The sequence below is a fragment of the Deltaproteobacteria bacterium genome, from assembly GCA_016177765.1.
GTDB lineage: Bacteria > UBA10199 > UBA10199 > JACPAL01 > JACOUP01 > JACOUP01.
The window spans coordinates 1,202,794-1,318,136 of record JACOUP010000008.1 but is presented as its reverse complement, the minus strand read 5'-3'; the positions used below and the strand labels follow the sequence as shown (position 1 = coordinate 1,318,136).

Below are 115,343 nucleotides of genomic sequence, written 5' to 3'. Positions count from 1 at the left end.
TTCGGAAAACCCTGCAAACCACCCTCAAATCGGGTTATTATGATTCGATTATCATTTATGGAAATGGCGAATTAAAACCGATCGTGAACCACTGCCTTCAACACCACCCTCAATTCAAGATTACTAAAGTTGAAGAGCTCAAAGATTTAAACCAGTTCCACAAATCTATCATTCTAAACCTTAAAGAGATCTCCTTAGGAAAAATGAACGATAATAAGGTTATCGATCTTGTAGAGATGGTTGGCTCAAAAGTTTGTTAAGAACCCTGTGGAGTTGAAAATGATTAAAAAAATAGTAGAAAAAGCGGCGGCCAATTTTAGCGAGTTATCTGCAAATGACCGTTGTATCCAGAATGTGGAAACTGCCTCCGTGTGGATCATTGATGCCATGAAATCAGGCCATAAGATTCTCTGTTGTGGTAATGGTGGTAGTGCGGCAGATGCCCAACATTTTGCAGGGGAGTTTCTCTGTCGTTTCTATAAAGACCGAAAACCACTCCCGGCGATAGCCTTGACTACGGATACCTCCACCTTAACAGCCATTGCCAATGACTACTCTTACGAAGAAGTGTTCAGCCGGCAGGTTGAGGCCTTGGGATCCCCGGGTGATCTGCTTTTTGGAATCAGTACCAGCGGAGCTTCCAAGAATGTTCTTAAGGCTTTCCAAATGGCCCGTCACCGTCAGGTGAAAACCATACTTTTGACAGGTTCTATTGAAAGAGAAATCGCCAAAATAAGCGATCTCACCATCAAGGTTCCTTCCTCCGACACCCCTCGTATTCAGGAGATGCTTCTTCTCGTGGAGCATATTCTTGCTGAAGTTGTTGAAAAGGCTTTTCTCTAAAGGAGGTCTATTGTGATCATCACCCGTACCCCTCTTCGAATCAGTTTTTTCGGTGGCGGAACAGATTACCGGGAGTTCTATCTTCGACATAAGGGTGCCATCCTGGGAACAACAATCAATAAATATGTTTACGTCAGTCTCAATCGCCTGAGCTCCTTTTTCGACTACAAAATTCGCGTGGGTTACTCAAAGGCTGAACTTGTTAATTCAGTGGGCGAAATTGTCCATCCGAGTGTGCGCGAATGCCTCCGTTACAAGAAGATCGAAGGGAACCTCGATATTCACATTTTTGCCGATCTTCCCGCCCGAACGGGTCTTGGGTCCTCTTCCGCTTTTACCGTTGGTTTTTTACACGCTCTGCACGCGTTGAACGGCCAAATGGTATCCAAGAAAAACTTGGCCGAGGAGGCACGCCACGTGGAGCAGGAATTGATCCGTGAAAATGTCGGCTCCCAAGACCAGTATCATGCCTCCCATGGCGGCCTGAACATCATGGAATTCTCAAAGGAAGGCGTTAACGTAAGACCGCTGGTTATCTCGAGGGAAAAACGAGAAGCCTTTCAGCAATCCCTCATGGTTTTTTACACGGGCCTGTCACGCCACGCAAGTGAAGTCGTCAGGGAACAGGTGGAAAATACCAGGACAAAAGGAAAGGACGAATACCTTTTACGCATGCTTTCCATGGTTTATGAGGCCGAGAAAATTGTCTCTGAAAAAACGCCCGAAACTATGGTCAGGGAACTGGGGGCCCTTCTTCATGAAGGGTGGGAATTCAAAAAGAAATTGTCCACTCAGGTTTCTAACTCGCTGATTGACCAGGCTTATCAACGGACCCTCGAGGCCGGAGCCTATGGGGGAAAACTGTGCGGCGCCGGGGGCGGGGGTTTCCTTGCCCTCGTTGTACCACCCCATAAACAGGATGCCGTTCGCTCCACACTCAAGGATCTGCTTGAGGTCCATTTTCTTTTTGAAGAAGAGGGAAGCACCGTTATTTACCTAAAATAACCCATGGGTTTGGAAGCGATCATTCTGGCAGGTGGGCTGGGGACACGGCTGAGGAAGGTTGTCCCTAACCTTCCGAAACCTCTGGCCAAGGTACAGGATCAACCTTTTCTGGATCTTTTATTGCACCAATTGGCAACATCTAAACAGATCCAAAAACTCATCCTGGCTGTTTCCTACAAGGCCGAAACAATCATCGATTACTATACCACACGGGGAAAAAAGTATTCCTTCCCAATTTCGTTCTCCGTGGAGGGGCAACCTTTAGGGACAGGAGGTGCCATTAAGAAGGCCCTTGCTCAGACCAAGGGGTCGTTTATCCTGGTCATGAATGGCGACTCCTATGTTGAGTTCGATATCGCTCAACTGGTCACCCATCATCTCAGAAAAAAACAACCGATAACACTCGTCCTCACCCATCAGGACGACCTGCAACGTTATGGCAATGTACTGGTGGATCCTTTATCGTGTCAGGTTCGTGCCTTCCGTGAAAAATCAAATGCTACCAAATCGGGGTTGATCAGCACAGGAGTCTACCTCATCGATCGCAATGCCTTTGAGGGATGGCCTGAAAAAAAGTCTTTCTCACTCGAAAAAGATTTCTTCCCTGCCCGGATTCAGAACGGCATGAGTGCCTTCATCACCCACGGAAAATTTATTGATATCGGCCTTCCGGAATCGTATAAACGGGCCCACAACTATCTCCAAAACGAACTCAAGGAGTTACAATGAACAAAAAAGGGAGAGTCCTTGTCACGGGAGGGGCCGGCTATATCGGATCCATTCTCACCCCAACCCTTCTCCAAGAAGGCTATCAGGTAACTGTCGTTGACAATTTCCTGTATCAGCAAACGTCTCTTTTGGATTGTTGTGCTGATCCGAATTTCCAACTTATCAAAGGGGATGTTCGCGATTCACCACTGATGAAACAACTGACTGTCAAAGCCGATATGATTATCCCATTGGCCTGTCTGGTAGGGGCCCCTCTCTGTGATAAAAACCCTCGCCTGGCTGAAGAGGTGAATTACGAAGCGATCCACTCGATGATTCCTAACCTCTCCTCATCTCAAAAGGTCTTGTTCCCGACAACAAACAGCGGTTATGGTGTCGGTGAAGCGGGAAAGTTCTGCACGGAAAAGACCCCCTTGCGACCTGTCTCCCTTTATGGCCGATTGAAGGTAAAGATCGAACAAGAGCTTTTGGATTCTGGCAAGGCGGTTACCTTCCGGCTGGCGACTGTTTTCGGCACCTCTCCCCGCATGAGGATTGATCTCCTTGTCAACGATTTCACCTACAAGGCCTGCCGGGACCATACCATCGTCCTCTTCCAGGAACATTTTAAAAGGAACTACATCCATATTAGGGATGTCGCCAGAGCTTTCCTATTTGGCATTGAGAATTATGAACGGATGAAAGGGGAGGCCTTTAACGTAGGATTAAGTTCTGCCAATTTAAGTAAAAGAGAGCTTTGCGAAAAAATTCGCGAATACATCCCTAACTTTTATATCCATGCCGCTCCTGTCGGTGAAGATCCGGACAAGAGAGATTACATCGTCAGTAATGAGAAGATTGAATCGCTCGGCTGGAAACCAATCCACTCATTGGATGAGGGGATTAAGGAATTAATTAAATCCTTCCCTCTTCTGAGGGACTACAGGTTCTCTAATGTCTGATACAACAAAAACTCATTCAGAGACCCCACAAGTAGGGATTATAGGTCTTTCACACCTCGGGATCATCTGGTCTGTCGGGTATGCCTCACTCGGTTTTGACGTCATCGGCTATGATTCAGAGAGTCGGGCCGTTGAAACTCTCCAAAAAGGAACCCTACCGATTCCTGAACCCAACCTTCCTGAATTATTCAAAAAAGCCGGGTCTCACCTTCAATTTACCTCTGACCCCGAACTCCTTAAAAAATGCCGGGTCGTATTTTTTGCCAGGGACGTCCCGATGGATGAAGAAGGACAGATTGATTTGACAGAAATCAATAACCTTTTGGATAAAACGATCCCTTATTTAGCCTCTGGGGTCGATTTTATTTTCATGGGGCAAGTCCCGGTCGGTTACACACGGTCCCTAGGCTCTCGCATCCGAAAATACCGCCCTGAGCTATTATTTTCACTCATTTACCGAGTTGAAACCCTGACCATTGGCCAAGCGGTCAATGACTTTTTGAAACCAGATCGCATTATCGTCGGTCTCGAAGATTCTTCTCAAGGCTTAAATAGCCGTGTCCAGGCGGTTTTGCACGATCCTTTTAAAGTTCCTCTTGTCATCGGTTCTTACGAAAGTGCCGAGCTCACTAAATCAGCCATTAACGTTTACCTGGCCAATTCGGTAACTTTTGTGAATGCCATCGCCGATTTATGCGAAAAAGTGGGAGCCAATATACATGAGATTGTGGCCGCCATGAAACTCGACAGGCGTTTCAGCCCCTATTCCTACTGGCGTCCCGGTCTCGGCTTTGCCGGAGGGCATCTGGAACGCGACTTGATGTCTCTTTCAAGACTTGCCAAAGAAAACGGCTTGGTCCCGCAGTTATTAAACACTATTATTCAAAGCAGTAAGGGTCGCTACCGATGGCTGGTACAGGCCTTGGAGGAGACTATTTTTACAGATCATCAAAAGCCAACATTGTCACTCTGGGGGCTTGCCTACAAGAAAGGGACCGATTCGCTCCATAATGCACACTGTTTGAAAGTCATCCGCGATTATGGAGAACGTGCCAACATTCTGGCCTATGATCCACTCGCAAAATTGCCTTCTTCAATCCAGAATGTGCGGGTTGTCTCCGATAAGTTTGAAGCCCTTCGGCAATCGGATGGTCTCATCATCCTCACAGAGTGGGATGAGTTTCGCATTAATGAAGCAGAACCTTTTCTTCAACTCATGAGAGAACCCGTCATCATCGACGGCGTCAATATATTGGGCCCCAAGGTCAAACAAAACTCTTCTATCAACTATATTGCCATGGGGATTCCTCGCAGGAGTCATCTTTAAAAATGAAAATTGGTATTATCGGTTGTGGCAATATTGGCACCAAACGGGCCCAAACAATTCTTGGGTTTCCGGAAGATAGAATCCTAGGACTTGTAGAAACCAACAGGAAACTCTGGCCTTCCTTGGAACAAACTTTTTCAGTAACCCCATCAGAAGACTATCGTACGGTCACCTGTTCCGAGGAGATTGAAGCGGTTGTCATCTCAACGCCCGCTGCATCCCACATTCCCTTGATCGAAGAATGCCTGAAAAACGGAAAGGACGTTCTTTGCGAGAAGCCCCTCGGAATGAAACTCGAGGAGGTTCAAAGGGTTGTTCAAGTTGCAGAACAGAAAAAACGGGTATTAAAATGCGGATTCAATCTGCGACACGATACCGCCCTCATCAAAGCACATTCTCTTTATCAAGAAGGTATTATCGGACGACCTTACTTTTTTAAAGCAACCTATGCCAATGGGGCTGTCTTGACAAATACCAACCACGTGGGATCGTTGATGGACATGGGTTCTCACCTCCTGGACCTGGTTCACTGGTTCATAGGCAAACCTGAAGGTTTCCAGGGGTCTTTGCAAAAGAAGGAATACCCCTTGGATGACAACGGTTTTCTTACTTTCCAGTCTAACGGTCTTATTGGCCAGATTCATTTTGGTTTCCTTCGATGGAAAAATTGCTTTCATCTTGAAATTTCCGGTGACAAGGGTGCTATTGAAATTGTAAACCTTCCCAAGTGGGGACGACAAGACCTTCACCTGTACCGCAGAGTTTTCCCTTCAGGTGTTCCCGAAATGTTGACGGAATTTTATACTGAGGATTTGAGTTGGGTTGCTGAATGGGAAGCCTTTCGCTCCCTGCGTCAAACGGGTGATCTGGGAGACAATCGGATCTCCCTGGAGATCATGAAGGATATTGAAGTGATTCGAAAAACTGTTCCAATAAAATAAAAACAACAGGGACAAAGGAGCTCAATACAATGAAACTAAAAATCAAAATCTTCGCTGATGGTGCCAACCTGGAAGAAATGAAAAAGGCTTACCGTGAAGGGACAGTGAGGGGGTTTACAACCAACCCAACCTTAATGCGCAAGGCCGGTATCGCTGATTACGAGGAGTTTTGCCGTAAAGTGCTAGCCGTGATTTCCGATTTGCCTATTTCTCTAGAGGTGTTTTCAGACGATATTGAGGAAATGGCCCGTCAGGCAAAAAAGATTTCATCCTGGGGTTCCAATGTCTATGTCAAAATTCCGGTTACTAATACTCGAGGAGAAAAAACCTCTCGAATTATCCACAACCTCAGTCATGAAGGTGTTAAACTGAACGTAACGGCAATTTTAACGGTAGATCAGGTTAAGTGGATTGCCGAGGCTCTCGCAGAAAATACGCCCGCTATTGTGTCCGTTTTTGCTGGAAGGATTGCCGATACGGGACAAGATCCACTTCCGGTCATGCAAGAGTCGCTCAATATTCTCAAGAATCGTCCCCTTGCTGAACTGCTTTGGGCAAGTCCCCGCGAGGTTCTGAATGTTGTACAAGCCGACAGGATGGGTTGTCATATCATTACCATCACAAACGACCTTCTCAAAAAAATCCCAGTTCTGGGAACTACCTTGGCCGACATGTCGTTACAAACAGTCAAAATGTTCTATGAGGATGCCGTCGCCGCCAAGTATCACCTTTAACCCTCATTCATTCACAACCGACACCATGGGCGAGATAAATTTACTGGATTCTCTTCCGAAAACAAACCGATCGAGCCGTGGGAGAGTTGTCACACCCGCTGATCGTAAACTGGCCTGCCAATTTGGAAAAGAATATTTCGATGGGCCCCGTACTCAAGGGTATGGCGGCTACATCTATGACGGCCGGTGGAAACCAGTGGCCAAGAGGCTAAAGGCGTATTATCATCTACCCGATTCTGCCCGGGTACTGGACGTCGGATGCGCCAAGGGTTTTTTACTCCACGACCTTAAAGAATTGATGCCCCATTTGGAAATTGCCGGTGTCGATATTTCTCAATATGCAATACAAAACTCAGTGGAAAACGTTCGTCCTTTTCTTTCGGTCGGAAATGCCAACAAAATCCCCTGGCCTGATCGATATTTTGATCTCGTTTTATCCATTAATACAATCCATAATCTCGACCTCAACAACTGTAAAATGGCCATTCGAGAGATCCAGCGGGTTTCTAAAAAATATACCTACATTGTTGTTGATGCCTATCGTGATGAATTGGAAAAACAGCGTCTCCTCGACTGGATTCTAACCGCAAAAACCTTTATGCACGTTGACAAATGGGAAAATTTATTTCAGGAAACAGGCTACAAAGGGGATTATTACTGGTTTCTCATGGAGTAATTGATGCCTGTCTCTAACGAACAGCTTATCTCACTTTTGAGAAAAATGATGCGGATTCGCACCATCGAGGAGACTATCGCCGCAAGGTACCCCGAGGGAGAAATGAGAACACCGACCCATTTTTCAATTGGTCAGGAGGCCACGGCTGTCGGTGTTTGTGCAGCTCTTAAAACGGAGGATGCTGTCTATAGCGGTCACCGATGCCATGCCCACTATCTCGCAAAGGGAGGCAACCTCCTGGGTATGGTGGCGGAACTCTTTGGTCGGGAGGCCGGTTGTGCCCGGGGTCGAGGAGGGTCGGTCCACCTGAATGATCCTGGGGTGGGGATGATCGCTTCGTCCGCCATCATGGGAGAAACGATCGCCACTGCGGTGGGAACTGCCTTTGCTTTTGCCATGGACAATCGGCCTCATGTTTCAGTCACTTTTTTTGGTGATGGCTGTGTTGAAGAAGGGATATTTCATGAATCAATGAACTTTGCGGTCATGAGAAAATTGCCGGTTCTTTTTGTGTGTGAGAATAATCTTTTTTCCGTTCACTCCCCTCTTTACCTACGCCAACCTCGCGACATCCCTATCTATGCACGAGCCCAATCCTATGGGATGCTGGCACAACAGGTGGATGGAAACAACGTGGAAGCGGTTTATGAAGCGGCTGTTAAGGGTATCAATGATATCCGAAAGAAAGGAGGGCCTTTCTTTCTCGAGTGTATGACCTATCGCTGGCGTGAGCATGTGGGTCCGCTGTTTGACACAGGACAGGGTTATCGTACCCAAAAAGAGATTGACCATTGGATGGCACGATGCCCGATTAAACAGGCTTCGGAAACTGCCTTGAGCCGTGGTGCCTGTACGCCAGACCAAATAAAACTTTGGAAGAACGAATACCAAACTGAAGTGGAAAAAACCATCCAGTCCGTTGTTGGACTCCCCTTTCCAGATACCAAAGGCCTACTGGAGGGAACCTACTCATGAGAAAACTCAAATATTGGGAAGCGATTAGCGAGGCCCTCGTCCAGTGTATGGCTGAAGACAAGAATATTTTTATCGCCGGTGCCGGCGTTGATGATCCACGTGGTATTTTTGGAACAACCTTGGAAGCCTATCGTCGTTTTGGCAAGGATCGTGTTTTTGATATTCCGAACTGTGAAAATGCGTTTGCCGGGATCGCTACAGGAGCCGCAGTCGCCGGGAAAAGGCCTGTTGTCGTCCATGCTCGTGATGACTTCATGTTTCTCGCCTCTGACCAAATCATTAATTTGATGGCAAAGTGGAAATATATGTTCGGGGGAAAGAATTCCGTTCCCATGTTAGTTCGTGGAATCACAGGAAGGGGTTGGGGCCAGGGGGCCACACATTCACAGAGTTTGCATACGATGTTTGCCCATTTCCCAGGACTTTACGTGATAGCACCTGCCTTCCCTTCCGATGTTAAAGGATTGATCATTAGTGCCCTGCATGGCAACACGCCGGTTCTGTTGTTTGAAAACCGCGCCTGTTACCAAATCGAAGAAGAGGTATCGGAAGAACTGGTTCCCATCCCTTTTGGCAAGGCTCGGGTGGTTCGTGAGGGAAAAGATATTACCATTGTGGGCGCCTCTCTTATGGCGTATGAAGCACTTCGCGCCGCTGATATTTTAAAAGAATCGGGAGTCAGTGCCGAAGTCATCGACCCCCGAAGTATACGCCCCCTCGACCGGGAAACAATATTAGCCTCTATTGCAAAAACGGGTCGCCTTGTTATCGCTGATACGAGCTGGAATCTCTACGGTTTTACAGCCGAGATTGCCGCTCTCGCAGCCGAAGAGGGATGGCAATACTTAAAAGCCCCTGTTCGTCGCTTAGCGCAGGCGGATTGCCCAGCCCCCGTTTCAAAACCGCTCGAAGAGGCCTTCCACCCAACACCATTATCCATTGTGAAGGCATGCCAATCTTTGATGGAATTGGATGTTGACTTGCGCAAGCCCTTAACAGATATTCAGGAGCACTTTCAAGGTCCTTACTAAACCATTCATGAACAGGGGAGAGTTATGAGGATAAAAGAGCTGAAGACGGTTGTTGTTACCGGAGGCGCCGGCTATGTCGGTGCCGTTTTAGTCCCAAAATTGCTGTCTGAAGGTTACAAGGTGCGAGTCATTGATTTGTTTCTGTTCGGCCGTGACGTTCTGCCCAAAAACCAGCCCAATTTGGAAATTGTGGAAGGAGATATCCGTAATCAGGAGCTTCTAAAAATGATATTTGCGGGGGCCGATGCCGTTATTCATTTGGCCTGTATTTCAAATGATCCAAGCTTCGAGCTGAACCCCGAATTAAGCCGTTCCATCAATTACGAGTGTTTCGAACCGATGGTTGCCATCGCGAAGAAAAGCGGTGTTCAACGGTTTATCTATGCTTCGACCTCCAGTGTCTATGGCGTCAGCGACGCCCCTGAGGTTACGGAAGACCATCCGCTCGTCCCCCTAACCGATTACAACAAATATAAGGGGATGTGCGAACCGCATCTTTTAAAATATCACTCCCCGGAATTTACAACCGTTATTATCAGGCCCGCAACAGTCTGTGGCTACTCTCCCCGTCTGCGGCTCGATCTCACGGTCAACATCCTTACAAACCACGCGGTGAACAATCGGAAAATTACCGTTTTTGGGGGGACTCAAAAACGACCCAATATCCATATCGATGACATTGCGGAACTTTATGTCGATCTCCTGAAACGACCCCCTGAACAAATTGGGGGAAAAACATTCAACGCCTGTTATGAAAATTTTAACCTGAAGGAACTCGCAGAAATGGTTCGAAAAATTGTTTCTCGGGAAATGCCTGAACTACAACCCATTGCCGTCGAAATGACATCGACAAATGATATCCGTTCCTATCATGTCTCTTCAAAAAAAATAAAAAAGGAACTCGGTTGGGCTCCCAAGAGGACCCTTGAAGATGCTGTTGTTGATCTTTGTCATGCATTTCGCGCAGGAAAGATTAAAAATCCAATGACCGATATCCGTTATTATAACGTAAAAGCCGTTCAGGCCTCTCATTTGGTTTAAAGTCATTCAATCAGGAGGGCTTATGAAAACTTACATGGTTCTTGGGGGAAACGGGGTCTTCGGTGTTCAGCTGGTACGGTATCTTCTACTAAAGGCCCCTGACGTCTACGTTATCGCTGTGGGCCGCAATCCTGAAAAGCCCCCCGCGTTTTCTCTTCACCGGGGGATCGATGATTCCCGATATGAGTACCACCAAATCCACATTGCCTATGAGCCTGAAAGATTGATTGAACTGCTCAAGGCTAAACAACCTTCTGTGGTTGTGAATATTGCGGCCCAAGGGGAAGGTGCCGCCAGTTGGAAATCCTCCTGGCGCTATTTTGAAACAAATGCCGTGGCCCTCGCTAAAGTTGTAGAGCCCCTCATAGGTGCCCCTTGGCTTAAAAAATGGCTTCAGGTGGGTAGTTCGGAAGTCTATGGATCTGTGACAGCACCCGCTTCTGAAGAGGCTCCTATTCGTCCTTCCTCCCCTTACTCCGCTTCCAAGGCGGCCGCCGATCTTTATCTGCTTTCTGTAGCACGGTCACAAAACTTCCCCGTCAATATTATTCGCCCTTCCAATGCCTATGGCCCCGGACAACAACTTCATCGGATCATCCCTAAAGCGGTCTTGTGCGCCTTGCTGGGTCATAAACTTCCATTGCAGGGGGGTGGCACGGCACGAAAGTCTTATATTCACACTGATGACCTATCACGAGCCATTTATTGGATAGCCGAAAAAGGCCATTTAGGAAAAGTCTATAACGCCGGTCCTAAAGAAAGTACCGCCATCAGAACTCTTGTAGAAATTATTTGTGAAAAGACATCGGTCCCTTTTAACCAGTTGGTCGACCTGGCACCTGATCGGTTAGGACAGGATGCGCAGTACCTGCTCGACAGTTCTCTCATTGCCAAGGACTTGGGCTGGAAACCGGAAATCCCTTTGCAAGATGGCATTAATGATGTGGTCATTTGGGCTAGAGAACACCTGGAATATTTGAAAAAACAACCGACCAATTTTACCCTGCGCGCATAAAACAGATCATGAAGCCTGCTTACTCCAGAAAGATCAAATCATTGCAAGACTTGGCGAGCCTCATTGGACCGCGACCTCGAACAAAAAAGGTCATTATGTGCCACGGGATGTTTGATATTGTCCACCCAGGTCACCTGCGCCACCTTGCTTATGCAAAGGAAAAAGCCGATATTTTGATCGCCAGTATTACGACTGATAAACACAACGAAAAGGCGAATTATCGGCCTTACGTCCCGGAAGAGTTGAGGGCCCTCAATTTGGCGGCCCTCGAGATGGTCGACTTTGTCATTATTGATTCAAATCCAACACCCATTGACAATATAAAATATCTCCAGCCCGATTATTTTGCCAAGGGATACGAATATTTCACCAATGGAGTTCCACCAAAGACTCAAGACGAAGTTTCGGCTCTCGAGTCCTATGGTGGAGAAATGGTGTTCACGCCGGGTGACATTGTTTATTCCTCGTCGTCCCTGATTGAAACCCAACCTCCCAATCTGAAAATAGAGAAGCTTTTGGCCCTCATGCAATCTGAGGATGTCACTTTTAATGACCTGCGCAATGCCGTTAAAGCGATGAGGGGCCTGCGTGTTCATGTCATCGGAGATACGATTGTTGATTCCTATAGCTACTGTTCTTTGTTGGGGGCCACGGCAAAATCACCCACTTTCAGCGTGAAGCATGACTATACAGACGTTTTTGCAGGAGGGGCCGCCGTGGTCGCGAAACATATGAAATCAGCGGGGGCCGAGGTATCATTTTCAACAGTTTTGGGGAAGGACTCCCTAAAAGATTTTGTCCTGAAAGACCTAGCCCAGTCAGGGATTGTTTGTCACCCAACCGTTGATCATACAAGACCAACGACCCATAAGGAGCGCTTCATCTCCAGCAATTACAAAATGCTCCAAGTGGATCGAGTGGATAACCGACCCGTTTCTAAAAAAATCCTCAACGAAATGATTGAGTCAATGCGTCGTTCAAGCCCTGATATTGTCGTGCTGAGTGATTTTCGCCACGGGATCTTTAACCGTGAAACGATTCAATACCTCTGCCAGGGAATTCCGCCTCATTCATTAAAAGTAGCGGACAGCCAAGTCTCGAATCGCTGGGGGAATATCCTCGATTTTACCGGTTTTGACCTCATCACCCCTAATGAACGAGAGGCCCGGTTCGCCCTGGGTGACCAAGATTCGATCATCCGACCATTGGCCTCCGAACTCTTCCGCCGAGCATTCTGCAAGCATCTTATTCTCAAATTAGGGGATCGAGGAATTATCACTTGTCGAAGTTCCGGACCCGGCCCCCGTGAATTTTTTACCGTGGATAGCCTTGTTGATAGCCTCGTTGATCCGATCGGGGGTGGCGATGCCCTTTTGGCTTATGCCTCTCTCTCCCTGAAAGCGACCGGCAAGATTGTCATCGCCTCCATTCTCGGCTCGATAGGAGCCGCTATTACCTGTGAACATTCGGGCAATCTGCCGGTTCAAAGTGAGCAGGTGGAGCAGAAAATTTCAAGACTTGAGAAAACGGTTCATTACACATAACCTTTACTCCGGTGAAACCAGAAAATTCAAATTTTGTTAAACGTTATCTGGAGGAATCAAAGGAGGTGGCTTCCAAGATCGACCATGCTTCCATTGAAAGAATCATTGACCTTTTCCTGGAGGTTCGATCCCACAACGGACGCCTGTTTTTTCTCGGTGTTGGAGGGAGTGCCGGCAACGCCTCCCATGCCGTCAACGACTTTCGAAAAATCTGTGGTTTTGAAGCCTATGCCCCTACCGATAACGTTTCCGAGCTGACTGCAAGGATCAACGATGAGGGATGGGATACAGCCTTTTCCCAGTGGTTAAAGACAAGCCGTTTGTCCAAAAATGACGCCATATGCGTTTTTTCAGTAGGTGGAGGGGATATCGAACGGAAAATCAGCGTTAACTTGGTACGAGCTGTGGAGTATGCAAAATCAGTGGGAGCTAAAATAACTGGAGTGGTTGGTCGGAACGGAGGGTTTACAGCAAAAATGGCAGATGCCTGCGTTATCATCCCAACGATCAACGCCGAAACTGTCACAGCCCATGCCGAGACATTCCAAGTCTTGGTGTGGCATATGCTGGTTTCACACCCAAAACTCCAAACGGCCCCGATGAAATGGGAATCCGTGGAGAAATGAAATGACGTCTCAAAGAGTGATTATTTTAGGGCACACAGGTTTCGTGGGGAAAGCCCTTTTTAATTTCTTGAAGTCCGATGACAAGGATATTCATGGTTTCTCTTCATCCACCCTTGATCTCCGTCGATTTGATTCTCTGTCATGTCTTGACCCCCTGATCCATAACAAAACGACGTTGATTTTTACCTCTGCCCTCACTCCTGATAAAGGAGCAACCCTTGATGTGTTGAAAACCAATCTCGACATGTCGATGAATCTTGCAAAATACCTGGAAAAACATCCCGTGGAACAATGCATTTATTTGAGTACCGATGCCGTGTATCCCCTGTCAGAGAAGGCTATTACTGAGACAAGTGGCATTGAGCCATCCAGCTTTAACGCCCTAGCCAAGTACGCCGGGGAGCGAATCCTCAATCGAGTTTCAGAAACTACCGGCCTGCCATTACTCATACTTCGTCTCAATCCTGTTTATGGCTTTGGAGATACCCACGGTTCGTACGGGCCTAACCTTTTCATGCGTAGCATTTTTCAGGAAAAACGTGTTCGTCTTTTTGGTGATGGTGAAGATAAAAGAGACCATCTTTATATCAACGATGCGGTTCGTCTTATCGCACATTTCGTGCAAAATAAAACGACCGGCCTTTATAATTTAGCCATGGGTCAAAGTTACTCTTTTGCCAAAATTGTTGAAATACTCCAACGGTCTGTTCCTTTCTCTTTTTCGATAGAAAAACTGCCTCGCAAAGTACCTTTGACACACCGTCATTTCGATGTTTCCAACCTTTTGCGCGTCGTCCCAGGTTTTCGATACACCCCTGTTGAGGAAGCGTTGCAAGATTACGTCTCCAACCTAACTCGTGTTTTGTAAGGAAAGTTTATGAATATGAAGATGTCTGATTATATCGCAGATTTTCTGGCAAAACAGGGTATTCGCCACGTCTTTGCCATTACAGGGGGGGCCTGCATCCACCTGATTGATTCTCTTTCTAAACACCCTGATATTACATTCATCTGTCCTCAGCATGAACAAGCCGGGGCAATGGCCGCTGATGCCTATTCCCGGATAACAGGTAATCTTGGCGTCGCGCTGGCAACCAGTGGCCCGGGGGCCACCAATATGATGACAGGGGTTTGTTGCGCCTATTTCGACTCGGTCCCTGTCCTTTACATTACTGGCCAGGTGGCCTCATTTCGCTCCAAAGGTAACACAGGGGTAAGACAAGTAGGGTTTCAGGAGACAGATACTGTCGACATGTACCGTCCCATTACTAAATATGCTGTTTTGGTAAAGGATCGTAAGAAAATCCGTTACGAATTAGAAAAAGCTGTTTCCATTGCAAAGACCGGAAGACCTGGGCCGGTTCTTGTCGACATCCCCGATGATTTCCAAAGGGAACCAATCAATACTGATGAGTTGGAACCTTTCATCCCAACTCCGGAGATCAAGGACTTGAACCAACTCAAAGCTCAAATCGGGCAGTGTCTTCCGCTCCTTCAGGCGGCAAAAAGACCGGTGGTAATTTTAGGATGGGGAGTCCGATTATCAAAGGCCGAAGAAGAAGCAAAAAAACTGGTCGAGAAGTTAGGATTCCCCATTGTCCCCACTTGGGGTATTGCTGACTTATTCCCTTCCGACCACCCCCTTCTCGCCGGTACCTTTGGCGTCCACGGCACCCGATACGGCAACTATACCGTTCAAAATGCCGATCTTGTCCTTGCCGTCGGCACTCGATTGGATACCCATGAAGCTGGGAGCCCTTTATCCAGCTTTGCGAGGGAGGCCAAGCGTATTATTGTTGATATTGATCCTTTTGAGTTGAAAAAATTTGGGACTTTTGGCTTGACTGCCGATCTGTTGATACAGGCTGAAGCCAAGGACTTTTTAAGTCTCACCCTTTCCCAACTTAAGTCAGTAAAATCTCAAGACCTCTCCGCGTGGAAGAAAAGGATCAGCGGTTGGAAGGAAAAATACCCCATATGCCCTCCGGCCTATTATGCCGAAAAAAAATTAAACCCCTATGTCTTCGTAAAAACTCTTTCAAAAAGAGCCCCTGAAGGTGAGATCTTTTTCATCGATACCGGATGCGCTGTGGCTTGGATGATGCAAGCCTTTGAATTCAAAACGGGGCAACGGGCCTTCAGCGCCTTCAATAATACACCGATGGGTTATGCCTTACCGGCCTCAATGGGTGCCAGTCTGGCGTTGGATAAAAAACAAATAACATGCGTTGTGGGAGATGGCGCGCTACAAATGAATATCCAAGAACTGGCTACACTCCTAAGACATGATCTCCCGATCAAGATATTCCTTATTAACAACCATGGATATTCCATGGTGCAACAGACTCAGGATCAATGGCTTAATTCTCGCTATGCCGCGACAACTGTTGAAGGGGGCCTTGCCTTCCCTAATTTTGTTAGGGTCGCTGAAGCCTACGGTTATAAAACTTTAACAATAGATACCAACAAAGAAGTCGATCAGAAAATCGCTGAAGCCTACAACACCCCCGGTCCACTATTTTGTAACGTGGAAATTGATGGGGCCTATCGGGTCGTGCCTCAAGCAGTTTATGGTAGACCGATTGAGGACGCCGAACCTTTGCTAGGTCGAAAGGAATTTTTTGAAAACATGATTGTTAAACCAACAGCGTCTTCCCTAAAATAGTGCCAACCCCCTTAGAAAATCTATTCCTGGACCTGCCCCGGATTACCAGCGAGCATTCTCCGGTATCTCCCGTTTACAAGCTCTTGAAAACTTTTGTGCGCAAAGAAATTGAAGGATTGTTCAGCAATGCAGAACCATGTGTTTCCAAAACCTTTTCTCCATTTGGAGAATTAATCTTTCCCTATGTGAGAATGGGGGCGATCGATTCATTGGACCTGTTTGGGATGGACGAGTTGATTATATTCAGCTTCTACTGGACCAACCGCCATCTCTACAAACGTGTTGTCGATATTGGTGCCAATATCGGTTTACATTCGATACTCCTCAGTAAATGTGGGTTTACAATCCGCTCTTACGAACCCGATCCCGACACCTATAAAAAATTAAGGAAAAATCTGGAGCTCAATAAGTGCGCTCATGTAGAAGCCATCAATGCCGCAGTTTCCAGCACCAAAGGGACGTGTGAGTTCACCCGGGTCCTTGGCAACACAACGGGAAGCCATCTGACAGGATCGAAGCCAAATCCCTATGGTGACCTCGAGCGGTTTCCCGTCACTGTAGAGTCCATTGAACCCCTCATCGAATGGGCCGATCTCATGAAGATCGATGCCGAAGGGCATGAAAAAGAAATTCTTTTGGCCACAAAAAACGACCAGTGGCAAAAGACCGATGCCCTTGTCGAGATTGGTAACGAAGGTAATGCCAAGGCTGTTTTTGACCATTTTAATAAAATAAAGATTAATCTTTTTGCACAAAAAACAAACTGGAAGCGCGTCACGAAAATCAATGACATGCCAATGAGTCATCGTGATGGAACTCTATTTATATCCCGTCGTTCAGAAACACCCTGGTCGATCAACTTCACGCTGTAGAATACTGGAATGAATAACAAAACAAGGCCTTCACTCTCTGTTATTCTTTGCAACTATAACCACAGTCATTATCTGGAAGAGTGCCTGTCGGCTATCCTTCATCAGTCCTATCAAGCTTTCGAAATTATCATCATTGATGACGGTTCAACGGATAATAGTTTGCAGATTCTCTCCAACCTTGCCGCCCAGAACCCTGTTATTCAACTTATCCGGCATTCAGAAAACAAGGGTGTCATTTTTTCAGCCAACGAAGGATTTCACCTGGCTACTGGTGATTATGTCTATTCTGCAGGAGCTGATGACAAGATTCTTCCCGGTTTCTTTGAAAAATCAATGGAAATGCTCGCTCAATATCCAAAAGCGGGTCTTTGCTGTTCGGACCCTGTCACCTTTGACGGTGACACAAATATTTTTGCGGATAACAGGCAGGGAGTGAGTGAAGCCTGCTATCTTTCACCAGAAGAGATTGTCGTCAGGATGAAGCGTCGTTTCTTTTGGATCGCTGGGCACACCTCCCTAATGAGGAGAACCGTATTTTTAGAAGCTGGAACCTTAATTCCGGAGCTCCGTTGGCACTGCGATTGGTTTGCCCTTCACGTCATCGCCTTCCGCTACGGAATTTGCTATGTCCCAGGCAAGTTGGCCACGCTTAGAGTGCATTCAACCACCTATTCCAAAAAGCCAAGACCTTGGTTGGAACGCCAACAGGTCTACCGGCTACTTTTCGAAACCATTATCTCGGAGAAATACAGAGACACCCTTCCCTTCTTTAAACGTTCTGGGATTCTTTCAACATTCTTCTATTTTGCATTCATTACAACTTTCAGTTCGCCTAGATTTTACCGGTTTCTGAACTGGCCTTTTCTAGAAGCAATCATAAGATCCGTCATTAAGGCCGTGCTCAAAAGAATTCCAGGTGCACAAAGACTTTATCATTTTTTAAAACAAAGGGAGGCTTCATGAAGAAGTTGTCTCAGAAAGAAGCATTCAAAATAGCGAGTTCTTACCAGTTTGATACGGAGACTATGAAGCTTGGTCCTTGGACCTCTTATAGCCTGTTAAATGACCCTAAGCATATGTGTTTCGTTCTCGCCCGATACAAATTCTGCGCCAAGATGTTGCAGGGTAAAAAGGATATACTCGAAATTGGGTGCGGAGACGGGTTTGGCATTCCTATTATAGCTCAAGGGGCCAGATATGTTCTCGGGATAGATGTGGATGACCGACTGATCAAGGACAACAGTGACCGGTTAAGGAAAATTAAAAATCTCGAGTTTAAAAAGATGAGTATTTGCGATGGCATCCCTCAAAAAAAATTTGACGGGATTTATTCGGTGGATGTTATAGAGCATCTTGACGCTCCGCTTGAAAAACGTTTTATGAACAATTCGATTCGTTGTCTCAAAAATGATGGGGTGTATATTATAGGAACACCCAATATTACAGCAAACAGATACGCAACTAAGAGAAGCAGAATCCAACATATCAATCTAAAGGGCCATAAAGAATTAAAGGCGTTGCTTGACAAATATTTTGCCAACGTGTTCCTGTTTTCGATGAACGACGAGGTGTTGCATACGGGGTACTACCCGATGGGCCATTATCTTTTTGCCGTTGGAGTCGGTGTAAAAGGGAACATGTAATAACTGTCTATATCCTAAAGGTTTTTCATGGAGATTAAGATTTCTGATTATATTGTTCAAAGTCTTGTGGCTCAAGGGGTGCACCACGTTTTCGTTCTTAGTGGAGGTGCAAACCTGGCTCTGATAGATGCACTCCAACGGAATCCTCAAATTAAGTACGTTTGTACTCACCATGAGCAGGCCGCATCAATAGCGGCAGAGGCTTATTCAAGAGTGACAAGCAACCTGGGCGCTTGCATTGTTACCACTGGCCCGGGAGGGACAAATGCAATCACCGGAGTCCTCTGCGCTTGGCAGGATTCTATACCTTGCATTTTTATATCGGGGCAGAGTCGTTCAGATCGTCCAGAAAATAAGTTAATACGACAACTGAACATCCAAGGACTGGATATTACTGCGATTGTCGGATCAATCACAAAGTATTCTGTGACAATCCGTGATCGTCAAACAATAAAATATCATTTACAAAAGGCCCTTTATTTAGCACGTCACGAAAGGCCAGGGCCTGTATGGATTGACCTCCCGCTGGATCTTGCCAATGCCTTAGTTGATCCTGACACCCTCCCCTGCTTTGATCCACCACAGGAGTTTGAGGAACAACAAAATCGGTCAGATGAATCAAATAAAATTGGAAGTTTAATCCAATTATTACAAAAATCAAAAAGGCCACTCCTACTCATTGGAGGGGGAGTGCATCTTTCAAAAACAGAACAAGAAATGCTGGAAATACTGGAAATGTTACAAATTCCGTACGTCTGTACCTGGAACATCCAAGACATTGCCTCTGATGATGACCCGTTATACATGGGTAGCCCTGGCATCTTTGGTACACGATACGCCAATTTTGCTATTCAGAACTGTGATTTACTCCTATGTGTCGGATCAAGATTAGCCAATTCCCTGACTGGGCATAATTATAAAACTTTTGCCCGCGCTGCAAAAAAAGTCGTTGTTGATATCGATCAAAATGAATTAACCAAAGAAACTGTTCCTTTGGATCTAACAATCTGCATGGACGCCAAAGATTTTTTAAAGAACTTTGTTAATCTTTTGCATAAAGATTCAAAAGTAGACATCAAACAATACCATCCTTGGAGACAGAGGTGCCAAGAATGGAGGAAAAGGTATCCTGCGACCTTGCCGGAATACTATAATCAAGAAGGATTTGTAAATTCATATGTCTTTACAGATGTTCTCTCAGAAGAACTGAAAAATGATGATGTTATTGTACTCGGTGTGGGAACTTCTTTTACTGGAACTTTTCAATCCTTCAAACCCAAGAGAGGTCAAAGGATCTTTCATGCCGGTGGAGCCGCCCCCATGGGGTATTGTTTACCTGGTAGTATCGGGGCTTGTTTTGCGCGAGGTCAAAAGCGGACGATATGCATCACGGGAGATGGCAGTATCCAGCTGAATCTTCAGGAATTACAAACAATCGTTCATCACAATCTACCCGTCAAGATATTCTTGATCAACAATAACGGGTATGTGACCGTACGTACCACTCAAGACGATTGGTTTGAAAGCCGTCATTCAGCCTCAAGCACGGAAGGAGGAGTTTCATTCCCGGATATGATCAGCCTTGCCAAGGCCTATGGTATTAACAATGAGCGTATTCACAATCATGGTGAACTAAGAAACAAAATAAAAACCGCACTCCATTCAGAAGGGCCGTTCCTTTGTGAGATAATGATGAGCCCGCATCAGCCTCTCATCCCTTACATTACCTATGGAAAAACAAAAAAGGGGAAAGCTTATCAGCGTCCTCTGGAAGATATGTCTCCTCTTCTATCACGTGACGAATTGCGCTCAAACATGATTATTGACCTTTGGGAAGAACCCGATTAGACTGGGTAGGCTTTGTTTTCTACCGTTTCAATAATATTTTCTGTTATTCCAACAACATCAAGGAGGTAAAGCAAAATGAAAAGGGCACTTATTATAACCGGCAGGAAGGTCCAGGACCATGAGTTTATTTATCCCTACTATAGACTGCAGGAGGAAGGTTTTGCCCTGGATGTGGCCATTCGTAATAAAGAAACAGTGATGGGAATCCTTGGGACCACCATCACTCCAACCAGGGATATCACAGGAATTGATGTTAAAGACTACTCTCTTCTCGTCTTGCCTGGCGGGGCTAAAGCTATGGAGTATATACGTCAAGACCAAGAAGTAATCAATTTTATAACAAACTTTAACAAGACGGGCAAGGTTATTGCCGCTATCTGTCATGGAACTCAACTTTTGATCTCGGCAAATATCGTTAAAGGAAGAAATGTCTCTGGGTATTACAGTATCAAGGACGATGTTAATAATGCCGGTGCCAAGTACATTGATGCTCCTTATGTCACCGACGAAAATCTAATTACTTCCCCTCATTACAAGTATCTTGGTGACTGGATGAGGGAAACTTTTAGGGTCTATAAAACAAAAAATTGATGAAGAATCTGTACATCAACCAATTTAATCCGGCGGGCGAGCGTTGTCTCTTACCGCTTGCGGCCGGTATTTTAGCTGCTTGCGTTCGGGAAGACCCTGTTCTCAAAGGTCATTACCGTACTTCCATTAACTTCTTGAGACAAGAACCGGCCAAGGTTGTGAGTGAATTGATTGACCCTGTGGTTCTGGCATTTTCGGGCTATGTCTGGAATATCCGTCAATCCCTTCTAGTGGCCAAGCAAGCCAAGGAACGATTTCCGCATTGTGTCATTATTTTTGGAGGCCCCTCTATACCCAGATACGAAACAGACATTGGTCATTTTCTTTCCCAACACGAATTTATTGATATCTTAGCTCACGGGGAAGGGGAGATCACCCTTGTCGAAATTTTGCGTGCGCTCCTGGAAGGTTCAGATTTAAACAATGTTAAGGGAATAAGTTTCCGTTCCAAGGAAAGCCCGAGTGGATATATCAAGACTACACCGCGCGAACGTATTACTGATTTGAATCTCGTTCCCTCACCATTTTTAACCGGAATATTCGATGAAATCTTGGCCCGTCATAGAGAACAGATTACGGGTACGATCTGGGAAACCAATCGAGGTTGTCCCTTTGCCTGTACATTTTGCGACTGGGGACAGGTCACGCAGAGTCGAGTCATTATACACACGGAAGAGCGCCTTGTCCGTGAGATGGACTGGATGAGTAAGAATGAAATTCCTTATATTTTCGCAACTGATGCCAATTTTGGCATCAAGGAACGTGACTTGAAGATCGCAGAATATTTGGGTCACTTACATAAGACGACAGGTTCCCCGCGTTATATCCTGATTAACTGGATGAAAAATTCTCGTAAAAAAACAATCGATATAGCGGATGCCTTGCGTCGAAATGGAATGGGTTTTATGGTAACGTTGTCCATGCAATCTTTCGATGAAGACACCTTAGAGGCCATTAAACGCACCAACATTGATTTGGAGACCTTTGCCTCATTAAAGAAGGAATATAATGAACGCGGCATTGAGACCTACTCTGAACTTCTTCTGGGATTACCCGGTGAAACGTACGAATCGTTTACCAATGGCTTAATGAAGGTCCTGTCGCCTTTACCAACAGATCACTTTGCCCTTTATCTTACCAATGCCTTACCAAATTCAGAAATGGCTGAACCGGAATATCGTGAACAGTATGGCATTGAAACGCGTTTCACAAAATCGACTGTACTTCGACAGCGCACTGTCAATCGGGATGTTTATGAAGTGGATGAAACTATCGTTGGCACAAGGTCAATGCCGGTACCTGATTGGTGTCGGGCTTTTTGCTTCGGGTATCTCCTAAAGGCGCTGCATAATATGAAAGTGGCTTTTTATACCATAGAATTCTTAAGGGAACATTATGCCATTACACCAAAAAGTTTCATCGAATATCTGATTCAGGCCGGACGAACTCCCGGCCGCGCGCCAATGATGGCAAAATTGCTTAAAGAACTCGATCGTAATACAGATTCAATTCTGCGTGGTGATGACAACATGCTTTCGTTTGAGGGATATCCAGAGTATCACTGGGAACCTCACGAGATCTGTTTTCTTGCAGCTTATCACGGTGAGGAAGATTTTCATCGTGAATTGAAAAACTTAACAGTTGAGTTTGTCGTTGAGAAGGGGCACGGTGATGAAGTTCCTTTGGTGAGAGAGGTCTGTTCGTATCAGGAAGCGGTTTCTCCACTAAATAAAAGCCGTGTCCCGTTTCATGTGGAATTTGAATATAATCTTTTAGAGTATTTTAATGCTTTATTGAAAAATAAAAATGGCGTTGAGATTTTAAAAGAGCCTTGTATTTTGGAATTTGAATCCTCTTACAAAGAGGAAAGAAAGGGGAATGACATTAATTATCTTTTGGCGGTTGTTCGCGCCCATGCTTCTGGGTTAAACTCGTACTGCCGGGTGAAAGAGATTCCTTGGTTCAAATTTAAAAAAGAAGCCGATCCTCACGTGGCAGGTTTAGAGTAAAAACCATACTCGTGACAATTGTTAAAGCCGTGCTTTTCGATTTCGATGGTGTCTTGGCCGACACCATGGAATACAATTATCAGGCTTGGTACGGGGCTTTCAAAAAATACGGAATCTCTTTACAAAGAGAAGATTATTTCCCCTTAGAGGGGGTTCAACTTGATGAAATCGTTAGAATCATAACTACCAAATATGGCATCAGCAACATCGATTCGTCCGACGTTATTCTAACAAAAGAGGCACTTTTTAAAAAAGATTTTAAATTCAACAATTACCCCGGGGTAGTTCCACTGATAACAGCCTTAAAGAGAAGTAGAATACAAATGGCTATTGTCTCTGCTGGAAGCCGTCAGAGATTGTTTGATACCACACCGCATCAGTTTCTCAACATGTTTGATGTCATTGTAACAGGTGACAAGGTAGAGAGGGGAAAGCCGTATCCAGATCCCTATCTAAAAGCGATGCGGGAGCTTTCTATTTTGCCTCACGAATCAATCGTTGTTGAAAATGCCCTTATAGGAATTCAAGCCGCCAAAAGCGCTGGTGCTTTATGTATTGCAATAGCATCAACTCAAGATAAATCTTTCTTAAAAGAGGCTGATTTCATCATCGATCGCTTTTCTGATTTAGCAACTCTTGAAATTATACAAAACCTGATCACCTGATTAAAACCATGTCCGGCGAAAAAAAACTAAAATACAGTTCTGATATAATTATTAGAAAGGCAGAACCATCTCCTCATGATCATATCCTTCTTAACAAAACAATATTTGATAAAAGTCAGCTGTCGAATGATTTTTTTGACTACTCAAAGGGAGTTGTGAGAAAACCATGGGGGTATGAGTATCTTATTTATCAAAATGATACTGTAGCTGTCTGGATCCTGTACATTCAGAAGGATTATCAGACATCTCTTCATGCCCACCTCTCAAAAAAAACCTCAATCACTGTACTCTCTGGGAAGGCTGTTTGTTCAACCGCAGAGGGAGAATACCTCCGTGAGGCTGGTAAGGGAATGGTTTATGGAAATAATGTTTTTCACCGTACAAAATCAATTTCTGATAACGGCACCTTTGTCATGGAAATTGAAACTCCGGTCAACAAAAGAGACTTGGTCAGGGCCGTCGATGACTACGGCAGAGAAAAATTAGGGTATGAGGGGTTAAGCAACCTTTCGATTAATCTACACAATTACAACTATATTTCCTTTATAGACTCCAACATTTACTATAACATAAAGAAGCGATTCGGTCCCTCCGGTATCGAATTACACAAGATCGATTGCCTAGAATCATTTACCAAGCATACCCAGGGAGATTGGGACCTCATCGTTCTTCTCAAAGGGGAAATAACGGATAGGGTGGGTAAGGTTTTGTTGGGTGTTGGTGATTCTATTTCTAGGAAAGAGTTTTTAGGCCAAAAACATCTTATTCAACTTCGAGAACCTATCGAGATTATTATCGTCAAGAAAAGTGATCTTACACTACGACTCTCAGATTTCATAGTTTCCTTCCTGAAGAAAAGGGGGATTAAAAATTTCTTCTTTGTTGTTGATACCATTAATGCCCACCTTGTAGATGCCATTGTACGTGACACAGACCTTCAATCTCTTTGTTGTAGTACGGAAAATACCGCCATGCTGGCCGGTGAAGCTTATACCAAACTCACCGGCAAACTGGCAGTTGTTGTCGTTTCTTCTGGTTCTTCTGCAATGAATACCCTAACAGGACTTGCAAACACATGGATTGACTCCACGCCCCTTCTCATCATATCTGCCCAATCGAGATCAAGTAATCTGGACATGCCCGCAAACCAGAAGATCCGGCAATTAGCCAACAAGGAAATAGATATCGTCAATATAGTGCGCCCTATCACCAAGTACGCTAAAGTTGTTTCGGAGGCATCCTGTATTAAAGAAGACCTTGAGCAGGCTATCACCTCTGCCTTAGAAGGAAGACAGGGGCCTGCATGGCTTGACATCCCAATAGATATCCTTGGAACCAACATAGATGAGTCAGAACTTTCCTCATTAAAGCAAAACAAGTCTGCAATCTACAAATTTTCCAATAACCTGCAAGACAATATAAAAAGGATTCTGGATCTATTACAATCCAGCTCTAGACCTGTGATATTGGCCGGTTACGGCGTTAGGGCAGCGAAAGCAGAACAAGAACTTTACAGACTTATCAGATCTCTTTCGGTCCCTCTTCTCGTAAGTCGGAGAGGAATTGATCTTGTTCCAGAGGATTTCACCAATTATTTTGGATGCCCTGGTACCTATGGACAAAGGTCGGCAAATTTCATCATCCAAAATTGTGATCTTTTAATAACCATTGGGGCTCGCCTATCACTTCCTCTTGTAGGAAGAACCTACAAAGCCTTCGCCCGTAAAGCTTTCAAGATATTAATCGATATTGATCCTGATGAATTGAAGAAACCTACGGTTCACGCTGACCTGCAAATCAATGCTGACGCCAAAGAATTCCTCAATGAGATGGGACAATACTTAAATCAATTGAAAAGTTTTCAGTACGATGCATGGATCTCAAAATGCCAATACTGGAAGAAAAAATACCCCCCTCATCACGATTATAATTTGGCCACAAAAGATTATGAGATTAACCCTTACCATTTTGTTGAGGCCTTGAGTGGTCTTCTCAGCAAAGATGCCATTATAGTAGTTGATGGAGGTTCTACTCTAGATTATGTCATGCAAGCCTTTAAAGTAAAAAAGGGACAAAGAATTATTTCTTCTCCCGGCCTTGAATACCAGGGATTCTCAATTCCTGGAGCACTGGGCGCTAGCCTAGGAAGCGGGAAGGAAATAATCTGTCTCTGTGAAAATAATGGGTTTCAAAAAAATATTGATTCTCTCAAGACAATTTGCGAACTGGAACTTCCTGTTAAAATATTTATTCTTAGCAGCAGAAACAGCAACCATAATGTACAACAACTCCAATCAATATATTTTGGCAAAAGATTTACGGGACTCAATTACAAAAAAGGTAATGATCTCTCTGAATTATTGTTTCTCAACAAAAAACGAAAACTCGTGATGGATTCAATTCAAAAACCAAACCAACTCAAGAGTAAAATTAAAAAACTCTTGGCGCCTGACGGTCCGGCAATCTGTACTGTAGAACTCCCGGATTATTGTGAAACCGTACCCCGAATAACACTCACTGTTAGGCAAGATGGACGATGGATTGCGAAACCTCTAGAAGACATGTATCCTTTCCTCGGCCAACGAGAGTTGAAAAAAAATATGTTCGTTAACCTTCTCGAAGAAGATATGGTTCTAGAATGACAACGAGCTCAGGAAAGAAGACTATTTTTATTTTGTCTGTGACCAGTGATATTGGAACAGCCTTGGCAAAAAGATACTCAGGAGAAGGCCATCGAATTATTGGGACTTATCGCACAGAGAAAAATTTGGAACAGCTTAAAGATATCCCAGGATGCCATTTATACCATTGTGACGTGGGGAATAGGGAAAGCATCGACCAATTGATAAGCGAGTACAAGAAATTAAACTTAGCTTGGGATGTTTTTATCTCCTGTCCCTGCACTCCCTTGCCGCATGTCCCTTTTTTTAAGTGCAACTTTGACGAATGGAGTGAATCGATTCATATCAATGCCATTGAGCAGTTACGGGTGCTTCATCAGTTGTTCCCCATGAAAAAAACAAAAGGGATATGCGATGTTGTCTTTTTTGCAGGCGGCGGGACAAATAATGCCGTAGTTAATTTCTCCGCTTATACCGTTTCCAAAATCATGCTTATTAAAATGTGTGAATTTCTCGATGCAGAAAATGAGGATTTAAACATTTTTATCGTTGGTCCCGGATGGACAAAAACGAAGACTCACTTTATTACCCTGGAACATATGGATAAAACTGACAAAAAGTACCCCCAACTCGTTGAGTTTATGAAAAGTGGTGTCGGAACCAGCATGGATGATATCTACCATTGCATAGAGTGGCTCCGTGAACAGGGAAAAGAGGTCGCGAGTGGCAGGAACTTTTCCATCGTCAATGACCAGTGGAAGGAGGCCTCGAGGGATCAACTCGCCATGGCCTTAAAATCCGATATCAACATGTACAAACTGAGAAGACACGGGAATAATTTTCTTGTGCGCAGCTCTAGCCGGTAACTGCCAACTCACCCCCCTTTTAAACAATGCTTCAGTCTGTTCATGCCATACTTTTACTCAACAAGCTCTTCGTCCTTCAGCTACGCGATAATATTCCAACAATTCCAGCCCCTGGAAAGTGGTCTTTATTTGGCGGCAAAATAAACGCCTATGAAACACCAAGATCTGCTATCGAAAGGGAAATACAAGAGGAGTTGTTAATTACTCCCCCTACCTACCGTTTTTTTTGGTCTACGGAATACTTCTTCAAATTTCAGAAAGTAAGGGGACGTATCTGGTTTTTTATTGCCAACGCTAATTCTGTCTGGTCTGAACACAAGTTAAAGGAAGGACAAATGGTAAAAGCCTTTTCATTTAATGATCTTCCCGTCTCCAAAATGCCTTCAATAATGTTTCGTGCCCTAAAAAGATTCCATCGAAGCTAGAAATATTTTATGAATAAACCTACCCTTTCGGTAACAATCTCTAATTATAACGATGGCAAATACATCAAGAAAAAGCTGGAAAGTCTGTTAAACCAGTCTTACCCTCCCGACGAAATAATCATCATTGATGACGGCTCTACCGATGATAGCGTTTCGATTATAAACGAGCTGGCTCGAGACAACCCCACAATTCACCTCCACAGAAACGACCGTAATGAAGGAGTTATGGAAGCAGCAAAACGTATGTTTAAGCTAACGCGAGGGGATTATATTTACAGCGCCTCCTCCAATGATCTTGTTAAGCCAACTTTTCTTGAAAAATCGATGAATCTTCTCATCAAATACCCTGAAGCAGGTCTTTGTTGTTCTAATTCGGTTACCCTTGATGAATCAACAGGCCTAACGTCTCAAAATGATTTTGGAGTTGAGGCCCCCCGTTATTTCTCGCCGGAAGAGTTAGTCCAACAAATGAAGAAACGCTGGTTCTGGATTGCGGGCCATACTTCTATTATAAAACGTTCGTCTCTTGTCGAGGCAAAAGAATTCAGACCTGAGCTTAAATGGCATGGCGACTGGTTTCTTTTACATGTTATTGCCTTCAGACATGGTATCTGCTACACGCCGGAACTTTTGGCAATCTGGAAGACAAGCTCAAATTCTTACTCAGCACGCCCAAGATCGCGGACCGAAAGACGTTTGGTCTACAAAAAACTTTTTGACCTGATTCTTTCTGAATCCCACAAAGACGTTCGTAAAAACTTTAAGGAGTCTGGAATCCTATCAACGTTTTCCTATTCAGCTCTTAGTGTCGCCCTAAGCCGGATAAGATATCTCAAGCTAACCTCACTCCATTTTTGGAAGGTGTGTCTTCTGGATACGGCTCGGATCATTATCATAGTTATTGTCAAAAAAATTCCAGGGGCTAGATTTTTTTATAGAAAATTTAAAAAATAAGGAAGAAACCCATGAAGTGGAAATTGTTTATCAAGAACCTTACTGAACATTTTGGCTATGCCATCCATAAATCGAGCGGCTTCTACGAAGGTTGTTCTGACACTGGAAGAGAGTATGCCGACAAGGAGGACGTTCTCCCAAGATTTATCCTGAAAAAAGCACCCCCAACACCATGGTCAGGCAATGATACAAGATTCATTGTGGATAATGGAAAAAGTATTCTGGAAGAAACCGTATACTACTCACATCTGACTCTGCTTAAGCTCTGCAAGCATTTTGCCTTCCAATCAGTCCTCGATATGGGAAGCCACGAAAGAAGGATCACGAGGATTTTTCAACATATTGGAAAAGAAGTGACAACCATCGAAATAGCCCCCGGTTACGAAGCCGATTATAAAGAAGATTATTTAAAACAAAAATTTGACAAAAAATTCGATGCGATTTGGTGCAGTCAAATATACGAACACCAGAGAAATCCAGGAATTTTCTTAGACAAGATTTTTGACGATCTGAATAACAATGGGGTCTTGGCACTCACCATTCCTTTTCAGGTGGATCATACCGTCATGTTCGGGCATATCAATATAACTTCTCCTTTGATGCTCATTTATCATCTTGTTTGTGCCGGTTTTGACTGCCAGGAGATCTGCTTAAAATGTTATAACGGAAACATTGGCGTTATTCTTAGAAAGAAATATAACGGAATTAAAAGAAACCAGGCTTTTGGGTCTCTTCCTCTCAGTGATGCCACCCCTGAAAAATCGATTCGCACCTTGGGGGATGAATTTTTCTCAAAAATGGAGGAGTCCTTTCCTCCTCAAGTAAGAAATCAAGTGCGTGGCCACTGGTTGTCGACAAAAACGGTCTCCATCAATTGGGGGGATCCAATTTAATGGCTGAAACTATCTATCTGATTACCTACCATAAGTTTAACCATGGCAATCATACACAGGGAAAGAGACCTGTTGATTCACGGTTCCTGAAGAGCGATAAAAATTATGCTTTTTACCTGATTGACCAAACTTGCCCCCCCCTTCTAGAAGGCAAAAATATCGTCATTGAAAAGACAATAGATCCTGAAATACACGAGGCGGGCGCTGCTCATTTTGGCGAATGGTCTTTTCTTCTCTCGGAAGCAAAGAACAGTTTCTGTCAATACCCCTTTTTCATGATTTCATCCCGTTTTTACGAAAAAAATGGGTGGCTGGTGACTGATCTTAACAAAGAATGGGATCGTCTCTTCGGTTATCTATCCCGATTTGGTTGGGGCTTTTTACCCAGCTATAACCGCCCCCTGCGATGGATTAACTACGAATGGAAACATAATTTTGAGAACGAGGCCTGGAATCATAAATTCTTTCCTTTCACCCAAGAAACATTTCGCCTGGTTGAAGAGTTGTTTCAGGTGAGGATTCCCGAAGATTACCATTACTGCTCTGATCTCTATTGCAATTATATCGGCTTCCAAAGCAGACAACACCTGCTTGACTATGTTAATTTTTACAAGCCCCTGATCGATTATTTCTTTGATGATAGGTGGAATCTCAAAAAAGAGATCTCCCCTCGTTATATGAGACCTACCGGTTCATTCAAAAATGAAAGGCCATTTACCTTTTATCTTGAACTCCTATCCCACCTCTTTTTCTTCAAGAACAAGATCCCCTTTTTCTGCCTTCATTATAACGGCTATTATGAAATCAATGAATCCACAGTTCAAATGAGGCAGTTACTAAACATCCCCGTGCCTCTTTACAAAAGAATCACACGGGGTCTCGGCTGGCGATTTCGAAAATCGATGACTGAAGGCTCTTTGTCTCCATGGAGAGCCCAAGTCGTGAAAAGAATACCCGACCCTTTAAAAAAAATGTACCGACACGGAAAATTTAAACTCAAAACTGCGCTAATTAAAACGGGCCTTCTCAAAGAATTCCCTTGAGTTCTAAAATAGAATTATGAAGAAAAATCTGGTTTATACAATAATCCGCGAAGATATCCTACAATACCCCGTCTGGTTGATGCTTTCTTTTGCGGCCAATCTTATCGGAGCCATTTTTGATGGAGGTTCGTTTGGGATTATCGTGCTCGCTCTCCAGGTTCTTCAATCAGGATCCCTTCCTAATCTGTCCTCCTTGCCTTTATCAAACTTTCCAAGCTTACTGGCTTTGATCAATAATCTTACAGCACCACAATTATTCGGAGGACTTATCCTCCTTGCGGTGAGTTCCCAGATCCTTCGTAGTTTACTCGTATACTCTGGTCAACTAGCAACCTACTATTTAGCAACCAATGTTCAAATCAACGTACAGCATCGGGTTTACAAAAAGATCTTAAGTTTAAGTTTTCCTTGTGTCAGTCGTTACAAGGTGGGGGATCTTATAGAATACGCTACGTCCCCCTCTGTTGCCGTCGGAACGGTCATGGGGGCAGCCAATCAATTCCTCGTTGCCGTTCTGACGATTCTTGCCTCCTTCGTTGTGATGGTGATTCTTTCTCCCCAATTGACTTTCATTGCACTCATTATCTTCGGACCTCTTATGTTTTTGCAAAAATTCTTGATAAAAAAAATAGAGGCTTCTTCAAAGATACTCACCCCGCGAATTGTCGAACTCAGCAAAAAAACAGTGGAGAGCCTGAGCGCCCTTCGTCAAATTCATACCTTTGCGAGACAGGAGATGACCCTAGGCTCCATTTCTGAAGTATTGAGAAGCATGGCCCAAGGAATGAGACATCTCCAGTTCTGGCACTATTCAAGTACTCCAATGAATGAAATTATTACCATTGCGGCTGTTGGTTTGTTTTTAATCATTGGCTCTAGGGCGCTTGGCAATGGATCATTCACGGCTCTTCCAGTCCTTCTTACATTTATAACCGTTGTCTATCGTATGGCGAATCGTCTTCAAGTGGCTATTACCAGTATCGGGACTACGGCCTATAATCTTGGTCCCCTTCTTCGCCTTCAAGAGATTCTCGACCCTCAGGATAAGGAATTTATAAAGAAGGATGGAAAAGAGTTTCAAGGTTTCGAGAACAAGATTGAGTTTAATGACGTTTCCCTACAATACCTGAAGGACAGAAAACATGCCCTTCATCATATTTCCTTAACTATTCCTAAGGGGACAACTATTGCCTTTGTAGGAGCTTCAGGTTCTGGAAAATCATCCCTTGTGGATCTACTCGTCCGTCTTTATGAACCAACATCCGGAAAAATTTATGTCGATGGCATCAACCTTCAGGAGTATAGCCTCACCAGTTGGAGAAAAATCTTGGGTGTTGTAAGCCAAGATATCTTTATTTTTAATGAATCGATCGCTGACAACATCCGTTTTGGTTTAAAGGGAACAACCGACGAAGAGATTATTGAAGCGGCACAGGCTGCACAAATTCATGATCTTATCGATGAACTTCCGGAAGGGTATCAAACGATCGTCGGAGAGAGGGGCTATCGCCTTTCAGGCGGGCAAAGACAACGATTATCCTTGGCCCGTGCCTTGCTCCGAAAACCAGAAATCTTAATCCTTGATGAGGCAACAAGTAGTCTCGACAGTCATTCAGAGCAACTCATACAAAAAGCACTCAACAATCTCAAAAAAAGATGCACTCTGATTGTTGTTGCTCATAGACTGTCTACCATTTCTAATGCCGATAATATTTTTGTTTTGGAAAAAGGACGGTTGATAGAGCAAGGAAACCATTTTGACCTCTTGAAAAAAGGTAAGAAGTATACTCACTACTGGAATCTACAGTTAGGCCTGGATCGCCGGCCTCAACAGGTCACTCCGGAAGAAATAAACAAAATTTCTGAGATTGTGGAATGAACTCTGGAGACTTTGATTGTGAAAGTTAAATTCGGTATTATTGGCTGTTCCAGTGTCGCGAAGCGAAAGACAATCCCCGCGATTCTTCATTCCAATTTTGCAAGCCTGGAAATGGTGGGGAGCCGTAGCCTTGAAAAGGCGAAAGAATGGGGTAAGTCCTTTGGTTGTGCTTCTGGAAGTTACAAAGATGTCTTACAAAATCCTTCCGTAGAAGCCATCTATATTTCCTTGCCAATCCGATTGCATCCGGAGTGGGCTTTACAATCGATCCAGGCGGGAAAACATGTTCTTTGTGAAAAATCGGCAACTGATTCTTTTGCAAGGGCACAAGTCATGGTCCAGGAGGCTAAAAAAAGAAGTTTGCGTTTGATGGAGGCTTTTATGTTCCGCTTTCATCCACAGCATAAAAGAATTCTAGAATGGAAGCGGGAAGGTTTATTTGGTGAAATTTTTTCCTTTGAGGGAAATTATGGATTACAAGCCATAGAGAGAACTGGATTTCGATTCGATCCCTCCTTGGGGGGTGGTTGTTTGAATGATGCAGGTTGTTACATCGTTTGTGCAAGCCGTATGATTTTTGGATCTGTACCGGAAGGAGTCATGGCTTCTTTAAAGTTTGATCTAAAAACTGGTGTTGATTTGCAAGGGAGCTTTTACCTGGTCTATCCTGGTCATCGTACTGCCTTTGGGGGATTCGGTTATGAAAATTGTTTTCGTTCTACCTATCATGTGTGGGGAAATAAGGCTTCTGCTTATTTACAACGAGCCTATGCTCTCAAACCCAATAGTGATTCGATCCTTCACGTCCGCTTTGCCGATGATCGGGAAGAAATTACCACCATCCCCTGGGTAGACCAAAGCCAGTTAATGATCGATGAATTCAGTCAGGTCATCCGTGGAGAAAAGAAAGAAAGCTTTTCTTATGAAGAGGATTTGTTACAACAGTCAAAAGTAATGGAAGCGATCCGTATTTCAGCACGGGAAAACCGGCTTGTCTCTATCAAAGAATTGAATCTTAAACCTTGATTAATTCTTTGCGAAGAACAGGGACCTCACAATCATCCCATTTCTTAGTGAGAAAACTGGCAATGGTACACTCTGTGATCGCCTGAAATGCGTGGGGTGTATTACGAGGGATATAAACACAATCACCACGTCCTAAATAGAGAAATTCCTCAGGGGCACCATCAGACTCTCGAGACACCATAACACCATTGCCAAAGGTGACTAAAATATATTCATCAAATTCGGAATGGTAATGATTCCCACGAACCTTGCCTGGACTGTAATACATAAAGTTCCATTCAACAATCGGCAGGTCTTTTGGATTCCAGGTGAAAATCCCACCACGACCATCGTAGATAGTAGTCAGGTTACACTGCGGTTCCATCTTGACAATTCTCATGCGATAGGGCCTACCAAAGGGATCAAAAGACGTCAACAGAATATCCGTGTACATAAGAAACAAGTTGAAAACAACGATAGATTAGACGCAAAAAAGGAGATCTTGTTATGATGCTTTGCCGCATTTGTGATTCTACTGAACTGGAGTTAGCTATTGATTTAGGACTTCAGCCCTGGTGTCAGAATTTCTTAAAAAAAGAAGAAGTAGGAAAAGAATGTTTTTATCCACTACGGCTTATTTTTTGTCATCACTGCCATACTCCTCAGCTGGACCATACTGTACCAAAGGAAACCATGTTTTGTGGTTATGATTACCTTTCAGGTATTACGCGGACACTCAGTGATCATTTTAGTTCTGTTGCCAGTGAGGTAAACAAACTTTTTTTTCAATCGAAGAAAGAAAAGGCGGCACTGGATATAGGCTCCAATGATGGAACCCAGTTGAAGCATTATAAAGCACTTGGATTTAAGGTGCTGGGGGTCGAACCTTCCCAAAAAATTGCCAAGTTAGCCAACGAGATAGGAATTGAAACAGTCAATCGGTTTTTTAATCAAGAAACAGCTCTCGAGTTAAATCGAAAATTTGATGTCATTAATGCTGCCGGTGTATTTTTTCATCTGGAAGAACTCCATTCGGCAACCGAGGGAATCCGTCACCTCTTAAAAGAAGATGGCATCTTTGTTGTCCAATTTTTGTATATGAAAAATATTGTTGAAAATGGAGCTTTCGATCAAATTTATCACGAGCACTTGCTCTATTATAATTTGGAAAACTTGGGAGTATTATTACACCGCCATGGCTTAGCTCTGTTTGACGCTTATTTTTCTTCCATTCACGGAGGTTCAATCATCGCTTTTGTAGGACATAATGGAAAACGACCTGTTTCAGAAAGGCTTGAAATATTGCAAAAAGCAGAACACGCCAGTGGTGCCAATAAACTTGACACGTATGTTCAGTTAGGACAGCGAATGACGCAAATGAAGGCAGAAAACATCGCCTATTTAAAACAAAAAAAGAAACAGGGAAAAAGAATTTACGGTTTCGGAGCCCCCGCCAAGGGAAACACACTCCTTAACTATTTTGGCATTGGGACCCAATATATTGATTTCTTGGTAGAAAAAAACAAACTTCGAAAAGGACTCTACTCCCCTGGCTCTCATATCCCGATTATTTTGGAGGATGAAGTCACAACACAGCCTGATATCTACTACGTCCTGGCCTGGAATTTCAAAAAAGAAATTTTGGCCAATAATAAGCACCTTATTCAATCGGGCGTTGAATTTTACTTTCCAGTCAATCCCAAAATTTCCTGATGAACATACTGATAACAGGAGCTACCGGTTTTTTAGGCAAGGCGCTCACCAATCAACTGAGGCAAAGGGGAAATGTCCTTACGGTTCTGGGATCCAAAAACTGTGATCTTACCCAGGAAGGATCGCTCAATCAGTTTAAGGACCAGCACTATGATCTTATCTACCATCTCGCCGCCTGGACACAGGCCGGCGACTTTTGCCTTCATCACCCCGGTGAGCAGTGGGTTATTAACCAAAAGATCAATACTCATGTTTTGTCCTGGTGGCATGAGCATCAAAAACAGGCAAAACTGGTCTGTATGGGAACGAGCTGTTCCTATGACCCCAATCTTCCCTTAAAGGAGGAAAATTACCTCGCAGGCCGCCCCATTGAGAGCCTCTTTACCTATGCCATGACCAAAAGGATGCTTTATACGGGCCTTCTATCACTCAACAAGCAGTTTGGTCTTAACTATCTTCATATTGTTCCTTCGACGCTTTACGGCCCCGATTATCATGAGGATGGCCGTCAGATGCACTTTATTTTTGATCTTATCCGAAAAATCATTCGCGGAAAACTGTTGGGAGAGCCGGTTGTTCTTTGGGGAGATGGGGTTCAGTCACGAGAGATTGTTTACCTCAGTGATTTTGTAGAAATTCTACTCACTCTTGCCGAACGATCCAAAAATGAAACAATCAATATTGGTGCTGGCGAGGAATTTACCATTCGGTATTTTGCGGATCTTATCTGCCGTCATGTTGGGTATGATTCAAAAAAGATCCAGTTTGATAAAACAAAATACATCGGTGCTAAATCGAAGTGTCTTGATACCACCAAGTTGAAGCGCTTAATTCCAAACCTTCAACTGATCCCCATGGAAAAGGGGTTGTCTAAAACAATCGACTGGTTTCTTACACGAAAAGAATTATTTGTTTCCTAAGTGACCTCGAATAATTCAGAAACACTCTTAATTGCAGTTGCCCCCTTTTTATTTGATGAAGCAGGGCATGATTTCGCCTATCATAAAAGTGTTGAAAAGGCAGCCGATCATCTTGGGTTAGGTTATCGTGTCTGGCTTCCCTTATCCTGCAACATTGACAACCTTCCCAGGCACTGGGAAAAAATTCTTCCTCCCGAGAAGCTGGATGACAATAGTCCCTATCTGAAAAAAATCTACTTAAGGATCAAAAGAGCTTTTTCCTTTGGACTCCTTTGTTTACCGTATTTCAAACGTATGAAAAAAATGGAAAGCACAATTATATTTCTAGAGTCTTTTTCTTCTTCAATTCTGTTTATTCTTACCTTGATTCTTTTTTTGACAGCCAGGAAAAAAGGGTTGTCACTATGGCTTCTCTACAGATATGAGCCGGCACAGTTGCGCCTTCATGGTCTTCCCTACAAATACCTCAATCAAATACTGAAAAAAATCCTCTCTCCAGAAAAAATAAGGTTGTTAACGGACAGTCACTTGTTAGCGCATTCCCTCTCCGCTTATTTCAATGAGAAAGTAGCGGTGGTTCCCATACCCCATGTTCATCCTGAACTCCCCTCGTTCTCAAAACAAGGTCCTCTTGTTGGCGTCACTTGCTGGTGGCCAGGCAGACCCAGAACTTCAAAGGGTTTAGAGATTATTCAAGCAATCTCAAAAATAGACGGGCCAAAAGCTTTAAACATTAAGCTTGTAGCCGCTCACAACTCATTTTTGTCAGGATCTCCTGATGGGATTAAAATTGAGCTTATTAAGGATACATTAACAGAAAAGGAGTACCTCTATTGGCTCAACGTCTCCGATGTCATTCTTCTCCCTTACGATCCAAAAACTTATAGCCAAGGAACTTCTGGGATTTTTGTTGAGGCAATAAGCGCCGGCAAGCCAACCCTCGTTTCAAATGGGACGTGGATGGCCAGTGAATTGACAAAACATGATCTTGGCGAATTAATTATGAATTGGTACGATAACTTTGCGGGGGGGGAAATAATTTCCAGGATCATCCAGGTTGCCGAAAGCTCTTTTATCAGGGATAAGATTCTGGCCATGCAAAAGGTGTATCAGAAAAATCATGGAGAAGAGGCATTTGCCAGAGCTATCACTCAACTGGCAGAGAAAGGTGTTTATGAACAATAAGAAAACAGGACGGGTCTTGTTAACAGGAGCCGCAGGATTTATAGGAAGTCACTTGGCCAGACGCCTTCTTCACGAAGGCTACGAAGTGGTCGGTATCGATAACCTTGTGACAGGAAGCCTGCAAAACGTGGCTCCACTCAAGAAAGAACCAAAATTCGATTTTTTGCAGAAAGACGTCATACCCGCCTTGAATCTCCCTAGGTCCTTCGACTGGGTCATGCACTTTGCCAGCCCTGCTTCTCCTCCCAAGTATCTGGACAGGCCTGTTGAAACCCTGCGGGTGAATGGCGAGGGGACTTTTCACCTTTTGGAATCTGCTAAAAAAATGGGGGCTCGCTTTTTTCTGGCCAGCACAAGTGAGATCTATGGTGATCCGGAAATACACCCGCAACCAGAATCATACAAAGGAAATGTAAGTTCAACAGGGCCCCGATCCGTTTATGATGAGGGGAAACGATACGCCGAGGCGCTGGTCATGGCCTACCATCGTTACCACAAGGTTTCCACAAGGCTGATACGGATCTTTAATACCTACGGTCCCTCCATGGACGCTAACGATGGACGGGTTGTCACCAATTTCATCAATCAGGCACTCCAAGGGGAACCCTTGACGGTTTATGGGAGTGGAAAGCAGACACGGAGCCTGCAATATATTGATGACCTGATCGAAGGGATCATACGCCTCATGGCCAAGGAATATCATGACCCCGTCAATCTGGGGAACCCCGATGAATATACGGTTCTTGAACTAGCTAATATTGTTAAGGAATTAACGAAAAGCCGTTCTCGGGTTGTCTTTTCTACTCTTCCCCAGGATGACCCCAAGAGACGCCAGCCGGACATTCGCTTGGCAAAACAGCTCTTGGGTTGGGAACCAAAGATCCCCCTCCGTCAGGGACTGCTTCAAACTATTGATTATTTTAGGGAAAAGGACCGTTAAAAGCTCTTGCCTTAAAAATCTTGAACCGATATCAACAGGGGCCGAGGATTTAACAGCCATCATGAAAGTCGTTGAGACCGCTATTCCAGAAGTAAAAATCTTTGTTCCTAAGAAATTTGCGGACCACCGTGGTTTTTTCTCAGAAACCTATAACAAGAAGGTGTTTGAGAATTGGGGAGTCCGTCTTGATTTTATTCAAGACAACCACTCATTATCAGCAGAAAAAGGGACTATTCGTGGCCTCCATTTTCAAACCCCTCCTTTTGCATTGGATAAACTCATTCGAGTCATTAAAGGATCCATATTCGATGTTGCTGTCGATATACGTAAAAACTCTCCCACCTTTGGAAAACATGTCTCAATGGTTCTGAGTGCCGATCAAGGGAATCAGGCCCTCATCCCGATTGGTTTTGCCCACGGTTTTTGCACTTTGGAACCGAGCACTGAAGTTATCTATAAAGTCACCAATTATTATTCTCCCACTCATGACAAAGGACTTTTGTGGAATGATCCGGATCTGGCCATTGAGTGGCCTGTCACCGGAAAAGAAGCGGTTCTTTCGGATAAGGACAAGGTTCATCCTCGCTTGCGGAATCTCAAGGATCTTTTTGAATACAAACCAAGAGATTAATCTATGGAACGAGTTTTAGTTACCGGAGCCGGCGGCTATATCGGAACAACCCTTGTTCCGCTTCTTCTGGAAGAAGGGTATCGGGTTCGCGCACTGGACCGGTATTTCTTTGGGAACAACCTCCTGCCAAAAGAGGAGCGAATCGAGGTCATCAGAGAAGATAGTCGAAAAATAACGGAAAAAACCTTAGAGGGTGTGGACTGTGTTATTGATCTGGTGGCTCTCTCGAATGACCCAAGCGGGGAGCTTTTTCAAAAAGCGACCATGCAGGTGAATTATGAATCCCGCGTCCATACAGCACAACTGGCAAAGAAAATGGGGGTTAAACGCTATATCCTCCCCTCTTCCTGTAGCCTCTACGGCTTCCAAAAAGAGGGGGTTATTGCCAGTGAGGAAAGCCCCACCAATCCACTCACTACCTACGCCAAGGCCAACGAGAAGGCAGAACGAGGCATTTTGCCTCTCGCTGATAACAAGTTTTGTGTCACTGTCTTGAGACAAGCCACTGTTTATGGTTATTCCCCACGGATGCGCTTTGATTTGGCTGTCAACGGTATGACCTACGGAGCTTGGAAAACCGGCAAATTACCCCTCATGAGGGATGGCAAACAATGGCGCCCGATGGTCCACGTCAAGGACACAACAAAAGCTATGTACCTCATGCTTCAATCGGAGCCCTCTCTCATCAATGGACAGATTTTCAACGTCGGCTCGGAAGAAAACAACTATCAAATAGGCCAACTAGCCGAAATTGTTGCGGCAATGCTCCCAAAACCGGTACAGATCGAATGGTACGGAGACCCGGATCATCGTTCCTACCGAGTTTCCTTCAAGAAAATTGAAAAACTGGGTTTCAAGGCCTGTTACACAGCCAAGGAGGGGGCCTTGGAAATCTATCGTGCCCTCGAAGAAGGGAAACTTGATAAAACAACACAGACACTGACCCTGAACTGGTATCAGGACCTGGTCAAGTGGCACCGAATCATTAAAGAGGTGGAGATGTACGGGGGCATCATCGACATCCAATGAAAATACTTCTTCTTGGTGCCAATGGACAACTGGGAACTGACATCCGAAAGGTCTTTGAAGCCTCCGGCCGGAACCTTGAATTGCTCCCTGTTACGCGCAAGGATCTGGACGTTTCAAAAACTAATACGATCCGCCCCTTTCTGGAAAAAGTCGGTTTTCAGGCCCTCATCAATTGCACCAGCTATCATAAAACGGATGAACTCGAGAGTCATGCCATGGAGGCGTTCACGATCAACGCCCACGCCGTCAAAGAGATGGCCGAGTCCTGTGAACAGAAAAAAGCCCGTTTCATCCATATTAGCACCGATTACGTCTTTGATGGTTTGTCGACACGCCCCTACGTTGAAACAGACCCCACGGCGCCCTTGAACATCTATGGTTCTTCGAAGGGGATGGGAGAGCAACTGGCATTGCATTATTGTCCACAAACTTTCATCCTCCGTGTGGCCTCCCTGTTTGGAACTGCAGGATCCAGCGGAAAAGGAGGCAACTTTGTCGAAACAATGATCCGCATCGGCAAAGAAAAGAAAGAATTGGATGTGGTCAATGACATCACCATGTCTCCCACCGCAACTGCTGAGGTCGCTAAAATGATCTCTTCTCTGCTTGAAAAGGAGGCGTCACCTGGAATTTACCATGCCGTCAATTCAGGACAGGCCACTTGGTATGAGTTTGCTAAACAGATCATCAAAAAGGCTGGAATCCGTGCCACTGTAAAACCGTCAACAAGTACAACAAGCAGGGGTGATTCCTCCAAGGAATACCCGACAAAGGCCCTCAGACCGAAATATAGTGTGTTAAACAATTCTAAAGTAGCCTCTTGCGTGGGAACCATCCCCCACTGGTCTGAATCACTGGACCTCTACCTCAGAGAGAGGGGAGCTCTCCGATGAAAGGGATCATTCTGGCGGGAGGCCACGGGAGCCGGCTGTATCCGATGACCCATGCGATCTCAAAACAACTCCTTCCAGTTTACGACAAGCCGATGGTCTATTATCCCCTCTCGACACTCATGTTGACCAGGATCCGGGAAATCTTGGTCATTAGCACTCCCCAGGATCTTCCGCATTATAAGCAACTCCTGAGGGATGGGAGTCAGTGGGGCCTGAATCTTGCCTATGCGGAACAATCGGCACCGGATGGTATTGCCAAGGCCTTTATCATCGGGGAAGATTTCATCAAAAATGACGGTTGCGCGCTTGTTCTTGGGGACAATATCTTTTTTGGTCATGGCTTGCCGGAACACCTTCAAAAGGCCGCCTCACGCAAGGAAGGAGCCACCGTTTTTGCCTATTGGGTTAAAGACCCGGAGCGTTATGGCGTCATCGAATTTAACAAGGACAAGCAGGCCTTGCGTATTGAGGAAAAACCGGTCCTTCCGAAATCAAACTACGCTGTTACAGGACTCTATTTTTATGATAACCGCGTGGTTGATATCGCCAAGGGCCTTAGACCTTCAGCTCGCGGCGAACTCGAAATCACCGATGTCAATAACCACTATTTAAGGGATAAAAAGCTTCAAGTCGAAACCCTGGGGCGCGGTTATGCCTGGCTGGATACGGGAACGGCCGAGTCTCTTCTTCAGGCCTCCAATTTTATCCAGACCATCGAACAACGGCAGGGTCTTAAAATAGCCTGCCTGGAAGAAATAGCCTATCGTATGAATTTCATCAACGCCGATCAGGTGGAACGTTTGGCAGAGAGCCTCAAAAAAACCCAGTATGGCAAGTATCTTTATCAAATGATAAAAACAGGAAACCAGGGAATGCTATGAATATTACAATCATCGGTACAGGCTATGTCGGATTAACGACAGGGGTCGTCTTCAATTTTCTTGGCCACAAAGTGACCTGTCTTGATATTGATGAAAAGAAGATTGAAAAGCTAAAAAAGGCCTCTCTCCCCTTCTACGAACCTGGACTTAAACAAATGTTGTCATTGACATCCAAAAAGATTCACTTCACGACAGAACCTAAAGAGGCCGTTGCCGACGCCGATGCCATTTTTATCACTGTGGGTACCCCTAGCCTTTCGGATGGGAGTCCTGACCTCAGCTTTGTTCGTGAGGCGGCTCGAACCATCGGGAAATATCTGAATAGCCGAACCGTGGTCGTTAACAAGTCGACCGTGCCAATAGGGAGCGGCAATTGGGTCGAGGCCCTCATCTCTGAGGCATTGTCAGAAAACGGGACCAAGCATTCGTTTGCCGTGGCCTCCAATCCTGAATTTCTCCGAGAGGGGGCGGCCCTGCACGACGCCCTTTACCCGGACAGGGTTGTTGTTGGTTCAGACAATGGTCAGGCCCTTGAAACACTGTATGCCCTCTACAAACCTGTTCTTGAACAGACATTCACAGCTCCCAATTTTTTACCTCGACCCGAAGGATTAAGTGCTATTCCCTTTATTACAACAAATCTCGCTTCGGCAGAGCTTATAAAATATGCGGCTAACTCATTTCTGGCGCTGAAAATAAGCTTTATTAATGAAATTGGTGAATTGGCGGAGCGGGTCGGCGCCAATATCACTGAGATCGCCAAGGCTATTGGACTTGATAAGAGAATCGGGGCCCGATTTCTTCAGGCCGGGATCGGATGGGGTGGGTCCTGTTTTGGCAAGGATACTGCCGCACTGGAGGCCACAGCACGTGAGTACGGCATTCCGATGCATACGATAAGGGCCTCCCGCGAGATCAACAACCGTCAAAGGGAACGGGTCGTTGAAAAACTGCTTCACGAACTGAAAATTCTCAAGGGAAAAACGATCGGTATTCTTGGGCTCGCTTTTAAACCACAAACCGATGACCTGCGCGAATCAGCCGCACTCGATATCGCCAAGCGTCTTATCGAAAGAGGTGTGACCCTCAGGGTCCACGACCCTGTCGCTATGGATTGTGCCCGTGAACAGTACCCCGATCTTAATCTTTCGTTTCAAACCGAGGCTGAAGAGGTCGCACAAAATGCTGATGCCATTATCTTAGCTACGGAGTGGCCTGAATATCGTGATTTGAACTGGGAAAATATCTCAAAAAAGATGCGGCAACCTCTCTTACTGGATGGTCGTAACTTCCTCGACAAAGAACGCCTTATCAGGGCAGGATTTCGCTACCTCGGCATCGGGAGATAAGAAGTAATCCAAGCCTAGACTCAAAGAATCCTCTTAGGATTAGCTCCCGATTACAAGAATGATCAAGGTGATCCAGACCCGATTTTTTAAGAACTTAATGACCCTTCAAGGGATCAACGTACTTCTGTATCTCTTTCCCCTCTTCGTCATCCCCTATTTGGTGCGTGTTTTAGGACCGGACGGATGGGGGTTTATCGCCTTTTCCCAATCGTTCGCCATGTATATCGCCCTCATCGTCGAATACGGATTCAATTATTCGGGGACCCGTGAAGTGGCCCAGTATCGTGAAAACCCTGTTGCCCGATCAGAAACCTTGGCGGGAATCTTGGGGGCCAAAATGGGGATCAGCGCCCTCGCCCTTCTCCTCTCTCCCCTTTTCCTGCTCATCCCTTCCTTTGGGGCAGATCCTCTTTACCTGTGGGGGGCGCTATTTCTGGCCATTGCCCATCCTTTTAACATGATCTGGTATTATCAAGGATTGGAACAACTCAGAGCAGTTGCCATTTTTGAAATCAGTAGTCGGATGATCGCCCTTGGTGGCATTTTTATGTTCGTGCGAGTCAAAGAAGATGCCTGGAAGGTTCTTGTTATTCAGGCAACCATGGCCCTCATCTCCGCAGTCTCAACAACAGTTTTGGCTTACCAAAAAATGCCCTTCCGGGTTCCTTCCCTGGGCCAAATTGTTCAATCATACAAAATGGGCTGGGCCCTCTTTATTTATCGAGGGGCGGTCAGTCTCTACACCGTCGGCAATGCTTTTGTCTTGGGGCTTTTCGTCCCACTTCAGTTTGTTGGTTATTATGCGGGGGCTGAAAAAATCTGTAGGGCTGGAATTGGGCTTCTGAGTCCGATCAGTCAGATCTTTTTTACCCGTTTAAGCCACCTTGTTTCCATTGCTTCAGAAAAAGCCTCTAAAATGAGCCATTACGGAATGCTTTTGATGGGTTCCAGCGGGCTTCTGATGGGAGCTTTCTTGTTCCTCGCAGCGCCTGTCATCATCCCCATCGCGCTCGGCAAACAATTTGGCCCTGCCGTCCAGGTTCTTCAAATCCTGGCCCTCCTTCCCCCTCTGACTGCCTTGAGTGATGTAATGGGGATTCAATGGATGATTCCACTACACCTCGAGAACGTATTTAACAAAATCATCCTTTCTGCCGGCCTTTTAAACCTGGCACTTGTTGTTATTTTGACTCCTCGCTTTGCCCATCTGGGGATGGCCTGGGCCGTTGTCATTTCTGAATTGATGGTAACCTCCTCGCTGGCCCTTTATTTCAAGAAAAGGGGGTTTAATCCCTTCAGCTTGGCCTCCCCTATTAAAATTTGACATAACCTGGTAATTAAGAATAGCCTCTGAAACCTATGAAAACTGTCATCCTTGCAGGGGGTTATGGAACACGCCTTAGCGAAGAAACCTCGCTTAAACCAAAACCGATGATCGAAATCGGTGGAAAGCCGATTTTGTGGCATATCATGAAGATCTACTCTGCTTATGGCCTTCATGACTTTGTTATTTGCTGTGGCTACAAGGGTTACATGATTAAGGAATACTTCGCGAACTATTTCCTGCACACGTCCGACGTCACGTTTGACTTGTCAAACAACAAAGTGAATATCCACCAGAACAATGCCGAACCCTGGCATGTCACCCTCGTTGATACGGGTGAGGAAACGATGACCGGAGGACGCCTCAAACGAGTTAAGGACTATCTCAAAGATGAAGATTTCTGCTTTACCTATGGAGATGGGGTTGCCAATGTCAGCATCAAGGAGCTTATCAATTTCCACCGAAGCCAAAAAGTGTTGGCAACCGTCACTGCCATTACGCCTCCGGGTCGTTTCGGTTCGCTAAATCTGGAAAAAGAAAAAGTGACCGGTTTTACTGAAAAGCCGCGGGGAGACGGCGGATGGATCAATGGAGGCTTCTTTGTCCTTTCTCCCAAGGTCATTGACTACATCGATGGGGATCAAACAACATGGGAGAAAACCCCCATGGAACGACTCGCCAATGAAAAACAGCTGGCAGGCTACAAGCACACCGGCTTCTGGCAGATGATGGATACCATGCGTGACAAAAAACTCCTTGAAGACCTCTGGGATACTGGAGATGCCCCCTGGAAGGTCTGGAAATGAGCCCTTCATTCTGGAAAGGGAAAAAGGTCTTCCTCACAGGCCATACCGGCTTTAAAGGGAGTTGGCTCTCGCTGTGGCTACAAAGATTAGGGGCCAATCTTACCGGTTATTCTCTTCAACCCCCGAGCGATCCCAGCTTATTTGAGGTGGCTCAAATCTCCAGTGGGATGGTTTCATTGGAGGGAGATGTGCGAGATTTGGATCGTCTCATGAAGACCCTCACGGAGAAAAAACCTGAGATCGTTATCCATATGGCCGCCCAGTCGCTAGTGCGTCTTTCTTACACTCACCCGGTTGAAACTTATGCTACCAACGTCATGGGCACCATTAATATTCTTGAAGCTGTCCGACACTGCAAAGAAACAAAGGTCGTTCTCGTCGTCACCAGCGATAAGTGCTATGAAAACAAGGAACGCCCACAAGGGTATCAGGAAGATGAACCGATGGGCGGTCACGACCCTTATTCCAATAGCAAGGGGTGTGCCGAACTTGTCACAGCGGCCTACCGCAATTCCTTTTTTGGTGAGGGTCCGTCCCATCAGAAAACAGCGATCGCCAGTGCTAGGGCCGGCAATGTCCTTGGGGGAGGTGATTGGGGGAAAGATCGTCTGATTCCAGATATACTCACATCCTTCATGCAACAAAAACAGGCTTTCATCCGGAGCCCGGAGGCTATTCGTCCCTGGCAATACGTTCTTGATCTTCTCAATGGTTATACGACGCTTATCGAGCGATTGTGGGAGGGCGGAAAAAAGTATACCCAGGGATGGAATTTTGGTCCTGATGATGAAGGCGTCTGGCCTGTCAAGAAGATAGCCACAGCCCTGACTAACCTTTGGGGCCAAAAAGCCCAGTGGGAGTTTGACAAAACGCCCCATCCCCATGAAGCAACACTCCTTAAGTTAGATTCCTCCAAGGCAAGACAACAACTCGGCTGGTTGCCTAAGCTCCCGCTCGCAACCGCTTTGGAATGGACCGTTGAATGGTACCGAGCTTTCAAGGAAAACAAACCGATGAGGCAGGTCACCGAAGAGCAGATTGAACGTTTTCAACTCCTCTCCTAAGATAAAATATGCCTCCTTCAAAAAAATTCAAAAAGAGTGAGTGCCGTTTTTGTAAAACTCCCTTAACGGATACTTTTTGTAACTTGGGGTTGTCCCCACTCTCGAATTCCTATTTGACAAAAGAGCAACTCAATAAAACCGAATCGGTCTACCCGCTTCATACCTATGTCTGCAAAAATTGTCTGCTCGTTCAATTAGAGGAGTTTGAAACCCCGGAGGCGATTTTCAGCGACTATGCCTACTTTTCTTCCTATTCTGAAAGCTGGCTGCAACATGCCAAAAAATACGTTGAATCGATAACAAAACGTTTTGGCCTGAACAATCATTCTCAGGTCATCGAGATTGCCAGCAATGATGGTTATTTACTTCAATATTTCAAACAAAGAAGTATCCCTGTTTTAGGGATTGAGCCGGCCGCGAACATTGCCCGGGTAGCTCAAGAAAAAGGGATTAATACTTGGGTCAAGTTCTTTGGAACTCAAACAGCCCAAGAGCTGACAGTCGACGGGAAACAGGCCGATCTGGTGCTTGGGAATAACGTCCTGGCCCATGTCCCCTCCCTCAACGATTTTGTGGAAGGGGTTCGAATCGTTCTTAAAAAAACAGGTCTCTTTACATTTGAATTCCCCCACCTGCTTCAACTCATCAATCAAAACCAGTTTGATACAATTTATCATGAGCACTTCTCATATTTTTCATTTTTGACGGTCCAGAAAATATTTGCGGCCCACAATCTCGTCTTATTTGATGTCGAAGAGCTACCGACACATGGCGGTTCGCTCCGCATTTACGGAACTCACAAGGAGAATAAAGAGAGACCCCCCACCGAAGGTGTGGCCGCCTTGAGAGCCAAGGAAATAAAGGCGGGGCTTGATCACCTTGAGGCCTACCTCAATTTCGAAAATAAGGTGAAACAGGTCAAAGACAACCTGCTGCTCTTTCTGACCCAGATAAAAAAACAGGGTAAAACGATCGTCGGCTACGGCGCACCTGCCAAGGGGAATACCCTTCTTAATTTTTGTGAGATTAAAACTGATTTTATAGACTACACCGTTGACCGGAGTCCTCACAAGCAGGGACTGTTTTTACCAGGGACCCATATTCCAATTTTTCATCCTGACAAGATTAAAGAAACACACCCTGACTATCTGGTAATTTTGCCGTGGAATCTTAAAGAAGAGATCGTCCAACAACAGTCGCACATCCGTCAATGGGGCGGCCAATTTGTCATCCCGATCCCTCAAGTAGAGATTATTGCGTGAAGTTCATAGAGACCCCTTTAAAAAAAGCCTTTGTGGTCGAGGTAGAACCTGCCTTTGATGACCGTGGTTTTTTTGCCCGATCTTGGTGTCATGAAGAATTTTCAAAACATGGCCTTAACGCAGATCTTGTTCAGTGCAACATTTCCTTTAACCTAAAAAAGGGAGTTCTTCGAGGGATGCATTATCAGGCGAAACCCCATGAGGAGGCAAAGCTTGTACGGTGTACCCAAGGAGGGATTTATGACGTTATCATTGATCTCAGGCCTGAATCATCAACTTATAAAAAGTGGTTCTCGGTTGAATTGACAGGCGAGAATAGAAAAATGCTCTACATCCCTGAAGGATTTTCCCATGGCTTCCAGACACTGACGGATAACGCGGAAGTTTTCTACCAAATGTCGACCCTTCATCACCCTGAATCAGCATGTGGCATTCGTTGGAACGATCCAACCTTTAAAGTTAAATGGCCGACGGTCAATGATTTAATAATATCATCCAAAGACCAAAACTATCCGGATTTCAAATGACAATAAAAAAAGTCCTCTTAACTGGAGCCTCAGGTTTTATTGGAAAACAGGTATTGCCCCTGCTCATTGCCAACAACTATGAGGTCCATGCCGTCGCCTCGTCAACTGTCCCTGCCGACAAATCGGTACAGTGGCACAAGGCCGACCTGCTAAACTGTCATGAAATTCAGGACATAATCAAAACGGTCAGTCCCTCCCATCTCCTTCACCTCGCTTGGTATGCCAAACCGGGCGAGTATTGGACCTCTAGCCTCAACTCCAGTTGGGTGGCGGCAAGCTTGCATCTGCTCTCTTCCTTTATTAAAAATGGAGGTCGGCGGGTGGTGATGGCCGGAACGTGCGCTGAATACGATTGGAACTATGGATCTTGTTCTGAATTGACAACAGCTCGAAAACCAACCTCCCCCTATGGGGTCTGCAAGAACGCCCTGCAAGAGATGCTCCATTCCTGCACGGAGGGAAAAATCAGCAGCGCCTGGGGCAGGATTTTTTTCCTCTACGGCCCACACGAGAACCCTAATCGACTCGTTTCGTCCATGATCAAGACACTCCTTCAAGGAGAACCGGCCCATTGTTCGGATGGCAATCAAATGAGAGATTATCTTTACGTCAAAGATGTCGCTGGCGCCTTTGTCGCTCTCTTGAACAGTGAAGTCAGAGGCCCGGTCAATATCGCTTCGGGGACACCTGTCAGCATAAAAGAAATTGTGAATCAAATAGCACTCAAACTGGATCGATCCAACCTCGTCAAATTTGGCACCCGCCCCTTGTCAAGAAATGAACCTCCTTTATTAACTGCCGACATTGGACGGTTGGCCAATGAGGTCCGATGGAAGCCAAAATACGATCTGGAGAGTGGCTTGTCAGAGACTATTGATTGGTGGCGAACTGCCTCATCATCTAAGAGATAAATAGAGATGGATAAAGTCTATATATTGCTGGTTAACTGGAATGGTTGGGCTGATACCTTAGAGTGTTTGGAAAGTGTCTTCCGGAACACCTACAAGGACTACTGCGTGATTGTATGCGATAATGGGTCCCGCGACGGTTCTTTAGGGCAATTAAAGGCATGGGCTGAGGGTCGACTCGATATCCTCCCTGCCTCACCATCGCTCAAAAGATTTTCATGGCCACCCGTCCCTAAGCCTATTCCCTACATTGAATATAACCGTCAAGAAGCTGAAAAATGTGGGCACTCGGAGGAAGGAATCTCTGCCCGTTTAATCCTCATACAATCCGGAGAAGACTTAGGATTTGCCGGAGGGACAAATATTGAGCTTCGCTACATCCTGGCTCGTAATGACTTCAAACATGTCTGGTTACTTAACAATGATACCGTTATTCACCCGGATGCCCTGCAACACCTCTTAAAAGAAGTGAGTGACTCACCACCAATTGGAATATGCGGCTCAACACTTCTCTATTATCACACCCCGAATGTCATTCAAGCCTTGGGAGGGGCTAGTTTCAACAAGTGGTTCAGCCTTTCCCACCACATAGGAGCCTTTAAAAAATTTCCAGTAAAACTTAAAAAGTTTCGTGTTTTACAAAAAACAGACTACGTCATTGGGGCCTCAATGCTCGTTTCCAGATCTTTTCTCTTAGATGCCGGCCTGATGAACGAGGACTATTTCGCCTATTACGAAGAGCTTGATTGGATGCTCAATGCCAAAAACAAACATGAAATAGGATATGCCCCTGAAAGTCTTGTCTACCACAAGGAAGGGATTTCACTTGGAGGAACAAGGAGGAAGCGAAAAGACAAGAGCTTCCTGTCGGACTACTTCACGGTGAGAAGCCGCTTCATTTTCACTATGAAGTTTTATCCCTACTGCTTGCCCACCGTTTTATTCACGACTTTTGTCAAGCTTTGCGTCTTCGCCTTAAGAAGACAGTGGGATCGTATCCAAATGACTTTGAAACTGACCTTCAAACTTTTCATGGGGGGCCGCCCTTTGAAACATCTTCCCGGCCTCATTGACTAAACCATCATGCTGAAGATTTCTACAAATCAAATCTGCGCGGTTGTTGTATCTTACAACCCTGAAGAATCCATCATCAGCAATGTTGAAGCCCTGCTATTACAACTGAAAAAAGTTATTGTCGTTGATAACAACTCTGGGGAACCCTCTCTCCAGTATCTTAAAGAAATTGAAAAAAAGCCGGGGGTTCATGTCATCTACAATGACAAGAATTTAGGAATCGCTACCGCCTTAAATATCGGCGCGCAGATTGTTATCCGTGAAGGATATCTTTGGTTGGCCACCTTTGACGATGACAGCCTTGTTACAACAGGCTATTTTGAGAGCCTTCTTCGCGCCTGTGAAAGCTACAAGGATAGAGACAAAGTGGCAATTATCTCCCCTATTTATCATGACAAAAGAAGCGGTGTACAATACATCATCGCTAATCAAAAAACTTCGGATGGCTTAAAACCGTACAAAATTGATGTCACAATGACTTCCGGTAATCTTGTAAAGACTTCTCATATTAAAAATATCGGTTTTTATGATGAATCTTTATTCATTGATTATGTAGACTACGACTTCTGCCTGCGAGCTTCAAAACTTGGTTATCAAATCATTCAAACCGGTACGGCAGTTCTTCTTCACAGTCTCGGTCAGCTTAAAAGACACACTCTCTTTGGGAAATCATTTCACACGATGCAGTATAATAAAATGAGAAGATACTACCAAACACGAAATCGCCTTATTTTGATCCGCCGGCACTGGACACACAAGCCAAGCCTTCTTCTAAGAGAAGCAACCCTTTTTATCAAAGATATTATCCGAATAGCATTTTTTGAAGATGACTCTAGGGAGAAAATGGTCTACTTCTCAAGAGGATTCATTGACGGATTAAAAGGTCGAAAGGGAAAGAGATACTCGTAATGCCATCTACAAATCCTCCCTTCCTTTACACAAGAACAAGGAGTCTCCTTGTTCTTGCCATTGTGTTTTTGTGCCTTTTGAGCCTCGTCTTCAGTTTTACCAATTATATTCCCTTAAGCGTCTCTATCTGTACTGCCGTTGTTCTCTTTCCCCTTTTCGCCCTTCATTATCGCACTCATCATAAAATTTTTCTGTATACCCTTCTCTTGACTGCCTATTTTTTTATAAATACTTGCCTTTATTACCCTCAATCTTTTCTCGATTACGATTTTTACAGGCGAGACGGTAATTTTTTCATTACATTTGCCCCTCTTCTAACACTCCCCCTTTTTAAGATTAATTTTGACCTTAAAAGCGCCGTTAAGACTTTTATTATTTGGATCTCGGGAGTTAATCTTCTCTTTACCCTTAAATTTTTGGCGCTTAGGCATTCGGAAGATTACCATTTTCTGTTTTATGCCCATAATGCCGCAGGAGGCTATCTAGGGCTCTTATCTTCTCTTTCAATCGGTTATTACCTTGCCACAAAAAAACGTTTTTATCTGCTTTTAAGCCTTTTAAACCTCTTGAGCCTTTGGCTCACAGGATCGCGAGGAAGCGTAGTAGGGTTTGCTTGCGGGTTACTTGTTTTCTGGTGTTTTCGAAGAAAAATAATCCCAAGGTTTGTCGTCACTTCCATAGTTCTGGCCAAAGTATTAATGATGGTGATGGTATTTTATATGGCAACCTCATTTTTTGCCGTTGGTCACGAGTTTTATGAGCCAGATCCCAATGCCCTGACTCATAGTGGTGAAGGACTCAATTACCTCCAGGATGTCGTGCCAAGGGGGGGAAATATCATCAGCAGGTTTTTCTTCTTATGGCCACGGGCTCTATTTCTGTTTATTAAGTCCCCAATATTTGGCACTGGCTTTGGAAGTTATAATGACTATCCTTATATTTTTCATGGCACCAAATATCTGGCCTACTTTAACACCCCAATGCATCCAGGCATGTATAATGACGGACACGCCCACGAATCGTTTCTCCATATCCTTGCAGAGACAGGCTTAGTGGGCTTCTTTCTCTTCATACTGGTCCTGAAAGCTATGTGGTCTTTTATCAAAAAAATTCCAGATCCTGAAGTTAGTTTTGGTTTACAAATTGCCTTTTGGTTCAATGTTTTCTCCTCTATGACAGAACACCGCTTTTTCACACCCAGTCAGATGATCGCCTTTACCATCATTTTGGGACTCGCCATAGCCGTCTACAGAAAGAAACAGGGGCAGACCCTTCCAGCTCAAGAGAATAATCGTTGAAAGTCATCTTTTTGAATGGGCGTTTTTTGAGCCATCGCGTGACAGGAGTCCAACGCTTTGCCTTAGAAATTGTCAAGGCCTTGGATAGGCTCCTTGACCTCAGCGATACTGACCCCTTGCCTTCCCATGTAATCCTGTTGATTCCCAAGAATGCAAAGTACAAGCCCAGCTTGAAACATATTACCATCAAACAGGTGGGTTTCCTGACAGGTCACTTGTGGGAACAGATCGAACTGCCCCTGTTTTCAAAAAATGGCGTACTGCTCAATCTTTGCAATGCAGCCCCTTTACTCAAAAAGAAACAGATCGTCACCATCCATGATGCCGCCGTTTTTGCCTTTCCCCAGAATTATTCTTTTTTGTACAGAACGTGGCATTCCTTTCTTTTAAAAAGACTTTCTCTAAAAGCAAAATTGTGTACGGTCTCCAAGTTCTCCAGGGATGAACTTGGGGCATTCTGTCCTGTTGAAAAAGAGAAGGTGTCTGTTCTCTATGAAGGTCATGAACACATTTTATCAACACCACCCGATGAGACCGTGTTTCAAAAATTTAATCTTGGGAACGAACTATTTATACTCGTTGTAGGTAGTACAACGTTGATCAAAAACCTTTCCTCCATTATCCAATCTGCAGAATGGTTAGAGCATCGAAGGATTAATATCGTTGCTGTTGGAGATAGAGCTTCAGAAATTTATAAAAAAAGTGGTTTGGAATCAAATCAGATAAGGTATATTGGCTATGTGAGCGATTCGGAGTTAAGGTCTTTGTATTCAAAAGCAGTTTGTCTGCTTTTTCCCTCCTTTTATGAGGGATTCGGTCTGCCTCCTCTCGAGGCGATGGCTTGTGGTTGTCCCGTTATCGCTTCTGACAGGGCTTCTCTCCCTGAAATTTGTGGTGATGCCGTACTTTACTGTGATCCTGATAAACCAAAAGAGATTATAGAGACAATTGAAAAACTCTTGACGGATCCAACATTGCGAGAGAGGCTGTCAAAGAAGGGCCCTGAAAGGGCGAAAAGTTTTACCTGGCAGGCTTCAGCTAAAAGAATCTGGGAAGAACTGTGGACCCTTTAGCATAAGGAAAAAGGAAGTTATGGCTAGCTGTCTGATCATCGGTGGTTCTGGTTATATTGGCACTCATTTGGCCAAACACCTGCTTTCTCATAACAAGTTTTCCCATATTTACATTGCCGATCTGAAACCATCGAGTCTTCAGGGGAATCCATCCATTACTTTTTTTCAACTGGATGTCCGTCAACCGATTCCAAAAGACCTGTTACCTGAGAATCCTGAGTGGATTTTCAATCTCGCCGCAATATGCCGTGAGCCGGGCTACGAAGCACACGAATATTTTGAGACTAATTTGGCAGGAGCCCGTCACGTTTGTGACTATGCGGAGGTCATTGAATGCAATAACATCTTTTTCACAAGTAGCATGGCCATTTACGGACCCACAAAGGGTGCCACAGAAGAAACCGCAGTCCCCTGCCCAGCCACCCCCTATGGGGCCTCAAAACTGGCCGCTGAATTCATCCATGAAGGATGGAAACGAGGCAAAATTGGACGCCGTCTCCTCATTGTACGCCCGGGGGTTATTTACGGGCCTGGGGACGTTGGAAATATCCTGAGAATGATTCGGGCGATTCAAAAGGGTTATTTTGCCATACCTGGCTCGGCCTCAGTTTACAAGTCCTACGGCTATATTTACGGGCTTTTGGAGAGTTTCACTTTCATGATGGAAAAGAAAACAGATTTTGCAAAATACAATTACGTAGAATACCCTTGTGAGCCCATCGGATACATTGTCAAGAAAACAAAAAAATTTCTTGGAAGTAGCGCCCCCGTTTTAACGGTACCGATGTGGGTTCTCGTACCGCTGTCCCACATAGTACAATGCATTCTGGGTTCCAAGAATCCGATTCATCCGGTAAGAGTCAAAAAAGTAGGAACTTCAACACACCTTGTCCCAAAAGTGCTCCTGGATACGGGATTTCGCTTTAACTATAATTATTTAGGCTCACTGGAACATTGGTCACGTATTGCACCCGAGGATTTCAAACTAAAAACATAAATGGAGATCCCTCATTGAAAGTTGCCATCGTGCATGACTGGCTGGCCACATGGGCCGGCGCTGAGAAGGTCCTCGAACAGATCCTGCTTCTTTATCCAGAGGCCGATCTTTTTATGCTTTTTAACTTATTGCCCCCTAATCAAAGAGCTATTCTTGGTGATAGAAAAGTTTTTACTTCCTTTTTCCAAAAAATTCCTTTCACAAGGAAATTTTATCGCTACTACTTGCCCTTGATGCCGTTTGCTGTCGAACAACTCGACCTCACAGCCTATAATCTTGTACTCTCAAGCAGTCATGCCATTGCCAAGAGCGTTATCACAACACCCGATCAGCTTCATATTTCTTATGTCCACTCACCCATGCGCTATGCTTGGGATCTTCAATCTTTGTACCTCAACAAAACAGGTCTGGACCGGGGGCTTCGAGGTTTCTTCACACGACTTCTTCTACATCACATGCGTCTGTGGGATACGCAAACTGCTAATGGGGTTGATCATTTTATTGCCAATTCCTCCTTTATTGCCCGTCGGATCTGGAAGGCCTATCGCCGTGAAACAACTATCATCCCACCCCCGGTTAATGTTGAAGATTTTTCCCTTCAGGAAGAAAAAGAGGATTTCTATCTGACCGCCTCCCGTCTTGTTCCGTACAAAAGAGTTGATCTCATTGTCGAAGCTTTCTCCCAAATGAAAGATAAAAAACTCATTGTGATTGGGGAAGGACCTGAAGAGAAAAAGATCCGGGCAAAGGCCACGGAGAATATCAGTCTTCTGGGGTACCAGGACTTTTCAAGCCTTCGGTCCCATATGCAAAAGGCCAAGGCCTTTATTTTTGCCGCCAAGGAGGATTTTGGCATAGCACCCGTGGAGGCCCAGGCCTGTGGCACTCCTGTCATTGCCTTTGGAGAAGGAGGAGCCGCTGAAACGATTCGTGGGATGGATGATCCCCTCCCGACCGGAATTTTTTTTAAGGAGCAAACCGTCGAGTCACTTCGGACTGCTATTCAACTATTTGAAAACAAATTAAAAAATATCACCCCAAGAAATTGCCGTGAAAACGCCCTAAGATTTTCGGTTGATTATTTTCGGTCTCAATACAAAAAATTTGTTGAAGACAGGTGGGAATTGTTTCATAGTGGCCAGACCTCGTTCAAGAAGCCTTCTTTTGTCGCCTAGGCCATTTTAAAGGGGAAAATGCGTATTTTTTCAAACACTCTTAAACACCATGGTTTTTTGGAGGCCACGGGGCAGTTCTTCTTTGACCCGACCATTAGTATTCTAACTCTTTATTTTTGCGCCCAATATTATAGTCTCACTTTATTTTCAACGGATCTTCTTGTCTTTTTTCTTGTTTTTCTCCTTGTCCTTGCAGTCTTTGGCCGCTTTGATCTTTACCGTTCCTGGCGGGGGGCCCCCCTTTTTAATGAGGCCAAACGGGTTATCGTTGCCTGGTTGTTGGTCCTTTCACTGGTTCTCTTTTTGGGTTACATGACAGGTATTGCCAAGTACCTGGCACGAGACGTTTTCGTCACGTGGGCCTTGATCACACCTCTCGTTCTTATCCTTGGACGTCTGAGTATAAGAATCCCCCTTCGCCATTTCAGGCGAAAAGGGAAGAACCTGCGTCATGTTGTCATTGTGGGAGCTGGGAGGCTTGGATTAAAGCTGTTGCATCATATCAGGAAGGCCCCTGAATCCGGAATGAACGTCGTTGGTTTTTTTGATGATCGATGGTCAAAAGGACTGCAAGAGTTAGACGGGAAACCTGTTCTTGGTTCGCTGGATGACATTTTGGAATTCGTACGTAAAGAAAAACCTGATCGTATCTATATTGCCCTCCCGTTAAGAGCGGAGCAGCGTGTTCAGGAATTGTTGGCACAGTTGCAGGATGTTTCTTCGAGTATTTATTTTGTTCCTGATATTTTTGTCTTTGAACTTCTCCACACCCGCGTGGAAGATCTCAACGGAATCCCCCTCTTTGCCCTTTTTGGAACTCCCTTTAGCGGAATTGACGACTCCCTAAAAAGATGTCTGGATCTTGTTCTATCAAGTTTCATCCTTATTCTGATTGCTCCCCTCCTCCTCGTTGTTACCGTTCTTGTTAAAAAGACCTCAACAGGTCCGGTCCTCTACAAACAAACCCGTTATGGACTTCATGGAGAAGAAATCAAAGTTTTCAAATTCAGGACAATGGTTACTTGTGAAGATGATGCCAGTTTTATTCAAGCAAAAAAATCGGATCCTCGAGTCACGAGGGTGGGAAGTTTCCTGCGTAAGACCTCTATTGATGAATTACCCCAGTTTTTGAATGTACTGAGGGGGGAAATGTCCATTGTGGGTCCGAGACCTCACCCCGTTAAGCTCAACGAACAATACCGTCATCTTGTGCGAGGATATATGCTTCGCCATAAAGTAAAACCTGGCATCACAGGCTGGGCCCAGATCAACGGCTGGCGGGGGGAAACAGAAACTCTGGAGAAAATGAAAAAAAGAGTCGAGTATGATCTTGAATACATCCGCAACTGGTCGCTAGGCCTGGATCTCAAAATTATCCTCCTGACCATCTTCAAAGGATTTAAGGGGCAAAACGCCTACTGATGAAAACCGAAAAAATTAATAAGCCCTGGGGACATGAGTTGATTTGGGCTAAAACCGATCGATATGTCGGTAAGATCCTTTTCATTAACAAAGGGCATCGGCTCTCTTTTCAATATCACGAAAAGAAGGAAGAAACGATCCGACTCAATAAAGGCTTGATGGAATTAGAGGTTGAATCAAAAGGTTCAACCGAGGGTCGTCAAAAAATAATTCTCAAACCGGGAGATACCTTCCATATCCCTCCTTATTGCAAGCATCGAATGAGCGCCTCAGAAGATTGTGAGGTCCTTGAGGTATCGACGCCGGAGTTAGATGACGTGATCCGGCTTGAGGATGACTACAAAAGATCGTAACCCCTCCTCACCTCCCCTTACCCTAAGGGGAGGATTAAGGTTAAAATGACCACCGTTATTATCGGCGCCGGCATTGTCGGCCTACATATCGCACGCGTTCTAAACGAAAAAGGAGATGAAGTTTATGTCCTGGACCAGGAAAAATTCCTCGCGGAGCATACCAGTGGCCGAAATAGTGGTGTGATTCATTCCGGTGTCTTCTACAAAACAGGAAGTTTTAAAGAAAAAGTGTGCATTGAGGGAAACCGATTGACCTATGAGTGGCTCGAAAAACTACGAGTGACCTACCACCCTTGTGGTAAATGGGTCGTCCCGGAAGAGGGGCAGGAGAATGAGCTGGAGCCGTTCTTTGAGAAAATCCGTCAGCTGCCGATCCCTCAACCTCGGCTTTGCTCTGCCGACGAAGTCAAAAAGGAAGAACCGTTTCTCCGCAGGACACGGGCGATACTTGTCCCTTCAACGGGGGTCCTCGATGCCGCCGGCTATGTCAAAGCATTGGCCGTCTACCTTAAAAACAAGGGGGTCGAAATTATTAACCCTTGCAAACTCCTTGAGGTCAAAGATCAATCGCTCCAAACGACGCGGGGAGAGATCCCCTTTGATCTGGCGATCAACAGTGCCGGCCTTTTTGCAGACGAAATTGCGGAGCAGGCAGGACTGAAAGGGTACGAAATCCGCCCCTGCCGCGGTGACTATTATGCCGTGTCAAAAAATCCGGTCAAGAGGCCTGTCTATCACCTCCCTTACAAGGGGGCTCATGGTTTGGGAATCCACCTGACACCAACGATCGATAATCAACTGCTCCTTGGACCGAACGCCTTTTTCATTGAGGGAAAAACCGATTATCAACATAAAACCGCACCGGAGAGTTTTGAAAAGGCGGTCCGCTATTACCTGCCGGAGTGGGACCCCCCTCCCCTGCAACCCGCCTATTCTGGAAACCGTCCAAAGCTTTTCCATTACGGTGAACCATTGACCGAATTCACCATTGTAAAAGAAAAAACCTGGGTCCATTTATTAGGGATTGAATCTCCTGGCTTGACAAGCGCCCCTGCCCTTGCCAATGAGGTTTTGAAACGGCTCTGAATGCTGTGGGAGAGGTGGCCGAGTGGCTGAAGGCGCACGCTTGGAAAGCGTGTTACCCTTTACCGGGTACGTGGGTTCGAATCCCACCCTCTCCGATTGAAAGCGGAACCTCCTTTTGGGGGTTCCGCTTTCACGTTTTTGGGGGATGAGAACCCTTGAGCCGAAGGCGAACGGGTTCGACGCCGAATTCTAAAACTAAAAATCCGATAGGATTTTTAACCCAACGGCGCTTGAGCACCACGCATTTCAATGCCGGTCGTGCGAATAATCCCACCCTCTCCGCACTGTTTTCTTTATTTTGCCCGCCTAGATATTGAACCGTAGTAAAATCCAGGTCGCCAGTCCAAAGTAGCAGAAGGTGCTGAACAGGTCGGTAATGGTGGTGATGAGCGGGCCGGTGGAGGTTGCCGGGTCCATGCCAAACCGCTGCAAAATGAAAGGCTCCAGGGAACCGATGGTCGCGGCAACAGTCATGGAAATCACCAAACCGATCCCCACTACGACCGGGAACAGGTGTCCAAAATCCGCCCCATAAATAACATAGGCCATCGTCCCCAAGACCGTCCCGTACATCAGGCCGACCAAGAGTCCCACCTTTGTCTCCTTCAAGACCGCCCGCTTCCGGTCCTTGTGACTGACCTCTCCCGTGGCCAAGCCACGAACCATGATCGTTGCCGACTGTGACCCGACATTCCCCCCCATCGCGGCAATAAAGGGCATAAAGGTTACTAGGGCGACAATTTTCTGAAGCGTCGGCTCAAAGGCCCGGATCATCCAGGAGACCACCAGCTCCCCAAGGCAGGTCGCCACCAGCCAGGGGAAACGCAAACCAACCGCCCCAAAAACCTTCCGGGACCAGTAATCACTCTTGGCCATACCGGCCATTTTGGCAAAGTCTTCCTCCGTCTCCTGTTCAATAATCTCATAGATCTCACCCACCAGCACCACCCCCAGGATTTTCCCCCCCTCATCAACAACCGGGGCATTGGCCAGTTTGTAATGACTCAACAGTTTTCCGGCCTCTTCCTGATCCATCTGCGGATGCAGCGTCACCGCGGCATGATGGACCAGCTCGGCAATCTTCAGCTCGGCCGGCGCCACAACCAGTTCGTTCAACGGAACCTGTCCCAAAAAGTGATTTTGGGAATCCACAACGTAGAGATTTTCAAAAAAAGAATCGTCCAGATGACGCAGGCGAACCGTGGTCCTGAGTTTGTCAATCACCTGCTTGACGGTCCAGTCCGGTTGAACCAGAAAGACCTGGGTATGCATCCGCCCGCCGGCCGTTTCCGGTGGAAATTTCATCAGCTGTTGAGCGGTTGCCAGAGAATCGTGTTTCATGAGCGAGGCCAGGTGTTTGGTCATCTTCTCCGGCAGTTTGCGGAAGAGTTGGGAAGTCTCGGCGGGATCCAAATCGGCAACAAGGGTCTGGATATCCACATCTTTCAGGTGATTTAAGAGGGCCGTCTGTTCTTCGGACTCCAATTCCTCAAAGAGGACAGTGGCATGCCGGCGTGTCAGGAGTCGAAAGAGGATCGCCTGATCTTCCGGCTTGAACGAGGACCAGCCGTCGGCAAGATCAATCGGGTCCAGGTAGGCCAGCATCCGACGGAGTTCCTGGAACGATTTTTGTTCCAACATCTCCCGAATTGCCGGAAGAAAAAGGGTAACCGCTTTCATAGAATCTTTTTGCTTTAACCTTTTAGAGGGACCTTCGTCAAGGAGAGACAGTCACCGAGACGTCTCTTGGAGAGGGGCTCCCCCCAAAACCGGTGGCAGTCAGGGAATAAGTGGTGCTCTGCGGTGGACTATCTATTTCAAAGGCCTCCAGCTCCTGAGAGTCTTGCACAATCAGACGCCCTTGGGAATCCACAATACGGATATGGACCTGATCCCCTTCCTCCCCTTGAACCTGCCAGGTGAGTGTGACCGATTCACCGCTCCGGATGGTCGCCTGACTGGCCCCATTGATGGTGAAGGATTGAATGACCGGAAGCGGATAAGGATTGACCTGGAGAGGGAGAGTTCGTGTCACCTCCTCCCCCAAGGGACCCCGTGCCAACAACGTATAAATATAATCGCCCTCTTCCAGAAGGGGCCGGATATCCCCTTCCCCAACCACCGGTAGCGGCTGATCTCCCTCAATCGCTTGGTCATGAACCGCAGGGGGGAGACTGTCATTATCCACGGAGATCTCAACAACCCCGCTGTTCTCAGTCTCCCAACAGAGTTGAATAACCTCGTTTTGCCGGATCTCCTTCACCGGATCCCCGCTCGACCAGGGGTGGCAGGTCCCTTCCTCTTTGAAACCAAAGACTGTCACTTGCGGCGACGGAGGGGTTAAGGAAATATACTGCCCCATAATCTTGGAGGAGCGATCGATCGCCAACTGGGCCCAGACGACATAAAATTGACCTTTGCGTTCGGCATACTCCACCACCGGATCGACATTAAGACTGATCCGGTCCTCAGGATCAGAGATTGGGAAAGAAACCGGAGGGGGGGAACTCTCCGGGGTTTGAAGTAATCCTTTGATCGCCTCGTTTTGTCTCGAAACAAGCAGGTGGCGCCGCTCTCCCCCCTGAAGATCACGGCTGAAGCCAATCACCGGGGCACTGTTACGGATCGGTACCTCATCCGAAATCCCCGAGTCTTCATAAAGGATGACAGCAAGATTGGAACCACGCCCTTCGGCATCAACGCCGATTTCGTCCAGTCCTTGACGGGAATCGTCTCTGAACCGATAAACCACCTTGTAGGGGAAAGAATATCCGGTAGAAGAAACGGCATGGTGAACCCTCGCAATCTCCCCCTTCAACAGGGCTTCTCTCAACTGGGTTTCATCGGTCGGGTCATCCGGATCGGCCGCCAGTGTGACACCTACCTTTTGCGGGGAGGCAACAGGATTGGAACTCCCCGGGGCATGAAACCTGAAACTTTCGTCATTGACGGCAAAAGCGACAGACCGGAGATAGCGGTCATCCGTTTGATCACGGTTGATCGTCTCAAAGGCCAGGAGAAATTCAGGATCACTGGGGACCTCTTCCTGTCGACGGGAAAGGACAGGATAAAAATTGGTGAGCCGCGCCGAGGAGGGATCCCGGAAGAGGTACGGCAGGGGGAGCGGGTACAGCCGGTCTCGGTCCCTTACCTGAAGGGGTCTAACCTGAACCCCATAATAGGCGAGTTCTTCTTCCAGTTGCGACCGGCAGGCCTCAAACATCTGCTGGTGTTCCTCCTCATCCTCCCCCTCCACACGGCAGGCGGGGTAATCATTCTCCGTCATCGGGTTGTTGGTGATATAACTGATCAGGAAAAGATTCCGGCCGGTCGCCGGCTCTACTTGGGGGTGTCGGGCGGAGGACCAGGCAACAATCTCTTCCGTCTGTACCTCATGACGCTCCGTCCCTTGAGCAACATGAACCCCCACAAAGTAACGGGAGACAACGATCGGATCAGTGTTGCCGGAGGAATCGGTCCAGACTGGTGAGAGTTCACCGTTCTCTTCGGAATAGGCTTGGGCCTGAATCACGGCAAAACCGTAATCACGGGGGTAATCCGCCACGATCTCCGCCTGCCAGGCAACCATATAATAGCCGCTGGACGGGTTGTAAGACACGGAGGGGAAAAAATTCTCGGGGCAGCGATTGGGGAGTGGGAGCTGGGTATAATCGTAACGCGGGTGTTGAATTCTTTCAAAGAAATTGGAGGGGAGGCATTGCGGGGCGGAACGGCTGATCAGGATCGGGGGCCCGATCGGATCCCCATCCCCGTACCGGAGTTCCCCCTGGATACTTGTCTCGCCGGAAAGCTCCGATTCCTGCCAGACGACAAAAAAATGCCCGGTATCGGTGTTGTAGACAACATCTGGATGTCTCTTGGAAGGGCCGGTGTGAGAAAACTTCAGGACCGGTCCGAATATTGCCACGATGATCCGATAAACCGGCCGTGGCAAGAAGCGGGAAGGAAAAAATTGTTCCTTCCAATGAGGGTACGGAACGGATTGACCGCTGAAGCGGGAAAATGAGGGAGACTTAAACTTTTGAGACCCGTTCTTCTCAGCAAGGGAACAAGAGGCAAAAAACAACAGGAAAATCAGCAGTATCGATTTTGTCCAGGGACCCTGCATTTGGGCCTTTTCTCGGTCTTCTTCACAAAGAGTTGCTAGCTTATTTCCATCCCTGCTCCATCCCGTAGTGGCAGATCGCAAAGTCGTATTTGACCGGATCGGCAGGGTCCAGTTGTCGTAAAAATGAGGTGACCTCACAGGCCATCTTCCAGTGGGGGGTTTTGTAACGGCTCAAACGGTAGCGCCGGGCAAAATTAAAGAGGTGAATATCCAGAGGGATAATCAGTTTGGAAGGAGGAATCCGGCTCCAAAGGCCTAGGTCAATTCCGTCATGAGGCCTCACTATCCAGCGGAGCCACATATTGAGCCTCTTGCAGGCCGACCCATCTTCCGGCGAGGGGAAGAAGTAACGGAATCCCAGTGTCCCTCCCCTCTTCCCAGCCATTTTCTTGATCCGTCGGGAGAACTGGTGAAGGGCAGCTCCGACGTCGTGATCCTGAGGCGAAAACCCCTCCAGAAAAAACGATTCCAAAGAATGGTGTTTTACGAGGATCTCCCTCACGATTTCCAGAAGCAGGAGGATATCCCCGGTCCGGACCCAACGGTGGCCAGTTTGGTGCGATAGAGTGGCGGGAAGCCTCCCCATCAAGGCCTCCTTCGGAGAGGACCCTAACGGATCAATGATCCTCTTAACGGAACCGATAATCGCCTTGGCGTTACCGAAGGCGAGGAGGGCGGTAATGAGAGAGACTACCTCCTGATCTCCCGGTGACCGGTATCGATGAACCAGAGAAACCGGATCAGTCTTGAGGAACTGGCGATCAAACCGGAGCATGATCTCCTCCAGGAGAGTGCCAATCCGGGGGTGAAGCACCCCTGTCCTTCGGTCATTTGACAGTCGCTTTGCCATGGTCTACATTGTAGTTATCCCCTCCCATCAAGGGAGGGGGAAATATTTTGTTTTATGAAACACAACCCTGTCCATACAATCCCATTGAACCTGGAAGAGGAGATCCTCCGTCTGAAAAGGGAGAGGAACGCCGTCCTCCTCGCCCACTTCTACCAGGAATCCGAGATCCAGGACCTGGCCGATTTTGTGGAAGACAGTCTGGGGCTCGCCCGCCGGGCCGAAAAGACAACAGCGGAGGTTATCGTCTTTGCGGGGGTCCATTTTATGGCAGAGACCGCCAAGATCCTCAACCCCTCCAAAAAGGTGGTGATCCCCGACCTCGAAGCCGGTTGTTCGCTTGCGGAGGGCTGTCCCTCCGATCAGTTCGCCCAATTTCGGAAAAATCATCCGGACCATCTTGTTATCTCCTACATCAACTGTACGGCGGCGATCAAGGCACAAAGTGACATTATCTGCACTTCCAGCAACGCGGAAAAGATTGTGCGTCAGATCCCAAAGGAAAGACCGATACTCTTTGCCCCCGACCGGAATTTGGGTCAATACCTGATCAAAAAACTGGAACGCCCGATGCTCCTCTGGAACGGGACCTGTATCGTCCATGAAATCTTTAGCGAACAAAAACTGGTCCAGCTGAAGGTCCGGCATCCCAAGGCCAAGATCATCGCCCACCCGGAGTGTGAAGAGCGGGTGCTCGCGCACGCCGATTTTATCGGGTCAACATCAAAACTCCTCGAATTTGTCCAAAAGGATCCTGCGGAGGAATTCATTGTTGTTACTGAGTCGGGGATTTTGCACTCCATGGAAAAAATGGCGCCGCGCAAGCGGCTGATCCCTGCCCCGCCGGACGGCCACTGCGCCTGCAACGAATGCCCACACATGAAGAAGAATACGCTCGAAAAACTCTACCTTTGTTTGCGTGATTTGAAACCGGAGATTACAATGCCGGAAGAACTCCGCAAGGCCGCCCTGAAACCACTCCAGCGGATGTTTGAGCTGACGGATTCATAGACCCACCATCTCCTTCCACTCCTTTTCAGAAATAATCTTTACCTTTCCCCCTTTGGCCTGAAGTTTTTTGGCCTTCTCTAATTTAGAACCGGCTCCCCCTCCATCACCGACCACCAGATAATCGAGCTCTTGCGTCACGCCGGAGGCGACCCAACCCCCTTTTTCTTCGACCCGTTTTTCGGCCTCGCGTCGTTCCATGGAAAGGAGACTGCCCGTAAAAAGAAATTTCTTGCCGTGAAACGGTTTGCCCCGGTCACCCTCTCCCTGACCCTCTCCCCTCAAGGGAGAGGGGATTCGAACGTGTTTCAATAATTTTTCAATCAACGGCCTTTTTTTCTTCAACCCCGCCACCACCTCTTTGGCAATCACCTCGCCAACGGTGTGGATCGCGGAGAGCTCCTCTTCCGTCACCTTAAAAAGTCTCGTCAAGCCCCCAAACTCTTTTGTCAGAATCTTCGAGGTATGCTTGGCCAGCTCCCGAATCCCGAGCGCCCGGAGAAAAAGATCGAGCGGGAGTTCCCTTTTTGCTTGGATATTCCCGATCAGTTTTGTCGCCAAAACCTCCCCCATCCGTTCAATCTCCAATAATTGCTCTTTGGTGAGCAAATAAAAATCAGCCGGGTCCTGGACAAAACCATTTTCATAAAGTCTTTCAATTAATTTGTCGCCAAACCCCTCAATCTCCGTCACCTGGACAAAATGTTTCAATTCCCCAACCTTCGTCTGACTACAATTTTTGGCGTTGGTACAATGGAGAAAATCGTCTCGGATCTCCGTCGGGGCGCCGCACGAGGGGCATCTCTTCGGGGCCTCCACAACAGAACCGCGGCCAGCCTCAATGACCGATTCCAGATTCGGTATGACACCACCACGCCGGATCATCAAGACCTTCGCCCCGATCCGGACCCCTTTTTGTTTCATGAGGCCATAGTTGTGGAGAGAAACACGGGTTACCGTCGCCCCGGAAAGCTCGACCGGCTCGACAATCCCGACCGGCGTGATTACACCGGTCCGTGCGACACTCCACTCGACATCTTTCAGGACGGTTTTCCCGGAATCCCCCTGGAACTTGTAGGCGATCGCGTAACGGGGGTGATGGGCGGTATTTCCCAGCCTCTTTTGTTCCTCAATCCGGTCCGCCTTAAAGACAACGCCGTCGGTCTCAAAATCGAAACTCCCCCGATGGCCCAGAAAATCGTCGTAGACCTCCTGCCTCTTTTCCCTGGGAACCTTTTTGATTTCGACGACCGGAACAGCGAGTGAACGGAGGGTTTGCATCTTTTCCCATTCGGTTTTAAAGGGAACACCCAAAAGATCGTAGCCAAAAAAAGAGAGTTGATACTCACCGGTTTTTTTTGGATCCTTTTGTTTAATCGCCCCGGCCGCCAGATTTCTGGGATTGGCAAACGAGTCCTTAAAATTTTTGAATACTGAAAGACGCATGTAGATTTCGCCGCGGATCTCCCTCACCCCCAACCCCTCTCCCGCCAGGGGGAGAGGGGAGATCTTCTGCGGGATATCCTGGATCATCCGCGCATTTTCCGTAATCTCCTCCCCCGCCACCCCATCTCCGCGCGTTGCCGCAAGAATCAGTTTCCCTTCCCTGTCATAACGGAGTTCCACCGCACAACCGTCAACTTTGGGAGAGGCAACAACCTCCCCCTCAAATTTATCCATCCAATCGTTTAAGTCCTCCTCACGGTAACACTTGTCCAGCGACAACATCGGAGAGGTATGTCGAACCTCGGCAAACCGGCTGGTACCCGGGGCTGATTCAGACGGGATTTCGCTCAGGAGGGGAGAGTCCGGTCTCAACCTTCTTAATTGTTCAACCAACCGGTCAAATGCGTAATCGGAAATTTCGGGGGACTGTTTTTCAAAATAGAGCCGGTTGTGACGCCGGATCGCCTTTTCCAGGGCCGCCACAGTGATCGCACTCTTTTCCCTTTTACCCATACAATCTTCTTGGGATCCAGAGCTGGGAGGCCTTGTCCAGATAAGGATGGGAATTGATGGTAATGACCCTTTCCCTTTTTGGGCCCCTGGATGAACCGCCCTTGGGTGAACCACCCTTGGGTGGAGACTCCTCAAAGAAAAGGAGTGAAAGAGAGCCGTTATCAATCCGGATCCTCTGGAAGTTGTCGATATCGAGACTGAGGTAATGGGTCAGGATCAGTTTGATGACATCAGCATGGGAGACAGTCACCAGCATTCCCCCTTTGGACCACTTTTTCCTCAAACTTTCGATGAAACCAACGGCCCTTTTCCGGACCGCGATAAGACTCTCCCCCCCGGGAACGCGGCTCCTGGAGGGTTGCGTATGGTAAATCCGATAAGCCGGATCATAGCGGATTTCGGAAAAGGTTCGGCCGACCCACTGTCCATATTCAATCTCTTTGAGGGCCTCCGCCTTTTCCAACCGGATCCTTCTTCCATTCTTGAGGAAGGCCGCTGTCTCACAAGCCCGCTTGAGCGGACTCGTATAGATCCGGTCAATCGCAACTTCCTTAAGAGCAGTCCCCAGGAGCCTTGCCTGACGACGCCCCTCGGCATTCAATCCTACCGGAAGACGCCCCATGATCCTTTGTTGTTTATTCCATTCAGTTTGTCCGTGGCGGACAAGGAGGATTTGAAGCGACATCCCCTATTGTTATTCCACTTTACAGCTTGAAATCAAGGTTGTTTTCTGTCCTTATGCGTTCCTCATGCAAAAACCTTTTAAGACCATTTTGCCTAACGGATTGACAGTTCTTCTGCAGGAAAATCATCAGGCCCCGGTGATCTCCCTCAATCTCTGGGTGAAAGTGGGCAGTGCCAGTGAAACTGATGACGAAGCGGGTCTCTGCCACGTTATGGAGCATATGCTTTTCAAGGGGACCCTGAAACGGCGGGTTGGAGAGATTGCGAGAGAGGTCGAGGCGGCCGGCGGCGACATCAATGCCTACACCTCCTTTGATGAAACCGTCTATTACATCAACATGGCGAGCCGTTTTTATGCCAAGGGACTGGATATTTTGGCAGATGCCGCACTCCACTCCCAGTTTGATGCCACTGAGCTGGCCCGCGAAAAAGAGGTGGTCGTGGAGGAGATCTCCCGCTCGGAAGACAACCCGAGCCGCCTGGTCGGCGAACACCTCTTCCGCGAGGCGTTCACCACCCATACCTACGGCCGACCGATCGCCGGATCCCGTGAGACGGTCCGTTCCTTTCCCCGCGAAAAGATTCTGGACTTTTTTCATCGCTGGTACGTCGCCCCTAATATGTTGCTCGTCATCGTCGGCGATTTTCAAAGACAAAAAATTCTGGGAGAAATCGAAAAACTCTTTTCTCCCCTCTCTTCCCAAAAACCACCGGTTGTCGTCATCCCTCCAGAACCGGAACAGAAAATCTTCCGGTGCCATCTGGCCCCGATGAAGATTGAGGGGAATTATCTCGACATCGGCTTCCACATCCCTGGAATCCTCCATGAGGAGGTTCCTGTTCTGGATACCCTCTCCCATATTCTGGGCGGGGGGGAAAGTTCACGACTGGAACAGGTGGTCAAGGAAAAAAAGCAACTGGTCTCTTCCATCTATGCCTCTGCCTACACACCCAAAGACCCCTGTCTCTTTCTGGTCGGTGCCCTTTTCCCGAACGGAAAACTGTACAAGGCCTCGGAAGCAATCGCCCAGGAAATGGAGCAGATCAAAAAGGAGACGGTCTCCCTTCAGGAACTGGAGCGGGCCAAGGCGAATATCAAGAGCTCCCTTATTTACGAGAGAGAAACGGTGGAGGGGATCGCCCGAAAAATCGGCTTCTTCGAGGGGATTACCGGCGACTTTCACTTTGAAGAGCTCTATTATCAAAGGATTGAGACGGTCACGCCGGAGGCGATCCGGGAGGCGGCCCGGAAATACTTTCGTCTGGAGAATATGACCTCCGCCCTTTGCTTCCCTGAAAAACAGAAAATCACTCAAAACCGGTTGCAGTCAGCCTTTCAGGACGGTTTCAACAAAAAAACGGGGCTCCCCTCTTCTAAAAGACAGATCACCCTCGAAAAACTTAAAAATGGGGCCTCTCTGATCTTCCGTGAAAACAGGACCGTTCCGGTGGTCTCGCTCCGAACCGCCTCACTGGGCGGCCTTCGTTTGGAAAATAGGACGAATAACGGGATTAATCACCTCTTGTCGCTTGTCTGGAGTAAAGGGACAGCCACCCGCTCCTCGCAGGAGATCTCCGAACAGGCCGAGGCGCTTTCAGGGGGTTTTTCAGCCTATGGGAGCCGCAACACACTAGGGCTCAAGGCTACGTTTCTGGCGAGCCACATGGCGGAGGGGATTCAACTCTTTACCGAACTGCTCCTTCACCCGAGTTTTCCCGAAGAAGAAATTAAAAAAGAAAAGACCAATGTCCTTACGGAAATCAAGAGCCAGGAGGATTCTCTCCCCTCGGTTGCCTTCAAGGAGTTCCTAGCCCAACTTTATCCGAAACACCCTTACGGCCTCCCCGGTTTAGGGACACGCAAAACAGTCCCCTCACTCTCTCACCCGATGTTGGTAAACCACTACAGGAAGACGTTGACCGCCAGGAACCTGGTCATTGCCGTTTCCGGCGATTTCCAAACGGAAGAATTAAAGGCAAGACTTGCGGAAAAACTCGAATCACTCCCGGCCGGGAACCTTGGATTTCGTCTTCCCCTCCAGCCAACCCCCCCAAAAAATCTTCAGGAGAGAACCAGCCGCCGTGACAAAAAACAGGCCCACATTGTCCTTGGATTTCTGGGGACCCGGATCAATAGCCCTGACCGGTATTCCCTGGAGGTGCTGAACTCCATTCTTGCCGGCCAAGGGGGGCGCCTTTTCCTCGAGTTGCGTGACAAGAAGGGGCTGGCCTATGCCATCTCTTCGCAATCGCAGGAGGGGATTGAACCCGGCTTCTTCTCCGTTTATATGGGAACTGATCCTAAAAACGTGGAGGTGGCAATCGACGGGATTCGACAGGAATTGGAAAAGATCAGCACCGATTTCGTCTCCGTGGAAGAGCTGGGTCGGTCTCAAAATTACATTGCCGGAAACTACGAACTAGACCTCCAGAAAAACAGTTCCGTAGCGGCACTCCTCGCCACTGACAGGATCTACGGCCTTCCCCTTGAGGAGTTCAGCGAATACCCCAAAAAGATCCGCGAGGTCACCCGTCAGGATGTTTTGGAGGTCGCCAGAAAATACCTGAAATTGGATCAGGCGGTGTTGTCGATCGTCAGGCCTTAGGTAAAAATTCCTTGAGGGGACATCTCTCACAATCCGGCTTCGTCTTGCAGAAATTTTTTCCGATCATGACGATTAAGGCATGGAACTCGTTATAGAGCTTTCGATCTTCGGGGAGGTGTGAGGTCAAATACTCCTGGACCTGGTCGTAGTCCGCTTCTTCGTCAATCATCTCATGCCGTAAAAGAATCCTCTTGGTATAGGCGTCCACGACAAAAACCGGCTTATTCCCGGCATAAAGAAGGATAGAATCGGCCGTCTCCTTGCCGATCCCGGAAACATTGAGGAGTTTTTCTCTCAAAGTTTCCAGACGCTCCTCAAACATCCGGTTAAGGTTTCCCTCGTATTCATCGATCAAGAATTTGAGAAAATTTCTGAGCCGCTTCGTCTTGATATTAAAATACCCGGCCGGGCGGATCAGTTCGGCGAGCTGTCGCGGCGAGAGGGCGTAAATCCGGTGAGGGTCAAGAAGATCTTTTGATTTCAGATTAACGATCGCCTTTTCGACATTTTGCCAATTGGTGTTTTGCGTCAGGATCGCCCCGACACAGACCTCAAAAGGGGTCTCTCCGGGCCACCAATGCTGGGGGCCCAAGGCCTTAAGGGCGGTTTCATAATATAAAAGAAGAGGATTTCTCACAAAAAAACTCCCCCTCCCTCGATGGGAGGGGATAAAGGGGAGGGTGACAACGAGGTCATTTTAGGTAGCGGGTGTTTCAGCAGCAGGAGCCGGCGCCTTTTTGGGAGCCTCTTCCGTCTTGATCCCGGCATGTTCCGTACAAAGAGACCCCAATTTTCTCGGTTTGCGGCACCCTTCCGAAACACAGGTCTTGTAACGGGGGTGGGCCAGCTCCCCATGACGCCATTTCTTGTAATGAACTGTACAATACCCCTTGGCTCGGTAGGGTCTCTTGCACCCTTCATTCTTGCATTTCTTTTCTTTATTGTTTTCCATTTTATTCTCCTATAACCCCTTTGACCACATTCACACGCCAGGAATGATCCCGACAATCGACCTGAACCGTCCCCTTAAAACGGGAAACCATTGTTGCCCGGCAATCGGTTGCTTCAGGCTCCTGGAGAAGAACCGCCTGGAGCGCCCTCTGTTTATCCCCCTTGTCAAACCGTCCTTGCAACCAACTGAGGGTAACGAGCCCGACAACAACGACAAGCCCCGCCAACAGATACCGCAAAAACCTCAATGCGACTCCTTTTTCAGAAGCCCTTCCAGTTTTTTGCGATCCTCCGAATTGAGGTTTTCCATCGGCTTTTCAGCCCCCTCCTTGTTCAAAAATTTATCCAGTTGTTCGCCAACCGTTTCCCGGCCAAACCGTACAATCTCCTGGATCAACGGGGCACGGTAAAATTCAAGGAGGTGCTCTTTGACCGGTTTCCCCTCGTAAGGGATTTTCAGAATCCAAAGGATCAGGAAAACGGCGGCCGTCCAGAAAAGGATCTTTTTGAGGAGCCAGAACATGAGGGAGTATCATCGCTCCAATTCAGTTTTTGTCAAGTGGACATAGAAAGGTTATTTTGTTAGGATCCCTCCCCTATGGAACCGGTGTCGCCCGTCCAGAAGAACAGCCCGTCCCCTCCCCTCATAACCCTCTCTCCGACCCGTAAACCGCGTGTCCTGATCGTGGATGACAATCAGGCGAATCTGGAACTCTTTCGGATGCAGCTCAAGGCCTTCGATTACGATCTGGAGAGCGCCTATGACGGAATCGAGGCGTTGGAAAAGGTCAAAAACTGGCACCCGGACCTGATCCTCCTCGATCTGATGATGCCCCGAATGAACGGCTACGAGGTCTGCAAAACCCTGAAGGGGGACAAGAACACACAGTTCATCCCGATCATCATCGTTACCGCCCTCCGGGAATTGACGGACAAACTCAAGGCGATTGAAATCGGCGCCGATGATTTTCTGATCAAGCCGTATAACAAGCTGGAGTTGACCACGCGCGTCCGGTCTCTCCTGCATATGAAAGAATTGTATGATGATCTGGACTCCAGCGAGAACATCCTCTTTTCACTCGCACGAGCCCTGGAGGCGAAGGACGTCTACACCCGCGGTCATTCCGAAAGGGTCGCCGTTTATGCCCTGAAACTGGCCCGGGCGATCGGGCTTTCGGATAAGGATCAGGAGTATATCCGCAAGGGGGCCCTTCTTCATGATATCGGCAAGATCGGCGTCAAAGAAGAAATACTCCACAAGCCGGGGCCGCTGACCCCCGAAGAATGGGCCCATGTGCAATCCCACCCCCAGAGGGGTTTTGAGATCTGCAAGGGGCTCAAATCGCTGCAGCCCTGCCTCTGTGTCATCCACAATCACCATGAGAATTTCGACGGAAGCGGTTACCCCGAGAAGGTCAAGGGGGAAGGAATCCCGCTTGCCGGGCGGATTGGAGCCATTGTCGACAGTTTCGACGCGATGACAACCGATCGGCCGTACCGGAAAGGGATGAAATTCGAGGAGGCGCTGAAGATTCTTGAAAATGAGAGAAACAGCGGACAGTGGGACCCCCACCTGCTGGACATTTTCATAAAAATCCTCAAGACCGAACGCGACCTCTGACGTGGCAATCCTCGACTCTTTACTAATAACCCTCACCCACCGCCCTTATATCTTCCTCTTTCTCGCAGGATTTCTGGTGACCAGCGGGTTGAGTCGGGGGGGACGCCAGACATTTCTTTTCCTCCTGATCGGTTATACCGTCGCCCTCGCCTCCGAGGCAAGCTCCATCCGTAATGGATTCCCGTATGGACGATATTTCTATCTTTATGAAAATATGCCGGGCGAAACGATGGTCTTTGGAGTTCCCCTCTGGGATTCCCTCTCTTATGTCTTTATGGCCTACGCGAGTCTGGCGATGGCGGAATTTCTCCATCATTTTCCCCTCCCCCTCCGATGGGGGAGGGTGAGGGAGAGGGTGGCCCTGGGATCACCCTCCCCTTCATCCCCTCCCATCAAGGGAGGGGAGATTATTTTTTCGGCTTCCCTCCTGATGGTCGTACTCGATCTCCTGGCCGACCCGCTCGCCTACCGCGGTGACCGATGGTTCTTGGGAAAGATCTATGACTACGCCTCACCCGGTCTTTATTTCGGCATTCCCCTTTCTAATTTTGCCGGCTGGTTTTTGGTGGCGCTGGTGATTTTTTCGGTGTTTTCGTGGGTTAGTAAAAAAATCCCCCTTAGTCCCCCTTTGACAAAGGGGGAAACAGGGGGATTTACAGGCCCTCTGCTCTACGGTGCCATTGTCCTCTTTAATCTGACCCTGACCCTCTGGATCGGAGAATTTTTCCTGGCCCTTTGTGGGGTGTTTTGGCTGGCGATCGGTTTTAGTCTAATCTTCTTTCTCTCTCGCCGTCGGCGTCATGGCTGAGAATCTTTGGGATTGATTCGACAATCGTCTCCAGATGAACCGGTTTCTTCCAGACGGCATAAAGATTTTTCAGGGTCTCCTTGGCGTAATCGATCCGGAGATCAACCCCCTCATGTTGCTGTTTCAGGTAGAGTTCTCCCCGTCCCTCGTAGTTGTCATCCACCTTCTGGATAACCGGTTGGCCGATGTTTGTCAGGCCTTGCAGGAGTTTCTCCTTCACCTTTGGAAAATCACGGTCGGTGATCTCATAGGTACCGGTATTGGGGTTGTAGGCATAGGTGTAGAGTTTGTTCCGCCGGCAAAATTCCTCCGTGAGAAAGGCATCCATGAAGGTAACATCGGTATGAAACTTCCGGACCTCAAAGACCTTCTCCCGCCCCTGCCCCAGTTTCCTGTCCCATTTCTGTTTCTCCACCATGGAGGGGCATTCTTCATACTCCTTGCCAAACTTCCCCTTGTTCCAGCGCTCTTCGACATCCTTGAAAAGTTCCATTCCGATCTTGTACGGATTGAGTTTCCCGGCGCTCGGTGCCAGTGTTCCTGAGTGGTGGTCGGCATAGTCGATCAGTTCATTGTCATGGAGTGCCTTCTCCGTCATGATCTTGGAATGCCAATAGGCGGCCCACCCCTCGTTCATGATCTTGGTCGCCGCCTGCGGGGCAAAATAATACGCTTCCTCCCGAATCACGGAAAGGATTTCCTGTTGCCAGGTCTCCAGGGGGGCTTTTTCAAGAAGCACAAGGAGGAGGTCCCTCGGGCTCCCCGGATTCTGGTAATCGATCAGGTTGTCCAGGGAGAGACAGGTGTCACAGAAGTCCTCGACCGCTTCCATCCCGTGAGCGGACATCAGGCGAAAAACCTTGGCCCGGTGGTTTCCCATCTCGTCGATCATTTTCCGGTTGGTCTTGGCAAAGGCGTGATTGTTTTTGAAAAAATCGGAGTGCCCATAAACGTGCGCCATCACCGTCTTCTGGTCCACCGGGCTGTTCGCCTCCAGGAGGTAGGCGTAACAAGGGTCGTTGTTGATCACCATTTCATAGATCTTGGTCAGCCCGTAGGAATAACTCTTGGAAAGCTGTTCGTACTGCATCCCGAACCGCCAATGCGGGTAGCGATTGGCAAACCCGCCGTAGGAGGCGATCACGTTCATCGCGTTGAAATCAACCACCTCAAAAACAACCTCAAAAAAGTCGAGACCATAGGCGACCGCATGTTCCCTGATCTCGTCACGAAACCGCCTGTAGGAGTTCTCCAGTGTCATTGTTACCTGGGTGAATCACCCTTGCCTGAACCAGGTTTGCCTAAAAAGGTCTTGATCGATTCATAGATCGCCTCGCGCGAGGGGATCTTCGAGGTAATCACCTGTTTGTGTTCGGTAAAGCGCTCCAACAGGTCTTTCAAAAACTGGCCGCTGCCGTATTCACTTTCCACCTGTCCGTAACAGAAAACGTTCACACGGGGGAGCATCTGCTCTTCCAGAAGCCGGAGACACTCCAGGGTATCGTTGCCGGACCAGTTGTCCCCATCGGAGAAGTGGTAGACGTACACATTCCACTCAGAAAGGGGGTAATCCTTGTCAATCAATTCCAGGCAAAGTTTGTAGGCCGAAGAGATGATCGTCCCGCCGGATTCACGGGTATGGTAGAAGGTCTCCTGGTCCACCTCCCGTGCCACGGCGTCATGGACGATATAGCGGCTTCGCAACCCTTTGTAGTGCGACCGGAGCCAGGTATCAATCCAGAACGACTCAATCCTGACCACCTCCTTCTGCTCGTTGCCCATCGAGCCGCTGACATCCATAAGGTACATGATGACGGCACTTCGTTCCGGCCGCTTGACATCCTTCCAGCTGCGGAAACGGCGATCTTCGTGGATCGGAGTGACCAAGGGGCGTCTCGCGTTATAGGTTCCCGCAATAATCTCTCTTTTGAGCGCCTGTTTATAGGTCCTTTTAAAATGGCGCAAGGAGTCCGGCCCGATCGGGCTGACACTCGTGTAGCGGTCCTTGTCAGCCACAAGGTTGTCCTGACCTTTGGGTTCGATCGCCGGCAGTTCCAGTTCCTCCCCCAGGATACTGGCCAGCTCCTCCAGGCTGACATCAACCTCAAGAATATGCTGTCCCGGCTGATCCCCCGCCTTCTTCTCTCCCCCCTCCACCTCCTCCACACCAATAACCGTCCCCGGCTGGCCATCTCCTTGACCAACGCCTCCCGCCTGGCGGCTTCCGTAGGTAAAGTGAGGGATGTCAATTTGAGGGAGGGGAACGCTGATCAGATCTTTGCCCTGCTTGCCGATCAGCTCCCCCTTGACGATGAACTTGCGGAGTTCCTTCCTGATCTTGCCCCGGATGATCTGCTTGAACCGGCTATAGTCTTGATCGATTTTGACGGGCATTCAAGCCGTCCCCTTGGTATCCCCGCGAGCAAAGATGCTGGCAACATAGTTCAGGATATCGGCCGAACAGGTATCGCAGTAGCCGTAATTCTTGGTCAGACGGGCCCGGACGACATCGATCTTCTCCTGTGTGGAACGATCCACGGCGTTCGTCAAAAGGCTTGTCAATTTCAGGGTGTCCTTTTGATCCTCAAAAAGTTTGAGTTCGAGCGCCCGGTGGAGTCGTTCGTTGGTCTTGAAGTTAAAGGTCTTCCCCTCGAGCGCGAGGGCCCCGATGTAGTTCATAATCTCACGGCGAAAATCGTCCTTGCGCGACTCCGGGATGTCAATCTTTTCCTCAATGGCGCGCATCAGACGCTCATCCGGCTCTTCGTACTGGCCGCTATACCGGTTCTTTACCTTTTCACGCTGGGTGCAGGCCTTGACATTGTCAATGTAATTGCCGCAGATTCGCATGATCGCTTCTTCGTCCGCCGCCACGGCTCGTTGAACCTCACTTTTGACAATTTCGTCATATTCGTCCTTCACCACGGAAAGAAGTTCCATATATTTTTTCCTCTGTTCCTCGTTCCGGATCAGGGAGTGATGCTTGAGACCGCTTTCCAGCTCGTTCAACACCATGAACGGGTTGACGCAGGTCTCGATCCGGTCAAGAACAAGGGCATTGGAGATCTTGTCCTGGATGTAGCGGGGAGAGATCCCATCCAACCCCTCCCGAATCGTCTCTTTGCGCAGTTCCTTGACGTTATCCTCGGTAAAACCGGTCACCAGTTTGCCGTCATAGAGTTTTAATTTCTGCAAAAGCGTCATGTTCATCTTCTTTGGCTCTTCCAGACGGGTCAGGATTGCCCACATCGCCGCCATTTCCAGGGTATGAGGGGCAATATGTTTCCCCTTGATCCTCTCGGCGTTAAAGTCCCTTTCGTAGATCCTCACCTCCTCGGTCAGCTTCGTGATGTAAGGAACATCAATCTTCATCGTCCGATCACGCAACGCCTCCATGTATTCGTTGTTTTGCAGTTTCCGGTATTCGGCCTCGTTCGTGTGCCCAAGAATTACTTCATCAACATCCGTTTGCGCAAATTTTTTCGGTTTGATCTTGTGTTCCTGCGAGGCCCCGAGAAGATCGTAGAGAAAGGCGACATCCAGTTTCAGGACTTCGATAAATTCAATAAGGCCCCGATTGGCGATATTGAATTCGCCGTCAAAGTTGAAGGCCCGCGGGTCCGAGTCGGAACCGAATTCGGCGATCTTTCGATAATTGATGTCGCCGGTCAGTTCGGTCGAGTCCTGGTTTTTTTCATCCTTCGGCTGGAAGGTCCCGATCCCGACACGATCTTTCTCGGACAAAACCAGACGCCGAACCCGGATATGATTCAAGACCTTGGTCCAGTCCCCCTTGTAGTGGGCCGTCAGCTCGCGGAAGAGCCAGCGGCAGGGAGGGCAGAGGTCTCCCTCCACGACTACTTTTTGTCCTTCTGGAAGGTCGCGGTTAATCTCTTTGAGCATCTTGTCCCGAATATCGGGGGGGATCAGTTTGAGCGGCTCTTCATGCATCGGGCAATCGATCCTCTCGGAACCGGCGAAGATCCGGTGGTCTTCGACCCCATTTCGTTTCCACCAGAAGGTATAAAGGGCCCCTTCGGCGGTCCTGGAATAGGCCTCCATCCCCTTTTTTAAAAGCCGGGCGATGGTGCTCTTGGAGCTCCCAACCGGTCCGTGGAGGAGGATGACCCTTTTTTCCGGGCCGTACCCCCTCGCCGCCGCCTTGAAGATATTCACCATTTTCATCAAAGGAACGTCGAGTCCGAAGATCGCGTCCTTGCCGTTATCCAGCGGGTCCTTGAAGAAGTGGTAACGGGTCACCGGCTTTTTGGTGTCGATGTACTCTTCCGTCCCATAGGAGAGGATCATGTCATAGATCCTCTGAAAGGCGGTCCTTGCCAGCCTGGGGTTCTTGCGAAATAGCGTCAGGTAATCCTCCAAACTCCCATCCCAGGAGAGCTCTTGAAACTCCCTCGCATTATTAAACTGCTTGATGAGCGACATCATTTCCATGGAGCCCTCCATAAAATTTGTGTGGGATCCTCACTAGTTACACTATACCACATTTTTGGAAGTCGATACAAGATATTGAATTGCCCCAGCGAATAGGCTACGAATCTCCTCTGATGGAGGCCATCGCCCAGAACCTGGAAAAGATCCGTTCCCGCTTGGCAGTAGGGGCGGTTCGCGAACCGCCCCTACTCATCGCGGTTTGCAAAGGACAACCTAAAGAAAAGATCCTTGAGGCGATCGCCGCCGGACAAATTGATTTTGGGGAAAATTATGCGCAGGAGCTGATGGGCAAATATAATGCCTTATTAGAAAATCCCCCTTCATCCCCCTTTGTCAAAGGGGGGGACGGGGGGGGATTTTTGATAAAGACAGGACCCGTCCGTATAATTCGCTGGCACTTTATCGGCCACCTCCAAACCAACAAGGTCAAACAGGTGATCGACAAGGTGGAATGGATCCATTCGGTCGATTCAGAAAAACTGGCCCGTGAGATCGATAAACAGGCCTCCGCCATTGGAAAGAGACAGAAAATTTTGATCGAGGTTAATCTTGCAGGGGAATCAAGCAAGACCGGCATCAGCCAAGAAGGGCTTTTCTCCCTTATTACCGTCTGTCACAACCTCCCCTCCATTTCACTTCACGGCCTGATGACCCTGCCGCCGCCGGCCAAGGACCCGCGCCCCTACTTCCGGCGACTCAAGGAAACAGTGGACGAGATCAATCAAAAAAAGCTATACCGATCCCCCTTGACGGAGCTTTCGATGGGGATGACCGATGATTATGAGGTCGCATTGGAAGAAGGGGCCACGATGATCCGGATTGGAACAGGGGTCTTTGGAAAACGTATCCCCTCTCCTTAGATAAGGAGAGGGTTAGGGAGAGGTCTGATGAAAAAAATCAAAATCGGCTTTGTCGGTGCCGGTAAGATGGCGGAGGCGATTCTTGCCGGACTGATTGCCGAAAAAAAATATCGCCCTTCCGAAATTGGGATCACCACCGGAACCGTCCCAAGACGGATCCACTTAAAAAAGAAGTACGGCGTCGTCAGCTTCCCCTCCAACCCCTTATTGGTCGCCTCAGCCCCTATTATTGTGCTTGCGGTGAAACCCCAGATGATGAAGGAAGTTCTTCCGGAAATCCGACCGTTTGTCCGGACGAACCAGCTCTATATTTCTATTGCCGCTGGCAAAGAGACCCGATTTTTTAAAAAAGAGCTGTCGCCCCGATTAAAAATTATCCGAACCATGCCGAACAACCCGAGCCTCGTCCGTTCTGGCACAACAGGGCTGTACGCCCCTCCTGGCATCAGTCCTCAAGATCGCAAAATGGCGCAGGGGATCATGCAAGCGGTTGGACATACCGTTTGGGTCAAAAAGGAGAATCATCTGGATACCGTCACCGCCATTTCTGGGAGCGGTCCCGCCTATTTCTACACCCTGTTTGAAACTCTGATCCAATTCGGTAAGAAGAGGGGCTTAACGGAAGAGATGGCCAAAGAGCTCGCTTGCACAACAGCCATCGGAGCCGCCCGGATGACGCTCGAAACAGGGGTCCCTCCCCTCACCCTGCGGGACTGGGTCACCTCCAAAAAAGGAACAACCGAAGCGGCCCTGAAAGTCATGGCTCGTCGTCATTTCGCAGAAACATTAGAACAGGCCCTCGTAGCCAATGTGCGCCGTTCAGAAGAGTTAAGAAAGATTTAAGATGCATTTTGCCGGTTACCTCATCCTAACCTTCGCCAAAATTTTAAGTCTGATTCTGGAGATCTACACCTTTATCATCGCCGCCGCCGTCATCATCTCCTGGGTCAAACCGGACCCTTATAACCCGATTGTCCGTTTTCTCTATTCAGCCACGGCCCCTCTCTTTGGTTGGGTCAGAAGATTCTTGCCGACGGCGTTATTTCGGACCGGGATCGATTTCACCCCGATGATCGTTATATTCATCCTGATCTTCATCCAGACAACGGTGGTCGGCCTGCTTTTCGAGGCCGGAACCCGGTTTTTGGGCAAATAAACCATTGATTTATATCGGAACAGCCGTTAAAATGGTGACTAAAGTCCCAGCATGGGTGGGGAGGAAAGTCCGTGCCAGTCTATGAATATAAATGTGCGCAGTGTTCTCAAACATTTGAAATATCTCACAAAATTAGTGATAAACCGGTGCAAAAGTGTGGTCGTTGTGGGGGGAGGCTGGAACGGCTCATTTCTCAAACCTCTTTCAGTCTGAAAGGGTCTGGTTGGTACAAGGATGGGTACGCAACGCCCGTAGAAAAGAAAGTGGAAAAGAAAAAGGAACCTGAAAAAACGGAAGTTAAAAAAGAGGCCAAGAAGGGGTAAACCATGGTTGATCGTGTCGAGCGTCCCGATTCCCCCCTTTATCGCGTCCTGGAAACTGACAAGAGCGGTGATGAAGGAAAACGGCAACATCAGGGGGAAGAAGAGGATCAAAAAAAGAAGGATGCGTTCGGCCAAAAACAATCTTGGGCGAATCGCCCCTGGGAAAAGGTTATTGCCAAACCGGCCAATGTTCGGTCCGCGAACCCCCTCCTCACCAGTAAGGAGATGATCCGGGCCGGGATGAATCATACCCCTGAGGAAGAAGAAGACAAGTCATGGACCTGGCGCCTCAAACATGCCCCGCTAGTGGCGTTAGGGGTGATTGATCTGGAACATCGACCCCGTTGGGGGATGATTGCGACTTACCTGCTGGGAATTTGCGGAGTCGTTGTTAGTCTGACTCTGCTGATAAGGCTCATTAACTAGTGAGCGAGTATTGGCCGGATCGGATTCATTCCGTCCGGCCAAACGGAGCGAATGATGCAATCTTTATTTAACAGATGGGGGTTTTAGGGGGAGAGTAGCATCTCCCCCTAACTATTATGGAACCGAAGCCATTCGGACGATACGTCCTCCTGGAAAAACTGGCCGTCGGCGGCATGGCCGAGATTTATAAGGCCAAGACCTATGGTGTCGACGGTTTTGAAAAACTGCTCGCCATCAAGAGGATTTTGCCCCATTGCGCCGCCGACAAGGAGTTCATCAACATGCTGGTGGATGAGGCCAAACTGACCGTCCTTCTCTCCCATGCCAACATTGTGCAGGTCTATGACCTGGGAAAGGTCGGCGACGACTACTTCATCTCCATGGAATATATCAATGGCACCAACATGAGGGAGATGATGATCCGCACCTCCAAAGCCGGTGAAGGGATCGCCGAGGATCTTGCGGTCTATATTGTCAGTGAAATGTGCAAGGGGCTTGATTACGCCCACCGTAAAACCAACAATGACGGTTCGCCTCTCAACATCGTGCACAGGGATATCAGCCCGCAGAATATCCTGATCTCCTATGAAGGGGAGGTCAAGATCGTCGATTTCGGAATCGCCAAGGCGGCCTTGAACGTCTCCCACACGATGGCCGGGATCCTCAAAGGTAAAATTGCCTACATGTCTCCGGAACAGGCCTTGGGGAAACCGATCGACAACCGAACCGACATCTTCTCAGCAGGGGTCGTCCTCTATGAACTCCTGACCGGAGAAAAACTTTATCAGGGAGAAACCCAGTTTGAGGTCTTGCGCAAGATCCGCTCCACCCGGGTCAATACAACGGCGTTGCCGGACTCGATCCCCGGACCGCTCAAGGGGATCCTGGTCAAGGCGCTTGCCTATCAGGCGAAGGACCGCTACCAGACCGCCGGCGATTTTCAGTTGGACCTGACCAAATACCTCTACTCCTCCCATACCGATTTCTCCCCCCGCCACCTCGCCTCCCTCGTGCAGAAATATTTTGCCCAGGAACTGAAGGAACGGAAGCGGGACCAGTCCCCCGCCGCCTTGGATGAGAAGACCCGGTCAGTCATCATCCGCGAGGCGGCCAAGGAGGAAATCGTCGTCAAAAGAGAGGATTCCGAACCGGAAATCGAGTCGACTCAGGGGGCGATCCTGAAAGAGGCAGGAACGGCGGCCACAAGCCCCTCCCTGACAAGGAAGAAGTCAAAGATTGTCCCCATCGGGATTTCTCTCTTTGTAGCGATCGGCTTGGCGATCGGCGGCGTCGTTTTGTTCAAAAAGACTGGCGTCAAACCGAAAACCGGAGAACCGGTGACCCAACAAGCCCCGGCCACCCGAACAACACCACCCGCGGAAACAGGACTGGGAACATTGCAGATCGTGACCGATCCACCGGGAGCCCTGGTTTTTCTCAATAACAACCCGACCAATCTTGTCACCCCGGCAATACTCAAGAATCTCTATGTCGGGGAGAACTACCACATCAAGGTCACCCGGGAGAAGTACCGCGATATGGAAAAACAGGTAACCGTCAACTCCGAACAGCCGATCCTCGTGGAGGGAAAGTTACAACCACTCCCGTTGGGGGTTGTGGAAATTGTCTCTAACCCCTCTGGGGCTAAAATCCTGCTGAACGGTCAGGAGCTCGGGCGTGAAACACCGGCCCGTGTCGAAAACCTGGAACTGAACAAGCCATACACCCTGAAGCTGGTGAAAGACCAATTTTCCGAATGGAACAGCCCGGTAGAGATCAAGGGGTTTGATCCTGTCAGACTGGAGGCGGCCCTGATCCCGCTTCCGAAACCGGCAACCCCCACACCGATCCCGCCTGTTCCTGCAACACCCAAGGGTGATTCACCCAAACCTCAAGCTCCTCCACAGGCCACGATCAAAAAGGAATTAAAACCTCCCCCGCCACCACCTCCTGTCGTTCAGGAAAAGAAAGTGGAACCGCCACCCCCGGCGGCAGAAGAAAAACCAAGTGGGCCGTTTAAATATGCGAGCCTCAATCTGAAGTCGGAACCCTCCGGTGCTGAAGTCTATGTCAATGGCGAATTTAAGGGAAATACCCCTCTGAAGGTGAGTGATATTACCCCCGGCAGTGTCAAGCTGACCGTTTCCAAGGAGGGGTTGATGAAGTACAACACGCAGATCCGTCTGGAATCGGGTGAGTCAAAAAGCCTTGGCACCATCCAGTTGGGGTCTATGTACGGAGAGGTCAGCATTAGTTCCGACCCCCCTCGAGCCAATGTTATTTTCGACGGGGAACAGATCGGACCTAAAACCCCTGTCACCATTAAAAAGGTCCCGAGGGACCGGCCTCATTCAGTCCGTCTCCAGTTGGGCGGCTATCGGGGCTGGGAATCAACCTTTGACCTGAAGGATGACCCCGGCAAGAAGTATAATGTCACTCTAGAAAGGGAATAATATGGCGAACAAGCCGTCGGGTGGATCACCCATTGAAACCGACACACAGCTCCTGGCGATTGATGAAAACAAGGAGCTGATCTCTCTCCGCAAGTGCCGCCTTGAAGTCATCGGCGGCCCAGGTAAGGATAAAAAGATCGACCTCAACAAACCGGTCAAGATCGGCAAGAAGGAGGACAACGACCTTGTCATCGATGACAAGACAGTTTCCCGCAATCACTTCGAGATCCTGCAGGCCGACGACCGTTTTCTCCTCCGCGATCTGGAAAGCACCAACGGCACGACTATCAATGATATCCGGGTCAAGGAGGCGTATCTTTCCCCCGGCGATATTATCCGGATCGGGAACACAAAAATAGAGTTTGTCGCCTTTGATGAAAAGATCCAGATGGAGCCGTCCAAGAAGGAGGCGTTCGGGGAACTGACCGGCCAGTCCCGCAAGATGCGGCAGATCTTCGGCATCCTTGAAAAAATTGCACCCACCAATACAACCGTCATCATTGAAGGGGAAACGGGAACCGGGAAAGAGGTCGTCGCCAGGGCGATCCATGAGCAGAGCACCCGGAAAAACAAGTCCTTCGTGGTTTTTGATTGCAGTGCCGTGGCAGAAAATCTGATCGAGTCAGAGTTGTTCGGGCATGTGAAGGGCTCGTTTACCGGCGCCGTCGCCACCCGCAAGGGGGCCTTTGAGGAGGCGAACGGAGGGACCATCTTTCTGGATGAAATCGGCGAGCTCTCGATGGATCTCCAACCTAAACTCCTCCGGGCATTGGAGCAAAGAGAGGTCAAAAAGGTCGGCTCCAACGAAACCGCCTCCATTGATGTACGGGTGATCTGCGCCACTAATCGGAATCTCAAAAAAGAGATCGCCGATAGCAACTTTCGGGAAGACCTCTACTACCGCCTTTCCGTCGTCAAGATCTCCCTCCCCCCCTTGCGCGAAAGGCCTGATGACATCCCGGTCCTGGTTGAAAAATTCCTGAAGACCGGAAAATTCAACATCCTTCCGGACGGGAAATTAAAAGTCACCCGCGTGGAGGACGAGGCCTTGAAGATGCTCACCCGTTACCAGTGGCCCGGAAACGTCCGGGAACTGATGAATGTGCTGGAACGGGCGGTCCCGCTCGTTGAGGCGAGCAGTATTGCGGCCAAACACCTGGCCTTTATCTTCCAGGAACTGGAGCGGGAGGATGAAGCGACCGAGCGGATGACGGTCGACATGGGGCTTCCTTTCAAGGAGGCCAAGCAAAAGGTGGTGGAGGGGTTCGAAAAGGACTACTTGGCCGCCCTGCTCCGGAGAAACAACTACAACATCTCCAAGACCGCCCGCGAGGCCGGGATCGACCGAAAGCATATCCGGAACCTCCTGAAGAAGTACGGGATTTTGGATGCGACGGAGGATTAGCGAGGCCTACGAGTGGCGGACCGCGACGGCGGGACCTGTTTCGGCACCAAGGCCGCCTTTTTGAGGTCGAGATTCCTCTTCAGGGCGATCACGAGCGACCGGGCCCGGTTGGCCCAAAGGTTAGTCCCTTTGTTGTCCATCAGGATGGCGCTCCGGAAATCCTCCGCCGCCTTCTTGAAGTTTTCGGTCCGGAGGAGGATCTCGCCGCGATTGACCAGTGACGGAAGGTCCTTGGGCCTGAGGAAAAGGGCCTGGGAGTACTCCACGATCGCATCGACATACTGCCCCTGTTTCTGGAAGATAGAACCGAGGGCTGTCCGGTAATAGGCGTTCAGGTGGTCCAGTTCCGAGAGCATTTCAAAGATCTCCCTCGCCTCCTTGAGTCGGCCATGCTTCAGCTTGACATACCCCAGCTCGGCCACCTGTTGCATTTTTTTAGGGGGGATTCCGTCCAGATCGGCAATCGAGAGTTTATTGTTGATAAACTTCAGAAGGGTCTCGGCGAGAAAACGGCGTCGGCCCGGGTTGGGGTCAAGAACGGTGTCAGTCATTCATTACCCCGCACCACCGGGCATTCTTCCAGAGATATGCAACCGGGTCTGATGCATCGACTGCATCATCTCCTTGGTGATGTTCTGAAAACGATCCCGATCCTGGGTCAGGGTCTGCAATTTCTGGTTGATCATCTGGGTGTCCACCATCATCGTTTGTTGCCGGTTTTGAAACATCGTCATTCGGGATAGATCACCACCGGTCCCGCCGCGCCCCATCTCCCGCGTGAACTGGTCCGCCAGGGCTCTCCTCTTTTGTTCATTGGTGGTATAGACATTCACCACCTGACGGATCCCCATCCCGTATTTATCGGTCATCATGGAGGCAATCGCCAGCAGGATGCTGATCGGGTCCGCCTTTCGGGCCACTAGCGAAGAGATGAACATCTTCCAATCATTTTCCTTCTTGGACCATTCCTGTTGCAACTGGCCGGAAAGGACGATATCGCTCGTTGCGAAATCCCCAGCCTTGAATTTATCCTCCCCGGACGTTCCCCCCGCCTGAGGGTTGTTTCTGAGGAGCTCCTCCACCTGACCCGCAAGATCACTCGAGGGGGAAGAGATATCCAAAGAAGCGGACCAGTCCTGGAGGCTCTTCCGATCCTCCGGTGGGATCTTGGGTGAACCACTCTTGGTAACCGAAAGGCTCCTGGGGTCCTCAAGCTCCGGCGGCGGGATTTCCCCAGACAGCGTCTTGAGCTCCGGCTTCTGCTCCATCTCAGTGAGACGGGCCGACTGCGCCGAAAGGAAGGAGGCGATCAAAGCCTTGTCCTTGATGATCTCCTCCGGCAGGCCGAGTTTTTCCAGTGTCCTTCCGGAGAGTGAAATATCAACATCCGCCGGCGGCGAGATTTTCCTGGATTCGGTGCGCATCGGATTGAGTTCAAGGGCCATTTATTTTTTCACCTTCTCGATGGTCTCCATCTGTTTCAAAAGCATTCGCGCCCGGTTTCCCCAGGCATCCTCCTGTTTGGGATCGCGGCCCGCCGCCTTTTTCAGGTCAATACGGGCTTCGTCATACAATCCCAATTTAAAATAGACCTCTCCCCGATTCGTATAGGAAACGGTATCATCCGGCTTGACATCGACGGCGATCGAATACTCCAACACCGCCTCCGGCCATTTTTCCTGACGCTGGTAGATCGCCCCCAGCATGGAATGATAGTAATAATTATCCGGGTCGAGGATCGCCAGCCCCTTGTAGATAATCTCGGCCTTGTCATAACGGGCGTTCTGGAACTGGTGATACCCCTCCTCCGCGATCTCGTGGAGTTTTTCGGGGGGAAGCGTAAAAAGATCGACCCACTTCATCTCTCCTGTCAAAAACGGACCGACCTGCTTTTTGATCTTTTTAACCTGCTCCGGGGGGAGTGATTCAAGTGCCTTTTGGATTTTTTTGACAAAAACTGGAGCTAGCGGACCCTCCTCGGCCACCCTCCCCTTTATCCCCTCCCGTCGAGGGAGGGGAGGTTTAGATTTTTGAACCGGTTCCTTCTTATGGGCCATAGTCTTCGGGTAGGTCCTACCCTTATTGGAAGGTACCACGACTGAATCGGAAACACAATGGATTTCAACTGGTTCCACAATCTTGGATTACGCCGTCCACCGCGAGAGCCCACGGATGTGCGGTCCCCTGACGTCGAGGTAAGACTTGGCGATATTTTCCAGTTCCTCGTTGGTGGAGGTAATCTCCCGGAGGGAGTTGACGATCATCTGCCGGTTGGAGGCGATCATCTGCATATCGCTATTCAGATTGGTGAGGTTCGACTGGTAATGTTCCCCCTTCGGGTTCAGGCCGGCGATTTTATGGTTGATGGCCCGCTGTTGTTTTTCGTACGCCACGAGGTGTTTGCCGATCGTGTAGGCCGCCACCAGCATCGTCTTTTTGGACTGGGCCGCAACCAGGATGAGCAACCAACCGATCGCATCGCTATTCCCCGAGGCGATCGCCTGCAGGAGTTGCTGGATCATCTTGTCGATCTTTCTCTGCTGGGCCCGGGTCTCCCCCATCCCGGACATGATCCCCAGGCTGTAGCTCCCGCCGTAGGAACTGCTGAAAATATCCATCGATCCACCGGAGGCGGTATACATCAGCCCCCCTACCGATTCGATGGCACTGTTGACCCCGGTCAAGGCATCGTTGGCAAGGTTGACATCATAGCTGGCATTCTGCGCAAAGCCACGGTAGCCGTCTCCGTAACCCCGGACCGGCTCACCATACATCCCGCCGTACCCACCGCCGCCGCCGGAGGAAACCCCCATGCCACCACCGCCTCCACCGCCCCCTTCCACTATCTTTTCGGTTTCAGAACCACGCCCTTCAGAGAGCGGCTTGATCGCCTTTTCATGACGAGACAATTCTTCAATAGAATCCTTATCCGTAGGATCGCTAATGGCATCACTGGCGGCCTCAACAGCATCTTCATACTGGTCAATATATTTGAGTCCCTCTTGATATTCCGCCAAGAGGACCTTCTTGTCTTTAATTTCACCAGCGAGCTTTGGGTAATTTGAATCGGTTCGCTCCATTTTGCTGAGCCGCGCTTCATCAACGGCAATCTCACCCCCATCATCATCCCGCCAAAAACCGCCGCCAAGCCGCTTTTCCCCTTCCTTGAGACTCGCTTTGATATCCTCAACCGGGGCGCCATCAGGATGGCCAGTCAATCGGCTATAATAATCAAGCCCCTTTCTCGCCTCCGTCTCGAGCGTCTCAGCCCTCTTGATCACCAACGCCGCACCACTCCTTCCTTTATCGGGAGACTCCATAACCTTTAGTGCAGCTTCATCTTCTCTACTCAACCCCTCAAACCCCGCCTCCCACTGCTCCGGCTCCTGGATGCGGGTATCGCTCATCGCGGCATTGAGACCTGTTAGAAACTGGGTCTCTTCCGGTGTGAGTCTTCCATCCTTCTTCGACAAAGATTCTTGAGCCTCGGCGAATCCTTCATCAACACCGCGCCCTTCTTCAAACCCAAAGGAACTCTTGTCCCCTGTAAATTCTCCTGTCTTCTGGTTCAACTTCCAACCGAATTTCTGCGCAAACGCCTTTTGCTGGTCTTCGGTCAGGTGCTTCCACCCCTCGTGACCGACTTCATGATTCATCAGATCCAGGCCATTTTTTGTCCCCAAGAGCTTTTGCCCATTCGGGAAGAAAACGAGCACCTTCTTGCCATCCGGACCGGTCAGCATCGCGGCATGGTCATTGGCATTCTCGCCGTTTGGCTGGCTCCTAAAGTAAACAATCTCCCCCTTCTGGATCGCCTGCCCCTTGGCCGACATCTGGGCGAGATTGGTTTCATAATTTTTGGCGAGCACCTTGGCTTGCTCCGGGGTCATCGTCTTGTCGGCGGCAAATCGGATCCCTTGTTTGGCAGAGAGACTGTTTTTGGCAAGACCCAAATCATCTGCGTTATAAAGACGAACATCCGCCTTGGCCTGTGCCGCCTTGGCTTGGTCTCGGCTCATTTCATGCAGGGCCAGAATTTGCGCCGTGTTACTCTTGGCGGTACTATCCAAATTTTTGATTGTCGCCAGTTGAGCCGCTGTTCTTGAGTCGGTCGCCGCCAGCTGAGTGGAACGATTATCCACCGGTGCCTCTGCCGGCAACGTCCTGAGAGAAGATGGCGGTGGGACGGTTGCCACAGGGGCAACTTTGACCTCCACCGGAGGCGGAGGGGGGGGAGGAACATATCCCGGTTTGGCATTCGGATCGATCGGCCCACCGGCATAGTCTGGCCCGGCATCTGCCGCTACCCCCGTCGATACGGTACTATCAGGAGTCACCGCCGGAGTGGCCGTCGCATCAGCCGCCGGTGCCACTGGCTCCCCTGGAGCAGGTGGCGGAACAGGTGGTAAAGAAGGGGGAATTGGATCGGCCATAAAAGTGTTCTCCTCTAATAGGTTCGTTCTTGTCCCTGAATAGAACTCATTCTACCATAATTATCGGGCCTCTAGGAAGGTCAAGTTGCGGTAGGAAGGGAATTTTGTCGTCTGGGGTGACTAGACCCCATAAACCCAAAATTATGAGGTAAACATGTAATACGAGGCCCGTCGGGCGCGACGGTCAGCGAGCTGTCGCTGGTCCTCGCGGGCATCCCTGACTTCACCCTGATAAAGATTCACGGCACTGGCCAAGGCCTGGAGGTTGCCATTCAGGAGCGTCTGGACCGATTCCAGCTCCCGGTACCGGGCCTGGTTTTCCTGTTTGGAAAGATCGATCCTCCCCATCGCCCGGGCGACTGCCCGCGACTTGTCCTGGGCGGCGGCACGTCCACGGTTGAGCGCCTTTTCGCCGGCGATCATCGTCGCCGCATGACCGCGGTTATTGATCGCCAGCATCCGATCCACGGTAGTCTCGTCCCCAGAATCTCTGGCCATCTGGTTTAAAAGGGCTATCAGCATGGCGATCGCCCGGCGGCTGACCCGGTCGGCATTCAGGTCCAACGCGTCGCCAAACCCGTAGAGGTACCCCCCCCCAAAGAGATTGAACCCAAAGAAGGAGGCAAAATAACCGACGGACCCCATCAGGTTGGTGACCGAGTTGACCAGTTCCGTACCGAGGGCGACGTCATAGGTCCCATTCTGCATAAAACCACGGTAACCATCCCCGTAACCGCGGATCGGCTCGTCGCCATAATAACTTCCCCCTGCCCCGATCCCGTCATACGGCCTGAATCCGCCAAAATCCGGCTCCCGGCCAAGGAGGGGGTCGGTAGAACCGGAAGTGCCTGTTCCACTGCCCGATCCAGTAGCATCCGTTGTTTCCGATGGGGCTAGGCCTGCCGTTTTACGGATGTCAAAACCATTGTAATGCGTTGCCCCTACAGTGACCCAAATCTTCTTTAAAAGATCATCATCCTTGATATCAGAGACACCTGACCCAGGCCGAGTCCTTAACTGAGTCATCGCAGGAAGAATTAGTTTGTTATAGAGAGAAACAGCTTCCGGTTCTGTCAGGGTACTGTCCAAATTAACATCCACGTGGTCTTTAACGATCGGCGGCGTACTTCCCCCATCCATTTGATAAACAGCTGAAAGACGCGGGGTCTTGGGAATCAACCCGGCCTCCTGACGAACCTCATAAGCGGAAGGGCGATAAGTATCGCTCACCACCACAACAATTTGTTCGAGAATATCCTCATCCTCCATGCCATCAAATTCTGGAAAAGTTGCTACACCGCCAACTTTTTCTCTGGCCTTTACCAAGGCGTCTTTAATAACTCCATCATTGAGCGCCACTGCTTCTGCTGGTGTGAGGGTTGAATCGGTGTTGATTGCCACATCCTTCTTGCTGAGATCCTTTCCGGCGGCTGTTTTAACAGCTACGGTGGGATCTAATGGTTTGCCGGTCGCTATTTCCACAATCTTTGGACCCCTGTACTGATGTCTAGGATTTTTATCACTCGTAACAATCAGGTTACGGAGTATTTCGTTTCGTTTTTTATCCGGATACTTCGAAGCGAGCTTGTCAGCCGCCTCATTGAGCTGACGAAGCGCATCATCCGCCTCTTTCTTTGATAAATCTTCCTTGTCATCAAATTTGAGTCCCTTGAGACCAGCAATTCCTTCGACCTTTTCATAACTACCAGAACTCACATCATAGATCTCAGATTCTATTCCTGAAGAAGGTGTTCCCCTCCCTGAAGCACGAGCCCCACCGGTAGAAGCTTTGGCACGTGCTTTCTCTGCGGCACTGACACGATCGAAAGTTTCTTTGAGTTCCCATCCGGTAGCAATAGGACTACCATCCAGAAATAGATTCACTTTACTTAAAATATCGCGGCTTCGCGGATCTGGAATAGGTTGAATGCCAGGTATAGCTGGGTCTGTGTCGTAATTATCGAGAAAGCCGATCATCCCGGCGTAAACCTGACGAGCCTCATCAAGGGTATCAATCCCAAGATTTCCTTGATCATCAAAGTCAATTCCCCCATCCATTTCAGCGGACGTGCCGTCAGGGGCTTCATAAACAACTTTGATAGTTTTCATTGCCATAAACTTACACCCTTCTCCTCACTAAAATTATCGTCCCAGAGGGGGGTCAAGTTGCCCCTGATTAAATATTTATTGATATGCTATAGATACATAATTATATACTAATTATCATTTATTATACTACAATTTAATCTACTGATAGCTCTCCTATTTCCCTCTCCTTACCCAGACCTCCCCCTCACCCCCTCCTTGGTAAGGAGGGGAATTAAGTATGGTTCGACTTGGCTCACCATGTCCTTCTTACCGTGGCCCCGAAATTTGTACCCGGGAAATTCGTACCAGGTACGCGTGGAACCTGTTGGATGAGAATGACAAAAAAGGCTTCTTGACTTAACATTACTTATAATGTAAATAATAGTTATAATGTCGTCTAAAACCATCTCCATGACCTTGGATGAAAAACTCCTTGCCGAGCTCGACGAGCTCTGTCAGGAAACAGAAAGAAAAAGGTCTTCCCTCATCGCCAATGCCATCCGGGCCTACTTTGAGGAATTATCGGATATGCGGGAAGCGTACAAGAGGTTCCATGATCCAAAGGAAAAACCGATCTCTGAATCGGAATTGAAGGCAAGACTTGACCTACCTGATTAAATACGTCCCCAGCGTTGAAAAAGATCTGAAAAAACTCCCGCGAGAAGTCGCACAAGAGGCGATCAGGCTGATCCAGGAGGAGATCGCCAAAGACCCTTTTCGGGGACGACCTCTTAAAGGAAGATACAAAGGCCTGTGGAAATACCGTATCCGCGACTGGAGAATCATCTACAACATCGAAAAAACAACCCTGATCATTCTTGTCCTGCGCGTTCGACACCGAAAAGATGTCTATGAGGGGATTGTCTAAACCACCGGTGCCCGGTACACGTTAAAGCTATTGAATTATATTGTAAATTTATTCGTAGAGAATACCAAGCGAGAGAAGAGGATTTTTGGGAAGGCCTCGACAGGCTCAAAAATGGTCTATTTTACTATAGACAGATAATTATCAAAAATGATAATCTTCTGTATATGGATATTATGGCCCGATTATGGGGAGAGAAGCGTCTTTTTTATACGCTGGAGGAGTTCTCCAGTTTACTGAACCTCCCCACCCCTTCGGCACGGGTTTGGGCCAGCCGGAAGAAAAAGGCTGGGGAACTGTTAAGTCTCCGCCGCAATCTCTATCTCCTTCCGGGACGATGGCAACAGGTCAGCGAGGAAGAACTTTTCCGACTGGCCAACATCATCCAGACCCCCTCCGCCATTTCCTTCCTAAGCGCCCTCTCCTACCACAACCTTTCCACACAAATCGGCCCCTCTTTTGTTGATTCGATCAATCCGGTACGGAGCCGGTCGTATGACGTCAACGATGTCACCTTTCGCTACTTTTTCTGCAAAAAGGATTTTTTTTTCGGTTACCAAAGAGAAAAAGGGTTCTTCATGGCCGAACCGGAAAAGGGGCTTCTGGATACACTTTATTTCGTCTTTCTCGGACGTTATGCCGTTGATAAAAATGCCCTGGACCTCAGAAAAATCCGTTGGGGCCAAATCGAAAAATGGCTGAAACGCTACCCGTCACGGTTTCAAAAATACTGCAAAAAATGGAGATCCGTCTATGAGAGACCAAGAACGTCATGAAGAGTTCGAAATGCTCACCTTGGAACAGATGAGGAAGGTCAAGGTTCTCGATCAGTTGATCTTCGGCGGAGGAACCATGCTCCGCCTCTGTTTTGATCTTCCGCGCTACTCGATGGATTTTGACTTCTACCTCAAAAAAGAGCGCAGGGACTTTTTGCCATGGGTGGACAAGCTCAGCCAAGCCTATCGGGAGATGGGGGCTACCATTACGGATCAATGGGAAAAACACTACTCCTTCCTGTGGGAAATCCGTTCCCCCTCCTACCCCCGAAGGCTCAAAATCGAAATCCGCAAGGTCCCGGATCAGTCCGGCAAAACCGAACTGGGGATCGCGCATTCCCACCATTCGCCATTTCAGGTCCGGCTACGGATTTTAACGCTCGAACAAATGTGGCAAAATAAGGTGTCGGCCCTCGTGGAACGCCGTGAAATACGGGACGCCTATGATCTTGAATTTTTGAGCCTCCGAAAGGCCGGAAATTTTAAAACCCTCAAGGAGACCCAAATCACACAACTGGCCAAGGTTCTCGATTCGTTTTCGGAACAAGATTTTCGTTCAACGTTAGGGGCGATACTGGAAAAAGAAGAAAGAGAGCGGGTTCTGGACAGTCGCTTCTCCTACCTCCGGTCGCAGATACAGGCCTCCCTACCCGTTTGAAGAAACCGCCAAAAACCGAATCACCTTCTCCAGATCCGTCACCATGCCGAGGGAGTATTTCTCCATCTGGCCGGCAATGAGGGTGATGCAAAGAAAGAGGACCAGGACCCCCAGATAGCCGCGGATCGTAAACCCCATCTCCCAGACGTTGATCGCCGGCGCCACGCGGTTCATGATCCCGAGGATCAGGTCGGTGATGAAAACGCAGAGCATGACCGGAGCCGAAAAAGCGGCCGCAATGAACAGGACCTGCCCGGTCATCCGGATGATCTGATCCGCCATCGCCAGAAAATCAGGCTGGGCCTTGGGGAATTCCAGAATCGGCAGAAGGGTGTAACTCTCCATCAGGGTTCTGAAAAAAAGAATGTGCCCCCCCACGGAGAGAAAGATGACAATCCCCAGCTGGATATTGAAAAGCCCGAAGAGAGAGGTCTGCTCGGACAGTTGCGGAATCAGGAGACGGGCCTGCGCCGCCCCGCGCTGGTTGTCAATGACCGCCCCGGCCGCCTCAAACCCCTGAAAGACAATGCTGCCGGCAAAACCGATCAGGATCCCGTAGAACGCCTCTTTGACAAAAAGAAGCATAAGGGTCACCGGATCCTGCGGCAGATGCCCCGCATGGGCGGGGGCCAGAAAAGGGTAGAGAAAAATCAGAAGGGCAACCGCAAGCCCCATCTTGATCTGGGCCGGCGCCGGCTTGCCTGTCAAAAACGGGATGGTCAGCGTCACCATGACCAGACGGGTCATGATAAGGCCGGCAAAGGTCATCATAAAACGCCAGTCGACGTTAATGCCTAATTGATGGGTTAATTGGTTCATTTCACGTACAACGGGAACGATTCCAAGAGAGAGCTGGCAAAGGAAACCAGCTGGAACAGGGCCCACGGGCCAAAGATCGCCATCGTCATCATCACCGCCACCAGTTTGGGGACAAAGGTCAGCGTCTGTTCATGCACCTGGGTCGTCGCCTGGACAAGGCTGATGACCAGCCCGATCGCCATCGCCGCAACGACCGGCGGTGCGGAAAGGATCAGTGTGAGGTAGAGGGCCTGTTTGGCGATCGCAATTGCGTAAGATTCCATTACATATACCCCATGATCAACCCTTTGGCGATCAGATGCCAGCCGTCCACGAGAACAAAAAGGAGCAGTTTGAACGGCAGGGAGACGGTGATCGGTGAGATCTGGAACATCCCGAGCGAGAGCAGAATGTTCGTCACCACCATGTCGATGATCAGGAACGGCAGGAAGATAATAAATCCGATCTGGAACGCCTCGGTCAGTTCGGAAATCACAAAGGCGGGGATCAGCACCACAAAATCCTTGTCCCCCACCTCTTCCCGAAATTCAGCCGGTCTCATCTTTTTGGAGAGCGTGAAAAAGAGCGCCCTCTCCTTTTCATGGGCATTCTTCAGGAGAAATTCCCGCACCGGCTCCTTCCCCTTCTTGACCCCTTCGAGCAGGACATTCACCGAGGCCTGCGAAAGAATCGGCTGATTGGTTCCTTTCTGGATAATATCCCCGCTCACCTGGTAGACCTGCAGGCCGACAGGGATCATGATGTAGATGGTCAGGATCATGGCCAGCCCGGTGATGATCGGATTGGGAGGGATCTGCTGGGTCCCCATGGCGTTACGAATCAGCGACAGGACCACCGCAATCTTCACAAATGAGGTGGTCATCATCACCACAAAGGGGATCAAGGAAAGACCGACGAGAACCAGAAGGAGGACAAGGGGCCGGGAAACCGCCTGTTGCGTAATCGATTGATCCAGCGGGATCTCCGCCTGGGCCAAAAGGGTATCGGCCCGAAGAAAGAAGAGCCCTGTCAACAACCAAATTTTATTCCATCTCATTTTTTTCAAACTCCCCCAAGAGCTGAACCGAGTGATCCCCTGTCCCGACGAGGAGGTATTTCTGGGCCACTTTCAGTAAATAGAGAGTCTTCCTCTGCTCCAACGGAAACCGCTCAATCACAGAGATCCGGCCTTTCTCCTGCCGAAGGGAGAATCTCCCCTTGCCCAGCCGGGGCAGGAACCACTTCCCAATAAAAAGGAGGGAGAGAACCAGAAGACCCAAGACACCGACCATCTTGACAAAGAGCCATCCAAAACTAATTGGGGCGGCAACTGCCGGTAGGGTGGTAGGTTCCATCATTAGATCATCCTGAGGATGCGGATGCCGATCTTTCCTTCCACATCCACCAATTCCCCCTTGGCCACGACTTTTCCGTTCACGACAACATCCACCGCATCGCCGGGTCCCTTGTCCAGTTCAACCACCTGACCCATCTTGAATCCCAAAAGTTCTTTCAAGTTTACCGTCTTTCTGCCAAGGACAGCCACCAAAGAGACCGGGACATCTTGCGTTAATAGCAGGCCCTCGGGGACTTTCTTCACCTTGGGTGAACCAGCCTTTGCCGGTACCGGCACTGGTTCCTTTTGGAGATCGACCTGTGTGGGGTCGTCGGTTACAATCTCCTCCTTTTCCATCTCTTCCAGCGAAGATTCCAACTCGTTCAAGTAGGGATCGTCTGCCGGGTCCCCTTTTTTATCCTTCATAAGTCTCCACCACCTTTTCCAGCCGGACCATCAGCTTCCTCGGATGATCGGACCTATTACTTGCCACGATTGGAGAGAAAATGCCAATCCTTTTAGACCCTTGACCGGCGTGAATGATGACATCGCCAGCAATCCCCCTTTCCGGCGCAAACTGGACAGTCGTTTCATCCAGGAGGACCACGTCCCCCGCCTCCAATTTTTCAATATCCGACAGGGCCAGGGAAGTTTTTCCGGCCTCCGCCCAGATTTGGGTCTTGAGAAAACCCAAGCGGTCCATCCTTTCCAGAAGGGAATCCGCCTCTTTTTCCGTCATCGGCTCCCCGGCCTGACTGTCCAGTTTTTGAATGAGGGAAGAAGGGAGGATCAGACGGACAAAACGGTTCTGATCGTTGAAATTAATTCTGAAGAAGAAAGAGGCGACAGGATTGGGATCTTGCCCTGGAGCGGCCACGGCTGTCTTTTCCGTCTCAAACCGATCGAGGCGAAAATGGAGCCCCATCGACTGACCATACTGGTCCAGAAAGGAGAGTATTTTCAAAAAGAGGTAGGAGAGGACCCCCTGATCCATCTCGGTCGGTTTTTTATCAGTGACCCCGATCCGGGAAGGGTCTGCTTTTTCGTGGCTACCCCCTAAGAGACAGTCAATGCAGGACGAGGCGAGCGAGGGATCAATCTCCAAGAGGATACGGCCCGGCGCCGGGGAAAGGGTAAAGAGGACAAAAACACCGTGGGGGTTGACCGAATCCATCACCTTCCCGAAGGGGGCGATTTCCGCCTTGCGGAGAGAGAGGGAAACCGGCAGGCCCAGATGCCCCAAAAGAAGGGACTCCAGCCCCCTTTTGCAATTTTCGTCAAAACCGAACTTGTCGAGCGAGCGAAAGAGTGTCGAGAAAAGTTGAATTTCCTGGCGTGAAACCTTGGGCAACCGTTCAAAAGGAAAGGGGGAAACTTTCACGGGGTCATTATAACATCGATCCCTTCAACTTCAATCCCTTTTTGTGCCAACGCCGCTTGTAAAACTTTCCGGTTTGATTCGAAGAGCTGTCTCACCTCGGAAGAAGAGGTGGTGAAGGTGGCCCGGAGTTTTCCCTGCGCTGAAGAAACCTTGAGTTTGAGCCCGCGGTAGATATTCTGGTGCAAGGCGACCTCCATCTCCTTCTCTCCGCCAGGCTTTGTCAGGATCCGGACATATTGCACAATCTGGTCCAGGACCTCTTTGGAAAGCTGTGTCGGGTTGGTGCCAGGAGTCGGCTTGACCTCACCAGAGGCCTTCAGGCTAAAAGACGACGGCCCTTGCCCAACCGGAGACAATTTCCCCTCCGGTTTCTTGACCAGACTGCGGCTGATGATCTCGCCAAAGCTCCTTCCCTTTTTCTGTCCCTGGCTCATCGATTCACGGCCGCCGCCGGTGGTGTCTCTCTGGGTCTTGCCGGTCAGGGCCGAACGGGCAATAACCTTCTTTTCAGCCACCTTTGCCTTCTGACCGGTAATCTCGCTTGGCTTTTCCTCTCTCTTTGCGGATCGGTCTCTGTCCCGCTCCTTGAATTTTCTCTCCTGATCCTTCCCCTCACGATCCCGCGAGGCTTCACGGATCGCCTGTTCGGTCGCCCCCTTTTTGGTGTCCAGGTTTGGGTCCGAAGAATGCTGGTCCGGCGACAGTCGGCTTTTCGACTCGGTCAGAAAGGTCTCAAACGGCGTCTTGACCGACCGGGCCGGATCATTACTCCTCGAGGGAGACTTGGAGATATCGATCTTCTTTTGATCGCGAACCGCCGGATTGTCCTTCGGGTAATCATTGATACGGGTCATAGTTGTTCCTGTCTTAATTGATGGATCAGATTCCCCAATTCATCCATCTCCCTTTCTTCCTTCACGTTGATCGCCCTTTCCACCTTCTTCCACCAAAGGGCCTTGTGTTTCTCCATGATCCGGAGTTCCTTGGCGGCATCCACATAATCCCTTCGAGCCCGTTTGACGGCTGTCTCCGCACCCACAATCACTTCCTTCTGGTCCTCAATCTCTTTTTCCTTTTCCTTCTCTTCTTCCTCCAGGCGCCTCAGGTAATTGATGTGGGCCTGTGAATCCCTGACGGCACTGACACCGGAGGCAATCTTCTGATGGAGCTTCTCACGATATTCTTTCCTCTTCCGAACAATCTCCTTTTTCTCTTCTTTGAGCCTTTCCAGTTTCTTCTTTTCTGCCTCCAGCTTGACAATCGCCCTGGCCAGCGCGATCTCGGCCTTTTTTTTGGCCCGTGACTTGATCTCCAAAAGCGGCTGAAGCCTGTACCGGACCTTGGGCATCGGTTATCCGAAGATCCCCTTTAACTGCCCCACCGCCTCTTCAAAACCAATCTTTTCATCCACTAACTGTTTGAGGAAGTTGTTCACCTCTTCGATCTTCTCGATCGCATAATCCACCTTGGGATCGCTCCCCGATTCATACGCCCCGATCAGGATCAGGTCCCTCTCCTTTTCATAGGCGGCGACCACTTCCTTTAGTTTTCTGGCGGCCTCCAGGTGTTCGGGGGTGACAATGCTGCTCATCACACGGCTGATCGATTCAGAAACATCGATGGCCGGGTATTGCGCCCGATTGGCCAGTTCCCGGGAAAGCACAATATGGCCGTCCAGGATGGAACGGGTCTCATCGGCGACCGGTTCATTCATGTCATCACCCGCCACCAGGATTGTGTAAAAGGCGGTGATGGAACCTTTATCGGAATTGCCGGATCGCTCCAGGAGACGAGGCAGTGTTGAAAAAACGGAAGGGGTGAACCCCTGACGGGCCGGCGGCTCACCGACAGCGAGCCCTATTTCTCTCAAGGCCCTGGCAAAGCGGGTCACTGAATCCATCATCAACAAAACACTTTTTCCCTGATCACGAAAATATTCCGCGACCGCCGTGGCCACATACGCCGCCTTGGAACGGACCAGAGACGGCTGATCGGAAGTGGAAACAATCACTACGGAACGGGCAAGCCCCTCTGCCCCCAGGTCGTTTTCGAGAAAATCGCGGACCTCTCTTCCCCGTTCACCGATGAGACCGATCACGTTGATATCCGCCGTGGTATTTCTGGCAATCATGCCGATCAGGGTACTCTTCCCGACACCGGCCGCCGCAAAGAGACCAACCCTTTGCCCTTCCCCACAGGTGCAGACCGCATCGATCGCCTTGATCCCGACGGAAATCGGTTCCGTGACCCTCCGCCTCTTTAAAGGATCCGGCGGTTCCTGATAGACCGGATATTCCGTCTCACAGGCTCCACCCAAGGGTGCTCCACCCAACGGTCCTTTGACATCTTCATCCAGAGGGTCGCCGAGACCGTTCAGGATCCGGCCCAAGAGATGCGGTCCGACCTTGACGGTCAGAGAATTCCCGGTCGGAATCACGGCACTTCCCGGAGCGATCCCTTCCAGATTAGCAAGCGGCATTAAAAGGACCTCGTTCCCCTTGAAACCAACCACCTCCGCCTTGATATTCTCCTTGTCAGCACGAGTCTCGATATAACAAAGCTCCCCCATCCGGACGCCCGGCACAACGGCACGCGCCACAAGCCCGACGAGCTCGGTCACGCGCCCCTTGACCTTAAAGGAAGAGACTTTGGAAAGGTCCTTGTGAAATTTATCGAAATCAATGACGCCCATATACGGATTTACAAGCCGAGGGCCTTTTTGATGGCGGCGATCTGGTTCGGTAGCTGGGCATCGACCGTTCCTGTCTCGGAATCGACGACGCAACCGCCAGCGGCAATCAGGGGATCTTCCCGGAAGGAAAGAGACTGTGTCTTGTCAAGGAGGCCCATCAACTCACCCTCCTTGGCCCTGAGGAAACGGAGGTCCTCAGGATTGACACGAACAACGATTTTCTCTCCGATAATCTGGGAAATCGCCTGGCGAACCACACCCACCACAGCCCCCTTGGCCACCTCCCTGCCAAGAATTTTACCAACAATGGCGTTTACCAGTGTAACAATTTCCCCTTCAGACTGCGAGAGCAATTTTTCATGCGTAGCCTCGGCACGGGCCAGGGTCTCCGTCACTTGGGCCAACCCTTCCTGATGCCCTTCTTCATATCCCCGCTTCTTCTCCGATTCATAGTCCCTTTCAGCTTGGGCCAGGATCTGACCAACCCGCTCCTGAACCTTGTGGGCCTCGACCGAGGCCTCGGCAAGGAGACGGACCGCCTGCGACTCCGCCTCGAAAACCCCCTTCTTGAGGACCGATCCCAATCGATCCAAACCGGTTCCCCCGGAGGGTCCGACACAATCGATCGCCTTGGTCGGCCCTAATTCTTTTTCCAGATCGTTCCCCTTGATAATTTTGGTCATGCCGCGTCCTCCTTAAGAATCCTCGTCTCTTCCCAGTCCGATGAATTTCTCCAAGGGTGGTTCACCCAATAGTGATCAACCTTCGCTTTTTGCGCCAGCCGGGCAAATCGTGAAATAACCTGATCTTGGAGTTCTTTTCTCTTCTCATCAGACGCTCCAGATGAGGTATCACCGAATGCCTCCAGGATCATCCTCTTCAGAAGATACCCTTGTCGGGGAGGCATCTTCTGAACCAACGCCTCGGACCAGTCCAATTCCTGCCGGGTCACTGACCTGGCTACCACGGAAAAACCGATCTCCGTGAAAAAATCTTCCGGGGCCGCTGTCTCCAGCGGAAGGGCAATTAGCGCCATCTGGGCCTGCTTTCTCGTCTCCGGATCGACAACCCCTCCCTCTTTCATCCTCCGTTTTAGCTCACGGGCATCGTCGGCGGAGAGACGGGAAAAAAGAAAGGTCAAAACCTTCGAGGAGGCCCCCTGAAAGAGCTTGCGGCACTCTTCCTGCCCCAGATCCCAAAAGAGACGGTAAAGATCACTACTGGAAACTGAGGCCAGGTGCTGGAATGAAAACCGGCTCTGTTTCTCTGGCTGGACCACCACAAAACGGGATTCTAGAATTTCTTTCAATCGCTCTGATAACTCTTCCGGGATAAGAAACGCCTGCCCCATCTTGGGGAGAGATTTCCGTACCTCAGGATCGATATTGGCCAAGAGGTAGGCCACCTTGTCACTGGGGAGATAGCGGCAGAGGGCCCCAAGCATCCGAGGCGACTCCCCTTTCAATTTCTCCAAGATCCAGCCGGGGTGGATATCCCTCAAGACCGACAACCTCCTTTTGGCCCTAAACCCGGCCATCTTCTTGACCACCTCTTCAGCCGTTACCGCCTCACCCGCCTGAACCCACTTTATGACTTCCGGTGTCAGGAGTTTTTCAGTCTCAGGAGAGGCAAAGCGGAAAAGCTCCAGCGCCTTGTCTCCTTCCTTCTGGTAGGCCACGTAAGCCAGCATCAATTGTTTTTCCGATAACGACATCTTTAAGTCTCCTTAAATTACCCTTGGGTGAATCACCCCTGGAAGTTTGTATTCCAGAGGGTCTTATGAGCCGTGTTCACCTGCTCAAAAACCTTGCTCGTCAACTCCATTTCTTGGGCAATCTGATAGACCCCGGCCTGCATCGCCAGGAGTTCGGAAGGGCTGAAACGGCGTCCCGACATCGCAATCTCCATGATCCCCTCCATCTGGAGCTGACCCCGGTTCACCTCCGCCAAAATATCGCCAACCTTCCCGTTACTCTGGATCTGCTGATCCGGCTGAATTTGGGAAGGGTCGAGCTGGACCTCGGTTGCCTCAACCGACTTGATCGTCGGCATATTTTCCTGACCCAGTCCCATACTCTGGACAAGTTCGGTACTCATCTTCTGGTTCTGTTCCAGGACTTGGGAAAAGAGGAGGACATCCTTCCCTGAAGGACCGGTGGCCCCGCTGATCGGACCCTCGGCATTCTTTGGCAGGATCTGGTTGACCAGTTTGTCTAACCCCTGGGTTGCCGCGCTGGTTGTCTTGCCGGTTTCACTCATTGACCACTCCCTCCCCCTTGGGCGGACCGCCCCTGGGCGGATTGCTCTTGAGCGGATCGCTCTGGCACCGACTTATCGGCCGGCGTTTTGTCCGATCTCACTTTCAGATTAATCTTTCTATAGAGCAGTTCCAGGGCACGGGCATGAAGGCGGGAGGTCCATGACTTGGAGAGCCCGATCTTTTCCCCCGCCTCTTTCAGGGTCTTGTTTTGAAAGTAATACATCTTGATCAGCCGGCGTTCCTTCTCAGGAAGCGATTCAATCGCCTCCTTCATATGTCTTTTAACTTGCTGAAATTCGGCGCTCTGTTCCACGTCCTGGGCCTTCTTATCCTCCACCTCCATATCCTCAGAGGCATCGAGCGAGATGACATAAATAGAGGCGAGTGAATTGACTGTGTCATAAAGCTCTCTGACCTCTTCCTCGGGAATCGGCTTTCCTGTCGCTGTCGCTTTCTCCGTCATGTATTGCAGGTATTCGTTGGAGGCCTGTTCAAATTTAATTTTTGCGTAAAGAGAACGGGGGATCCAACCGGTTTTTCGCAAACCGTCGTAGATCGCCCCTTTGATCCGGTAATAGGCAAAGGTCTTAAAATCAATATTGAGGGTCGGGTCAAACCGTTTGGCCGCCTCCAGCAGTCCAAGCCGGGCATTGCACATGACATCGTCAAAATCGACGGAGGAAGAAAGGGTCTGGATGACACGACCGGCAATAAAAGAGGCGTAAGGGAGATATTGCTCGATCAACCGGTCTCGCTTTTCGAGCTCCTTCTGCTCTTTCTTCGTCAGAGGTTTTTTGGCCTCCGGTTTTTGGGAACCCTCTTCTTGGGCCTTTAAAGTCATGTTACCCCCTCGGGTGAATCACCCTTGGGTGAATCACCCTTCACAGGATCTTATTGCAGGATCTATGCCAGTTTTATCGTTAGCTCTTAGCGAATAACTAATTGATATTAATTGATTTTTAATTCGATCAGAAACGGAGGCGTCTCTTACTAGGGGATAGAGGCGGTTTTTTGGGGTCTTGAGTCCTCAGCTACTAACCGTGTTGATACCACCGTTTTCCATCTGGTGGGCCACCCCATCGAGCTGGTTCGCCAGTTGGGCCAAAAGCGGGGGGGTTTTCTCTTCGACGCCCGGGGGGGGGCCTATCTCAAAGGAGGCGGCCGCTCTCATATCATCACGAATCCCCCGGACCAGATCTCCAAGCCCTCGACCGGCAAGCCTGACAATCTCACTCTTCTGGGCACCGGTATCGGGAATTACCGCAGGGGAAGAGGAGGATTCACCGTAGACATTCCCTGCCCCTCCTTCTATAATCCGAAGCGGTGGTAAACTTCCTCCCGTTTTGATCATCGGATCATCCCCTCCGGGTGTTGAGCCATGACGTTCATCGTATCCTGTTTTAAATTCAAGACAGACATCGCCTCCGTATCAATACCACCCGCTGCCGGTCCCCCGGATCCAACCACACCCCCCGTAGAAACAGGCCGCGCCAGATAACTGACCCCCGTATAGGAGGCCGGAGCGGCCCCGCCTGAAAAACCGGGAAATTGTGGAGCCATCGGCTGTGGCGGGTTATTTTGGAGATATTGTTTCTCCACACGTCTCTGCTGGGCCATACTTCCCATGGTGTACAGCCCGGCACCCCCAAAACCGGCAATCGCCGCCGGTGGAAAAAACGGGGCCGCGGCAAAACCGACAGGGGACGCAATCGCCCCCAGACCCCGGATCAGACTCCCAAAAAACCCTTTCCGCGGCGGAGGGGGAGAGGCATCATGGACCTTGGACTCAAATTTTAACCGGTTTGGATCAATCCCTGAGAGGTTCATAAAATTAACGAGATCCTTTCAATGCTATTATCGGTCAACACCCCTACCCCAGTTTCGCCGTCTGTTGGTTTGTTGACGCCGACCTTGCCGCCCCCCCTCCGCCGCCAGGGAGGAACCCCTGGGCCCCACCCCTCGGGGCCTCCAAGGGAACAGCGGTCACCGTAGCCGTCTGGGCCTTCTGTTTCAGCCGGTTGACCCGGACGACATTGATAATCAGAGATAGCGAAAGAATCATCAGGGCAAACAAGCTGATCAAGGCATAAATCTTGAACCGGGCGGCTGAAGCTTCATCCATCCGAAGGCCGGCGATATGGGCCCAAGAGTAATTCACCCCCTCCTTTTCATTCCGGACAGGGGCCGCCCCAGGGACTGAAGGGACCGGACTACCGGCAACAGCCGACTCCCCGGCCCCCATCGGGGCCTGGGTCACAATAACGGCAACATCGTTGGGATCCATGTTGGGGATTGAATTGGCAACAAAACGCTGGACCTTTCCCTCCGTCAGGATACCGGCCTGCTCCCCGGGGTAGGTCCGGACGATCACCGAGGCGGTCGGCCGTTTCTTCTCCCCTTCCATCAGTGAAAATTCATTTTCCGTTGGGATATTCAAGACGACATCAGAATCGACCACGCCCGGAATCTTGCGGAGGGAATTGATGATTTCTCCCTTGAGGGCCAGCAAAAACCGGGCCCTTTGCTCATCCGGTGTCGGAACAAGCCCCTTTTCCTTGTAAACCCCGGAGAGGCCCAACTCACGGCGTCTGGGGAGGTTATTCTGAACCAGAAGTTTCCTCGCCTCGGCAATCGTATTGGCGGGAACCACAATTTTCCAGCTGACATCCTGCCCGGAGATCTCCTTTTCCTTCTTGGCCTGGATCCCATTCCGCTGAAGGATGACCAGGATCTCGTCGGCATCCACTTCCATCAAATTATGGTGCAGGTCGGCATCGGCACAAGCGGCCAGAAAGAAAACAACAAGAAATCCTAAAAGGAGCCTTTGCATATCATCCGCTAACTCCGGGAAACGTTCGTCTCCGGCTTGGGTGACTCACCCCTGGGTGAATCACCCTTGAAGGAAGGTTGAAACCCCTTTTGGACCGCATCCAGCAGGGCCTGGGCAAAACCGCCTGATTTCCCTTCCGGATCCAAAGAGGCCGCCTTTTTAAGCTCATCCATCGCCTCCTCTTTTCTCCCCTTAAAGAAAAGGGCCTCCCCCATATAAGAGTGGGCAAAGGAACTATCCGGCTTCAGACCGAGGGCTTTCTTGTAGCACTGGATCGCCTTGTCGAATTTCCCTTCCGCAAAATAGGCACTCCCGATAGCCACGTGGGGGACCTCACTCTCCGGGGCAAGGACAGAAACTCCTTCGAAGACCTCGCGGGCTTCAACAAACCGCCCCATCCCGAGATAGATATACCCCGATTCCATCATCACAATTAAATCGTCGCGTTCGATATTGACCATAAATTTCTAAAATGTTGGAAAAGGCGCCAGATACGAGGCAGGTTGCTGAAGACGCGACGCAGGCGTACTGAAAGGTACGTCGAGGAGCTGTCGAAGCAACCAACAAAGTAGATGGCCCTTTGCCGACATTTTACGCTACCCGGATGTTTCGAACCGAGTTCATCTCCGTATCATGCTTACTCTTCAAGACGTTCGAAAGGGTCGAGAATTCACGGTTCACATTTTGCACATCGGATTGCAAGACCAGCATCTGCATGTTGGTGTCTCTCATCCGGCCGATGATATCCAGGTTCTGGAGGTAGGAAACGTCTCCGGCACCGCCCTGCATTAAAGAGGTATTCGCCCCTGGAGGAAGCACGCCGCCCGCCGCACCACTGCCACCCCCCGTCGGTAAACCACCCTGGAATGGAGAGCTGACAGGCATCGCTGCCGGACTACCAAAAGGGGTCATATACCCATTGGTTGCCGTCGCCCCGGAGACACCGCTGATCGCGGCGGAGGTCACCGCGGCACTCTTGTTCTGCCCGGCCACACTGAGCGAGGCGCCTGCCGTCGGGGCTGAGGAGGCCATCACCGTCGAGAAGGTACTCATCCCGGTGCTCGGCATATCGACAGCCCGCGCCTCTTGCCTAATCTGTGACGGGTCAATGGAAGTAATCATAGGTGACTCCTTTTATTTAATCCCTCTACCCTGATTATCGGACCGGTCCCCCTGTGGAGTTTCGTCCCCCCTTACTTTTTATTCCCACCCTTGGGGGGAGAAGACACCCCAGTCCCTTTCTCCTTGCTGGAAACCCCCTCCTGGGAGGCCATCAACCGGTATTTGAGCTTGAGGAGTTCGGCCAACAGGTCCATCACCTTTTCAAGGGCCTTCATCCCTTTCCGGGCCTGTTTGACCTTGCCTAACCCCCCTTTTTGCTTGGTGATTTTCTCAAGCTCGGAGTAGGCGGCACCAAAGTTTTTATTGACCGTGGCAAACTCCTCCGTATCGATAAGCTTCTCTATTGCGGGGTAACTGACATTAAAACCGGCCAGCGGGTTATTCGCCATAAATTGGGTCTAACACCTTAGAAACTTTAGCAAACTTTGGTCCAGCCGTCAAATTAATAGTAGGTTCACGTCGCCCCATCCGCTTTCTATTTCACCGGTTTTAATTTGGCGATCACCGGCTTGAATTCACTGACCCCCAGGTTTATCTTGATCTCCTCAGGAAGATACCCTTCTTTTCTAATCGTGATCCGGTAGGTCCCGACCCCCAAGTCGTGGAGGATCACCGGCGCCGGTTGGGCCACCTCCGTGGTATTGGCCAAAACCTTGGCCCCCGGCGGGTCGGAGGCGATAAAAAGAACCGACTTCAAGGGGCTGATCTGTTGGAACAGGCGGGCCGCCTCCGAACGAACGGCAGGGTCCTCGGAGGCCATAAAGACATCAATGAAGAGCTGTAACGCCTGGATCCTCTCCCCCTGGGCCAACGCCACGTTCGCTATCCCTAACCGGGCCCGGTACTTGAAATCATCATGGCCGATCGCCTGATTGAAGTAACCGACCGCCTCGGGGTATTGGTTCGTCCGGAAAAAGGTCAGCCCCAGGAGATAGTTGATCTGGGCAATCTCCCGCGGGGCCGGCGCCCTCTTCAACCCCTCAACAAGGGCGTCTTGCGCCTCCTGATACCGCCCCTCCCTGATCTTGTCGCCCGCCAGGTTGATCATCTCCCCGGCCGCCGAGGTCTGAAGTTTGACCTCCGCCGCGTAAGGGGTATTAACCGGCATCTTGACCATCTGGGCGTAGTCAAAATACCCCTCTTTTTTGAGAACCATCGCATGTTCACCAACAGGAAAACTCCCCTGATACGGCGTCTCACCGACTTTTTTATCGTCAAAGTAGACCTCGGCGCCGGAGGGCACGGAGGCAATCTCTACCGGGAAGAGTGTCAGGTCGGCGTCTGCAATCGATACCGTATAGTTGCTGGCCTCCGGGGAGATGACAAATTCCCTCCGGTAAACCACCTCATCCAGAAAGGTCTGGGAAACCCCCAGCTGGCGATTCCGCCTCACATCCATCACATACTTTCCGTAAGGGATGTAGATCGGTTTGCCGAAGACAATATCGCTGAACTTCACCGGCCTGGCCTTGAAGGGATCTCCTTCATAATACCCCTCCAGATAGAGTGCGACATCCCGCGGCAGAGAGGCAATTTTAAAAAGCCCAACCCGGCCTACAAAAGGAATGGTCAGGACCTGAACGCCAGGCGGTGGTGAAAACTGCAACTTGGCCTCAAGCGTCTCCCCCATCTCGGCAAGTCTGTAGACCGCCCGGACTTCATAAATCCGGCTGGTCTGAAGAGTCTGTTGAAGACGAAGCGGTGTCATCCCGACCGACTGATCCCCAAAGAAGACCTCGGCCGGAAGCGGGGTTGAGGTAAAATCCAGAAAAATCGGGACCGTCGCCTCCGTTCTAGCGCCCGTTGCCGGTGCCTGCCCCATCTTCCCCTCCTCCACCGGGCCGCCTTCCCCTTTCTGGACCAGTTCAGGAAGCGGCGGGATAATTTTTGGCAAGAGATACTGGTAAATGGCAAAACTGCCCCCGCCGATTAAAAGAAGCAGAAGGAGATAAATTATCCATTTCTTCTTTTTGGGGGAAAGCGATTCCCTGGGCAAGGGGGATTCACTGAATGGCGATTCGCCCAGAGGTGATTCACTCAACGGTTCGTTGAAATTTTCGACCCCTCCCCCCGGTTCAGGGAATTCAGCGGCCCCAGCGTCCGGCGTTTGTTGGGGAGGCGACGGAGTTGCGGGACCGGCGGGACCTGTCAAGAGACGTAATTCAAAAATACCGATCTTGACCCGGCCCTCATGCCCCAATTCCACTGGCTGTTCAATCTTCTGCCCCCCAACCTTGATGCCGTTACGACTCCCGGCATCCCGAATCGTCATTCTGGGACCGGCAATCTCTATTTCGGCATGACGCCTGGAGACACTGGAGTCATCCATGACGACATCATTTTCGCTCGACCTCCCCAGGGAGGTCATCCCTTGTTTCAGGGAAAACCGGGTCCCCGAACGAGGCCCACTAATGATCTCCAAACAAGGGTAAGCCGCTTCCGAAGAAGGGGAAGGGGCCGACTCGGCCTTGAAGTGGACATCTGTTTTTTCATCCCGCTCGTCAGCCACCTCCGTTTTCTAACATAAAATCAATGACCTTGCAAAAATAAAACAAAGTTGGCAAAAAGGATCCTCATGTTTTTCAAATCGCTTCTCCTGGGCTTTATCGTCGCCATCCCGATCGGGCCGATTGCCCTGCTGATCCTCCAGAGGAGTCTTGGCCTTGGTTATCTTGCCGGTTTTGCGAGCGGTATTGGGGCCGCCGCCGCGGATGCCCTCTTCGCCCTCTTCGCCTCCATGGGACTCGTCGCCCTGATCTCCTGGCTGGAAAAATATTACGTCTGGATCCAGCCGGTTGGGGGACTGATTGTCGTGGTCCTCGGCCTCAAGTTTTTCTTCAACAAACCCCCTCTCCTGAAGGCGGATGAGGTTCTGACCCCCCGATACCTCCACCATTATACATGGGATGCCTTTTCCACGTTTCTCCTCACCCTGACAAACCCGATGACGATGTTTGCCTTTGCCGCCCTCTTCACCGGTTCCAACCTGATCCCGGTCGATCCCCGCAAAATCTTCTTTTTTGAGATCACATCCGGCATCTTTTGTGGTAGTCTTTCCTGGTGGCTCATCCTGGTCACCCTCTCCCATCCGATCAAAAAGAACATCTCCCCTTTGCGGATCCGTCACGTCATGCAAGGACTCGCCCTCGTTCTGATCGCCCTGGGCAGCTGGGCCGTTCTTTCCTCATTCCCCCAATAATCATCGTCAGTCTCCTTCTTCCCAGGCCGCCCCTCGCGGCGAAATCGCCAGCCATCCCCACCAACCCCTGTTCCCATATAAAAGAAACCTTTTTAGGAACGCCGCGTCTTTGGAAGGGTGTGCCACCCAAGGGTGTGCCACCCGAGGGCGATTCGCCCAAGGGTCTGTCATCCAAGCCGTCCGGCGGTTTCCTCGGCTGGTCCCCGGACGGCAAATATTACGCCCTGATCCTGGAATCACCGGTCGGTGAATGCGCCTCCAGCCTGACCTTTGTGATCCGAAAAGAGGGAGGGTCGAAAGACAGGGAAAAAATAAAAATTTTTGACGCCGACAAGGCCTGCCGGGAGGGAAATCAGGGAGGATCGCCCCTTCCCCTGGAAGAGGTCAAAGGCCTGCTGAAGAAATACCGGATTTCCTCTCCTGAATGGGGAGCCTATTGTGAATCGGCAGGCCATTGCCCACTCCCGGGAGGTTCGATGCTTTTTGTTGACCTCGAGAAAGAGAAGCTCGTCCTCAAAAATCCAAAAAAGGCCTCCCTGAAGGAGCTTCGTCCCATGCCAATCATTGTTGAAGATAAGGTTCCTGAACCATTTGAAGGCCCCTTTATCTATTGCCCCGTGGTGGCCGGTATTTTTTCGAACGGAAAGAAGGTCCTTGTCCGCATTGACTATTTCCCCCTGGCCCCTGACGGGTTTCATAAAGATTCCCAATACCTGTTCTTCCCGAACATAAGGGAGTTAGAATAAACCACTAGAATCCGTTTTTATAATCAGTTATAGGAAGGGGATGACCCCTTTCAAACTATTCCTGCTAACGGCTCTCCTCTCACTCTGGCCGCTCTTCCCCCTTCGAGCTGGTTCCTGCCCGAACTGGGAATTGGTTTTTCAGAGAAATCGTGGCGAGGGGATGGAAACCAAAGACAAAAAAATAATGGTTCTTTCGTTCGGGAATCAGAGCCGGCAAAAATCGGAAGAATGGCTCTCTGAAGCCTTCCGTCTCCTCCTTTCTGACTATTTCTCCCTGAACAAAAATCTGACGGTCGTCAAGAGCTCCCTCAAGAAACGGTACCAGGCCACGGAAACGAAAGAAGCGGCCGATATCGGCAAAATGGTCGGTGCCGCCTCTGTCGTCTACGGTTTTTTCACCCGTGAAGAATCAACCCTGAAGGTTTACGCCCGTTTCGTGGATGTCCAGGAGGAGAAAGAACTGGGACGCGCCAACTGGACGGTCGAATTTCCCCAATCGGAAAAGATCTTCGAACTCTTTTTGGAGATCGCCGACCGGGCCTCCGCCGATATAAAGGGGTTGAAGGCAGATAGAAAAAGGAGGCTCCCGTACAAACACCAGACCCGTTCCCTGGAGGCGTTTAAAAGCTACATCCTCGGCCGTCTTTCGATGGAATCAGGCCGGGCTGATGAAATCGACCCTGCCATCAAACTCTTTGGAGACGCCATCAGCCGGGATTACAACTACGTCCAGGCCTACCTCGGGCATGCCGAATCTCTTCTGATGAAGGCCACCTTAAGAAAGGTGATCGGGAACGATTTTGCCCGCCCCTTCGTGGAAGAGGCGGCCCGGGACATGACCAAGGCGGCCCTCCTCCACCCCTACATCACCGAACGGATGGGGGTTATCGCCAAAAACTACCTGGAGGCGGATATCCATCAAACGGCGGGGGCCACCCTTCTCAACCAAAGCAAGAAAGGGGCCGCCTCAGAATTTAAAAAGGCACTCTCCCTCCTCCCAGGAGATCTTTTCTCGTTACAGCGGCTTCCTTCTTCAAGCGAACTTCATGAACTGGACCCCTGCGCCTCATGAGACAAAAAACGATGCGACAGACCTCCTGTTTCCTGATTCCCCTCATTGTCCTGGTTCTCCTTTTCTCTTCGACAAGTTTTGCCGCCAGAAAAAAGAAGCATATCCCCTCGGACCTGGCGATGTCCCACAATAACCAGGGGGTCAAATACTTGGCCGTCAATGACCTGGACAAGGCCGAATGGGAATTCAAGACAGCCTCCGAGATGGACCCAAAATTTGCCGAGGCCTGGAACAATCTGGGGTTGGTCTATAAATACAAAGGGGATTACCCGAACGCCTTGGAGAGCCTGAGGAAGGCGGCCAAGGCTGACTCAAAGTGGGCCAGTCCCCACAATCACTTGGGGGCCGTTTATTTGGCGATGGGAAATATCCCGGAGGCGATCTCCTCCATCTCCAAGGCGATCCAAAAAGACAAAAAATATGCCGACGCCCATTACAATCTGGGGCTTTGTTACCGGGAGTATGTCCATCAGGGGAGGAATCCGGACGGCTTTCGCAAAAAGGCGATCGCCTCCTTCAAAAAGGCGACCGATATCGAACCACGTCTGTACCATGCCCATAGCGATCTGGGGGATGTCTATCGGGAACAGGGCGAATGGGAGAAGGCGATCATCCGGTACCGGCTGGCGATTGAGACCAAACCGGATGACCCGGAACCGTGGAACAAACTCGGCTCCCTCTACATGGAAAAAGGGGATGCGGAGCGGGCTCAGGCCGCCTTCGCCAAGGCCACGGCCCTCGGAGGACAAGCAAAAAATGTCGGAGTCACTACTGCCGCCAGCAGTGAAGAAAACAGGCTCAAGTATGGAGAGGCCCTCCTGCAGGAGGGGTCTTTAGACCAGGCACTCCAAATTTTCCTGAAGATCACCGGAGAGAATCCAAGAAACGAGAAGGGATGGTTTGACCTGGGGTACACCTACACCCTCAGGCAGAATTATCCGGAGGCGAGGCAGGCTTACCTCCGGGCACGCGAGATCAATCCCGACTTTATCGAGGCCCATTTCAACCTGGCCATGACCGATCTGGCCCTGGGGGACAAACAGTCTGCCGCCGCCAATTTCCGGGCGGCCCTGGCGGTGGACGCGCATCATGCCCGGAGCCTTTACAACCTCGGGATACTCTTCCATGAGGCGGGGGACGGACGGGAGGCCAACCGCTACCTTTGCCTCTTTACCAAAGACCGGCCGGAGGAATTCCCCAAGGAGCTGGAGATTGCGAAAAAGGTAATCAAGGCGAACGGAGGGTGTGGTGGGCTCTAGGCCTCTCCTGATTCTCACCAGCAAGAAAAACCCGACCCCGCTCGTCTACGAACTGGACCAGAAAGAGATCGGGATCGGCCGCGATGCGGCCAACTTTGTGGTGCTGGAGAGCCGTGCCGCCTCCCGCTGTCACGCCAAGATCCTCGTTGAAAAAGAAGACCTCTTCCTCCTTGACCTCAAGAGTGCCAACGGGACCTTTCTTAACAACCGGCAGATGAACCACGGGGAGAAAACCATCCTCCGGCCGGGGGACAAGATCAGGATTGAGGAATTTGAAATGCAGTTTGTCACCGGCGACAAACAAAAGATCGCCGATCCCTCGGGTGAATCACCCTTGGGTGGATCACCCTATGAGGTCACCGAGTCCGATGTCCTTGAGGTGAAGATGATCAAGAAGATCCTCAAGGCGATTGATAAAGAAACGGCCCCTTCGCTGGAAGTCCTCAAGGGGAAGTATGCCGGAAAAAAACTGGTTCTCGAAGGGAAAACACAGACGGTGGTGATCGGCCGTGATCCCGCCTGCGAGTGGATGCTGGATGAAGAGGTGATCTCCCGGCGTCATGCCAAGGTCACCAAAAAATGGGACACCGTCACCCTTGAGGATCTGGACAGTAAAAACGGGACCTTCGTCAATAATACCAAGGTCAAGACCAAACAGCTTGGGCGAATCGCCCTCCGGGACGGCGATTCCCTCCTCCTGGGAACGATCCCGGTCCGTTATCACAACCCGCAAGATATCAATGCCCAAGTCCTGGCGCCGATTATTACCGAGGAAGAAGTCAAATCGGCCCCTAAACCAAAACCAGCTCCTCCCGAACCAAGACTCAAACCTGCTCAACCGGCGGTTCAGGAGCCGGAAGAGGGGCAATTTTCGGAATTACCGGTTGAAAAACCGGCTGGTCTCCTCGGGCCGGCAGAAATTTTCTGGATTGTGATCGGGGGGGTCGCCCTCGTCCTCTGTGTTGCCGCCGTTATCGCCCTTTTAAAATAACCCTACAAATCAGGAGTCCCTGATGGATTAGGGACCGGTGCCGGCGCCGGTTCTGAAGGAGCGGGAGCCGCAGAGGTTGGGAGGATCACTTCAAGGAAGACCTCGGTCCGACGGTTTTTCGCCCGCCCTCCCTCCGAGTTGTTGTTGGCAACCGGTTGGGACTCCCCTTTCCCTTCGGCACAGAAGAAGGGATCGGCCGTGGAACAGGTCTCAAAGGAACCGATCGCAGAGCCATCCTTGGCGATCTCTTCATGGAGCTTGCCGGCTACCATCGTCGCCCTCCCTCCCGAGAGGGTCTGGTTGCTGGCTTCACTGCCAACGCTGTCTGTATGCCCCACGACACGAACACGAAGCTTGTGCCCCGAGGGCAGGACCTTTTCAATCCCCTTGATGGAGCGAATAATGTAGTCCATCGCCTGGCTAAAGAGCCGGGAGTTTGTCGCCTCGCGCCGTGCATCGGGGGCGGTCGCCTTGCCGGTCGCAAACTTCACGTCGGAGACGATCAGGACCTTTCCCCCGGCCCGATCAACGCGGATATTCGGATCCTTCAGGCCCTCCACAAGGTCGAAGAAATCGGCAATGGCCACCGCCCGAACCTTCCCCTCCACCTTCAGGGGAATTGACAAACTCGGCTTGTTCGGATCGGTGCTCTGAAGTTCTAGTTGGGCTTGAATAGCACCTGCCATCTTCGGTGAGACAACTACCTCTACCGTCCCCGAAGTCTCTGGGGCGATCGTCAGTTCGGTTGTGGCCACCGTAAAGGAGGGGTCTCCGGTAACCTTGATACCGCTGACCCCCAAGGCCTTTGTTCCATAGTTGTGGATGGTCAGCACCAGCCTCCCCTGTTTTCCGATTGTCACCCCACCGAAATCCAGTACCTCATGAGACAATTCCATTGAGGCAACCGAGGCGTTCCCTTGCACCTTGAGCCCTTTGGCGACAGATTTGTTGTTGGGATCATTGCTCTCAAAGAGGAGTTGACCGTTAATCTCCCCCTCTCCGGTGGGGGAGGCGGTCACCTCGATCTCGCCGGAGCTCCCGGCCGCAATGGTCAAGTTGTTAACCGTGACCTGAAAAACAGGATTGTCCGTTTTAATCTCTGTCAGAAGCAAAGGGGCTTTCCCATTATTGTTGATGACGAATTCCCGGGGCCTCGATTTTTTGCCAAGAGAGATCACGCCAAAATCGATTTCAGCAGTCCCCAGTACCAGAACTGGCAGCGCTGGTGGGGCCACCCCTGTCACCTTTAGGTCCACCGAAACTGTTTTATGGGAATCATCATTCGTTTCAAAAACCAGTTGCCCTGTGGTCTCCCCTTCCAGTGTGGGGTTTGCGGTAATTTCAATCGTTGCGGAACCACCGGCGGGCACCCTCTCCGGTGCGGGGGAAAAGCCGAATGCCAAATAATCCCCCTGAATCTTCATCTCTTTGATCTCAAGAGGGGCGGTGCCGTTATTCGTAATAGTCAATGTTTGACTCGATCTTTCTTTGACAACAACCTCCCCAAAATCGAGCTCTGTCGCGGAGAGCCCAAGGGTCGCTACCGGTTTAGGGGCCGCTGCTACTGGTGGTGGGGATGCTGGTGATGGTGGTGCCGGTTCCGGCGCCTTACCACCAGGAAGAACCCTGACGGCAAAACCGACAATAACATGATCCGGGGCCGGGAGATGACTATAAGTATTCTCAACCGCATACCCACCGGTGGCCAAAAGGTCGGCCTCCCCAATATGGAAACCCACAAAGCCGTACCCCTGCCCGCGCCACCGTTCGATGGTCCGGGTAACCCCCTCCTGCTCCCTGCCTTCAACAACCTCATCGCCACGGGTAAAGTAATAAGGATAGACCGTCCCTCCGGCACCGAGGACAACCCCGGCCCCTTCCGGATTCGGCCGATAAAAGGCCTCAAGCGCCGTTCCAAAACCGGTCCCATAGGACCTGAATTGCTTCCGTTGCCATGTTTCCCGAACAGCCAGGGGGATCGGAAATAACCAGACCACCCCGAAGGAATCGCCTGAAAAGTGGATACCCGGTTCCACCTGGACCATCGTGGCCTGGGTTCGCTCGGTATGAGGCCGGTCGACAGAACGGGCCGTCTCTTCCGAATTGACTCCGCTCAGGGCCCTGAAACCGAAAGTAAAAGCTCCCATAACCCTCCTTAAACAATGAATGAATTCCCGCCCTGTATCGCTGGGGGGAGGAAAAGGTTGCGTGAAAATTCGATTTCAAAATCTATTTAGATCTCAATGAGTTTCACGCGTGCCTGGCACCAATGGGGGGGTCTGGTGCCAGGCACGCGTATAATTTATTGATTATGAAGGATTTCCTTCGCCTCGGTCAAGGTAGCGACCTCTTTCCCGGCCTCACGAACCAAAGATGCGGCAGCCGCCACCAGTTCCCCGTTGGAGCCGGCCATTTCCCCATTCGGAAGATAGAGGTTGTCCTCCAGCCCGACCCGAACCTCTCCTCCCAATTCCAGCGCCTCACGGACCAGCCGCCACTGGTCCCGGCCGATCCCGATCACCTCCCAGTGAGAACCAACGGGCAGGTTCGCTGCCATGCAGGCGAGATTCCCGGAACGGGTCGAGATCCCTCCCAACACCCCGAGGATGAGTGAAAAATGGACCGGCTTCTTCAAGAGGCCCAGATCGATGAACGGTTCGGCATTTCCCACGTGGCCACAGTCAAAACACTCCAGTTCCGGCAAGGCCCCCGCCTTGTTGATCTCCTCCAGACAGTACCGGATGTCCTTGAACGGATTGGCAAAGACATGATCGTGGTAAAACTCTTTGGTCTTCCGGCTGTAAATGGCATAGTTCATCGAACCCATGTTGAGGGCCGCTATCTCCGGACGGTGGGTCCCAATATGCCGGGTCCTCTCTTCAATAGGCAACCCGATCCCACCGCTGGAAAAATTCAAGAGGAG

General features: G+C 49.3%; 116 protein-coding genes and 1 tRNA gene (2 of these 117 only partly in view). 77 read left to right on the top strand and 40 right to left on the bottom strand.

Going from position 1 to position 115,343, the window contains the following annotated elements; all coding sequences use genetic code 11:
* The 32 genes from HYS22_08895 to HYS22_08740 all read left to right on the top strand — a co-directional run.
* Positions 1–260 carry the 3' end of a winged helix-turn-helix transcriptional regulator gene (locus HYS22_08895; GenBank protein MBI1910270.1) on the top strand. Its footprint begins 277 nt before the window's first position, so 260 of the gene's 537 nt are visible here — the last part of the coding sequence; its start codon lies off the left edge, out of view; it ends in the stop codon at positions 258–260.
* 19 nt (positions 261–279) lie between these two features.
* Positions 280–843 (top strand): SIS domain-containing protein, encoded by a 564-nt coding sequence (locus tag HYS22_08890; GenBank protein MBI1910269.1) that lies wholly within the window; start codon positions 280–282, stop codon positions 841–843.
* A 12-nt stretch (positions 844–855) separates the two neighbouring features.
* Positions 856–1,848, top strand: coding sequence for a kinase (locus HYS22_08885; protein MBI1910268.1), 993 nt, complete (start codon positions 856–858; stop codon positions 1,846–1,848).
* Between the two features lie 3 nt (positions 1,849–1,851).
* Positions 1,852–2,577 carry a nucleotidyltransferase family protein gene (locus tag HYS22_08880; GenBank protein ID MBI1910267.1) on the top strand — a complete coding sequence of 242 codons (726 nt, stop codon included), beginning with the start codon at positions 1,852–1,854 and terminating at the stop codon, positions 2,575–2,577.
* Positions 2,574–3,518, top strand: coding sequence for an NAD(P)-dependent oxidoreductase (locus HYS22_08875; GenBank protein ID MBI1910266.1), 945 nt, complete (start codon positions 2,574–2,576; stop codon positions 3,516–3,518). Before HYS22_08880 ends, HYS22_08875 begins: the two co-directional genes overlap by 4 nt.
* Complete coding sequence (locus HYS22_08870) at positions 3,511–4,845, top strand: UDP-glucose/GDP-mannose dehydrogenase family protein (GenBank protein MBI1910265.1); 1,335 nt, start codon at positions 3,511–3,513, stop codon at positions 4,843–4,845. Before HYS22_08875 ends, HYS22_08870 begins: the two co-directional genes overlap by 8 nt.
* 2 nt (positions 4,846–4,847) lie before the next feature.
* Positions 4,848–5,786 (top strand): Gfo/Idh/MocA family oxidoreductase, encoded by a 939-nt coding sequence (locus HYS22_08865; GenBank protein ID MBI1910264.1) that lies wholly within the window; start codon positions 4,848–4,850, stop codon positions 5,784–5,786.
* A 29-nt stretch (positions 5,787–5,815) separates the two neighbouring features.
* A complete protein-coding gene (locus tag HYS22_08860; protein ID MBI1910263.1) occupies positions 5,816–6,520 on the top strand; it encodes a transaldolase in 705 nt (234 codons plus the stop codon).
* A 25-nt stretch (positions 6,521–6,545) separates the two neighbouring features.
* On the top strand, positions 6,546–7,196 hold the full coding sequence (locus HYS22_08855) for a class I SAM-dependent methyltransferase (GenBank protein MBI1910262.1): 651 nt from the start codon (positions 6,546–6,548) through the stop codon (positions 7,194–7,196).
* Between the two features lie 45 nt (positions 7,197–7,241).
* Positions 7,242–8,171 (top strand): thiamine pyrophosphate-dependent dehydrogenase E1 component subunit alpha, encoded by a 930-nt coding sequence (locus HYS22_08850; GenBank protein ID MBI1910261.1) that lies wholly within the window; start codon positions 7,242–7,244, stop codon positions 8,169–8,171.
* Positions 8,168–9,202, top strand: a complete 1,035-nt coding sequence (locus HYS22_08845; GenBank protein ID MBI1910260.1) for an alpha-ketoacid dehydrogenase subunit beta — start codon at positions 8,168–8,170, stop codon at positions 9,200–9,202. The genes HYS22_08850 and HYS22_08845 overlap by 4 nt, the downstream gene beginning before the upstream one ends.
* 24 nt (positions 9,203–9,226) lie before the next feature.
* Positions 9,227–10,243 (top strand): SDR family oxidoreductase, encoded by a 1,017-nt coding sequence (locus HYS22_08840; protein ID MBI1910259.1) that lies wholly within the window; start codon positions 9,227–9,229, stop codon positions 10,241–10,243.
* A 22-nt stretch (positions 10,244–10,265) separates the two neighbouring features.
* Positions 10,266–11,258, top strand: coding sequence for a GDP-mannose 4,6-dehydratase (locus HYS22_08835; GenBank protein MBI1910258.1), 993 nt, complete (start codon positions 10,266–10,268; stop codon positions 11,256–11,258).
* Positions 11,259–11,266: 8 nt separating this feature from the next.
* A complete protein-coding gene (locus tag HYS22_08830; GenBank protein ID MBI1910257.1) occupies positions 11,267–12,802 on the top strand; it encodes an adenylyltransferase/cytidyltransferase family protein in 1,536 nt (511 codons plus the stop codon).
* Positions 12,803–12,813: 11 nt separating this feature from the next.
* Positions 12,814–13,428: an SIS domain-containing protein gene (locus tag HYS22_08825; GenBank protein MBI1910256.1), complete on the top strand. Its 615-nt coding sequence runs from the start codon at positions 12,814–12,816 to the stop codon at positions 13,426–13,428.
* Between the two features lies 1 nt (position 13,429).
* A complete protein-coding gene (locus tag HYS22_08820) occupies positions 13,430–14,296 on the top strand; it encodes an NAD(P)-dependent oxidoreductase (protein MBI1910255.1) in 867 nt (288 codons plus the stop codon).
* Positions 14,297–14,305: 9 nt separating this feature from the next.
* Positions 14,306–16,093, top strand: a complete 1,788-nt coding sequence (locus HYS22_08815) for a thiamine pyrophosphate-binding protein (GenBank protein MBI1910254.1) — start codon at positions 14,306–14,308, stop codon at positions 16,091–16,093.
* Between the two features lie 95 nt (positions 16,094–16,188).
* Positions 16,189–16,965, top strand: coding sequence for an FkbM family methyltransferase (locus tag HYS22_08810; GenBank protein MBI1910253.1), 777 nt, complete (start codon positions 16,189–16,191; stop codon positions 16,963–16,965).
* A 9-nt stretch (positions 16,966–16,974) separates the two neighbouring features.
* A complete protein-coding gene (locus tag HYS22_08805; GenBank protein MBI1910252.1) occupies positions 16,975–17,928 on the top strand; it encodes a glycosyltransferase family 2 protein in 954 nt (317 codons plus the stop codon).
* Positions 17,925–18,608: a class I SAM-dependent methyltransferase gene (locus HYS22_08800; GenBank protein ID MBI1910251.1), complete on the top strand. Its 684-nt coding sequence runs from the start codon at positions 17,925–17,927 to the stop codon at positions 18,606–18,608. The genes HYS22_08805 and HYS22_08800 overlap by 4 nt, the downstream gene beginning before the upstream one ends.
* A 27-nt stretch (positions 18,609–18,635) precedes the next feature.
* Positions 18,636–20,456 carry a thiamine pyrophosphate-binding protein gene (locus tag HYS22_08795; GenBank protein MBI1910250.1) on the top strand — a complete coding sequence of 607 codons (1,821 nt, stop codon included), beginning with the start codon at positions 18,636–18,638 and terminating at the stop codon, positions 20,454–20,456.
* A 75-nt stretch (positions 20,457–20,531) separates the two neighbouring features.
* Positions 20,532–21,047: a DJ-1/PfpI/YhbO family deglycase/protease gene (locus tag HYS22_08790; protein ID MBI1910249.1), complete on the top strand. Its 516-nt coding sequence runs from the start codon at positions 20,532–20,534 to the stop codon at positions 21,045–21,047.
* Entirely contained in the window at positions 21,047–23,056 is a 2,010-nt protein-coding gene (locus HYS22_08785; protein MBI1910248.1) for a radical SAM protein, read from the top strand. The genes HYS22_08790 and HYS22_08785 overlap by 1 nt, the downstream gene beginning before the upstream one ends.
* Before the next feature lie 11 nt (positions 23,057–23,067).
* On the top strand, positions 23,068–23,721 hold the full coding sequence (locus HYS22_08780; GenBank protein MBI1910247.1) for an HAD family phosphatase: 654 nt from the start codon (positions 23,068–23,070) through the stop codon (positions 23,719–23,721).
* An 8-nt stretch (positions 23,722–23,729) separates the two neighbouring features.
* On the top strand, positions 23,730–26,363 hold the full coding sequence (locus HYS22_08775) for a thiamine pyrophosphate-binding protein (GenBank protein ID MBI1910246.1): 2,634 nt from the start codon (positions 23,730–23,732) through the stop codon (positions 26,361–26,363).
* 32 nt (positions 26,364–26,395) lie between these two features.
* Positions 26,396–27,208, top strand: a complete 813-nt coding sequence (locus HYS22_08770) for an SDR family oxidoreductase (protein MBI1910245.1) — start codon at positions 26,396–26,398, stop codon at positions 27,206–27,208.
* Between the two features lie 26 nt (positions 27,209–27,234).
* A complete protein-coding gene (locus HYS22_08765; GenBank protein ID MBI1910244.1) occupies positions 27,235–27,633 on the top strand; it encodes an NUDIX domain-containing protein in 399 nt (132 codons plus the stop codon).
* Positions 27,634–27,642: 9 nt separating this feature from the next.
* Positions 27,643–28,587: a glycosyltransferase gene (locus HYS22_08760; GenBank protein MBI1910243.1), complete on the top strand. Its 945-nt coding sequence runs from the start codon at positions 27,643–27,645 to the stop codon at positions 28,585–28,587.
* An 11-nt stretch (positions 28,588–28,598) separates the two neighbouring features.
* A complete protein-coding gene (locus tag HYS22_08755) occupies positions 28,599–29,480 on the top strand; it encodes a methyltransferase domain-containing protein (protein MBI1910242.1) in 882 nt (293 codons plus the stop codon).
* On the top strand, positions 29,480–30,523 hold the full coding sequence (locus HYS22_08750) for a hypothetical protein (GenBank protein MBI1910241.1): 1,044 nt from the start codon (positions 29,480–29,482) through the stop codon (positions 30,521–30,523). The genes HYS22_08755 and HYS22_08750 overlap by 1 nt, the downstream gene beginning before the upstream one ends.
* A 16-nt stretch (positions 30,524–30,539) precedes the next feature.
* Complete coding sequence (locus HYS22_08745; GenBank protein ID MBI1910240.1) at positions 30,540–32,402, top strand: ABC transporter ATP-binding protein; 1,863 nt, start codon at positions 30,540–30,542, stop codon at positions 32,400–32,402.
* A gap of 18 nt (positions 32,403–32,420) precedes the next feature.
* Positions 32,421–33,428 (top strand): Gfo/Idh/MocA family oxidoreductase, encoded by a 1,008-nt coding sequence (locus tag HYS22_08740; GenBank protein ID MBI1910239.1) that lies wholly within the window; start codon positions 32,421–32,423, stop codon positions 33,426–33,428.
* Here the strand turns inward: HYS22_08740 and HYS22_08735 are convergent.
* Positions 33,418–33,807: a cupin domain-containing protein gene (locus HYS22_08735; protein MBI1910238.1), complete on the bottom strand. Its 390-nt coding sequence runs from the start codon at positions 33,805–33,807 to the stop codon at positions 33,418–33,420. The two genes, HYS22_08740 and HYS22_08735, sit on opposite strands and share 11 nt — an antisense overlap.
* Before the next feature lie 110 nt (positions 33,808–33,917).
* Between HYS22_08735 and HYS22_08730 the strand changes: the two genes are divergently transcribed.
* From HYS22_08730 to HYS22_08610, 25 genes are all read left to right on the top strand, one after another.
* Positions 33,918–35,120 (top strand): class I SAM-dependent methyltransferase, encoded by a 1,203-nt coding sequence (locus HYS22_08730; protein ID MBI1910237.1) that lies wholly within the window; start codon positions 33,918–33,920, stop codon positions 35,118–35,120.
* Positions 35,120–36,040 carry an NAD-dependent epimerase/dehydratase family protein gene (locus HYS22_08725; protein MBI1910236.1) on the top strand — a complete coding sequence of 307 codons (921 nt, stop codon included), beginning with the start codon at positions 35,120–35,122 and terminating at the stop codon, positions 36,038–36,040. The genes HYS22_08730 and HYS22_08725 overlap by 1 nt, the downstream gene beginning before the upstream one ends.
* Positions 36,041–37,225, top strand: coding sequence for a glycosyltransferase (locus tag HYS22_08720; protein ID MBI1910235.1), 1,185 nt, complete (start codon positions 36,041–36,043; stop codon positions 37,223–37,225). It abuts the gene before it with no gap.
* Positions 37,215–38,165: an SDR family oxidoreductase gene (locus HYS22_08715; GenBank protein ID MBI1910234.1), complete on the top strand. Its 951-nt coding sequence runs from the start codon at positions 37,215–37,217 to the stop codon at positions 38,163–38,165. Before HYS22_08720 ends, HYS22_08715 begins: the two co-directional genes overlap by 11 nt.
* A gap of 61 nt (positions 38,166–38,226) precedes the next feature.
* Positions 38,227–38,796, top strand: a complete 570-nt coding sequence (gene rfbC, locus HYS22_08710) for a dTDP-4-dehydrorhamnose 3,5-epimerase (GenBank protein ID MBI1910233.1) — start codon at positions 38,227–38,229, stop codon at positions 38,794–38,796.
* Positions 38,797–38,799: 3 nt separating this feature from the next.
* Positions 38,800–39,825, top strand: coding sequence for an SDR family oxidoreductase (locus HYS22_08705; GenBank protein ID MBI1910232.1), 1,026 nt, complete (start codon positions 38,800–38,802; stop codon positions 39,823–39,825).
* On the top strand, positions 39,822–40,718 hold the full coding sequence (rfbD, locus tag HYS22_08700) for a dTDP-4-dehydrorhamnose reductase (protein MBI1910231.1): 897 nt from the start codon (positions 39,822–39,824) through the stop codon (positions 40,716–40,718). The genes HYS22_08705 and rfbD overlap by 4 nt, the downstream gene beginning before the upstream one ends.
* Entirely contained in the window at positions 40,715–41,599 is an 885-nt protein-coding gene (gene rfbA / locus HYS22_08695; GenBank protein ID MBI1910230.1) for a glucose-1-phosphate thymidylyltransferase RfbA, read from the top strand. Before rfbD ends, rfbA begins: the two co-directional genes overlap by 4 nt.
* Positions 41,596–42,948, top strand: coding sequence for a UDP-glucose/GDP-mannose dehydrogenase family protein (locus tag HYS22_08690; GenBank protein MBI1910229.1), 1,353 nt, complete (start codon positions 41,596–41,598; stop codon positions 42,946–42,948). Before rfbA ends, HYS22_08690 begins: the two co-directional genes overlap by 4 nt.
* 58 nt (positions 42,949–43,006) lie before the next feature.
* Positions 43,007–44,272, top strand: a complete 1,266-nt coding sequence (locus tag HYS22_08685; protein MBI1910228.1) for an oligosaccharide flippase family protein — start codon at positions 43,007–43,009, stop codon at positions 44,270–44,272.
* A gap of 35 nt (positions 44,273–44,307) precedes the next feature.
* Entirely contained in the window at positions 44,308–45,078 is a 771-nt protein-coding gene (rfbF, locus tag HYS22_08680) for a glucose-1-phosphate cytidylyltransferase (GenBank protein MBI1910227.1), read from the top strand.
* Positions 45,075–46,142 carry a CDP-glucose 4,6-dehydratase gene (gene rfbG / locus HYS22_08675; GenBank protein ID MBI1910226.1) on the top strand — a complete coding sequence of 356 codons (1,068 nt, stop codon included), beginning with the start codon at positions 45,075–45,077 and terminating at the stop codon, positions 46,140–46,142. The genes rfbF and rfbG overlap by 4 nt, the downstream gene beginning before the upstream one ends.
* Positions 46,143–46,150: 8 nt before the next feature.
* The gene (locus HYS22_08670; protein MBI1910225.1) at positions 46,151–47,404 is read left to right on the top strand and encodes a methyltransferase domain-containing protein; all 1,254 of its coding nucleotides are present in this window, start codon (positions 46,151–46,153) and stop codon (positions 47,402–47,404) included.
* Positions 47,401–47,931: a dTDP-4-dehydrorhamnose 3,5-epimerase gene (gene rfbC / locus HYS22_08665; GenBank protein ID MBI1910224.1), complete on the top strand. Its 531-nt coding sequence runs from the start codon at positions 47,401–47,403 to the stop codon at positions 47,929–47,931. Before HYS22_08670 ends, rfbC (HYS22_08665) begins: the two co-directional genes overlap by 4 nt.
* 2 nt (positions 47,932–47,933) lie before the next feature.
* On the top strand, positions 47,934–48,842 hold the full coding sequence (locus HYS22_08660; GenBank protein ID MBI1910223.1) for an NAD(P)-dependent oxidoreductase: 909 nt from the start codon (positions 47,934–47,936) through the stop codon (positions 48,840–48,842).
* A 6-nt stretch (positions 48,843–48,848) separates the two neighbouring features.
* On the top strand, positions 48,849–49,916 hold the full coding sequence (locus HYS22_08655) for a glycosyltransferase family 2 protein (GenBank protein MBI1910222.1): 1,068 nt from the start codon (positions 48,849–48,851) through the stop codon (positions 49,914–49,916).
* A 6-nt stretch (positions 49,917–49,922) separates the two neighbouring features.
* Positions 49,923–50,822 carry a glycosyltransferase family 2 protein gene (locus HYS22_08650; protein ID MBI1910221.1) on the top strand — a complete coding sequence of 300 codons (900 nt, stop codon included), beginning with the start codon at positions 49,923–49,925 and terminating at the stop codon, positions 50,820–50,822.
* A 77-nt stretch (positions 50,823–50,899) separates the two neighbouring features.
* On the top strand, positions 50,900–52,120 hold the full coding sequence (locus HYS22_08645; protein ID MBI1910220.1) for an O-antigen ligase family protein: 1,221 nt from the start codon (positions 50,900–50,902) through the stop codon (positions 52,118–52,120).
* Positions 52,117–53,193 (top strand): glycosyltransferase family 4 protein, encoded by a 1,077-nt coding sequence (locus tag HYS22_08640; protein ID MBI1910219.1) that lies wholly within the window; start codon positions 52,117–52,119, stop codon positions 53,191–53,193. The genes HYS22_08645 and HYS22_08640 overlap by 4 nt, the downstream gene beginning before the upstream one ends.
* 19 nt (positions 53,194–53,212) lie before the next feature.
* Positions 53,213–54,190, top strand: a complete 978-nt coding sequence (locus tag HYS22_08635) for an NAD(P)-dependent oxidoreductase (GenBank protein ID MBI1910218.1) — start codon at positions 53,213–53,215, stop codon at positions 54,188–54,190.
* A 14-nt stretch (positions 54,191–54,204) separates the two neighbouring features.
* Positions 54,205–55,365, top strand: coding sequence for a glycosyltransferase family 4 protein (locus HYS22_08630; GenBank protein MBI1910217.1), 1,161 nt, complete (start codon positions 54,205–54,207; stop codon positions 55,363–55,365).
* Positions 55,366–55,383: 18 nt separating this feature from the next.
* A complete protein-coding gene (locus HYS22_08625) occupies positions 55,384–56,787 on the top strand; it encodes an undecaprenyl-phosphate glucose phosphotransferase (protein MBI1910216.1) in 1,404 nt (467 codons plus the stop codon).
* Complete coding sequence (locus HYS22_08620; protein ID MBI1910215.1) at positions 56,784–57,140, top strand: cupin domain-containing protein; 357 nt, start codon at positions 56,784–56,786, stop codon at positions 57,138–57,140. The genes HYS22_08625 and HYS22_08620 overlap by 4 nt, the downstream gene beginning before the upstream one ends.
* Positions 57,141–57,185: 45 nt before the next feature.
* Positions 57,186–58,226, top strand: coding sequence for an NAD(P)/FAD-dependent oxidoreductase (locus HYS22_08615; GenBank protein MBI1910214.1), 1,041 nt, complete (start codon positions 57,186–57,188; stop codon positions 58,224–58,226).
* A gap of 8 nt (positions 58,227–58,234) precedes the next feature.
* A tRNA-Ser gene (locus tag HYS22_08610) sits at positions 58,235–58,321 on the top strand.
* A 211-nt stretch (positions 58,322–58,532) separates the two neighbouring features.
* On the opposite strand, the gene mgtE is transcribed toward HYS22_08610, so the two are convergent.
* From mgtE to HYS22_08595, 3 genes are all read right to left on the bottom strand, one after another.
* Positions 58,533–59,906 (bottom strand): magnesium transporter, encoded by a 1,374-nt coding sequence (gene mgtE / locus HYS22_08605; GenBank protein ID MBI1910213.1) that lies wholly within the window; start codon positions 59,904–59,906, stop codon positions 58,533–58,535.
* A 37-nt stretch (positions 59,907–59,943) separates the two neighbouring features.
* Positions 59,944–62,154 (bottom strand): hypothetical protein, encoded by a 2,211-nt coding sequence (locus HYS22_08600; GenBank protein MBI1910212.1) that lies wholly within the window; start codon positions 62,152–62,154, stop codon positions 59,944–59,946.
* A 241-nt stretch (positions 62,155–62,395) separates the two neighbouring features.
* Positions 62,396–63,205: a TIGR02757 family protein gene (locus tag HYS22_08595; GenBank protein MBI1910211.1), complete on the bottom strand. Its 810-nt coding sequence runs from the start codon at positions 63,203–63,205 to the stop codon at positions 62,396–62,398.
* 54 nt (positions 63,206–63,259) lie between these two features.
* Between HYS22_08595 and nadA the strand changes: the two genes are divergently transcribed.
* A complete protein-coding gene (nadA, locus tag HYS22_08590; GenBank protein ID MBI1910210.1) occupies positions 63,260–64,213 on the top strand; it encodes a quinolinate synthase NadA in 954 nt (317 codons plus the stop codon).
* On the opposite strand, the gene ligA is transcribed toward nadA, so the two are convergent.
* Both ligA and HYS22_08580 read right to left on the bottom strand, forming a co-directional pair.
* A complete protein-coding gene (gene ligA, locus HYS22_08585) occupies positions 64,208–66,169 on the bottom strand; it encodes an NAD-dependent DNA ligase LigA (GenBank protein MBI1910209.1) in 1,962 nt (653 codons plus the stop codon). The genes nadA and ligA overlap by 6 nt on opposite strands.
* The gene (locus HYS22_08580) at positions 66,162–66,854 is read right to left on the bottom strand and encodes a histidine phosphatase family protein (protein MBI1910208.1); all 693 of its coding nucleotides are present in this window, start codon (positions 66,852–66,854) and stop codon (positions 66,162–66,164) included. The genes ligA and HYS22_08580 overlap by 8 nt, the downstream gene beginning before the upstream one ends.
* Before the next feature lie 64 nt (positions 66,855–66,918).
* Between HYS22_08580 and HYS22_08575 the strand changes: the two genes are divergently transcribed.
* Positions 66,919–69,459: an insulinase family protein gene (locus HYS22_08575; protein ID MBI1910207.1), complete on the top strand. Its 2,541-nt coding sequence runs from the start codon at positions 66,919–66,921 to the stop codon at positions 69,457–69,459.
* Here the strand turns inward: HYS22_08575 and HYS22_08570 are convergent.
* Genes HYS22_08570 through HYS22_08555 form a run of 4 tightly spaced genes read right to left on the bottom strand, consistent with a single transcriptional unit; the run spans position 69,449 to position 70,933 of the window.
* The gene (locus tag HYS22_08570) at positions 69,449–70,096 is read right to left on the bottom strand and encodes an endonuclease III domain-containing protein (GenBank protein ID MBI1910206.1); all 648 of its coding nucleotides are present in this window, start codon (positions 70,094–70,096) and stop codon (positions 69,449–69,451) included. The genes HYS22_08575 and HYS22_08570 overlap by 11 nt on opposite strands.
* Before the next feature lie 60 nt (positions 70,097–70,156).
* Entirely contained in the window at positions 70,157–70,411 is a 255-nt protein-coding gene (locus HYS22_08565) for a vegetative protein (GenBank protein MBI1910205.1), read from the bottom strand.
* Position 70,412: 1 nt separating this feature from the next.
* Complete coding sequence (locus tag HYS22_08560; GenBank protein ID MBI1910204.1) at positions 70,413–70,649, bottom strand: hypothetical protein; 237 nt, start codon at positions 70,647–70,649, stop codon at positions 70,413–70,415.
* 5 nt (positions 70,650–70,654) lie between these two features.
* Positions 70,655–70,933 carry a hypothetical protein gene (locus tag HYS22_08555; protein ID MBI1910203.1) on the bottom strand — a complete coding sequence of 93 codons (279 nt, stop codon included), beginning with the start codon at positions 70,931–70,933 and terminating at the stop codon, positions 70,655–70,657.
* 75 nt (positions 70,934–71,008) lie between these two features.
* Here HYS22_08555 and HYS22_08550 point away from each other — a divergent pair, with 75 nt between their 5' ends.
* Both HYS22_08550 and HYS22_08545 read left to right on the top strand, forming a co-directional pair.
* The gene (locus HYS22_08550; protein MBI1910202.1) at positions 71,009–72,031 is read left to right on the top strand and encodes a response regulator; all 1,023 of its coding nucleotides are present in this window, start codon (positions 71,009–71,011) and stop codon (positions 72,029–72,031) included.
* Position 72,032: 1 nt separating this feature from the next.
* Entirely contained in the window at positions 72,033–72,839 is an 807-nt protein-coding gene (locus HYS22_08545; GenBank protein MBI1910201.1) for a carotenoid biosynthesis protein, read from the top strand.
* Here the strand turns inward: HYS22_08545 and HYS22_08540 are convergent.
* From HYS22_08540 to HYS22_08530, 3 genes are read right to left on the bottom strand one after another with little or no spacing between them, the layout of a single operon-like run.
* On the bottom strand, positions 72,796–74,100 hold the full coding sequence (locus tag HYS22_08540; protein MBI1910200.1) for a SpoVR family protein: 1,305 nt from the start codon (positions 74,098–74,100) through the stop codon (positions 72,796–72,798). The two genes, HYS22_08545 and HYS22_08540, sit on opposite strands and share 44 nt — an antisense overlap.
* A gap of 2 nt (positions 74,101–74,102) precedes the next feature.
* Positions 74,103–75,233: a DUF444 family protein gene (locus tag HYS22_08535; GenBank protein MBI1910199.1), complete on the bottom strand. Its 1,131-nt coding sequence runs from the start codon at positions 75,231–75,233 to the stop codon at positions 74,103–74,105.
* Positions 75,234–77,303, bottom strand: coding sequence for a serine protein kinase (locus HYS22_08530; GenBank protein ID MBI1910198.1), 2,070 nt, complete (start codon positions 77,301–77,303; stop codon positions 75,234–75,236).
* 101 nt (positions 77,304–77,404) lie between these two features.
* On the opposite strand from HYS22_08530, the gene HYS22_08525 reads away from it, so the two are divergent.
* The 7 genes from HYS22_08525 to HYS22_08495 all read left to right on the top strand — a co-directional run bounded on the left by HYS22_08525 (position 77,405) and on the right by HYS22_08495 (position 83,914).
* The gene (locus HYS22_08525) at positions 77,405–78,151 is read left to right on the top strand and encodes a YggS family pyridoxal phosphate-dependent enzyme (GenBank protein MBI1910197.1); all 747 of its coding nucleotides are present in this window, start codon (positions 77,405–77,407) and stop codon (positions 78,149–78,151) included.
* 27 nt (positions 78,152–78,178) lie between these two features.
* On the top strand, positions 78,179–78,994 hold the full coding sequence (locus HYS22_08520) for a pyrroline-5-carboxylate reductase (GenBank protein ID MBI1910196.1): 816 nt from the start codon (positions 78,179–78,181) through the stop codon (positions 78,992–78,994).
* A 1-nt stretch (position 78,995) separates the two neighbouring features.
* Entirely contained in the window at positions 78,996–79,307 is a 312-nt protein-coding gene (locus HYS22_08515; GenBank protein MBI1910195.1) for a YggT family protein, read from the top strand.
* A 71-nt stretch (positions 79,308–79,378) separates the two neighbouring features.
* Positions 79,379–79,630 carry a zinc ribbon domain-containing protein gene (locus tag HYS22_08510; protein ID MBI1910194.1) on the top strand — a complete coding sequence of 84 codons (252 nt, stop codon included), beginning with the start codon at positions 79,379–79,381 and terminating at the stop codon, positions 79,628–79,630.
* Between the two features lie 3 nt (positions 79,631–79,633).
* Positions 79,634–80,056 (top strand): hypothetical protein, encoded by a 423-nt coding sequence (locus HYS22_08505; GenBank protein ID MBI1910193.1) that lies wholly within the window; start codon positions 79,634–79,636, stop codon positions 80,054–80,056.
* A gap of 116 nt (positions 80,057–80,172) precedes the next feature.
* On the top strand, positions 80,173–82,509 hold the full coding sequence (locus tag HYS22_08500) for a serine/threonine protein kinase (GenBank protein MBI1910192.1): 2,337 nt from the start codon (positions 80,173–80,175) through the stop codon (positions 82,507–82,509).
* 1 nt (position 82,510) lies between these two features.
* Positions 82,511–83,914, top strand: a complete 1,404-nt coding sequence (locus tag HYS22_08495; protein MBI1910191.1) for a sigma 54-interacting transcriptional regulator — start codon at positions 82,511–82,513, stop codon at positions 83,912–83,914.
* On the opposite strand, the gene HYS22_08490 is transcribed toward HYS22_08495, so the two are convergent.
* From HYS22_08490 to HYS22_08470, 5 genes are all read right to left on the bottom strand, one after another.
* Positions 83,911–84,465 carry a tetratricopeptide repeat protein gene (locus HYS22_08490; protein MBI1910190.1) on the bottom strand — a complete coding sequence of 185 codons (555 nt, stop codon included), beginning with the start codon at positions 84,463–84,465 and terminating at the stop codon, positions 83,911–83,913. The genes HYS22_08495 and HYS22_08490 overlap by 4 nt on opposite strands.
* 3 nt (positions 84,466–84,468) lie before the next feature.
* On the bottom strand, positions 84,469–85,359 hold the full coding sequence (locus HYS22_08485) for a hypothetical protein (GenBank protein ID MBI1910189.1): 891 nt from the start codon (positions 85,357–85,359) through the stop codon (positions 84,469–84,471).
* Positions 85,360–85,899 carry a tetratricopeptide repeat protein gene (locus HYS22_08480; protein MBI1910188.1) on the bottom strand — a complete coding sequence of 180 codons (540 nt, stop codon included), beginning with the start codon at positions 85,897–85,899 and terminating at the stop codon, positions 85,360–85,362.
* A gap of 159 nt (positions 85,900–86,058) precedes the next feature.
* Positions 86,059–88,287 (bottom strand): hypothetical protein, encoded by a 2,229-nt coding sequence (locus HYS22_08475; protein MBI1910187.1) that lies wholly within the window; start codon positions 88,285–88,287, stop codon positions 86,059–86,061.
* A 201-nt stretch (positions 88,288–88,488) separates the two neighbouring features.
* A complete protein-coding gene (locus tag HYS22_08470; protein MBI1910186.1) occupies positions 88,489–90,456 on the bottom strand; it encodes a hypothetical protein in 1,968 nt (655 codons plus the stop codon).
* Between the two features lie 369 nt (positions 90,457–90,825).
* Between HYS22_08470 and HYS22_08465 the strand changes: the two genes are divergently transcribed.
* From HYS22_08465 to HYS22_08450, 4 genes are all read left to right on the top strand, one after another.
* Positions 90,826–91,053 carry a ribbon-helix-helix protein, CopG family gene (locus tag HYS22_08465; GenBank protein MBI1910185.1) on the top strand — a complete coding sequence of 76 codons (228 nt, stop codon included), beginning with the start codon at positions 90,826–90,828 and terminating at the stop codon, positions 91,051–91,053.
* The gene (locus HYS22_08460; protein MBI1910184.1) at positions 91,037–91,303 is read left to right on the top strand and encodes a type II toxin-antitoxin system RelE/ParE family toxin; all 267 of its coding nucleotides are present in this window, start codon (positions 91,037–91,039) and stop codon (positions 91,301–91,303) included. The genes HYS22_08465 and HYS22_08460 overlap by 17 nt, the downstream gene beginning before the upstream one ends.
* 173 nt (positions 91,304–91,476) lie before the next feature.
* Complete coding sequence (locus HYS22_08455; protein ID MBI1910183.1) at positions 91,477–92,076, top strand: hypothetical protein; 600 nt, start codon at positions 91,477–91,479, stop codon at positions 92,074–92,076.
* On the top strand, positions 92,054–92,734 hold the full coding sequence (locus HYS22_08450; GenBank protein ID MBI1910182.1) for a nucleotidyl transferase AbiEii/AbiGii toxin family protein: 681 nt from the start codon (positions 92,054–92,056) through the stop codon (positions 92,732–92,734). Before HYS22_08455 ends, HYS22_08450 begins: the two co-directional genes overlap by 23 nt.
* On the opposite strand, the gene HYS22_08445 is transcribed toward HYS22_08450, so the two are convergent.
* The 20 genes from HYS22_08445 to HYS22_08350 form a co-directional block, all read right to left on the bottom strand.
* Entirely contained in the window at positions 92,723–93,553 is an 831-nt protein-coding gene (locus HYS22_08445) for a flagellar biosynthetic protein FliR (GenBank protein ID MBI1910181.1), read from the bottom strand. The genes HYS22_08450 and HYS22_08445 overlap by 12 nt on opposite strands.
* Positions 93,550–93,816, bottom strand: a complete 267-nt coding sequence (fliQ, locus tag HYS22_08440; GenBank protein ID MBI1910180.1) for a flagellar biosynthesis protein FliQ — start codon at positions 93,814–93,816, stop codon at positions 93,550–93,552. The genes HYS22_08445 and fliQ overlap by 4 nt, the downstream gene beginning before the upstream one ends.
* Complete coding sequence (gene sctR / locus HYS22_08435; protein MBI1910179.1) at positions 93,816–94,589, bottom strand: type III secretion system export apparatus subunit SctR; 774 nt, start codon at positions 94,587–94,589, stop codon at positions 93,816–93,818. Before sctR ends, fliQ begins: the two co-directional genes overlap by 1 nt.
* Entirely contained in the window at positions 94,576–94,890 is a 315-nt protein-coding gene (locus HYS22_08430; GenBank protein ID MBI1910178.1) for a flagellar biosynthetic protein FliO, read from the bottom strand. The genes sctR and HYS22_08430 overlap by 14 nt, the downstream gene beginning before the upstream one ends.
* On the bottom strand, positions 94,890–95,294 hold the full coding sequence (locus tag HYS22_08425; GenBank protein MBI1910177.1) for a FliM/FliN family flagellar motor switch protein: 405 nt from the start codon (positions 95,292–95,294) through the stop codon (positions 94,890–94,892). The genes HYS22_08430 and HYS22_08425 overlap by 1 nt, the downstream gene beginning before the upstream one ends.
* Positions 95,284–96,249 (bottom strand): hypothetical protein, encoded by a 966-nt coding sequence (locus tag HYS22_08420; protein ID MBI1910176.1) that lies wholly within the window; start codon positions 96,247–96,249, stop codon positions 95,284–95,286. The genes HYS22_08425 and HYS22_08420 overlap by 11 nt, the downstream gene beginning before the upstream one ends.
* Positions 96,246–97,103, bottom strand: a complete 858-nt coding sequence (locus tag HYS22_08415; protein MBI1910175.1) for a flagellar hook-length control protein FliK — start codon at positions 97,101–97,103, stop codon at positions 96,246–96,248. Before HYS22_08415 ends, HYS22_08420 begins: the two co-directional genes overlap by 4 nt.
* Positions 97,100–97,597: a hypothetical protein gene (locus tag HYS22_08410; GenBank protein MBI1910174.1), complete on the bottom strand. Its 498-nt coding sequence runs from the start codon at positions 97,595–97,597 to the stop codon at positions 97,100–97,102. Before HYS22_08410 ends, HYS22_08415 begins: the two co-directional genes overlap by 4 nt.
* A gap of 3 nt (positions 97,598–97,600) precedes the next feature.
* Complete coding sequence (gene fliI / locus HYS22_08405) at positions 97,601–98,941, bottom strand: flagellar protein export ATPase FliI (GenBank protein MBI1910173.1); 1,341 nt, start codon at positions 98,939–98,941, stop codon at positions 97,601–97,603.
* Positions 98,942–98,949: 8 nt separating this feature from the next.
* Positions 98,950–99,624 (bottom strand): hypothetical protein, encoded by a 675-nt coding sequence (locus HYS22_08400; protein ID MBI1910172.1) that lies wholly within the window; start codon positions 99,622–99,624, stop codon positions 98,950–98,952.
* Complete coding sequence (locus HYS22_08395) at positions 99,621–100,655, bottom strand: hypothetical protein (protein MBI1910171.1); 1,035 nt, start codon at positions 100,653–100,655, stop codon at positions 99,621–99,623. The genes HYS22_08400 and HYS22_08395 overlap by 4 nt, the downstream gene beginning before the upstream one ends.
* Positions 100,656–100,687: 32 nt before the next feature.
* On the bottom strand, positions 100,688–101,200 hold the full coding sequence (locus HYS22_08390; protein MBI1910170.1) for a hypothetical protein: 513 nt from the start codon (positions 101,198–101,200) through the stop codon (positions 100,688–100,690).
* On the bottom strand, positions 101,197–102,042 hold the full coding sequence (locus tag HYS22_08385; GenBank protein ID MBI1910169.1) for a sigma-70 family RNA polymerase sigma factor: 846 nt from the start codon (positions 102,040–102,042) through the stop codon (positions 101,197–101,199). The genes HYS22_08390 and HYS22_08385 overlap by 4 nt, the downstream gene beginning before the upstream one ends.
* Before the next feature lie 186 nt (positions 102,043–102,228).
* Positions 102,229–102,552, bottom strand: a complete 324-nt coding sequence (locus HYS22_08380) for a hypothetical protein (protein MBI1910168.1) — start codon at positions 102,550–102,552, stop codon at positions 102,229–102,231.
* Positions 102,549–103,028: a hypothetical protein gene (locus tag HYS22_08375; GenBank protein MBI1910167.1), complete on the bottom strand. Its 480-nt coding sequence runs from the start codon at positions 103,026–103,028 to the stop codon at positions 102,549–102,551. The genes HYS22_08380 and HYS22_08375 overlap by 4 nt, the downstream gene beginning before the upstream one ends.
* A 43-nt stretch (positions 103,029–103,071) precedes the next feature.
* Positions 103,072–104,031: a hypothetical protein gene (locus HYS22_08370; protein MBI1910166.1), complete on the bottom strand. Its 960-nt coding sequence runs from the start codon at positions 104,029–104,031 to the stop codon at positions 103,072–103,074.
* 8 nt (positions 104,032–104,039) lie between these two features.
* Positions 104,040–104,462 carry a tetratricopeptide repeat protein gene (locus HYS22_08365; protein ID MBI1910165.1) on the bottom strand — a complete coding sequence of 141 codons (423 nt, stop codon included), beginning with the start codon at positions 104,460–104,462 and terminating at the stop codon, positions 104,040–104,042.
* A gap of 160 nt (positions 104,463–104,622) precedes the next feature.
* Complete coding sequence (locus HYS22_08360; protein ID MBI1910164.1) at positions 104,623–105,153, bottom strand: hypothetical protein; 531 nt, start codon at positions 105,151–105,153, stop codon at positions 104,623–104,625.
* A 71-nt stretch (positions 105,154–105,224) separates the two neighbouring features.
* On the bottom strand, positions 105,225–105,542 hold the full coding sequence (locus tag HYS22_08355; GenBank protein ID MBI1910163.1) for a hypothetical protein: 318 nt from the start codon (positions 105,540–105,542) through the stop codon (positions 105,225–105,227).
* Between the two features lie 86 nt (positions 105,543–105,628).
* The gene (locus HYS22_08350; protein MBI1910162.1) at positions 105,629–107,662 is read right to left on the bottom strand and encodes a PEGA domain-containing protein; all 2,034 of its coding nucleotides are present in this window, start codon (positions 107,660–107,662) and stop codon (positions 105,629–105,631) included.
* A gap of 66 nt (positions 107,663–107,728) precedes the next feature.
* Here HYS22_08350 and HYS22_08345 point away from each other — a divergent pair, with 66 nt between their 5' ends.
* From HYS22_08345 to HYS22_08325, 5 genes are all read left to right on the top strand, one after another.
* Entirely contained in the window at positions 107,729–108,352 is a 624-nt protein-coding gene (locus tag HYS22_08345) for a LysE family transporter (protein MBI1910161.1), read from the top strand.
* Between the two features lie 119 nt (positions 108,353–108,471).
* Positions 108,472–109,098 carry a hypothetical protein gene (locus tag HYS22_08340; GenBank protein ID MBI1910160.1) on the top strand — a complete coding sequence of 209 codons (627 nt, stop codon included), beginning with the start codon at positions 108,472–108,474 and terminating at the stop codon, positions 109,096–109,098.
* Between the two features lie 40 nt (positions 109,099–109,138).
* Positions 109,139–110,170, top strand: coding sequence for a hypothetical protein (locus tag HYS22_08335; GenBank protein ID MBI1910159.1), 1,032 nt, complete (start codon positions 109,139–109,141; stop codon positions 110,168–110,170).
* A gap of 11 nt (positions 110,171–110,181) precedes the next feature.
* Complete coding sequence (locus HYS22_08330; GenBank protein MBI1910158.1) at positions 110,182–111,429, top strand: tetratricopeptide repeat protein; 1,248 nt, start codon at positions 110,182–110,184, stop codon at positions 111,427–111,429.
* Complete coding sequence (locus HYS22_08325) at positions 111,419–112,420, top strand: FHA domain-containing protein (protein MBI1910157.1); 1,002 nt, start codon at positions 111,419–111,421, stop codon at positions 112,418–112,420. Before HYS22_08330 ends, HYS22_08325 begins: the two co-directional genes overlap by 11 nt.
* Before the next feature lie 2 nt (positions 112,421–112,422).
* Here the strand turns inward: HYS22_08325 and HYS22_08320 are convergent, their stop codons facing one another.
* The gene (locus HYS22_08320) at positions 112,423–114,567 is read right to left on the bottom strand and encodes a choice-of-anchor D domain-containing protein (protein MBI1910156.1); all 2,145 of its coding nucleotides are present in this window, start codon (positions 114,565–114,567) and stop codon (positions 112,423–112,425) included.
* A gap of 155 nt (positions 114,568–114,722) precedes the next feature.
* Positions 114,723–115,343: the 3' portion of a 3-keto-5-aminohexanoate cleavage protein gene (locus HYS22_08315; protein MBI1910155.1), read on the bottom strand. Its footprint extends 228 nt past the window's final position; the window shows 621 of its 849 coding nt (coding positions 229–849); its start codon lies beyond the right edge, outside the window; its stop codon occupies positions 114,723–114,725.

Excerpts from the sequence above, each read along its gene's own strand:
- HYS22_08890 (MBI1910269.1), top strand. The coding sequence starts at position 280 with ATGATTAAAAAAATAGTAGAAAAAGCGGCGGCCAATTTTAGCGAGTTA.
- HYS22_08880 (MBI1910267.1), top strand. The coding sequence starts at position 1,852 with ATGGGTTTGGAAGCGATCATTCTGGCAGGTGGGCTGGGGACACGGCTG.
- HYS22_08875 (MBI1910266.1), top strand. The coding sequence starts at position 2,574 with ATGAACAAAAAAGGGAGAGTCCTTGTCACGGGAGGGGCCGGCTATATC.
- HYS22_08870 (MBI1910265.1), top strand. The coding sequence starts at position 3,511 with ATGTCTGATACAACAAAAACTCATTCAGAGACCCCACAAGTAGGGATT.
- HYS22_08865 (MBI1910264.1), top strand. The coding sequence starts at position 4,848 with ATGAAAATTGGTATTATCGGTTGTGGCAATATTGGCACCAAACGGGCC.
- HYS22_08860 (MBI1910263.1), top strand. The coding sequence starts at position 5,816 with ATGAAACTAAAAATCAAAATCTTCGCTGATGGTGCCAACCTGGAAGAA.
- HYS22_08855 (MBI1910262.1), top strand. The coding sequence starts at position 6,546 with ATGGGCGAGATAAATTTACTGGATTCTCTTCCGAAAACAAACCGATCG.
- HYS22_08850 (MBI1910261.1), top strand. The coding sequence starts at position 7,242 with ATGATGCGGATTCGCACCATCGAGGAGACTATCGCCGCAAGGTACCCC.
- HYS22_08845 (MBI1910260.1), top strand. The coding sequence starts at position 8,168 with ATGAGAAAACTCAAATATTGGGAAGCGATTAGCGAGGCCCTCGTCCAG.
- HYS22_08840 (MBI1910259.1), top strand. The coding sequence starts at position 9,227 with ATGAGGATAAAAGAGCTGAAGACGGTTGTTGTTACCGGAGGCGCCGGC.
- HYS22_08835 (MBI1910258.1), top strand. The coding sequence starts at position 10,266 with ATGAAAACTTACATGGTTCTTGGGGGAAACGGGGTCTTCGGTGTTCAG.
- HYS22_08830 (MBI1910257.1), top strand. The coding sequence starts at position 11,267 with ATGAAGCCTGCTTACTCCAGAAAGATCAAATCATTGCAAGACTTGGCG.
- HYS22_08820 (MBI1910255.1), top strand. The coding sequence starts at position 13,430 with ATGACGTCTCAAAGAGTGATTATTTTAGGGCACACAGGTTTCGTGGGG.
- HYS22_08815 (MBI1910254.1), top strand. The coding sequence starts at position 14,306 with ATGAATATGAAGATGTCTGATTATATCGCAGATTTTCTGGCAAAACAG.
- HYS22_08805 (MBI1910252.1), top strand. The coding sequence starts at position 16,975 with ATGAATAACAAAACAAGGCCTTCACTCTCTGTTATTCTTTGCAACTAT.
- HYS22_08800 (MBI1910251.1), top strand. The coding sequence starts at position 17,925 with ATGAAGAAGTTGTCTCAGAAAGAAGCATTCAAAATAGCGAGTTCTTAC.
- HYS22_08795 (MBI1910250.1), top strand. The coding sequence starts at position 18,636 with ATGGAGATTAAGATTTCTGATTATATTGTTCAAAGTCTTGTGGCTCAA.
- HYS22_08790 (MBI1910249.1), top strand. The coding sequence starts at position 20,532 with ATGAAAAGGGCACTTATTATAACCGGCAGGAAGGTCCAGGACCATGAG.
- HYS22_08785 (MBI1910248.1), top strand. The coding sequence starts at position 21,047 with ATGAAGAATCTGTACATCAACCAATTTAATCCGGCGGGCGAGCGTTGT.
- HYS22_08775 (MBI1910246.1), top strand. The coding sequence starts at position 23,730 with ATGTCCGGCGAAAAAAAACTAAAATACAGTTCTGATATAATTATTAGA.
- HYS22_08765 (MBI1910244.1), top strand. The coding sequence starts at position 27,235 with ATGCTTCAGTCTGTTCATGCCATACTTTTACTCAACAAGCTCTTCGTC.
- HYS22_08760 (MBI1910243.1), top strand. The coding sequence starts at position 27,643 with ATGAATAAACCTACCCTTTCGGTAACAATCTCTAATTATAACGATGGC.
- HYS22_08755 (MBI1910242.1), top strand. The coding sequence starts at position 28,599 with ATGAAGTGGAAATTGTTTATCAAGAACCTTACTGAACATTTTGGCTAT.
- HYS22_08750 (MBI1910241.1), top strand. The coding sequence starts at position 29,480 with ATGGCTGAAACTATCTATCTGATTACCTACCATAAGTTTAACCATGGC.
- HYS22_08745 (MBI1910240.1), top strand. The coding sequence starts at position 30,540 with ATGAAGAAAAATCTGGTTTATACAATAATCCGCGAAGATATCCTACAA.
- HYS22_08735 (MBI1910238.1), bottom strand. The coding sequence starts at position 33,807 with ATGAGAATTGTCAAGATGGAACCGCAGTGTAACCTGACTACTATCTAC.
- HYS22_08730 (MBI1910237.1), top strand. The coding sequence starts at position 33,918 with ATGCTTTGCCGCATTTGTGATTCTACTGAACTGGAGTTAGCTATTGAT.
- HYS22_08725 (MBI1910236.1), top strand. The coding sequence starts at position 35,120 with ATGAACATACTGATAACAGGAGCTACCGGTTTTTTAGGCAAGGCGCTC.
- HYS22_08715 (MBI1910234.1), top strand. The coding sequence starts at position 37,215 with ATGAACAATAAGAAAACAGGACGGGTCTTGTTAACAGGAGCCGCAGGA.
- rfbC (MBI1910233.1), top strand. The coding sequence starts at position 38,227 with ATGAAAGTCGTTGAGACCGCTATTCCAGAAGTAAAAATCTTTGTTCCT.
- HYS22_08705 (MBI1910232.1), top strand. The coding sequence starts at position 38,800 with ATGGAACGAGTTTTAGTTACCGGAGCCGGCGGCTATATCGGAACAACC.
- rfbD (MBI1910231.1), top strand. The coding sequence starts at position 39,822 with ATGAAAATACTTCTTCTTGGTGCCAATGGACAACTGGGAACTGACATC.
- rfbA (MBI1910230.1), top strand. The coding sequence starts at position 40,715 with ATGAAAGGGATCATTCTGGCGGGAGGCCACGGGAGCCGGCTGTATCCG.
- HYS22_08690 (MBI1910229.1), top strand. The coding sequence starts at position 41,596 with ATGAATATTACAATCATCGGTACAGGCTATGTCGGATTAACGACAGGG.
- HYS22_08685 (MBI1910228.1), top strand. The coding sequence starts at position 43,007 with ATGATCAAGGTGATCCAGACCCGATTTTTTAAGAACTTAATGACCCTT.
- rfbF (MBI1910227.1), top strand. The coding sequence starts at position 44,308 with ATGAAAACTGTCATCCTTGCAGGGGGTTATGGAACACGCCTTAGCGAA.
- rfbG (MBI1910226.1), top strand. The coding sequence starts at position 45,075 with ATGAGCCCTTCATTCTGGAAAGGGAAAAAGGTCTTCCTCACAGGCCAT.
- HYS22_08670 (MBI1910225.1), top strand. The coding sequence starts at position 46,151 with ATGCCTCCTTCAAAAAAATTCAAAAAGAGTGAGTGCCGTTTTTGTAAA.
- HYS22_08655 (MBI1910222.1), top strand. The coding sequence starts at position 48,849 with ATGGATAAAGTCTATATATTGCTGGTTAACTGGAATGGTTGGGCTGAT.
- HYS22_08650 (MBI1910221.1), top strand. The coding sequence starts at position 49,923 with ATGCTGAAGATTTCTACAAATCAAATCTGCGCGGTTGTTGTATCTTAC.
- HYS22_08635 (MBI1910218.1), top strand. The coding sequence starts at position 53,213 with ATGGCTAGCTGTCTGATCATCGGTGGTTCTGGTTATATTGGCACTCAT.
- HYS22_08625 (MBI1910216.1), top strand. The coding sequence starts at position 55,384 with ATGCGTATTTTTTCAAACACTCTTAAACACCATGGTTTTTTGGAGGCC.
- HYS22_08615 (MBI1910214.1), top strand. The coding sequence starts at position 57,186 with ATGACCACCGTTATTATCGGCGCCGGCATTGTCGGCCTACATATCGCA.
- mgtE (MBI1910213.1), bottom strand. The coding sequence starts at position 59,906 with ATGAAAGCGGTTACCCTTTTTCTTCCGGCAATTCGGGAGATGTTGGAA.
- HYS22_08595 (MBI1910211.1), bottom strand. The coding sequence starts at position 63,205 with ATGGCAAAGCGACTGTCAAATGACCGAAGGACAGGGGTGCTTCACCCC.
- nadA (MBI1910210.1), top strand. The coding sequence starts at position 63,260 with ATGAAACACAACCCTGTCCATACAATCCCATTGAACCTGGAAGAGGAG.
- ligA (MBI1910209.1), bottom strand. The coding sequence starts at position 66,169 with ATGGGTAAAAGGGAAAAGAGTGCGATCACTGTGGCGGCCCTGGAAAAG.
- HYS22_08580 (MBI1910208.1), bottom strand. The coding sequence starts at position 66,854 with ATGTCGCTTCAAATCCTCCTTGTCCGCCACGGACAAACTGAATGGAAT.
- HYS22_08575 (MBI1910207.1), top strand. The coding sequence starts at position 66,919 with ATGCAAAAACCTTTTAAGACCATTTTGCCTAACGGATTGACAGTTCTT.
- HYS22_08565 (MBI1910205.1), bottom strand. The coding sequence starts at position 70,411 with ATGGAAAACAATAAAGAAAAGAAATGCAAGAATGAAGGGTGCAAGAGA.
- HYS22_08555 (MBI1910203.1), bottom strand. The coding sequence starts at position 70,933 with ATGTTCTGGCTCCTCAAAAAGATCCTTTTCTGGACGGCCGCCGTTTTC.
- HYS22_08550 (MBI1910202.1), top strand. The coding sequence starts at position 71,009 with ATGGAACCGGTGTCGCCCGTCCAGAAGAACAGCCCGTCCCCTCCCCTC.
- HYS22_08540 (MBI1910200.1), bottom strand. The coding sequence starts at position 74,100 with ATGACACTGGAGAACTCCTACAGGCGGTTTCGTGACGAGATCAGGGAA.
- HYS22_08535 (MBI1910199.1), bottom strand. The coding sequence starts at position 75,233 with ATGCCCGTCAAAATCGATCAAGACTATAGCCGGTTCAAGCAGATCATC.
- HYS22_08530 (MBI1910198.1), bottom strand. The coding sequence starts at position 77,303 with ATGGAGGGCTCCATGGAAATGATGTCGCTCATCAAGCAGTTTAATAAT.
- HYS22_08525 (MBI1910197.1), top strand. The coding sequence starts at position 77,405 with ATGGAGGCCATCGCCCAGAACCTGGAAAAGATCCGTTCCCGCTTGGCA.
- HYS22_08520 (MBI1910196.1), top strand. The coding sequence starts at position 78,179 with ATGAAAAAAATCAAAATCGGCTTTGTCGGTGCCGGTAAGATGGCGGAG.
- HYS22_08515 (MBI1910195.1), top strand. The coding sequence starts at position 78,996 with ATGCATTTTGCCGGTTACCTCATCCTAACCTTCGCCAAAATTTTAAGT.
- HYS22_08505 (MBI1910193.1), top strand. The coding sequence starts at position 79,634 with ATGGTTGATCGTGTCGAGCGTCCCGATTCCCCCCTTTATCGCGTCCTG.
- HYS22_08500 (MBI1910192.1), top strand. The coding sequence starts at position 80,173 with ATGGAACCGAAGCCATTCGGACGATACGTCCTCCTGGAAAAACTGGCC.
- HYS22_08495 (MBI1910191.1), top strand. The coding sequence starts at position 82,511 with ATGGCGAACAAGCCGTCGGGTGGATCACCCATTGAAACCGACACACAG.
- HYS22_08490 (MBI1910190.1), bottom strand. The coding sequence starts at position 84,465 with ATGACTGACACCGTTCTTGACCCCAACCCGGGCCGACGCCGTTTTCTC.
- HYS22_08485 (MBI1910189.1), bottom strand. The coding sequence starts at position 85,359 with ATGGCCCTTGAACTCAATCCGATGCGCACCGAATCCAGGAAAATCTCG.
- HYS22_08470 (MBI1910186.1), bottom strand. The coding sequence starts at position 90,456 with ATGAAAACTATCAAAGTTGTTTATGAAGCCCCTGACGGCACGTCCGCT.
- HYS22_08465 (MBI1910185.1), top strand. The coding sequence starts at position 90,826 with ATGTCGTCTAAAACCATCTCCATGACCTTGGATGAAAAACTCCTTGCC.
- HYS22_08455 (MBI1910183.1), top strand. The coding sequence starts at position 91,477 with ATGGCCCGATTATGGGGAGAGAAGCGTCTTTTTTATACGCTGGAGGAG.
- HYS22_08450 (MBI1910182.1), top strand. The coding sequence starts at position 92,054 with ATGAGAGACCAAGAACGTCATGAAGAGTTCGAAATGCTCACCTTGGAA.
- HYS22_08445 (MBI1910181.1), bottom strand. The coding sequence starts at position 93,553 with ATGAACCAATTAACCCATCAATTAGGCATTAACGTCGACTGGCGTTTT.
- fliQ (MBI1910180.1), bottom strand. The coding sequence starts at position 93,816 with ATGGAATCTTACGCAATTGCGATCGCCAAACAGGCCCTCTACCTCACA.
- sctR (MBI1910179.1), bottom strand. The coding sequence starts at position 94,589 with ATGAGATGGAATAAAATTTGGTTGTTGACAGGGCTCTTCTTTCTTCGG.
- HYS22_08430 (MBI1910178.1), bottom strand. The coding sequence starts at position 94,890 with ATGATGGAACCTACCACCCTACCGGCAGTTGCCGCCCCAATTAGTTTT.
- HYS22_08425 (MBI1910177.1), bottom strand. The coding sequence starts at position 95,294 with ATGAAGGATAAAAAAGGGGACCCGGCAGACGATCCCTACTTGAACGAG.
- HYS22_08415 (MBI1910175.1), bottom strand. The coding sequence starts at position 97,103 with ATGACCCGTATCAATGATTACCCGAAGGACAATCCGGCGGTTCGCGAT.
- HYS22_08410 (MBI1910174.1), bottom strand. The coding sequence starts at position 97,597 with ATGCCCAAGGTCCGGTACAGGCTTCAGCCGCTTTTGGAGATCAAGTCA.
- fliI (MBI1910173.1), bottom strand. The coding sequence starts at position 98,941 with ATGGGCGTCATTGATTTCGATAAATTTCACAAGGACCTTTCCAAAGTC.
- HYS22_08400 (MBI1910172.1), bottom strand. The coding sequence starts at position 99,624 with ATGACCAAAATTATCAAGGGGAACGATCTGGAAAAAGAATTAGGGCCG.
- HYS22_08395 (MBI1910171.1), bottom strand. The coding sequence starts at position 100,655 with ATGTCGTTATCGGAAAAACAATTGATGCTGGCTTACGTGGCCTACCAG.
- HYS22_08390 (MBI1910170.1), bottom strand. The coding sequence starts at position 101,200 with ATGAGTGAAACCGGCAAGACAACCAGCGCGGCAACCCAGGGGTTAGAC.
- HYS22_08385 (MBI1910169.1), bottom strand. The coding sequence starts at position 102,042 with ATGACTTTAAAGGCCCAAGAAGAGGGTTCCCAAAAACCGGAGGCCAAA.
- HYS22_08380 (MBI1910168.1), bottom strand. The coding sequence starts at position 102,552 with ATGATCAAAACGGGAGGAAGTTTACCACCGCTTCGGATTATAGAAGGA.
- HYS22_08375 (MBI1910167.1), bottom strand. The coding sequence starts at position 103,028 with ATGAACCTCTCAGGGATTGATCCAAACCGGTTAAAATTTGAGTCCAAG.
- HYS22_08370 (MBI1910166.1), bottom strand. The coding sequence starts at position 104,031 with ATGCAAAGGCTCCTTTTAGGATTTCTTGTTGTTTTCTTTCTGGCCGCT.
- HYS22_08360 (MBI1910164.1), bottom strand. The coding sequence starts at position 105,153 with ATGATTACTTCCATTGACCCGTCACAGATTAGGCAAGAGGCGCGGGCT.
- HYS22_08355 (MBI1910163.1), bottom strand. The coding sequence starts at position 105,542 with ATGGCGAATAACCCGCTGGCCGGTTTTAATGTCAGTTACCCCGCAATA.
- HYS22_08345 (MBI1910161.1), top strand. The coding sequence starts at position 107,729 with ATGTTTTTCAAATCGCTTCTCCTGGGCTTTATCGTCGCCATCCCGATC.
- HYS22_08335 (MBI1910159.1), top strand. The coding sequence starts at position 109,139 with ATGACCCCTTTCAAACTATTCCTGCTAACGGCTCTCCTCTCACTCTGG.
- HYS22_08330 (MBI1910158.1), top strand. The coding sequence starts at position 110,182 with ATGCGACAGACCTCCTGTTTCCTGATTCCCCTCATTGTCCTGGTTCTC.
- HYS22_08320 (MBI1910156.1), bottom strand. The coding sequence starts at position 114,567 with ATGGGAGCTTTTACTTTCGGTTTCAGGGCCCTGAGCGGAGTCAATTCG.